Genomic DNA, 83515 nt, shown 5'->3' on the forward strand with positions numbered 1-83515 from the left:
CGTCAAACGACCCACCGACAAGATCACCCGCCACAACCGACCCGCCATACCCAAGCTGGCCTGCCCAGACGCCTTAACTTAATGGCATTGGCTCTGGATGCGGTCCAGCGTTGCCGGCAACGGTGTTGGAAGAAAGACTGGGTGATCGATCTTGACATTCAAAAGTTCTTCGACAGCGTCCGGTGGGACCTCATCGTCAAGGCTGTCCAGGCTCACACCGACGCCGTCTGGGTGACGTTGTATGTCAAGCGGTGGCTCCAGGCGCCGCTGCAACTGCCCGACGGAACCTTGAAGGAGCGGGACCGGGGGACCCCGCAGGGTTCCGCGGTCTCGCCCGTGCTGGCGAACCTGTTCATGCACTACGCGTTCGACACCTGGCTAGCCCGGAACTTTCCGGACGTGCAGTTCGAACGCTATGCCGACGACGCGGTCGTGCACTGCGTCAGCGAGCGCCAGGCCCGCCAGGTACTGGCGGCGCTTGGGGACAGGATGGACGAGGTCGGGCTGCGGCTGCATCCCGACAAGACCAAGATCGTGTACTGCAAGGACGGCAACCGGCGCGGCTCGTACGAGCACACGTCGTTCACCTTCTTGGGGTTCACGTTCCAAGCCCGCAAGGCGCGCAGCAGGAAGGGGAAGAACTTCACCAATTTCCTGCCCGCGATCAGCAAGGAAGCCCTGAAGAAGACAGTAGGCAAGTCCGCTCCTGGCGGATCCACCTGCGCATCGGCCACACCTTCGCCGAGCTCGCACGAAAGATCAATCCGATCGTCCGCGGCTGGCTGCAGTACTACGGGGCGTACTACCGCTCCGCGCTGCTGCCCCTCCTGGAACGCATCAACGCCTACCTGGTGCGCTGGATCCGCAAGAAGTACAAACGACTGCGGCCGTTCAGGAAGGCCCAACAGTGCTGGCAACGCATCACCCGCCAGTACCCGAGGCTCTTCGCCCACTGGGCATGGACACCGCGCTTCTGGTGATCAGGATGACAAGAGCCGTGTAACGGGAGACTGTTACGCACGGTTCTGTGGGAGCCCGGGGGTGAAATCCCCCCGGGCGACCCGACCTAACTGCCGGCCTCGTCGGCGCGGCCGCCGGCCTCCTCGCTTGGGCGGGCGGCCTCAACCCACCTACCGCCGTCCTGACCGGCGGTGGCAGCTTCGCCGGCACCATGCTGCTCATCCTCACGGCCATCCAGTTCACGACCGGCCAGGCGCGATGAGGCAGGCAACCCTCTGTCTGGTCCCCGGAAAGCTAGCTCGAAGACTTGCTCCACCGCGCTTCTACCACCGGGCGGCCCGAAGCAGCCCGGTGGAGGATCCCCTAACGGGACAGCAGCTCACCGACCACCGCATGCTCATGGCCGCGCGTGAAGATCAACTATTTGGCCCCTGGTGACGCCGTTCTTACCAACACCCCTTAAGGGGTCGGCTTGTCTCGTTTACGTTCAGCCAGCATGCGCTCGATCTCCGCGATCCGCTTGGCCGTGAAGTCGAGCGATGCCTGGTATTCGGCCGGTGAGAGCTGAACTGTCTTCTGCGGGGTCGTCAGGTTTTCGTACATGAACTGACACGCCTCATCCTCGGTGGCGAAGTGACGCTCGGGCGTGAACGTGCCTCGTTCCAGGCCGCCCGCGACCCAGCGACCGCCGGACTCCCGCTTCAGGCCGAGAGCCCCTTCCCCCATGGGCTTAGCTGAGGGCTGGCCGTCGATGCGATACGCACCCTCGTCAACGCCGGCGCTCCGGAGGGCCGCTACAAGCTGTTCGGTGTTCATATCCGGTTGATACTACGCCCGCCCCGGGCCGGGTCTCTGGAGCATGACCTGCGGTGATCAGAACGTTGCGCGGAATGGCTCAGTGGATTGCAAAGCGCGGCATCGCTGCTGCTCAACCGCCTGATCTCATCTCTGATCTCGTCTATGCGCCAGCAGAAATTCTATGGATTAAAAGTACACAGAGCATGGCAAAGGCGACTCGTCCACGCATCGTCCGGAATCCGAGCGCGCCGTCCGGCCGCGTTCATGCTGGTCCGCGCCGCGCCCACCTTGGGTGACATCGCGATGAGTGGCTGGCAGAGGTGCGAATCCATGCAGCGTGTCGCCAGTCCGTCCGGCATAGGAACATCCGAGCACCCATGGAGCACCCACGGCCACAGGTCAAACCGGAAACGCGGCCGGTTTAAAGATCCGCTACGTGGGCTACCCGTTCAAGGCTGCATTATGAGGTTCTGAATCTGTCACAACGGGCAACTCTTCACTTTCTCCAGCTTGTGCTTGCCAATTTGGCCATCGACGGTCAATTACCCTGAAGCACTGGACCGATACGGCGTACGAGGCGCAGGGGGATGTCGCTGACTGAACCCAGGAAAGGCTCGAGCCCAGTCCGACATCACACGCTTAGCGGAAGCCACATCAACCCAGCCCATGGGCTACCTCGATTGTGAGTCACGCGCCCGGCGCGATATGTGCATTCTTTGTCGAACTGTCGGGTGCCCCACGAGGGAGATCAGAACAGTGTTGGCCAATCTTCCGATGGCAATGAGGTGGACCAGTTGCGGTCGACAACACCATCGACAAGAAGCTGCCCCTCCATGGCGGCTCGCTGACGAGCGATCATGATGGCCGACGCATCGGTGCCACCAAGCAAGGTTCGAAGATCCCGCATCTGCGATTCCAGCTCACGCCGAACAGACTCATGATCGCGCCAGCCATCAAACATACCGTGTTGCGATGAGTACACACCCTGCAACAGGCGGAGCATTCCCTTGGCGGAAAGCTTCGCCTCTGTGCGCCTCTCGTCGATGCTCGACTCTCCAGCGCACCAGACGGCGTGCCCCAGAACGGTAATGGCATCGAATACAGCATTATGACTTGAACCGAAGTCTGCATCCTCCAGTTCACCCAGGATCCGCCCTCCGGCCCCAACAAGCACGTTCGAGCCATCTGCCAAAAGCTCAGGTCCTATAGCCCAGGACCGGTCTAGGTCCTCCCGAAATGAGCCGAAGACTCTATCATCAACACCAATTCGACAGATTGGCAACGCTCGCTCGCCACAGCAGAGCGCGAAAGCCACTATCGCAGGCATCGACTCGACCCTATCTAGTTCGCGCTCGACACTCCCCGTACTCATAGCTTGACAGCGCTCCGAAGGCCGGTTAACGTCCAGCCCGCTTTCGCAAGCATGGGCTGACACGACTTCTTGCAGATATCTCTTGAGGTGCCCAGCGAGATCGGGGTCAGCGGACCAGGGTTAAAGAGGTCCCCGTCGCGAACCGCATTAAGAAGCTGCCTCTCCGCATGAACCTTCGATCCAGGGAACGGGAGAGGGGTAACGTTGTGGGATGCCAAGATCTTCACCTGGTCCTCAGTGAAGGCACGCCCTGCTTGGGCTGCAAATCGACCTTCGGCAGTCGTTACGACTCCGACCGTGAGGACGTTTTCTTCGACGTATTTATCACCAAATGCGGCATGCACCTTCTCCGCAATCTCCTGATCGCTGCAGTTGTGGACCAGCACTGGAATGTTGCCGGCTGCCACATAGTACGTGTGGATGCCGTCGATGGTCAGGTTGTGGACGCGGCGCTGCTGGGTGAAGGCGCGTACGGCTTCGACTTGGACGTGGGTGCCGGCTGAGGTGCGTAGCCATTGGCCGGGTTTGAGGTCGGCGGCTTTGACCCAGTCGTGCAGGTCTTCGGCCCAGAAGGGGTGCCCGTCGGTGGCGATGATCGTTCCGCTGGTGTCGCCCTTGGCGCCGTCGGTGTCGACAGTGACCTCGACGAGGTTCTTGTAGCCGTCCCCGACGATGAGGCCGACGACCTTGCGGGTTTCGGTGTTGCCGGTCTCGGGGTCGGTGGCGAGGACCTCGTCGCCGAGGTGGATGTCCTCGATGGCCTTGGTGGAGCCGTCGCCCATGATGACTTGGGTGTCGGGGGTGAAGCTGTTGCCGATCTTGCAAACGTCGCCGGCGGCTTCGGCGACGTCGTCTCCTTGTTTGGCTGCGGTCGCTGCCGCGTCGTCGGCCTGTTTCGCCACTACTGCGGCGGCGTCGTCGGCCTCCCTGGCCATCAGGGCGGCTGCCTCGTCGGCCTTAGCGAGGACCCGCTGAGCCCATTTGACCTCTTTGAACCAGGTCATGACGGCTTTGCCGGCCCGGAACATGGCTTCGCCGATGCGCTTGGCTTTGAAGATCTTGCCCCAGGGCAGGGCGCCAACGACTGCCATGGCGCAGGCGCCGATGTCGCCCTTCATGACGCAGTCACGAATGTCGTTGACGCCGAGGACCTCGAGGAGGATCTTCCCGCCGGCTTCGATGACGATGTCAAGGATCTTCTTTTCCTTGACCGACTTGGCCTTGGCCACTTCTTGATCGCTGGGGCCGCTGGGCGTCTTGCTGCCACCCGCCGGCGGCGTCGTCTTCGTCGGTGTCGGCCGTGGTCCGGTGCCGGCGACACCGCCGCCGTTGCCGACGCAGTTGTCGTTCGCGCAGAACCTCAGGCCCGTGGAGTCGGAGAAGCTGACCGGGGAGTTGTTGGCGTAGGCGTACCCCTGCATCTGCTGGGGATCGGTGAAGTCGACGATCGGGTCGACGGAGATGAACCGTCCGGTGCCGGGCTCGTACTCCCGAGCACCGAGGTGCGTCAGGCCGGTCGAGGAGTCGATGGTGCCCCCGACGAAGCCTCTCTCGCCGGGCCAGACCGACGGCTGGGTGCCGCGGGCCTGACCGTACGGGGTGAACTTACGTCGGGTGGCGGCGAGGGTGGACGCGTCGATGCTTTCCTGGGCGGTGCCGTGATGGTCACCGATCAGGAAGTTGACCTTGTTCGACGGGGTACGGACAGCGCTGACGCCGGCGTAGTAGCGGGTGCCGCTGACCGCGGTGGTGGACTTGTTGAGGGTCAGTTCGGTGGAGCCGAGGTAGAGGGTGACCGTCGTCGGGTCGCGCCGGATCAGCCGGTTGCCGTCGGCGTCGTAGACGTAGTCGGTGACCTTGCTGCCCTCGGTCACCTTGGCCAGGTGCCCTTCGGCATCCCAGTCCAGGGTTTGCGCGGTGCCGCCGATCTTGCGGCTGGTCATGTTGCCGGTGTTGTCGTAGTCGTATTCGTCCAGGCGCTGTCCGCCTGGCAGGCCGCTGGTGGGCGGGCCGACGGTGGTCACCGACGACAGGGCGTGTGGCCGGCTACCACCGGCGGGTGGGTAGGAGTAGGTGGCGGTGACGTCGTTGGCCGCGTTTCCGGTCGGGTCGTGCTGGACCTCGGTCTTCCGGTTGCTGGTGCCGTCGTGGAAGGTGTACGAGTGCCAGTACGGGTTGGGGCCGCCGACTGTCGTGCTGGAGGGGGTCTTCGCGGCGCAGTCGTCGGTGGCGGTCCACGCCTGTGTCATCCGCCGTAGGTGGTCGTAGGAGAAGCACTGGGTGTCGGTGTTGGTGCCCTGCTCGACGCCCTTGATCTTCAGGATGTTGCCGATGGCGTCGTAGTCGTAGGTGATGTCGTCCAGGCGGGTCGGTGCGATGGCCCGGTCGATGATCATTTGGGACAGTCGGCGGGTGCCTTCTTCGTACTTGAGGGTCTGGTAGACCTCCTTGCCGATGGCGCCCATGGTGAGGCGCAGCGGCTCGCCGTATTCGGAGTAGGTGGTGGTCTGCAGGTACTTGCTCAGGCCGGTGACGCTGACCGGCATGTCCAGGCCGTTGTAGCCGATGGTGACCCGCTCTTCCGGCAGCCCGCCGGCGAGAGGGTAGGTGGTGGTCTTCGGCAGGCCGATGATGTCGGTGTAGCTCTGGCCGAAGCTGTAGCTGCCGGCGAGGGCACCCTCGCTGGCGGGGATGGTGTACTTCGTGCCGGTCGGCTGGTTGCGGACGTTGTAGCCGGTGACCTCGCTGACGTAGGCGTTGGAGCCCACCCACCGGGTCGAGGAGGTCGGCAAGCCGAGCTTCAGGGTGTCGTAGGTCCATTGGGCGGCGAGGGTGCCGGTGGCGGTGCCGTGCCTGAGGGCGGTCGGTCGACCGAGCTCGTCGTAGCTGTGGGTGAGGGTCTGCTGCCGGGAGTCGGTGGTGGAGACCAGCCGGTCGCCGTCGTCGTAGGTGCTGGTCAGCGCGCCCTTGTCGGGATCGTTCGCGCTGGTCTGCCGGCCCCGCAGGTCGTATCCGTAGGTCCACTTGTTGCCGGTCGGGTCCTTGACCTCGCTGAGGCGGCCGAACCGGTCGTAGGTGTAGGTGGTGGCCTCGTACGCGCCGGTCGGGGTCTGTGCCTGGTACTGGCGCAGTTCGACGAGGCGTCCGGCGCTGTCGGTGATGTTGGTGGTGGCGGTGCCGCCGTTCGGCGGGTCCACGTCGATCCGGTCACCACGGTAGGTGGTGACCGTGCGCCACTTCTCCACCCCGAAGCTTTCGAAGACCTCGTTGGTCGGGCGTCCCATGCCGTCGAACGTGTAGACCATCTGGCTCGGGACCAGGTTGTCGCCGACGCCGTCGAGCAGGGTCCCCGAGGGCGGTGAGGAGTTGTAGTAGGCCGCGCGTTTCTTCCAGGTCAGGCCGCGGGTGTCGTAGAAGAAGTCGGTCAGGATCCGGCCGCCGCCGTTGCCGGGCTGCTGGGTTTGCCGCAGCCGGAGCATGCCGTCGTACAGCTCGTACCCGGTGCGGTAGGAGCCGTCTTCCTTCAGCGTCTGCGTGGTCACCACTACCGGTGAGGTGTTCAGCGGTGCCGTCGGGTTCACCTGGTAGGTGAACTTGCTGTTGGGGGTGTCCGGGTACGTTGCCATGTCGCGGCCGGGAAGCCAGACCTTGGTCAGCCGTCCCAACGGGTCGTAGGCCAGGTCGGTCCGGGCGCCGTTGGGGTCCACCTGGGCGACCGGGACACCCCAGGCCGGTTCAAGGTACTGGGTGCTCTTGTGCAGCTTCGGGTTGGTCGTGTCGACCTGGGTGACCAACGCGTCCGCCGCCGGCGTGTAGTCGGTCTTGGTCTTGTTGCCGTAGACGTCGTACGACTCGGTGACCCGGCCGTAGGTGTCGTACACCGAGCGGCCGGTCACCTTGTACCGGGGCCCGCCCGTGGGCCACTCCATCAGTTCCTCGACCGTGGTGACGTTGCCCTTGGTCGGGGCGTCGCCCAGGTTGGCCAGGTTGTCGTAGTACATCCGGGTCTCGGAGACGACGTCAGCGGGGCGGGACGGGGTGGCGGTGCAGGCGACCGCCACCTTCTCGATCCGCTTGACCGTCGTCATGATCCAGGCGCCGGTGTTTCGGGCGTACTCGTGCCGGGTGCAGCTGTCGTCGTCGCTGCGGGACAGGTCGCCCAGGTCGCTGGTCTGGGTGGGGATGCCGTAGGCGTCGACGCTGTGCTGGACCTCGGTGCGGCGCCAGGTTCCGTCGGCGACCTTGGTCCGGGAGCGCACCTTGGCTGTCTGCGTGACGTACGCCTTCAGGGCGCTGGTGCCGGGGCGGGCACGGGTGGCGGTGGCGGCGCTGCGCCACGGCGTGTTCAGCGTCGCCGACTCGATGACGCCGCCATCCGCGGAGTAGTAGATCGCTTCCCGGATCATGCCCTGGTATTCGGGCAGGTCGGTGATGGTGCCGCCCTCGGAGTCGGTGACCGAGGCGCTGCGGGTGCCGGTGGAGGTCTTGTCGCCGTCAAGACCTTGGAAATAGCGGGTCTCGGTCAGGGAGATGTTGTCGGGTGCCTTGCCCACCCGGGTGCGGACCTTCGCGTATCCGTGCCACTGGCTCCAGGTGCGCTGCGTGGCCTTGGTGAACTCGCTGTCGTCGTAGCCCCAGGCCGGGCTGGTGAACTCGTAGTTCGTCTCCTTGGGTGGCTGGCCGCCCTGGCGGTCCTGCTCGATGATCTGGTTGACCACATACTTGTGGAACCAGTCTCGGATCGGCTCGGTCTCACCTTCGGGTTGCCAGTAGACCGGGTAGCAGCGCATGGTGTTGGTCTCGTTGGGTGCCGGGAGCACCACGGGGGTGAAGCGGCTGCATTCGCGGGGCAGGTAGCCGATGCCGATGGTCGACCCGGTCTCGGTGTCGATACGGACCATCCGCTGCCGGGTGATCGCCGGCACGCCGTCCAGGCCGTCTACCCGGTTGGGCTGCATCTGCCCGGTGAAGGTGACTGCCGGCATGCTGGCGCTGCCGCCGACCTTGCCGGTGTGGGTGATCGAGGCCAGCCACAGCGATGGGGTGGTGCCGTCGGCGGTCTGTGGGAAGGCGTGCGTGAGGGTCCAGGTGTTGACGTCGCGGTAGGCGGTGCCGGAGCGGGCCTGGGTGGTGATCGAGGTGAGCCGCATCCGGGTCCAGAAGGTGGGCGAGAAGCGGTCGGTGCACGCCTCGCCTTGGGCGCAGTTCTGGTCTACCGGGGTGTCCGGCCACCTGCTCGCGTTGGCGGTGGTGAACTTGCTCGGCGCGCAGTCGAAGTTCGCGTCCGGCAGGCACCGCTCGCTGGCACCGAAGACGACCCGGGCGGGGGCTGCCTTGGCGTATTCCTGGCCGTTGCGCTGGCCGTACTCGATCCGGCTGAGGTATCCGCCGCGTTCGTACTGCACGCCGGTGGTCTTGATGTTGCGGCCGTAGTAGTTGCTCTCCGGCGTGTAGTAGTACGCCATCGAATTGCCGTTGGTGTCCACGACGTGGTCGAGGTTCCACCGCCAGCCCTGCTGGCACCAGGCGGCGTCGAAGTTGCTGTTGTCGCAGGGCTCACCCGGGTTGTTGCCGAACACCGGCACGGTCCAGGTGGACTTCGTCTCCGGGTCGCCCGAGGTCCAGTTCGGCAGCCGGTTACGGCCGAAGTAGTACTGGGTGCCGTCGGTGGTGGTGACCCGCCAGTACTCGCCGTTGTCGTCGCCGTTGGCCGCGCCGGACAGCGCCTCGATGCGGGACCCGTCGTCCTCGGCCATCCGCCACGCGCCGGTGTCATCGTCGCGCACCAGCTCAGCGGTGCGCCCGTTCAGCGAGAGGGTGACGTTGTTGGACGCCCAGCAGAGGTCGCCGGTCTTCACCGTGTTGACCGCGTTGCCGCCCATATCCTCGGCGCACGGCTTGTACCGCCGCTCGACGAAGCCGGGCCAGTAGTCCCACCCGTCACCTACCCAGGTCGGCTGGTTGTTGGTCGAGACCATCCGGCCGTCAACGCTGCTGGAGGAGTAACCCAGACCGATGGAGGGTGTGGGACCACCCAGCGACGCTGGCACATCCATCGGGTAGGACCAGGAGAAGTCGCCCGCCGATCCGCCGGCGGACCAGGTACCGCTCGGGCTGAGGCTGGTCGCCGCGTAGCTGCCGCCCGGACCGGAGGCCGCCGCGGTGGCGGCGAGCAGGGTCGGTGTCGCAGCGGCCGCGTGAGCGCCAGCGCCGGTTGACGATCCCGCCAGATCCACCTCGGCGGTGAGGGTGGAGGCGCTGACGTCGTTGTAGGTGCGCAGAACCGTCGGCTGGGAGCATTCGGCCTTACCTGGGCTGGTCAGGGCGCAGGCGGGCAGCTGAACCAGGCGTAGGCGGGAGGCGTAGTCCGCGCCGTAGGCGGTGCGGAAGTCGTGATAGTCGACCTCGACCGACACCCGGCCGGGGGTGCCGTCGCCGCTGGCCACGCTGAACAGCAGGCCCCGCACCCCGGCGCGGTCGGTGGCCGCCCGGTCCCTGACCTCGACCCGGACCGCGGCCGGGGTCGCTGCCGCAGTCGTCGCGCCCCTCGCCGCGGCCGTGGCCACCGCGCCGACCCGCACCGGCGTGCCCTCCGCGGCACGGCGGGCCCCGGGTGCTGCGGTGAGGTCCACCGTGGCCGCCGCCGGTGCCGGCCAGGTCGGGCGGGCCAGCGGAGCGCTTCGCGTCAGCGCGGGTGGCTTCAGCGCCTGCGTGGACGGGGCACGGCCGGAAACCGAGCGTTCCTTCTGCAAGGCGGGCAGCTCGACCTGCGCCGCCGCGCTGGCCTGCACCGGCGTCAGGACGCTCGCGACCATGACCATGCTCAGCGCGCCAGCTAGCCAACCCATACGGCGGGTGTTGAGCAGTGGACTCCGCCGACGTGCGCGCAGCATGAAGTGCCCCCTGGCCACGACAGCCTCCCATGAACGTAGCGACCATTGATCCAGGCCGATAGTTGATCGCTACCGTAGGCAATGGAGCCGTCACAGACAAGCGATGTTTTTCACAGCAGGGATCTTGCCGACATCGATGACAAATGTCCCTTTTGATCTTTCCGTCAGGGGCCGGAGCCTCTTGTGCGGGCATCCCGAGGCTGGTTGACTCTCGCGTCACCGCCCGGGCACCGACGGCAACACCCGGGCCAGGGGAGGGTGTTATGTCGCGTCGACGCACACTGTCGAGGTTCCTGGCCGCGCTCACCACCGGTACGACGGCGCTGGCAGTCGCCGCCGTGGCGCCCGCTGCGGCGGCCGCCCCACCTGGCGCGAGCCGCCAAGCTGGCGCACTTGCCGGTGATGAGGCGTGGTACACGACCGAGGCGGAGGCGATGGCGGCCGCCCGCCAATCGGGCGAGCGCATCGAGGTGGACGGTCTCACCACCGAAACCCAGCAGGTCTTCGCGAACCCGGGCGGCACGTTCACGCTGGAGCAGCGAGTGCGGCCGGTCCGGGTCAAACGGAACGGCCGATGGACCGCGGTCGACACCACGCTGGACTTCGACACCGCAGGTCGTGTCGCGCCCCGCAACACCAAAGTCGGACTGAGCTTCTCAGGCGGTGGGGACAGCGTCCTCGTGCGGCTCGATCAGGAGGGGAAGGAGTTGGCTCTCGGCTGGAAGCAGCCACTGCCTCGCCCCACCCTTGACGGGGACACCGCGACCTACCGCAACGTGCTGCCCGACGTCGATCTGGTCGTCAAGGCCGACGTCGAGGGCTTCTCCGAGGTCTTCGTCGTCCACACGCCGGAGGCGGCCGCCAACCCGGAGCTCGCCACCACGGACTTCGCGCTGAGCGGCAAGGGACTGAGCGTCACCACTGACAGCGCCGGCAACATCAAAGCCCTCGACAGCGACGGCCGGGAGGTCTTTGTCGCCCCGACGCCGCGGATGTGGGACAGCGCAGGCACCCCCGACCCGGATCTCACCGCCGGTGCGCGCGCGTTCCAGAGCAATCAGGGCGCAAAGCAGGCGATCATGACGCCCACCGTTCACGACGGAACCTTGTCCATCACTCCCGATCAGGAGATGCTCACCTCCGCCAGCACCAAGTACCCGGTCTACCTCGACCCCACGTTGGTCGCCGGCAGCCGGCTGGCGTGGACATCCGTCTGGAAGAGCTTCCCCACCTCGAAGTACTGGAACTCCACCGACATCGCCCGGGTCGGACACTCAGACGAGGACAACCTGACCAACCGGTCCTTCTTCCGCATGGACACCAGCCGGGTCAAGGGCAAGAACATCATCCGGGCGACCTTCCAGGCACACGAAACGCACTCCTGGTCCTGCAGCGCCCGCTCCGTCGAGCTGTGGCGCACCGGCGCGATCAGCTCTTCCACCACCTGGAACAGCCAGCCCAGCTGGATCGCCAAGCTCGCCACTGTCAACGTCGCCAAAGGCTACAGCTCCTCGTGCCCCGACGGCGGAGTCGACTTCGACGCCACCGCCGGCGTGCGCACGTCGGCGGCGGCAGGCGCCGGCGATGTGACGCTGGGGCTGCGGGCCACCAGCGAAACAGACACCTTCGCGTGGAAGAAGTTCCGCAACAACCCGACGCTGAGCATCGAGTACAACTCGACGCCGTCGGTCCCGACGAACCTCAGCACCAGCCCGGGGACCTCCTGCACCGGCGGTAAGATCGGCAACACAGACGTCACGCTGCGCGCGGTGCCCAGCGACGCCGACGGCGGCAACGTCATCGCCGAGTTCAGCTTCTGGCCCACCGGCGGCGCAACCACGGTACGGAACGTGACCGTCTCCAGCGGAATCCAGGCCAGCACGGTCTTCGTCAAGAGCGGACTGGTCGACGGCACGACCTACAACTGGAAGGTCCGCACCAAAGACAGCGACGGCGCCGGCTCCGGCTACAGCACGACCTGCTCCTTCAAGGTCGACCGGACGCTGCCCAGCGCCGACGTCGACGTCACGTCCACCCAGTACCCGGCACAGGATCCCGAAGGCACCATCGTGAGCACCGTGCCCGCTGGCACCCCCGGCCAGTTCACTCTGAACGCCAAGGGCAACACAGACGTCATCGGGTTCTACGTCGGCCTCGACACCGACACTCCCACCCGTTACGTCGCCGCGAACACTCCCGGCGGCACCGCCACGCTCACCATGACCCCGACCCACAGCGGCCCCGGATACGTCGCCATCAAGACCTGGGACGGCGTCAACCCCTCCGCCACCATCGACAGCGACTACTCCTTCTTCGCCACCGCACCCGTCGGCCCACCGGTCGGACGTAACGACCTCAACACCGACAACCACGGCGACATCATCGGCCGCACCGCGGCCGGAGACCTATGCCTGTACCTGGGCGACGGCACGGGCGGATTCCTCGACGGCGGCAGCTGCTCACTGAAAATCGACAGCAACCGGCAGGGCTGGCTCCACGTCGTCCGTCCCGGCGACTGGGACGGCGACGGCTGGACCGACCTCGTCGCGGTCGAAGCCGACGGCGACCTCGTCTACTTCTCCGGCACCGGCGCCGGCAGCTTCCTGCCCGACGCCAACGACGTCATCATCGACTGGGACGCCAACGACAACCCGATCAAGACCACCGGCTGGAACCAGTACAACCTCGTCGTCGCCCCCGGCGACTGGGACGGCGACACCTACCCCGACCTGATTGCCAGGAAAACCACCGGCGAGATCGTGCTGCACCGCGGCAACGGCTTCGGCGGATGGGCCGACGACGCCGCCCCCATCCGTCTCGGCTGGGGCATCTGGCAAGGCTACGACGCCCTCGTCGCCCCCGGCGACGTCGACGGCGACGGCAAGCCCGACCTCTTCGCCCGCAAGTCCACCGGCGAGCTCACCCTCTTCCGAGGTAACGGCAAGGCCGGCTTCCGCAGCCCAGGCGGCGTCAAGTACGGCATCTGGCAGACCGGCGTAAACGTGCGGGCGGCGAACACCACCTGCGACGCCTCCCCGTCAGTCGCCAACTGCCCCACCGTCATCGACACCCTCAATCCCGGCGACCTCATCCTGCCCATCTGCCAAAAGGCCGGCGAGTCCATCGGCGGCAACCCCTACTGGGTCTACGGCACAACGCCGCGAGGCAAGACCGGATGGTTCGTCGGCTACTACGTCGACTACACCGACCCCCAACTTCCCGACGTGCCCAACTGCACGCGGCCCGCCCAGACCACCTACACCGTGTGGACCGACGGTGTGAACGTCGCCGCAACCAACGCGACCTGCGAAGCCTCACCCAGCACCACCAACTGCGCAACCACGATCGACACCCTGAACACCGGCTCGATGTTCACCCCGATCTGCCAGCGCACCGGCCAAACCATCAGCGGCAACCCCTACTGGGTCTACGGCATCAGCTCCAACGGCCAGACCGGCTGGATGCCCGCCTGGTGGATGGACTACCCCGACAACCGACTCCCCAACCTCGCCATCTGCGGGAACTACAACGGCACCTCGGCCGGCACCGGCTGGAACACCTACAGCGCAGCCCTGTTCAGCCCCGGCGACTTCAACGACGACGGAAAGAACGACCTACTCGGCGTCAAGTCCACCGGCGACCTGCACATCTACTACGGCACCGGCAACAGCACCAACCTCTTCACCAACGGCAACGGCGAGACCAAAATCGGCTCCGGCTGGACCACGTTCAACAAACTGTTCTGAACCCCACACCGCGGGGGGTGGCCCGAGCGCGCCACCCCCCATCTACTCCTAACAACGTCGCCGCCGCGAACCCGCTCGCACGCCTAGCAATCTCCATGACGGGTCCATGTGGTGAGGTCGCCCTTGAGTTCCAAGCCCACACCGCTCACGCTTGGCCGGCCTCGGCCGCCGCGGCGCCTGCGGGGCGGCGGGAACCGGTCAGGCCCGGGACGAGCAGCAGGTACGCGGCCAGCTCCACCAGAGCGGTGAATGCCGGGACGGGCTGCGGCATCGACAGTGACGGCAAGACAGCCTGCCAAGCAAACAAGGCGGTACGGTCGCCCGCGTACAGGGGCAGCGGCACCACGCCGATGCTCGCGTCCAAGTGCGGCAGCGCGGCCACGGCGAGCAGCGCCGCGCCGGCCAAGGCGAGCAGCCGACGGTGCCCGGCGAGTGTCGCGGCGAGCGCCAGCGCCGCCAACCCGAGCGCCAGCGGCGGCAGCATAGCCAGGCTCACGGCGATCACCGAGTCAGCCGAGTCAGCCCCGGTCGGGTACTGCCGGCGGGCGGCTCCGACGGCGAGCCAGATGTCGACAATCCGGACGACCTCGTACCCGGTGACCAGCACAGCTCCCACCGCCCCCGCGGCCACCGTCCGCCGACGCCAGCCACCGCGACGCCAGGCCACGAGCAGCACCGCCGCCAGGCTCTAAGGGTGCGACGCTCAACCGAGTGTCTAGGTGACAGTCTGGTGACCGGGCCCGCACCAGCTGGCGGGGGCCCGGTTCGGGGCTCGATACGATCACGGTCCAGATTTCTCGCAGGAGCTGACCAAGATCATGTCGCAGTCCCCGTCCAGTCCATACCCCCAGCCCCAGCTGCAGCCTGCTGGCTACCAGCCGCCGCAGCAGCCCGGCGGGTACCCGGAGGCCGGCCAGCCCGGCTTCGGTCCCCCCGCCGGCCCGCAGCCGAAGAAGAAGTTCAGCGTCGGCAAGATCCTGCTGATCATCCTGGCCGTCGTGGTGGTGCTCTGCATGGGCGGCGGCACGGCCATCTACTTCGCCAGGAAGGACACGGTGAAGGAGGTGGTCGACGCCACCAAGACCCGCCTGGTCGAGCCCGAGACGCTGGGCGGCCGGCCGAAGGTGACCGAGCCGGAGCTCCTGTCCATCGCGGACAACGTGAAGACGCAGCTGAAGGGCAGCCTGTTGGGGGCGACCAGCTCCATCGGCGGCATCTACGGCGACCTGGCCAAGCAGGACATGGTCATGATCGCCGGCGCGACCGTCCTGCAGGCCGACCCGAAGAAGAACCTGGATGCCTTCACCAGGGGCCTGGTCGCCACTGTCGGGAAGCTGGAGTTCAAGACAGTCGACGCCGGCCCGCTGGGCGGCGAAGCCAAGTGCGGCGACGGCGAATCCAACAGTATTCAGGTGGGGGTCTGCGCCTGGGCCGACCGGGGCAGCGTCGGCATGATCGTCATCTACTTCAAGTCCGCCGCCGACCTCCAGCCGCAGTTCGCCGCGATGCGCGGCGAGATCGAGAAGAAGGACTGACTCTCCGGAAGACCGGCACGCTGGGCGTGTAGCCCTAGTGCTGCTCCGCGTTAGTTCGTGGAGGGGTGTTGATCAGGCTGGCTGGTCGCCGAGGTAGAGGTAGCAGGCGCAGTCCAGGCAGTCTTCGGGGCTGCCGAGGGGTAGACCGGTGGGCAGGATGTTGTCCTGGTAGGTGCCGCGGCTGGCCAGGTATAGGGCGAAGCCCCAGGTATGTAGGACTCCGGTGAAGCGCAGGCGGCAGAGGGGGATCTGCTCGCCGTCGTTCAGTTCGCCGCTCACGTAGGCGAATCCGGTGCGGAAGCGGACCTCGACGCGAGCCAGTTGGGGCCAGCGGTCCTTGGCGTGGGCGTTCAGGCGAACGCGCAGGTGGTGCTGCATCGAGTCGGGTGGGTTCTTCGGCACGGACCCCATCCTGCCTGGTGCGTCGACAACCCGCCATGATCATGATCGTGGATGTTCGTGGACGGTTGGGTGGAGCGGTCGCGGCGGTGGCGGTGACCTTGGACGAGACCGGGCGGCGGGCGCTGCAGCGGCTGGCCGCATCGGCGAAAGCGCAGGTCCGCGAGGTTCTGCGGGCCCGGATCGTGCTCGCGGCCGCCGACGGCCTGGCCAACACGGAGATAGCGCGCGAGCTAAACGTCGCCATCAACACGGTGCGCAAGTGGCGCGGCCGCTTCGCCGAGCGCGGGCCGGACGGTCTGAAGGACACCGGGCGTCCGGGCCGGCCCAAGGTATACGACGACCGGGTGCGGGTGGCGATCGTGGCTGCGGCGACCAGCGCACCGCCGCATCCGGCGGCCACTTGGACCCATCGGGCGATCGCCGAGCAGGTCGCGGGCACCGTCTCTGCAGCCGTATCGCCGTCCCAGATCGGCCGGATACTGGCCGACCTGGACCTCAAACCGCACAAGGTCCGAGGCTGGATCACCCGCCGGGACACGTCCGAGTTCTGGGAACGAGCCGAGCATATCTGCGACCTCTACCGCAACCCGCCCCACGACGCGGTGCTCCTGTCGATCGACGAGAAGACCGCGATCGCCGCTCGCTCCCGCAAGCACCCCGGCCGCCCCGCCACCCCCGGCCAGCCGGCCCGCCAGGAGTTCGAGTACGTCCGCCACGGCACCGCCTCCCTGGTGGCCGCACTCGACGTACGCACCGGCGAGGTCCTCACCGAGGTGATCGCCCGCAACAACGCGGCGACCTTCACCGCCTTCCTCGATTGGATCGACGCGCTCATCCCCGACGGCACGGACATCCACGTGGTGCTGGACAACGACTCCTCGCACACCGCCAAGCACACCAAGACCTGGTTCACAGCCCATCCACGCTGGACTGCGCAGTTCACCCCGTCCCACGCCTCCTGACTCAACCAAGTCGAGCTGGTCTTCTCGGCTCTGACCCGCAGCGTCCTGCGCCACAGCGACTTCGCCAGCCGCGCCGACCTCATCGACAAACTGGACAACTACATCATCAACCGCAACGAAACCGCGAAGCCCTTCCGCTGGACCTACGACGGCACCCCACTGAAGGAAGCAGCCTGATCACCCCCTCCGCGAACTAACGCGGAGCAGCACTAGGTACCGGCCGCCTTCCGCGCGCCCGGATGCCCGGGTGGCCGTCTCGATCTAGTCGGCCATCGAGGAACTGGTTTGACACCGAAGGGGGCTGCCGCCAAACCTCTTACTGTGCGTGGCACCGACATCAAACGGCTCCAAGTGCCCTACGGCAGCACGATGCCGCCCGGCCCGAACGACGTGCGGCTTGCGACCGCGCTCAGGTGGGAGATCGGGCGGGGCATCGAGCTGGGCGACCAGCTGCTCGCCGACCTCAGCGACTCCGTGTACGGCTTCGGCTGGTGGACCGCGTATTCGGGGATCGACCGCCAGACCCGAATCCTCCTGTCTGACCACATGGTGGCCTGCGCGCGCACCGTCGCGACGAACCTGGCCGAGGCGCACATGGAAGGGCTGGAGTTCCAGCACGCGCTCGACGACTCCGCACCTACGTAAGCCGCGGCATTAAGAAGAACAGCGTCACTATGCCGGCGCCGCGAGGCCCGCACGAAGACCTCATCTACTACCGCATGACCGGACATTTCGTCGGGATTCTGCGGGCGCTGGGCTCCGCGCTGGACTGTCTCGGCGCGTGTCTGGTTGGGGTGGCCGCGCTGCCGACGCCGCTGGTGAAGGCGGACTGGAACAAGGCACTGGACGTTTTGCGCAAACGCGGCGTCGACCCGGTCCAGGTGGCGCTCCTGGACGACATCGAGAAGGCCATCGTCGACGTCGGTCCTTGGGGGTGGGTGGGGTGGCTGCTCGCCATGCGCAACACCGACGTGCACCGCGGGCGGCGGGTCGTCACCTTCGACACGGTCTTCGGCGGTCGCGGCGAGTTGGTCGGATTCATGATGAAGCTGCCGCGTGTACCCGAGCTGACCGAGGTTGAGGCGTGGGTGGACGCCGGAGGGTACGTCTCGGCGTACTTCGACGCGCCGGCTGACGAGCTGATCGCGGATATCACCACCTCTGTTCACACCCTGATCGAGAGCGTGTCGGAGCTGTTGATCGCGCTGTGGGCACGGCGGCGCGCCAACCCCGGCCTCCTGCCACAGCCCGTCGAGCAGTGGAAGCCCGCCACGCAGCTCATCACCGGCCTCGGCCGGTTCGCGGGGTACCCCAAAGACCCGGTAACGACCGAAAGCGACGTGACCGGGTTCGGGGTGAGCGACGAGATGCTGCGGCGCATCAGCGCGGCTGGGCTCGGCGTAAAAGACTCGGGCGATCTGAAGCCTTCCCCGCGTGTGTGGAACCAGGGCTTCTGACACAGGTCCACATGCCGAATCGGGCCGACACACACCCGTAGGGTCTGTTTCTCCTGGTCAACCCCGTGTCTATGGTGGAACGCGGGGCTCGGCTTGACGGGCGGCGCGGATGGAGCGGGAATCGGGGCCGTCTACCCGACCGCACCATCCGACCCCCGGGGGGCCTGACCATGACCGAACGCCACGATTCACCGGCCATAGCCGACGCCCTAGCGGCCGTACGCGACGCTGTAGACCGGTGCCGTGCCGTACCGGCGCAACCGGGCCGTCACCCGGTCGCGGACCTGCTCGACACCGCCGACGCGACGAGCGAGTTGACCGCGAAGATCCTCTACCTGGCCGCACCGCTGGCCGACGAGACCGAGCCTGGCACGGAACTGTCGTTGGAGCGGGCGGCCGACCTGGCAACCGACACCCGCCATCACGTCATCACGGGCCTGAACCTCATCGCCGGAGCCCATGCCATCGCCGCGATGGTCGTCTCGCTGCGGCGGGTCACCGCCCCACCTAATACGGCAGCCGCCGTTTGAGATGCCGCTGGTGGAGCGGGGTGGGCGCAAGGCGGCCACCGCGTGATCGTCTGTACGTTGTGGACATAACTTCAGATCTGGCGGTGGCCGCGTGCCACACGCGTAAACCCTGCTGGGTGGGAGCGGGTTCTGGCCGGGGTGTCAAGCCCCGGGTTTGATGGAGAGGTTTGATGTTCCTGAAGGGGTAGGGCCGTGTCAACCCTTTTTGGCCGGGCTGCTGCGACCGGTTTGTGCTGATTCCCTGCTCGGTGCAGGCAAACGCTGGTAAGGGGTCGGGGTCAAGACTCGACCGGAGGTCGACCGCGTCAGCGGTTTGGTCTTGACCCCGATCCCGTGCGGCGCAGAATCGGGGCGCCGGGAGACGCGCTGGTGAAGTTGTGGGGTGGCCGACACAGCGCCTTACATGACCTCACAACCGCCCCTCACCCCAACCGCCCGCGGCGCGATGCGGCACCCGCTGCTTGAGCGTCGCCGTGATCGGCGGCAGTATGAGCGGCCCGTCGACGCCCTGCTGGCCGCAGACAAGATGGGGAAGATCTGCAAGCTGATCACCCGAGCCCATCTTGAGTCCGCAAGGAGGCAGTGGGCCGGGCGCTGACCGCCAGGCTTGGCCTCCCGACGACGGCAAGTGGGGCAGCGGATTGGACTCCGGCCGAGACGCGCCGATCCGGGCTGGGGTTACCCCGCTCCTATTCAAGTGGCCGCAGCTGGGCAGCGATGGCCGCGCAGGTGGCAGAGCCAGGCACATTCGACCTGGTACACGCCCGGCTCGTGCTCGTCCACGTGCCCGGGCGTTGGCGACGATGGTGGCGGCGCTGCGGCCCGGCGGCTGGCCATTGGTCGAGGACGCCGACACCGAGCTGCAGCCGCTGGCCTGCCTCGATGAGGCTGGCCCGGCACAGCGGCGCGCCAACCGGCTGCGGCGCGCCGTCCGGGAGTTGATGACCCGCCGCGGCGCCGACCGCGCTACGGCCGTACGCTGCCGCGGGCGTTGCGTGCGGCAGGCCTGGTCGATGTCACGGCGGCCGGCTGCTTCCCGGTCGGCGGGGTAGCCTACAACCGGCTGGAGACCGCGACGGTGCGCATGGTCCGCGCCGAGTTGCTCGCCGCAGGGCTGACCAACGACGCCGAGATCGACGCGCACCTGGCGCCATCGATGCCGGCGAGCTCGACCTCACCCTCGCACCGCTGATCTCGGCATGGGGACGCCATCCAGGCTAATTAGCTAGTTGTCCTCGGTAACCACGTAGGGCGCGTAGCCGATGGAAAGCTCCGTTACCTCCAGTTCGCTGAAGATCAGGGTGAGGTTGTGGCCGTTCATCTCGATGCGAACCTCGTGGAAGTCGATCCCGACTCGTTCTGCCCAGTTCTGCGCACGCGGAGAGTCGGTGATCACTTCCGCCCCGGGATAGAGCGGTTGCCACCTCACGGCCCACACGTAGCCGTCGAGATCCGGCCCGATCTCCGGATCCGTCAGCCGCTCGTCCAACGACTCACGCCAGGTCTCTGAGCTCAAGGCGGTGCGCGTCTCGGCCTCGACGCAGAACTTGAAGAGGTACCGGAGATTCATCGGCTGAATACCGGTGCTCGGGGCGGCCGTCGCGTAAACGATGACCTCGTAGTCACGCATGTAGCTGGTGAACGCGTGGTACAACACGGCCTGGTCGAAGACGTCGTCCAGGGCTCGGCGCAACTGAGTGATCCCCACGCCGCCTGTTTTATCAGCCTGCCGGTCAGCGCCGCTGATGGATTGGCTGGGTAGGGTGCCTCCCATCTCGGCGCAGATCGCCGGTCGTCCCCGTTCTTGAGCAAGCCCTGTCGCGGTTCGAGGCGATCACCAACACGGGCGGCGAGGTGCTGGGATGCGTCCCCTCGATCTGGACGGCCTGGTCGCTGATGACCCCGATGCATCGCACATCGGAGCGGTCCACCGAGTGTGGGGATGACGCACGATCATCGACCTTGCTGAGGAGTACTCCGCCGGGATGTGAGCGCCAGCTTGGCTGAGCGTGATCTGCCGCCCGTGATGCTCGAAGCGCCTGCGGTCGGCGGCCAGCCCGGGTGCGTCTCGTGCCCGCTGCGTGCCACGGTTGCTGGCCCACGGATGGCCCATGCTGGCCTTGGGATTCGAAGAAGATCGCGGATGGCTGATCGGGCGGCCTCGCTCCTGTTCAGCCCGTCCATCGTTGTCGGGCAGCATCGGCGTCAGCGGGCGGGCTTGGCTGACGGATGGCTGCACTGCGGGGTGGGCCGGGGGCCGGGTTGGAGCGAGCCCCCTGCACCTTCTGCCCGGGTAGCCCGACGAACACGGCATCGACCTCGCTACCCGCCTCGGCGCTGAAGGCGTCTCTCGGTACAGCGATCGTCCGTCGAGACAGGACGCCCTGGAACAGCCAGTGACGGGCCGTCTGTTGCAGGGGCCGCAGAGAATCCCAACGGTGCTGCGTCGAGACGCCGCCGAGGCACACCCTCATTCCCTCGCTAGTCAGCTCGTACCCGACCTTCACAGCCGGCCCATCAACCGACAGCCGCCGCCAGGCGCGCCGCAGCAACAGGTCGAAGAAGATCGGGACGGCGACCAGGAACCCGACGAGCAGCACCACGCCCGCCACCGGTGAGAGAAGCAACCCGCCAACCGCCATCAGGAGGACGAACGCCAACACCTTCAGGACTTGCCTCTTGTTGACCACCCACACCAACTGCCGGTAGGCGGGATAGTCCAGCGCCGAACGGCCCTCGATGCGCACGTCGTTCTCCCCGCCTGTCCGTCCGAACCTCAACACCGCGCCACGCGCGTTCCGACTGTCCCGCATCCTATGGGCGGGATGACGCACTGACACGGCCACGTCGCGCACCTGCTTATGGCCCTTCACCACGAAAGTGGGCGCCTTGGAAGCAGATTTCCTCGTCAGGCAGTCGCTAGACCAGCCAGCCTCCTTGGACGGAGACCAAGGTGGAGCATCGCCAGCCGAACAACCTTGACGGGGAGGCTGGTAGCCCCTCGCCGCTGCCTTCGGGGCCAGCACTCGGGAGCTGATGCACCGTATGGGCCACGCGACCATGCGGGCGGCCCTGATCTACCAGCACCAGTTTGGAAGAGCGCGCTCAACGGGTCGTGATGCCCGAAACGCCTGCGACCGGCGACGGAGCCGAATGCCGTTCACGTCCGCTTATGACCGCTTCGCGCAACGGTTACTGGCCCGTGGATGGCCCCGGCAGGGTTCCTCGCGATCGCTCTGTCAGTGGGGGTCGCGCTCGCAGCCCACCCACAGCGCGAGGATCGCCAAACGGCCGGACGTTACGAGAGCGCGCTCGTCGGTGGACAGCTTCCAGTTGTTTCGCGGTTCGCGGTCATGCTGACGCCGAGACACCGTCACGAAGCACCGGCCGCTCACCTGGCTCGATCCCTCGCCCTCCAGAAGCCGATTCCAGACCCCGTCGGAACCGTGGTCGGGCCGAAGGGTGAGGGCGGGGCCTGAGAAGACCTGAGCCGGCTCTATATGACTCGGACCGACGTAGTAGGGCTCAAGGTCGCACTCACAGTTACCCCCGCCGCCCCAGCCCACTTGCCGGTAAGCAGGGTCTACCTGCACCTGAGCCAAATACTCCCGGGCGTGCTCTGAGTTGTCCGGCAGCAATAGCGCGAGCAGCCCCACCACCAACGCGCCGGCCGTGACGCATGCGATGGTGATCCAGGCCCGTTTGCCGCGGCTGATGGCATGTCCCTTCTCGTCGTGGCACGGAGAGTACCAACCACGGTGCATTGCAGCGGATCTCCTCGTCGGGCAGTCGTCAGACCGTCCAGCCTCCCCAGACGGGGACAAGGTGGAGCGCCCTACCGGGGAGGGCCGCTGCCGAGGCCAGCCCGCTGCACGCCTACATCGTGGTCTCTCTGCTGACCGGCGCGCGCACCGAAGAACTGCGCGCTCTCATCTGGGCACACGTCGACCTCGCCGGCAAGCCGGACCACGACCCGCCCGTGCCACCGTCCATCCAGGTATGGCGCCCGGTCCGCGCCGACGGGGCCACCAAAACCAAGAAGTCGCGTCGCACCCTCGCCCTGCCGGCCCGGTGCGTCACCGCGCTCACCACCCACCGCGAACGCCACGGCCGGCCTGCCGCCGACCGCCTCGTCTTCCCCTCCGCCGCCGGTACTGCACTCGACCGGCACAGCGTGCTTCGCGCTTTCCGCCTGGTCGTAACCAAAGCGGGCCTTGACCCGCGCGACTGGGCCCCACGCGAGCTGCGGCACAGCTTCGTGTCCCTGCTGTCCGACAGCGGCATGAGCATCGAGCATATTGCCGACCTCTGCGGCCACTCCGGCACAACCGTCGCCGAGAGCGCCTACCGGCACCAACTACGGCCGGTGCTCCTCAGCGGCGCGGTCGCCATGGACCGGATCTTCGGCACTGAGGGATAGTCACTCAGTTAGACACCCAGCTACGACAAGAGGGCACATCCATCGATTGGATGTGCCCTCTGAGCTGCGTCAGGACGGCCGGATTTGAACCGACAACCCCTTGATGACCCCCAGGCAACGATCCGAGCAAGTCAACCTGCGATAACCAACAGCCACGCTGACGCTTTCGTCCACCGTCGTCCATCGGCGTCCGGCCTTGTTCGTCTCGGTCGTCACTCAGTTAGTCACTCAGGCACCTGGGCGATGGGATGTGCCGCAAGGCAGACCTCGCACCGGCCGATCGCAGGCGGCAGCGGTTTGGCCCATGGATCGCGTGCTGTGAATGCTTGGCTCTCGGTCGGGATGCAGCCCGGCCGCCGGGCCAACCGTCCCGCATGGGCACGCATCCGCCCGCTGCCCTCGAAGTAGAGGTTGCTGTAGTCATCGCGAATCGGCCCAAGGTCGCGGGTGCACGCTACCAAGGGATCGACGACCTCAAACCAGATGACCAGGCAACCAGAGTCAACAAGCGGACGCGCCCCTTCATCGTCGGGCTCCATGCGGCGGTGGCCTCCCTGGCGTGATTAGACCTGCCACTGACCATACGCAGTCGGCAGAGACAGTCATGCTGACCGCTTCGGTTGCCGGCCGGAGGTCCACAGCAGGCAGGGCGGGCCGGCGCTGACGGTGCCTACCCTCAGCTTGGGAATCGGGTTCATCTGCACTGTGAGTAGGCGTGTTGACTGGTGGATGAGCACGGAGCGCTCAGGTCGCCGATGCCCAGGTGCCCTTGTAGGCCCGGTGTTGACCGCTGCATCGGGCACGGATCGGGCACGCTGCGGGCTGTGCCAGGCTGGTACCACAATGGCGACGTGCTGAGCTACGTCCGCTGGTACTGGCCGGAAGAGGATCGTTGGAGCTACGACGAACTCGACACCGATCGGTGGTCCCTGTGCGCGACATCGAGCTGCATGGGGATGGAACGGTCATGGCAGCGGCGTCTCTTGCGGAGGTGCTGACCGCACGCGACTTCCGCCTATCCGGTGCCGCCGCGGCGCTACCTGGAGCAGCGACGAGGCTCGGGCTTTCCTTGAGGCGGCGAAGGAAGCGAGCGACCCTCTGTACCCGGCGTACGTCCTGGTGCTGGTGCTCGGCTTGCGCAAGGGCGAGGTATTGGGGCTCACCTGGGAGCGCGTCAACTGGGGCGGCTGGGATCGCAAGTGCGACGATCACTGCGAGGCCTTCTGCGACGCGTGCTGTCGACGGTTCGACGTCTGCCTCTACATCGATCGCCAACTGCAGCGGGTGCATGGACAGCTCCGGCCAGATCGGCCCTGCTCCTGGCCAATTGAGCTTTGCAGATCGACTCCCAACTCACGGCGCCATGCAGATGGCCGCTCTTATCGAAGACCGCGAGCTGGGAGTAGTTGTGCTTGAGCATCAACGTTGTCGCGCGTTCCAGGGTGTCACCAACCCGCACGCCACACACCCCCCGAGTTGCCTGCCTCAAGCTGCCCCACCCGCAAGGCATCGGCCACCCGGATTTCGCCAGCGTCATCCTATGGCTCGTCGGCTTCTGACGTGACGTCACGTGTTGGCTCGGTTCGGAACCTGTCAAGTCAAGTGAGACGTTTTCGTGGTCAGGTGTTCTGTAGATCTGCGGGTTGAGCTGCTGGTTTGTTGATCCACACGGTGTCGGGCAGGGCCGGGGGTCGGGGGCGGCGGGTGAACCGGTCCGGGTGGGCTTGCCAGGCGGCGTCGAGGGTGCGTTGCCGCTGGTCGTGTACCTGGTCGACAGTGCCGTAGTGCACCGAGGCGGGGGTGTGCAGACCGATCCCGCTGTGGCGGTGTTCGTGGTTGTAGTAGGTGACGAACTCGGCGCAGAACTCGCGGGCGTGTTCGAGAGAGTCGAACCGGTCGGGGAACGCGGGGCAGTACTTCAACGTCTTGAACTGCGCCTCGGAGTACGGGTTGTCGTTCGACACCCGGGGCCGGGAGTAGGAGCGGGTGACGTCGAGGTCGGCGAGGAGTTCGGCGACGGGTTTGGAGGTCATCGACGAGCCCCGGTCGGCGTGCAGGACCTCGGGCCGGACCCGGTTGCGGGCGATCGCGTCATCGATCACCTCCCGGGCGAGCATCGAGTCCTCACCGGTGGCGACGTGCCAGCCGACGACGTACCGGGAGTACACGTCGATGATCACGTACAGGTGGTAGAACACACCCCGTTGTACGGTTTTCAGGCGGGTGATGTCCCACGACCACACCTGCGACGGCCCGGTCGCGGCCAACTGCGGAATCGTGCGTGGCGGGTGGGTGGCCTGCCGCCTGCGTTCCCGGCTCTCGCCCGCCTCGCGCAGGATCCGGTACATCGTGGACTGTGAGCACCAGTACACACCGGCGTCGAGTTCGCGGGCCCACACCTGCGCCACGGACATCTCCGCGTACTCATCCCGGTGCAGCAGATCGAGGACCTGCTGGCGTTCGGCCGGGATCAGCGTGGACGGTGGTGGTGTTTTCGGCCGCAGTGGTCGGGACACCACGGGCGGCTGCTGACGCCGGTAGTGCGTGGCGCGGGACCGGCCGGTCAGCCGACACGCCCCGGCCACGCCCAGCAGCGACGCCAGGTTGTCGAACGCCGTGTTCAGCGCCTCCTGCCCGGCCGCGGCGTGTCGTCCGCGCTCTCGGACAGTGTCTCCAAGAGCGCGTGCGCTTTTCCCATGATCTCCAACGCGGCCTTCGTCCGCGCCAGGTCCGCTTCCAGACGTTCGTTACGCCGCCGCAACCGCTCCAACTCGGCCGCCTCCGCGCTACGGCGCCGGTTCTCACCCACCGGGCTCTTGCGGGTGCCCAGAGCGGTCAACGCCCCCGCGTCCCGCGCGGCCCGCCACTCCAGGATGTGGGAGTGGTACAGGCCCTCCCGACGCAGGATCGCCGCCCCCTCACCCGTAGCTTTCGCCGCGTCGCACTCCGCCACAATCTGCAGCTTGTACTCCGCCGTGAACGTCCGACGCTTCGGCCGTCCGCCCTGCTCACCAGGTGTGTTGGGTAGTGTCACGATGATCCTCTTCCTGTCTCCCGTCGAGCCTAACTCGCCCGGGAAGGCTGTCTCATCTCAGCCTGGCAGACAGGGGTTTTCGCCGGCACAAGCGCGACGTGGGTGTCGAGCGACACGGGGGTGAAGGATGGCCGAGTCCAGAGCCCTCTGTCGGCGAGGGCCGCAGCGATCTGTTCCACCGCAGGCATGCACCGGCCTCCCGTCCGGCTCAGATTGGGTCCAGGAACTCCCAGCTTGGGAGCGCGTCACCCGCTGTGGTCCCATCCGTGGCATGATCGCTGACCGTGCGCCCCAAGCGTGTTCTGACGATGGTGGCCGCCGCAACCGGTGCGCTGTCGGTCCTGGCGGCGCTGGTCTCCGCCCGAAGACCCTCTACTCAATTTGGTCTCGCTGCATCAGCCGCACTGGTCGGGTACGTGCTGCTCGCCGGCCCGGCAGCGCGGCGCGTACGGCCGGCGCTGGCTGCCGGCATCGGGCTGTTCGCGGTACTCATGGCGGTGGAGCTCTGGTGGCTCCCGGAGCAGCCAGCCCATTTCCGCTGGTTCACGCCCTTCTACGCGCCGCTGGACGGCAGTGGCCCCTCCGTGGGACCGGTTCAGATTCCGCCGGCCATGCTCGACCAGTTGCGGCAGATGATTGACCAGGAGCGGCTCACCGCCGTCGGGCTGTTGCTCGGGGTGGTCTGTCTCGCGGTTGCGGTAGTTGCCCTGCCGGCTCGGCAGCAACCGAAGGCCGCTGAGTTGGCGAGAGTCGTCGCCGTGCTGCCGCTCGCCGTGGTCGGTGCGAACCTCTGGTCCCGGATCGACGGAGCCCCGCTGCTCGGCCTGCTCGGGGCCGGGTGGCCGGCGTTGCTCGCCACCCTGGTGGCGGCATGGGTGGTGGCGCTGTCGGGTGCCCGCGCTGACCCCGCTGCGCTCGTGCCGCTAGGGGCGCTGCTGGTCGCGGTGTCGGCGGCCGTCGCCTTAGAAGACCTCGGCAGCACATGGTTGACCTGGTGGAAGTTCTCGAACGGCATTGACCATGCCATGGTGGACGCTGCCGTCGCCGCGTCGGTCGCCAGCTCAGCAAATATCTCGGCGGCCAGTTCGGCGGATGTGTCGGGGGCGGCGCGGACCGCCGTGGCGCTCGCCGGGCCCGCGCTGCTCGCGGTCGGCGCCCTGACCGCTTCCCGCGACGCGGATTTACCCTAGCCGCACTCCCGGTGTGGCTCCCAAACTGTCAGCTTGCAGGACTTGACTCGTCAGCTGGGTCGTCGGCCAGTCCAGATCGACCTGCCCGCCGGCACGCCGGTACTTGTCGAGCTTCCTGGGGATTCGACGGGCCGAGAACAGGACCGCCAGGTCCTTGGCCTCGACTACCCATTTGGCCCGCGTGTGTGGCGCGACAAACGACAGCGCGGATCTGGGCGGGTACCGGCACCCCAAGCACCTCGGAGGGTGGCCCATGCTGACGGCCGCCAAGCAGATGTATGGCGCCTCCACCGGCAGGCGATGCCCCGCCACCGTCGCCGACCACGCCCCCGTCATCGCCCGCTTCACGTCTGAGTAACTCCGGCGCGCCCCGCGTGATCACAGAATCCGCGCTGAAAAGTCGGTGCGCCGGATCTAACTGTCGGAGTCGGGCTCGGCTAGCAACGGCAGGATCCCGGTTATCGACAGCACGCGTCGGACATGGCCGGTGGGATTGACCAGGGCAAGGCTGACGCCCGTGCCGGTGGCACGACCGTGGGCGTTGACGAACGTGTTCAGCGCGGTGGCGTCGATGAAGCTGACCCGCGCCGGGTCGACCTGGACGCGGGGCGCGCGGGCGATCGCGGCCTGCAGGACGTCCGCCAGCGGGCTGGCTGCGGCGATGTCGAGTTCGCCGAACAGCGCCACGACGGCGTTACCGTCGCTCACGGTCGTCTCCGACTGCCACACAAGCCATGCGTCGTTCAGCCGGCCAGCCCTACCGGCCAGAACTGGAACAGGAATGACTCCACTCCACGCAGTTCTTCAATGCCAGGTCGCGGTGTCAAGGCGGCGATGCGGGCGCGCCCGTTGCTGTACGCCCGCACCTCGTAGTGGCCGGGTGGACCGATCCGGAGAACGTGTGTGTCGGTGGGCTGGATCTGCAGATAGCCGCTGTCGAGCCGGACGCGTCCGGCCTTGCCGGTCTCCCACCCGTCGAGCACAGGCGGTGGGCCGTCCCAAATCTCGGCGGTCACGCTCGCGTAATGGTCGGTGGCGCCGGCGCTGAGCGCCATGATGCAGTTCGGTGCGATTGACAGCCAGTCCTCTTCGGAGACGTCGAGTTCGCCCTCGTCGTCAAGCAGGAGGATCATGCGGCGGAAGACAAGTACCTCGGTCTCGAGGCGGGTCAGGCGTCGGGGCATCGGGTGTCCTCTCCAGCACTAACCATGTCCGCCCGCCGACGGGCGGGAACAATGCCGGCGCATCGTGGCATCGGTGGGTGCCCGGGGACCGGTTGGTCCCGGGCACCCACCCGACTTTACTGGTGCACCTGCAGTGATCCTCCGTCCAGCGGTTGAGGATCGCTCACGTCGAGGTCGTAGCCCGCCTTGCCGCGGTTGTCGTACAGCAGCGTTTCCTGTGGGTACTGTCCGGCGGACAGTGGCCAGACGACGAGCCGGAGGGCATCTGGGGTGTCTGTCCCATACGCTACGAATCCGTAGCCGAGGACGCCGTTGACGGTGCCTGTGCCCTTTACCGCGACCTTCTGGTCGACGGTGACGACGAGCCACTCCAGCGCGGTTGACTTGAGGTCGAACGCGGCTCCCTTCAGCGACGCGTCCACCTTGCCGCCGCCGGGAATCGGACCTGTTTCACCGGGCAGGTACTTCGGGTTGAGCTCGACAGTCAGCTTGCCTGTTGCGGCCGGGTCGTCGATGAGAGCACCGGCCGGGGAATTGAGGAAGCCGCCCTGCGTGGCGAAGCCGCCCTGGGGGTCGTAGACGATCACCATGACGCTCGCCGCGTCGGCGACCCCGTCGTCGTCGGTGACGCCGGTGCTGATCGTGAACATCCCCGGCTGGGTGTAGGTGTGCTCGCGTACGCACTGCCGCCCACGCGAGGTGAACGTTTGAGAGGTGCCGTCGTCCCAGTTCGCCGAGCAGACGTGGGTGTCGTTGAGGCCGGGGTCCGTAAAGTTGGCGGTCAGCTTGACCGGTTCCCCGACCCGGAAGACCTGCCATGGGGTAGGCGTGGCGATGCCGGGCGTCGTGGCCGTGACCGTCACGGTCGCCCTGCTCGGCTGCTCCGCGACCGCGGGCGCCACGTTGTGCACGGTGACCGTCGCGCTGTCGCTGACCGCGCCGTTGACGCCGTCGTACGCCGACAGGGTCACCGTGTAGGTGCCGTCATCGGTACAGGTGATACCGGTGGTGGTGCTGCCGGCAGCCGTGAAGGAGCACGAGGCACCCGGGTCGGTGTCCGGTCCCGGCGCGTACGTCCACCCCGTGTCCGGCGTGCTCTCCGCGTCGGACGCGCTGCCGCTGAGCGTGATGACCGATCCCTCGTCGCCGCTGACGTCTTGCCCCGCGTCAACGGTCGGGGGCAGGTCAGTCACGTCGCCCTCGTCCGGATCCTCCTCGCACGTTTCCGGGCCGCTGGTGTCCGGCGCATCGGTGATATGCACGAAGAACTCGTCTTCTGCGTCCTTGGGGAAGCCCGGCTGCCAGACCAGGATCCGGTCGTTTTTGTAGCACCGCTGCAACTCCCTCCCGGCGCAACCATTGACCTTCGCCGTCACACCGAGAACGGAGAAGTTCCAGTCGCCGACGCCCGCACCCTCTCGGGTCGAGGCGAAGGGAAACTCATCGCACTGCTGGTCCGGCGGGTTGTAGAGGTGCGCCGGCAGGCCCAGCGAGAAGTACGGGGTCCCCTGCCGGCAGGCCTGGTCCTTCTGGTAGCTGTTCCGCGAGTAGTAGGTAACGCCGTCGGGGTCGGGGTAACGCGGGACGCTCTCGGTGATGCGGTGCAGGCCCGGCGCGTCTCGGTTGTCGACGAACTTGCCAGGGACCTTCTTGTCCTCCTTCAACGGGTACGACGTGCAGCCAGGGTCCAGTGCGCACTGGATGTGCCGCGCCACCTCGCCGTGCTTGACGCTGATCGCCGAGTACTGCAGGTGCGGAATGACGTCGTCAAAGATGCACGCCTTGGACCGGCTGAGAGGGAAACCGACCGATGCCGAGTCGCACCGTATGGTGTGCGATTGCGCGAACTTCTTTGCCGGGGTGCCCGGCAGCACGGGCGAGAAGACCCTCGACTTGAAGTGCCAGAGGTGTCGCTTAACCTTGTCGGGGCCGTCTCCCGCTTCTGAGGAGCCCACCGTCCAGGAGTGCCAACTCCCGTCGTTGTCCCAGTCGTCCATTGTCATACCGGCGGTCGCGCCCCCGGAGGAGCAACCGTCGATGTAGCTGTCGCAGTCGACCCATACGTGCATGATGACGCTGCGCAGCGCCAACTCATCCCACGGCAACTCGGCGTCGTAGTCCGCCGACCCCGGTTCCGACCGCAGGAAGATGCGGACGTCGCGGTTGCCGTCGTCCCGACCGTAGGCGGCAGCCCGAAAAATGAAGCTAACCGTTCCACCACGTCGTTGTCCTCGTCGCGCACCTCGCCGCCGATGCGGCCACGCTGACACCAGGCAAAGCGGTTGTAGACGCGGCCGTACTCACCTCGGCCGTTGTCGCTATCCCAGCACGGGGCGAGATTAGTCTCGTCCGGGGTGCCCGGCGGGCGGCGCGGCCCGGTCGAGGCCGCTTGTGCGGTGCCCTCCCCCGCGCCGGAGAAGGACAGATCGCCCTGTCGCTCCGCTACGTCGCGAGCGTCCTCCGCAGTGGGCTCGCGCTCCTCCGCTGGCGCGAGCGACTTTGGTGCCGCCTGCGGCACGGCATCGCCGTCCGCCTCGATCGGGGCGTAGAACGGTCGGATCGTGAACTGCCCGTCCGGAACCGTTAGCTCCGTCGCAGACGGCTCAGCGGCCGCGGTCGCCGGCGCAGCCACAAGCCCGGTCACACAGAGAGTTACCGTGACAGCGGCGGCCGTTAAGCGCCTTCTGAGGTTTCGATGTATCGACAAGTAGAGCCCTCCGATTCCGGCCGCGCTTCAGCTGTCCATAGCGCACGCAGTCCTATGTGGATGGACAAGCTAACCTAGAACCGCGGCGCTGTCTGCCCCTGTGCCTGCCGAGAACGTCATCCGCCCTATTCAGGGGCCGATGACAGCCCTCGGCAGCCGATCATGGCCTGTTCCAGTACCTCTTCCTCGCCCATCGTTGCCGGCGACGGCCCCACGATGCTGCCTGTGCTCCTTCGACTGGCGTACCTCAGTGTCACGAACGCGCTCGCGCTGCTGCGGCTGCTGCCATGCAGTAATCGGGACAAGGACGCCGAGATCCTCGCGCTGCGCCATCAGATCGCTGTGTTGCAGCGCCACCTTGGCCCGCAGAAGATCCGGTTCGAGCCTGCCGACCGGGCGCTGCTGGCAGCGCTGCTGCACCCACTCCCCCAGCCGACACTGCGGGGCCTACGGCTGCTGGTGCGCCCCGACACCATCCTCAAGTGGCACCGCGATTTCCTCGCGCTCGTCCTCGGGGTGAAGGTCGCCCCGTCCACGGTCTGGGACGACGCAGCGAGGTCGAACGCTGGCTCGACGACAACACCGACGCCGGGAGGTAAGCCATGGCCCGGCCCGAACCGCCCGTCGGCACCTGGGGCAAGATCCGCACCGAGAAACTCGGCCCCAACCGGTTCCGCGCACGAGCCCGGTTCCGCGACTACGACGGCAAGACCCGCGACATCGAGGCCACCGACACCACCGGCCCGGCCGCCGAACGAGCATTGAAGGTCAAGCTCCGCGACCGCGCCACCCCCAACGACGACGAGATCACCCGAGAGACCCGCATCAGCCGGCTCGCCGAACTGTGGGTCGAAGAGATCACCGCCGAGGAGCGGATCACGCCACAGACCATCCACCGATACCAGACCAGCCTGCGCGCCACGATCCTGCCCGCCCTTGGTAACCTCCGCATCCGCGAGGCCAGCGTCGGCCGCCTCGACCGGTTCCTACGCGACATCGCCACGGACCGCCCGTCAACGGCCAAGGGCGCCAAAGTCGTCCTCGGCCAGATGTTCGCGCTGGCCGTACGTCACGGCGCGATCCCGACCAACCCCGTCCGCGACACCGGCCGGCTACGCAAACCCCGCCGCACCGTCGTCGCCCTCACCGACGAGCACCTCCAAGCCGTTCGTACGGCGATCCGCGAATGGCAGCAACCGGTCCCCGGCAAGCCCGGACCACGACACACCGGCGACCTGGCCGACATCGTCGACCTCATGCTCGCCACCGGCGCCCGCATCGGTGAGATCCTCGCCCTGCGCTGGGAAGACCTGGACCTCGCCGCCGAACGACCAACCCTGACGATCTGCGGCACGCTGGTCTTCGTCAAAGGCCAGGGCTTCTTCCGACAACCCTGGACCAAGAGCGACGCTGGCTACCGGATGGTCGTGCTGCCCCGGTTCGCGGTCGGCATGCTCCTGGCCCGCAAACTCGTCGCCGCCGACAACCCCCACGACGCGATCTTCGCGTCCCGACGCGGCACCTGGCTCTCCCCCAACAACGTCCGCCGTCAGTGGCGCCAGGCCCGCACCGACACCGACCTCGACTGGGTCACCCCACACACCTTCCGCAAAACCGTCGCCACCCTCATCAAACAGGAGACCGACACCAAGAGCGCCGCGGCACAGCTTGGACACTCCAGCGAGGAGGTCACCGACACCTACTACATCGCCAAGCCCGTCCAAGCCCCGGACGTCTCCGACGTCCTCGAGCGCCTCGGCGCCAACCCGAACGGACAGCACCCACCAGCAGCGCACAACGACGCACACCGATGACAAACCTGGTTGCCGCACCCGGTAAATGGGGGGTTTTCGGGGGGAGGTTCAAAACCCCATAGAAGAAAGTAAAAGCCCTGACCAGCGTTCCCGCTGGTCAGGGCTTTTCTTTGTCGGGACGGCCGGATTTGAACCGACGACCCCTTGACCCCCAGGACGCTTCGCCAAGCGCTCCCGCACGTCAAACACGCTATCCCCAAATCAAGCCGTGCAGTCGACGGCATACCGACCACCATCGCGCACACCGTGTGGTCCCCACCTGGTCCCCAGAGCGCCGACACGCTTGGCGACCGCAGCACGCGGTGTAGGAAGCGTGGAGCTGTACGGACGGCTGTGTGACCGGCCGACGTTGACCATCTGATCCGTAGCCTGGGCGAGGCGGTCCGAGCTCGTACGTTGCAGTGTTGGCACCCAGGGCCATGCACGGCAAGCGTCCGAAGACATCCGGATCGACTCCGTGCTGTTGCTGTCAGGCGTTGCTGTCAGACGCCTGACGATCTCTTCGTCGCGAACAGTCGTCGGTACTGTCAGCCGCTATCGACCGCTGTCGTCCGTTCGCGGTGATCGTCTAGGGCTGGACGTCGTTGGAAAGGTTGATCCGGATTTCCGTGTTGCGGTACCCGGCGCGACCGAAAGCGGCCGCCATAGGCGCGTTGCCCATGTCGGTGGTGGCGGTGATGCGCGACTCCCCGTTGGCCGCGTGGAGGCGGGTGATCTCGGCGAGCACTTCGTCCACGTAGCCGCGCCCGCGGAACTCCGGCACCACACCGAGATAGCCGACGTTCACGTTGTACGGGGTCGCGGAGGGAATCGCCATGCCCGCCACCTCGCCCTCGCGCGTGTAGGCGATCCGCCACCACTCCCGCTTGCCCGGCGCCCCGAGATAAAAGTCCATCTCTTCACGCGCGGTCGCGTCCACGCCCTTGGCGGCCAGGTTCGCACGAGTCTGGGCGTCCAGGCTGCCCCCGGCGATTCTCCTGAAAACCGCAAGGAACTCCTCGTCGGAGGCCTCGGCGAACCGCAGCCTGCCGGCCGCGGGGGGCACCCCGTCGGCGGATGCCCACTCGAACTGCAGCCGCTCCACCTCCCGGGTAAGGCCCGCCGCATGCGCCGCCGCCCGCCGCCACTTCACGGCCGCCGAGGTGGCCGGATCGTCGCGCCAACCACCGGCGACCTTGATCGCGTACTGCACTGGCACCGGGAACCCGGCCAGCGCGGCCCTGATCAGCTCGGCGGCGACGGCGGCACGGTCACCCACGGCAGGATCCACGTCGAGGCAGTCGAGCGCGACCGGATGCGGGCTGCCCTTCGGCCCCCACCACAATGCCCGTCCCACGACCTGACCGTCGCGCTCGGCGATCCATGTCCACTCCGGCCGGTACATGTCCTCGGCAAGTTCGGCCACGTAACGGTCGGCGGAGATCCACCCAACGGGCTCGGTCACGATCCACGAGGTCACGCGGTCGAGGTCTGCGGGCGCGGCAGCGCGGTAGTTGATCACGTGCCAAGGCTAGCGAAGCTCCGCACCATGATCCGCAGGGGCGTAGCAAGTGGAGTGCTGGCGACGGTAGAAGCGGATCTCCTCGTCGGGCAGTCGTAGACCGTCCAGCCTCCCCGGACGGGGCCAAGGTCGTTCGTCCGGGAGGGCGCTCCACCTTGTCCCCGTCCGGGGAGGCTGGTAGCCCTGGTGGTGCCCGGCGAGGTGATCCGTGGCGGCATCTCTGAGTAGGGTCGGGGTTCGGGGCGGAGCCCCGAGGTCTTCATGGTCCTGGTCGTCCCAAGTGCGGCCGGCCGGGCCGGCGCGGCCCGCTTGCGGGCCGCCTTGATGAGGTAAGAGAACAATTCGGCAAACAGTGGCTCCGGCCGTACTGCCTTGACCGGCGGTCAAGGAGCGCTACCGGACGGCGCACTTGACCGGCGTGGTCCCCGGCAAACCAGAAAGGCCGGCCCGATGTCTCGGACCAGCCTTCTGACCTGCTGTTTCACCTTGTCGGGACGGCCGGATTTGAACCGACGACCCCTTGACCCCCAGGACGCTTCGCCACACGTCTATGCACGTCGCACACGCTATCGCCAAGATCAAGCCGTGCAATCGACGGCATGCCGACCACTATCGCGCACACCGTGTGGTCCCCACCTGGTCCCCAGCCGCTGACAAGCCTGGCGACCGCAGCACGCGGTTCAGGCAGTGTGGACGCGGCCGGTAGTCGCGGGGTGTCGGCCTGGACTAGATGCAGACTCGCCCGACCAGCCATCCCCCTGTGGTCTCTGGGCGCTCCGGCTGGTCGGCGACCCACTCCACCTCCGCCCAGGCCCCTCCATGGGGCGGCTTTGGCTGGCCTCCACCAGCTACCCTCGTGCGCGTGAATCGACGTGATCAGGCACTCGCTCTCGCCGACGAACTGCTGGCGGACATTGAGCTTGGCAAGACGGACGCGCTGCAGATTGCACGGAAGGCATCCCGTCTCGCACGCATCCTCGATGACTTCGATGCCATGGAGTGGCTAGGTTACGAGGTAGCCGGCTACCCCATTGGGAGCTCGCTCGACAAATCAAGTTGGAGCGCCGCCAAGAAGTCCGGGCGTGTCACAAAGGACGAAGACGGGAAAGAAACCGCAACGATCACAACGTTGGGTGCTCTGGCGATGGATATCGAGGCGGGCATGGCGCAGATTTCTGCCGCCGCTGACCGCCCAGTGAGCATTTCTTCGGCGAATCCCAATCAGTACTTAGCGGTGCCTCGTGGGAATACGGCGGAACGTTCCGGCGTACGGAGCTACGTCGCGAAGTTGAAGGGCGTACACGATCGGGTCGTAGGGGCCATACATCAGTGGGCACTGGCGAGACACTATGAGCTTCGGTTCGGAGCTGCCGTTGAGTCTGCCTTCGCCGTCGTCAGATCACAAGTAGACGGAGACATCTCCCGGCTGGTGCCCGGTGCAGTGAAGGCGCTCTCCGCAGCCTTTGAAAATGCCGCTTCTGACAACCCTGAACAATGGGCCAACGCGGCGGCAGCATGCCGGCGCTTGATCAAGGCTGTAGCGGATGCATTGCGGCCACCCGGTCCGCCCGTCGGCAAGCGGGAAATGACGGATGAGAAATACATCAACCGCCTTGCAGACTGGATTCTCTCCCGCCCCGCAGTTGGAGAGACGCAGAGGGATGTAATTGTCTCCGATCTGGAATTCCTGGGTCGAAGGCTCGCGGCATTCACCGACGCGGGAAACAAGGGCGCCCACGCGGAAGTCACGAAGTTTGAGGCGTCCCGCTACATCACCGGAACTTACCTGCTCCTGGGCGACGTGCTTTCATTGCATTCGGAGGGTCCGGTAGCTGATTCCGAAGAGGCGGCGACGCCAGAAGAAGGCGAAAACGTAGGGATGAGCTAAAAGCTGATCTCCTCGTCGGGCAGTCGCAGACCGTCCAGCCTCCCCCGATGGGGACAAGGTGGAGCGCCCAACTGGACAACGACCTTGGCCCCGTCCGGGGAGGCTGGTAGCCCTTCGGGTGCCCGGCGAGAGGATCCGCGCCCGGCTGATCTGTGAGGAGGGCCGGGGTTCGGGTCGAAGCCCCGAGGTCTTCCTTGGACGCGGCCCGTACCGCTGCCATAGCGGCCTGAAGCCCCAGCAGTAGCTCATCCCCCTGAGGCGCGTTAGCCTTCTCCTGACTTCGGATTGATCGCTTGATCGAGCGCACGGAGGCGGCCTTGGCTGCGGAGTGGTGGGAACTAGCGATTCCAGCAGGTGCAACGCTTGGAGGCGTCGCGTTCACAGTGGCCGGGGCGATGGTCACTGGCGTGGTCCAACGGCGCCACGAACGGCGGTCTCGCTTCTTAGAGGACCGCCGCAATGCCTACATCAAGTTCAGGGCAATCGCGCGCGATCTCCGGCGCAAGGTAAAGAGAACAGAGGAAATACGCAAGGAGATTGAGGAAATAACAGACCGAATTGGACGAGAGCGCACTCGCGGCCGTGAAATTCAAGCCAATATAAAGATATTCGAGGAAGAGATAGCTGCTGCGGCACGGATGCTTGAAACCGAAAGCGGAGATGGTGGGGAGAGGAAGGATCAACTTGCATCTCGGTTGACCTCCTCCAGAGATGGTCTGGCAAAGGCGAAGGCGGAGCTTGAGCGGGAGAAGCACCAATCTCAAGTTCTAGATGAGGAGTTGGACCGACTGGCTGACGAGTTATCGGCTCTCGGCAGCGAGAGTCGCTCTTCACAACAGGATTTCGATGAGGCGGAGTCGATCGTGGCCTACTTGGGTACCAAGGAAACACGAGTGGCGGCGGCGACTTTATTGCGGATGATCGAAGCTGATGACTTAGAGTTCGCGCGAGTTGATGAGGCGTTCGCGCAAGCAGTACGTCGAGATCTTGGTGTTTAACTGGACCGGATCTCGGGGTAAGCGTCGGGCAGTCTCCACCTGCCGACCTCAGGGGAAGTCAATCCCGGGCGACTAACGAACCCGAAAACCAAGCTGGAAAGCTACGTTCCATTTGGGAGCGACGGCTTTCACGTTCCCCCCGATGGTCGAGTGCCTGCTGACAGTCAGCGTCGCTGAATCCTAGCTCCCGGAGCAGCACTAGTTCGGCTAGAAACTGAGCCGAACGGAGCATCGCAATCATTTCATGGACGGCCTTGCCATCCTCTGCTGCGGACAACACATGACCGATGCCGTCTCGCATTTTCCGCAACTCGCGCGTCCAAACCTCCTCGTCGCCGACAATCTCGACCATTCGATGGTCGGTCCGTTGTAGCAATTCCTTCACCCTGAAGGCATAGGATGGACGATGTGCCGTAGACACAATACCTGCCAACCAGTCCCGATGGTTCGGACACCCGCTCTCGATCGCGTCGAGTATCTCCTTGTTCCGCGCGCGAGTCTCGGTCGTCTTCCGTTCCAGTAGAGGATTTAGCCCTCGATGCAGCCCTTCAATAGCGGACGCAATCGTGAACATCTGTTGCTGCAAGTAGCCGGAACTCTTCGTCCGCAATGAGAAGATAAGGTCGCAAACATATGACAACTTCTCTTGCAGCGAAAACCAACGTGGCACAATTTCGCCAAAATCTACATTGGGGCCAAAGCCAGGGGTGTTCATGCCAAACCGCATGTGATGCCGGATCACAGGCTGTGATTCTAAAGTCTCAGCCCTAGGCCCTCGCACCTCATAGTGTCGGCCCGGCCATTTGTTCAGCCATTCGGCGGCGGGGTCATCGATTCCGATGTGAAGATTCAGGGCTTCGCATTGGACACCCGTAGCCAGGGTCAAAAGTTGCTCAAATGGACGAACGTAGCGATACGATATGTCGTCAAGCGAGTGACGCTCCGCCAACTTCAGTTCAATAGTCTCTTGGCTGGAAAGGCTGGCACCCGCCTTGGGGTCGAAGGTGGAACTCTTACTCTTCCAGAGATAAGCAGCACCCCCGGGTATCACGGCTTTGAGCTGAGGAACCTCCAACACCTCGATGGCCTCTGTTGGGGAATGCCTAACGCTGTAACCATTGCGATTGACCCACTGATCCAAGTTGGTCAGGCGGAAGGCTGCCCGGTCGAAACGGCGATCCTCTTCGGTTTCCAAGTGAGAATCACCGACTAGAACCGTACTCGCCACCACCACTCGGCGCGCCTGCCCGACACCACCGCGTTCCGTCGTAGACAAACTGATTTGCACATTATCTAGGAGGGTTAGATGAAACCCTCCACTGACACCATGGATGACTGCCGGTCGGTACGGGTCACCCCTCCCAAGGGCGCGCCAGTCATCAATTGTTTCGTGTAACTCCAGCTCGACACGCTCGCGGATATCGAGCTTCCCCCAAGACACCTTGCTGGGCTCATTCGGTATCCACCATTGGCCAACAAACGAGTTCTGCTGATCTGTACCCAACACGTGATCGACCGTATCTGATGCCCTCAAGCGAGCCAACCGACAAGTTAGCTCTGAGAGGGTATCGCCGAGGTGTCACCCGTCCCAGGTGTAGGCAGTTCAACGGCCATCGGGTGATATCGGTGGCAGCCATCCCCTACTCCCAAGAACTGGGCCAGCGAGGCGTCATCGTGGCGCTTGGTCCGTGGGTACCGGTCCCCGTGCGGGTCATCCAACTCGATGGACCGGACGTACCCGATGAGACCCGCCGGTCCGACCTTGTCGAGCAGGTCGAGGTATTCCGGCCAACCGTAGATCTCCATCTGGTCCACCGGCCGCGTAGCCCCATCCGAGAACGCAGCGGCCCGCCGCATCGCCTCAGCCGGATAGCTGGCGGTCCGCGCATACTGAGCTGCGGTCGGGTCAGCCGCCGCCACCCACCACCCATCGGGACGGTTGCGGGTCGCGGTCTGCCGCGCGACCAGCGCAGCCAGTGCGTCGGCGTGTTCGGGCGTACCGAACCGCATTCCCGCGACAGCGGCCGGCTCGGTGCCGCTGATTTCCTCAATGGACAGGTCGCATGTGACTTCCGGTCCGGTGTCGAGGTCGACCACCACGCTCACGTCGGACAGTGTCAGCGCGTCGACCCGCTCGCTCCCGATACGGAGAATGCCGACCGCCGCACAGGGTGTGCCCGGGTTGGTCAGGTCGCAGGTGTCAGCGTGCAGCGCAGCCACAGCGGCGATCCCCTCGGCCAAACCATCAGCCAGTGGTACGTCCGGCGAGGTGACCAGCGCGGCCATGGTTCGGACGCCGAGCTGGCGCGCGTACCATGCCACGCCGTGGTGGCAGCCACCGAATGGGATACCTGCCCCGTCCACGACCACCGCCAGGTCGGCAGAGGCGATCACGAAATCCTCGTTGGGGCGGCCGGGCGCGGCGTCGGTTGCGAGCGAGAACAACGGTGATGGCCTCTCTGGTCAGGGAACAGTGGTGAGCAGGTCACGCAGCTTTGCTACGGCCGGGAACGATGCCCAGGGGCGTAGTTGGCCGAGCAGATTCCGTAGGTCGTTAAGCGTGCGTGACGACCCGGTCGTGACCGCGATGGCGAAGGACTCTTCAGCGCACGCGCAGGCTTCCTCCGGGCTACCTGCGAGCACGTAGGCCTGAGCGAGGCGGGAGAGGTACTGGCCACGGTCGCGATGGTAGTCCGGTGGCAGCGTGTTGAGCACCGTGGTGAAGGCCGACACCGCGGCCGAGGCGCGGCCGAGTTCTAGGTGGCACTTGGCTCGGGAGATGGACAGGTACAGCCGCAGGTCGCAATACCGTCCGTCGGACGGGTCGCCTTCCAACGGCGTGCCTGCGCCGCCGTCGTCAAGCAGCGTCTCGGCCAGGTCTAGGGCACGGTCCGCTTCTCCCCCGTCACCGTGGACCGCGTACCCAAGGGCCTCTGTCTGAGCAGCGATGGCGCGTATCCGCAACGTTTCCGGCCCTCGGTCCCGTTGGGCGGCGCTGGCAAGCCGGGCGGCGTGGGCGCCGTTGCGAGCGCTGATGGCTTGAACGGCCCGGCGAGTCAGGACGAAGCCAGCCATCCGGTCGTCCTGGCCTGCCTCGGCCCACTCCAGCGCTCGTCGGTACCACGCGGTTGCCCCCTCCGCGTCACCCGCGTCTTGGTGAAGCCAGCCCGCAAACTCGGCGTACCCGGCGCCCACCCGCAACAGATCGTCCAACGGCTGGCCGGACGTTTCGCGCGCCATCTGCTCGATGGTGTCGGCGTGGGCCGTGATGGCCGGAAGCAGCGCGCGTGGGCCGAGCAGGTTGTCTGCCGTGTAGTGGTCGCGAAGCGAGCGGCGAAGGAACTGGAGCAGGTCCGGCGTCACTCGCCGGGGCGCGACGGTTCTCGGCGGCAGCACGGGGGCCGCTGACACCTCGGCCGGTGGCTCGGGGGCAGGCTGCGCAGGCTCTTGAAGGAATTGCGCGAACCGCGCCAGCGCGTCGCCGTCAGCGCGCTTCAACGCCACGTCAAGGAGCTGCTGCGTACGCATGGCCAGTTCCGCGTCCGGCTGCGACTCCCATTTCGTCACGCCCCGGGTGGACACGCCCAGGTGCGCGGCGAAGTCGTCGAACGTCATTCGCAGCGCCAACCGGAGTGCCCGTGCCCGCTGCCCCGTCCACGTGGCAACGACATGCATGCGCCCACCTCCCCCGCAGGCTTTGTTTCCGGGGAGTCTAGCGGCGTACATCAATCGGCGGTTGCCGTCCGAGTTCCATAGTCCTACATCGCCAGTGCCATGCAGTTCATGGGAAGTCGACGGCTACTCACGTTGACTAGAACCCATGGAAACGAACGGACGTCGCCAAGGGGACCGAGGCCATCACGGCAGGTTCAGACCTCGATCGAGCCCCGCCGGGGGCGGGAGGCCTGCCACTCGCGGACCGCAGCCGGCCGCCAAACCGGCGACCGACCAAACATGCGGTCAGGGGCGGGGGCCTGCCCTCTAGACACGTAGGCCGCCCAGGTAGCACGGCTTACCGGCGCTCCCGCCGCCTTCAGGAACGCCAGTACGTCGGCAGTCGTCCACCAGTCAGTCGGTAGCTCACCCGTCGTCTCAGACATCACCAGCGAGGGTACGCCACCCACCGCCCAACACGCTGTGTTGATCAAGTTTCATGCCTTGCGCGAATACAACGTCGCGCTGTAGCGTCCACTCAACGAATACAACGTCGGATTGTATTCGACCTGCTAGCCAGCCGGGCGGAAGCCGGGGAAGGCAGCGCCTCGCGGCGCTGCGCGCCGACGGACCACCGCGCACTCGTTCATTGACAACTACATCGGGCCGCACCTCCCACCGAAAAGGTCGCCCCGCACGGCACTGGTCGTGCATCTCACCCCCTAGTCATGGCGTCGGCGGCGCGGGCTGTCCTGGTCCGCGCCGCCGCGCTCCCCCACTTCATCGACTCTCCGGAGGTTTCCCGTGAGGAAGCGCCTTGCCCCCGTGATCCCCGAGCCGGCCGCCGCCGACCTGGCCGCGATCGACCGTGAGTGGCCGTTGATCGCGGCCGAGTTGGACCTGTTGGACGCCGAGATCACGATGCTCTACGCCGAGGACCACGGCGGTCCGACCGAGCTGGACTGGCGCAGGTTGCGCCGGGCCGAGGCTCGCGTAACCCGCGCCGCCGTCGACCTGGCCACCGACACCACCGACCCGCGCCGCGCCGCCTGATGGCGGGCCGCTACCCGATCCCCCGTCCGGCGGGGGACGACCCGCGCTTCACCTACGGATTCATCAGGGACGTGGCCGAGGTGCTGGCACACCACGGCTTCCCGGCGATGACCGGCGACGCCTACGACGGCCAAGGCTCGGACCTGGTTGACCTGCAACAGGCCCTGTTCGGCCTGATCTACGCCCCCTCTGACACCAAGGAGGAACTGTCGTGACTGCCCCCACCGTCAACGGCACCCGCTACCCGCAGCCCATCGAGGCCCTGTTGCCCGCCGCCCGCGATCTGGACCTGCCCGACGGCCAGACGTTCCCGTCACGCAACCGGCTCATGCGGGAGTTCCGCATCGGCGCGCCCAAGGCCGACGACCTGCTCGCCCGGCTCAAGGCCGAGCACGCCAAGCAGATCGAGGCCGAGCAGCTTCCCACCCCCCGCCTCGCCCGAGGCGCGATCCTTCCCGCCGACCCAGACACCGACCCCGCCGAGCCGGCCGTCACGGACCCGGACCCGCTGCCGGACGTACCCGAGTCCGAGCCGCCCGCCGCCGAGCCGGTGGAGATCACGCCGGCCGAGCCGGCCGAGCAGGTCACCACGGTCGGTCACCCGGACACGCCCACCCCGCCCACCCCGCCCGCGCCGGCCGAGCCGTCCCGCCCGGCGGTGGCGTGGCCGGTGGTGCTGCTGGCGCTGCCGGCGTTCGTGGCGATCTGGTCCGGGTGGGTCGGACTCGGCGGACTCACCGGGTTCGGCATCGTTCACCCGCTGCCCGGCATCGCCGACGGCTTCTCCATCAACTCGGCGATCACCCTGCCGGTCGGGGTCGAGACGTACGGCGCGTATGCCCTCTACGTGTGGCTGTCCGGCCGGGTGCCCGGTCCAGCCCGCCGGTTCGCCAAGTGGTCCGCCCTCGGCTCCCTCGCCGTCGGCGCACTCGGCCAGATCGCCTACCACCTCCTGGAAGCCGCCGGCGTGACCGCCGCCCCGTGGTGGATCACCACCGCCGTCGCCTGCCTGCCGGTCGCGGTGCTCGGCATGGGCGCCGCACTCGCGCACCTGGTCCGCACCCACGACTAGCCCCGCCCGGCAGCGCGGCCACCTGGCTACCAACCTGCGCCGCGCTGCCGGCCCACCCCCTCAGCACTCATCAGACCTCGGGGAGAGACCACCCATGTTCGCAGCAGACCCGACCGGCGTCCACGCCGGCACGTTCGCCGCTGTCTTCGCGGCCCTCTACGTCGCCCACCAAGTCGCCGACCACTGGGTACAGACCCAGTGGCAGGCCGACTGCAAGGGCCAGCCCGGATGGCTCGGCCGCGTCGCGTGCGCCGCGCACGTCGCCACCTACACCCTGACCGCGCTGGTCGCGCTGGCCGTCCTGATCCTGGCGACCGGTGTCCGGCTCGACCCGTGGGGCGTCGGGATCGGCCTGACGGTGTCGGCGGTGTCGCACTACATCGCCGACCGGCGCACCCCGCTGCGCCGTATCGCCGATGCGCTCGGCTCGGCCCGCTTCTACGCCCTCGGCACGCCCCGCCCCGGCCACGACGACAACCCCTCACTCGGCACCGGCGCCTACGCCCTCGACCAGTCCTGGCACGTCGGGTTCCTGTTCATCGCGGCCCTGTTCTGCGCGGTCTGACCGCCTCCATCGTCACCGGCTCATCGCCCGGTGGCGTTGGTGGCCGCCAGACCGACTGGTGGCACGCAGAAGGAGAGCCGAGATGGCTTGGACCAGCCGGAAGAACTACCAGGCGATGAACCACGCGTACGAGGCCCACAAGCAGGCCCGGGAGAAGGAAATTCAGGCAAGGCTCGACGGCCGCAGCAAGGAGGAAATCCGCCGGCTGGAGCGCGCATCTATCGACGCGGTCCGGGTGCTCAACGAGGCCATGCGCAAGCGCTGACCTGCGCCACTGACCGCCCCTGTCCGGCACCGGCCCATCGCCCGGTGCCGGGTGGAGGCAGCCAGACCCGCTGGCAGCCCGCACCGATGGAGGAACCGTGGCGATCTCGTCCTGTACCCAGTGCGGCAAGGGCTTCAAGAGCGTGTCGGTCGACAGCACCGGCACCCTCGCCGTCTGCGACGCCGGGCACTACAACTTCGACCCCACCACCGCCGACAACGCCGGCACCGTCACCACCGGCCGTATCAAGGCCACCGGCGCGTGCGCGATCGGCAACGGCGCGACCGCGATCGGCGGCCAGAACCGCAAGCACCGCCGCTGAACCTGGCACCTTCCCGTACCGGCGGCGCGGCACCTGGCGACCAACCTTCCGCCGCGCCGCCGGCCCTCACTCGACCCGCATTGGATCAGTTGGAGGAACCCTCATCATGACGTCCCCCCACGATGACGACCGTTTCGACTGGCACGCCGCCGAACGCGACCTGAACGACACCCCCGACGCGGAGGTGGTCGACCTGGACGCCGCCCGCGCCGCCCGCAACCCCGACCCGGACGACGATGGCGGGCCGGTGCTGGTCGACTCGCCCGAGGCGCAGCGGTCCCCGCGGTTCACCCTCGACGCCGCCCGCGCCGGCGAGCGCCGGCCGATCCTGCCCGCGTGGCTGCGCTCCCGTGACGAGTTGCGGGACACGACACGGTGGGCGGTCGGGCACCTGCTCCACACCAGCGGCTACCACGGCGCGCGGGTGCCGAAGTACGCCGGCAAGTTGGCGTTGCGTTCCCCTGCGGGGGCGTGGCGACTGGTGTCCGGGGCGACCCGGTGGGTGTTCGACTGGGAGGGTGAGCCGCTGCGGCAGTCCACCTCCCAAACCAAGGACGGGGAGCTGTACCTCAAGCTGTCCCGGCAGCGTGACCGCAGGGTGCGGTGGCGGGGCATCATCGCCACGTTCACCCTGTCCCTGTCCCTGGCTGGCGGGCTGGCGATGCTGTGGGCGCCCACGTGGGCGCAGTGGTTCGTACCGGCCCTCCTCGTAACGCTGTGCGGGCTGGCCGGTCAGCCGGCCGATAAGCCGCTGCTCGACACCGCCGTGGTCATCCCGAGGGTGGCCCGGCTCACCTCCGATGTGGTGGTGCGCGCCCTGGCCGTGCTGGGCATCTCCGGCATCACCCAGGCCATCGGCAAGCAGGGCAGCCGGGCGATCGCGTTCACGGCCCCGATCACCCGCGACGGCCCCGGCTGGCGAGCCGACATCGACCTGCCCCCCGGCGTCACGGCCGGGGACGTGATCGAGCGGCGTGACCGGCTCGCCGCCGGCCTCACCCGCCCTCTCGGCTGCGTCTGGCCCGAAGGGCAGCCGGAGGTGCACCCCGGCCGTCTGCTGCTGTGGGTGGGCGATCAGGACATGGCCGCGACCCCGGCGAAGCCGTGGCCGCTGCTCAAGGCCACGGGCGGGTTCGACCTGGGTCGGCCGGTGCCGTTCGGCACCGACCCGCGCGGTCGGGTCATCTCCATCGAGATGCCCTACACCAACCTGCTGATCGGGTCGATTCCCGGCTACGGCAAGACCGCCGCCACCCAGGTCCCCATGCTCGCCGCAGCGCTGGACCCGTACGCGGAGTTGTGGTGCTTCGACTTCAAGGGCACCGGCGGACTCGACCCGTTGGAGAAAGTCTCGGCGCGGTACGCGTCGGGGCAGGACGACGACACCGCCGAGCAGGGCCTGTTGGCGTTGCGGGAGCTGCGCAAGGAATGCCAGCGCCGCGCCGCCGTCATCAAGGGCCTACCCAAGACGGTCTGCCCCGACAACAAGGTCACCCCCGAACTCGCCCGCCGCCGCAAGTTGGGCCTTCACTGGTTGGTCGTCGCGCTGGACGAGGTGCAGGAGCTGTTCTCGCACGCGGAGTTCGGCAAGGAAGCCGGGGAACTGGCCGAGAAGGTCATCAAGCTGGGCCGCGCCCTCGGGGTCATCCTCGTGGTCGCCACGCAGCGGCCGGACGCCAAGAGCCTGCCGACCGGCGTGTCCGCGAACGCGGGGACGCGGTTCTGCCTGCGGGTCATGGGCCAGATCGAAAACGACATGATCCTCGGCACCTCCGCCTACAAGAACGGCATCCGGGCCACCATGTTCGCCAAGAAGGACAAGGGCGTCGGCTACCTCGTCGGCGCGGCCGACGACGCCCAGATCGTCCGCACGTTCTACGTTGACGGCCCGACCGCCGAGAAGATCACCGACCGGGCACGCGCCCTGCGAGAGCAGGCCGGCACGCTGACCGGGCACGCGGTCGGGCAGGCTCCGGCCACCCCGGCGGCGCGGCGGGACACGCTGCTGGACGACATTCTCGCCGTGGTCCCCGCGACCGAGGCGAAGGTGTGGGCCGAGACCCTGACCGAACGCCTCGCCGAGCTGAACCCGGAGGCGTACGGGGACCTGACCCGCGACCAACTCACGGCCGCGCTGAAGCCGTACGGGATCACCACGGGGCAGGTGTGGGGCACCGACCCGACGACCGGCAAGGGCGCCAACCGGCGCGGCGTCGACCGGGCCGACATCGCCAACACGGTGGCGGAGCGTAACAAGCGGCGCGGGGACAAAGCCGCCTAACCCGGACAGTGATCGGGTGCTAGGTCTAGCGGCACCCCCTGCTAGACCTAGCACCCCCGCTAGCAACCCATCCGATACCTGGCCAGCGCCCTAGTTCCTAGCGGCGCAAGCCCTCTGCACCCACATTCCGGCTCGTGGAGGCGTTTCGTGACCACCATCCTCCTGCTCGCTAGCCTTGCCACCCTCGGTTACGCAGCGTGTTACCTCGCGGTCTGTGCTGTCTCGCCGTGGGGGCGCTGCCGGCGCTGCCACGGTGCCCGCTACCACCGCACCGCCATCGGCACCCGCCGCGACTGCCGCCGCTGCGACGGCACCGGCATCCGAGTCCGCATCGGACGCCGCCTCATCGACTACATCCGCACCGAATACCGGGCAGGCAACCAATGACCACCCGCCGCACCGGCCGCGACAGTCACACCGACTGGTGCGGCCGGGACCACCGCTGCAACCTCGGAGAGCACCGCTCACCAGAGATCGTGGTCGACCTGCCCGGCCACGCCCGCGCCGTCCTCGTCCGCGTACGCACCGCCGCCGGACGAGAGCACGCCGAGGTACGCGTCAGGATCGCCCTCGCCCCCGGCGAGGTAGCGGCCCGGCGGCAGTTGGTCGGATTGCTCGGCGACCTGCGGCAGACCGTCACCCGCGCCGCCATCGCCGCTCGGCCCCGACCAAGGCGGGCCGGGCGGTGAAGCCACACCGAATCCAGCGGCGCCGCACCGCCGGATGGCGCATGCCCCCGGGCGTGGTCTACGTCGGCCGGCCGACCCGCTGGGGAAACCCGTTCCCCGCCACCACACCGACGCCCGCCGGCCGTGCAGAGGCGGTCGCCCGATACCGGGCGTGGCTCGCCGAACAACCCGACCTGATCGTCGCCGCCCGCGCCGACCTTGCCGGCAAAACCCTCGCGTGCTGGTGCCCGCCCGGCCAGCCCTGCCACGCCGACGTGCTGCTGACCGTCGCCAACACCTCGGAGGACCTGACGTGACTTTGACCATCACTGACCTGTTCTGCGGCGCGGGTGGATCGAGTTCGGGCGCGATCCAAGTCCCCGGGGTCCGGGTTCGGATGGCCGCGAATCACTGGCGGCTCGCCGTCGAGACCCACAACACCAACCACCCCGACGCCGACCACGACTGCGCGGACATCTCCCAGACCGACCCACGCCGCTACCCGGCCACCGACATCCTGTGGGCGTCACCGGAGTGCACCAACCACTCCCAGGCCAAGGGCAAGCGCCGCGCCGACCGGCAGCCGGACCTGTTCGACCAGGTGTTGCCCGACGAAGCCGCCGAACGGTCCCGGGCAACCATGTGGGACGTCTGCCGGTTCGTGGAAGCGATGAAGCTACGCGGCCGGCCGTACAAGGCGTTCGTGGTCGAGAACGTGGTAGACGTCCGCGACTGGATCTACTTCGACGCCTGGGCGATGGCGCTGCGCGCCGCCGGCTACTGCCTGCACTTCGTCTACCTCAACAGCATGTTCGCCCAGGGCATGGGCGGGCCGGCCCCGCAGTCCCGTGACCGCTGGTACTGCGTCGGTCATCTGGAGGGCAACCGCTGCCCGGACCTCAAGCGGTGGACGGCTCCGCTCGCGTGGTGCCCTGCCTGCGACAAGCGGGTCCGGGCGGTGCAGGCGTGGAAGCGGCCCGACCGGCGCCACGGCCGCTACCGGCAGCAGTACGTCTACCGGTGCCCTACCCCGCGCTGTCACATCGAGGTCATGCCCGGGGTGCTGCCAGCGGCTACGGCGATCGACTGGACGTTGCAGGGCGAACGGATCGGGGACCGGACACGGCCCCTCGCGGCGAAAACCGTCGAGCGGATCGAGGCCGGGCTCAAGCGGCACGCGACGCCGCCGTTCCTGACGCTGCTGCGCTCTGACCGGCCGCGCACCGTGGCCGTAGCCGACCCTCTGGCCACGATCGTCGCGGACGGCTCCAACCACGCTCTCGTCAACGGCATGCTCGTGCCGGCCGGTGGCACCCGACGCAGACACGCCGCGCCGGTCACCGCGCCGATGGCGACCCGCACCACCACAGAAAACGACGCCCTGGTGGTGCCGATGCGCGCGAACAACATCGCCAAACCCGCCGCCCTGGCTCCCCTCGACACGGTCGCGGCGGCGGGCAACCACCACGCCCTGGTGATGCGGAACATGACCCCCCGCGGCGACGCCGGGCAGATGTCCACCCCGGTCGACGAGCCGCTGCGCACGCAGACCGCGTCGTCGGTGCAGTCAGTGATCCGCTGGGACCACCTCGTGTACGGCTACGACACCGGCAAACTCCGCCCGACGCACCAGCCGCTTCCGACACAGACCACCGTCGAAGGAGACGCCCTGGTCGGCGCCGCAGTCGCCGTGCAGGACTGCACCTTCCGGATGCTCGAACCTCACGAGATTCAGGCCGCCATGGCCTTCGAGGCCGGCTACCAGGTACTCGGCAACAAACGGGAACGGGTCCGCCAACTCGGCAACGCCGTCACCCCACCAGCCGCCCGGGACCTCATCGCCGCCGTCGTCGAGTCCATCACCGGCCAGCAGCTCGACCTCCCGGCGTGGGAGGCCGCCTGATGGCCAGCCCGTACGGAAACCGGTCTTCCACGTGCGACAACGGCGCGTGCTTCACCTGACCCCAACCCCGAAGCGGCGCGCTTCGCGCGCTCACCACCCGATGGCCAGCGCCCACCCGGTGCTGGCCATCGGCCCGCCGCTACCGGCAACCCTCACCAGAACGGAGGCCCTGTCGTGCCCTCTGCTGACCTGCTCAACGCCGCGCTCGCCTACGCGGCGCGCGGCTGGCACGTCTTCCCGCTGCGCCCCGACCAGCCGACCGCCGGAGAGGACGAGGCGAAGCGGCCCGCGTTCCCGAACCGGTGCACCGCCGCACGCTGCGACCGCGCCGACCCGCGCTGCCGGGCCGCCGGCCGGCACGTCGGGTGGGAGGAACGCGCCACGACCGACCCGGGCCGTATCCGCCGCGCCTGGGCCGCCCGCCCCTACGGGGTCGGCATCGCCTGCGGACCGTCCGGTCTGCTCGTGGTCGACCTGGACGTGCCTAAGCATGCCGGCGACGTGCCGCCGCCGCTGTGGGCGGGAGCGCGTGACGGCGTGGACGTGCTCGCCGCCCTGGCCGAACGGCACGACGGCACCGTCGACCCGACCTACACCCAAACCACAGGGAGGGGCGGCAGCCACCTGTTCTACCGGCACCCCGACAACGGCCCACGCCTGGGCAACACCGTGGGGGAGCGCGGCGGGCTCGGGTGGAAGGTCGACACCAAGTCGCGCGGCGGCTACGTCGTAGCCGCCGGCTCCACCGTCAACAGCCGGCCCTACACCGTTGCCCTCGATTGCGACCCCGCCCCGCTGCCCGGATGGCTCGCGGGGCTACTCGCACCGGCCGCGCGACCGGTCTACCGGCCGGCACCGGTGACGCTGCCACCGGACCGACGCGGCCGGTACATCGCCGCCGCGATCCGCCGCCAGGTCGACCACCTCACCAACGCCCCCGAAGGAGAACGCAACCACACGCTGTTCGCCAGCGCGGTAGCGCTCGGACAGCTCGCCGCCGGAGGCGCACTGACCGAGGACGACGTGTTCGCCGTCCTCGAACCGGCCGCGCTGTCGATCGGCCTGCACCACGGGGAGATCGCGCGCACCATCGCGTCGGGGCTGCGCGTCGGTGTGCGGCAGCCGCGCTACCTGAAAACCATGGGGAGGGCGGCATGAGCGGCACCCGGTTGCAGGTCGGCACCGGCCCCGAAACCATCCGCGCACTCAAAACGGCGTTGGTGGAGGGGCTGTTGCCGGACACGTACGTGTCGGCCGGTCAGTTGGTGCACATGGAAGCCGTGTCCGGTGGCCTCGCGCCTGCCGCCGACGAAGACTCCCCGCTCCCGGTGTCCGCCAGCATCGTCAACCCCGCCGGACTGGCCGGACTGCTCGCGGAGCACGCCTACGTGTACCGCGTGAAGACCCGCAAGGGCGACACCGGCGACCCGGAGATATACGAGGAGGAAGTCACCCCACCCCGCGACACCCTCTCATCCGTGCTGGCGGGGAAGACGTGGCCGGGTGTGGCACCGCTACGCGGGATCATCGGTGCCCCGGTGCTGCGCCGTGACGGCACCCTGTTGCAGCAACCCGGCTACGACCCCGCCACCGGCCTCTACCTCGCCACCAGGGTGGCCCTGCCGCCCGTGCCCGACGAACCCACCCCGAAGCAGGTGGCCGAAGCACGCACGTTCCTGCTCAGCCGGTTCCTGCGCGACTTCCCCTGGGCATCCGCAGCGGACCGCGCCAACTACGTGGCGCTGCTGGCCACGCCGATCCTGCGGCACTTCACCCGATCCCTGACCCCGTTCGCGCTCATCGACGCCACCATGCCCTCATCCGGCAAAACCATCCTCACCGCCGGCCCCGGCATGCTCTACGGCCAACGCGTCATGAACTGGGCCTACTCCGACGAAGAACTCCGCAAGTCCATCACGGCCGTGTTCGCCGAACAGGTCGGCGTAGTCATCTGGGACAACCTCGCCGAAGGAACCGTCATCGACTCCGCCGTACTCGCCCAACTCGTCACCAACGGCGTCTGGTCCGACCGGCAACTCGGCGCATCCCGCAACATCGCCACCATCAACGACCGGCTCTGGATGGCCACCGGCAACAACCTCCAAGTCGGCGGAGACATGGCCTCCCGCACCGTCCGAGTCCACCTCGACCCGAACATGCCCCGCCCCGAACTACGCGACCAAACGGCGTTCGGCATCCCCCACCTCGACCAATGGATCACCGACCCGGCGAACCAACTCACCGTCCTGTGGCACCTGTTGGTTCTGGTGCTCGACTGGACGCGGCAGGGAGCACCCAAGGTGTCCGGGTTGTCGATGCGGCAGTTCACGCCGTGGGCGCAAGCCCTCGGCGGGTTCCTCGCGCATCACGGCATCGACGGATTCCTGACCAACGCCGCCGACGTTCGCGAGATCGATGAAGACGAAACGCGCTGGCGCGCGTTCCTCACCACCTGGCACGAGCGCCACGGCGGTCGACCTCTGACCGCCGCTGACCTACGCCGCGACGGCGAACCCATGAACCTCGGCAGCGACATCAACGACCCGTGGGACGGCCAGTTCATCACCACCCACAACGGCCGCCTGCCCAACCCGCTACAACTCGGCCGACTCCTCACCGGACAGGCCGGACGGTGGCGCGGTGACCACGTCATCCGCGCCGGCCGTAACGACCGAGGCGACCGGGCCGTGTTCTGGGTCGAACGCCACCAGGGGTGAAACCCGCTGAACCATCTCCGCATCTCCGCAACGCCGCACCAACCCCGGCCTACCAGGGAAAACACCCTGCGGAGATCAGAACATCAGGAATCATCGATCTCCGCATCTCCGCAACCTTCTGCGGAGATGAAGACCTCTTGCGGAGATGACCCCTCAGTGGAACTCCGCATCTCCGCAAGCATTTGCCCAGCTCACAGCCATGTTTGCGGAGATGCGGAGATGCGGAGATGGTTCAGCCCCTCCCACAACAAGCGCCGACCACCCGCCACCGACCCGCGCAGACCGGCCCGCTCAGAGCCACACAGACACTCCAGCGCATCCCATCACACCAATCCATCGAAGATCTTGGCTCCACGGCGCTCTCAGCGGGCCGCCTAAACGCCCGCAGGGAGCGCCACCCTTCCACCCAGCACAGGACCCGCCCCCACCCGGAAAGGCGCTCACCGTGCGACTCGTGCCGCAGAATCAGCCAGCAGACGCGACCGCCACCCAGGAAGGAGACAACGTCATCCGCCTCTTCCCCAAGCCGTTCATGTCCACCGAGGAGCTTGCCGAGCTGCTCGACGTCGACCCGTCGACCATCCGGCGTTGGCGCACCGCGCCTCCCTTCCAGGGGCCGCCGTTCATCCAGATCTCCGACCGGGTGGTGAAGTACGCGACGGCCGACGTAGAGCGCTGGCTGTCCGCCCGCCGCGTCTGCCGGCAGGCAGCCTGATGGCGGCACCTCAGCAACCGCCGATCGGCGTGCGGCTGGCCACTGACGTTGAGTTCCGGCCGGGCCGCGACCATCCCTACCGTGCACGAGTCAGATGGACCGACCCGACAAGCAATCGGCGGCTGTCCAAGTCAGCAACGGTCGCCACGCCGGAAGAGGCACAGGCCTGGATCGACGGAATGGTCAGCGCGGCGCAGGGTGGCGTTGACCCGCTCGCCGCCACCAAGCGCCTGACGGAATATGGCGAGAGCGTAATGCCGCTAGCCCTGCGCGGCCTAGAGCGTAAGACGCTTGATCCCTACCTGGCGGGTTGGCGCAAGCGCGTAGTTCCGACGCTCGGTCACATTCCCGTTCGCATGATTACCAACGGCGCGGTTGACCGGGCTGTTCACTCCTGGATTGCCGACGAATGCAGCCGATCCACGGTGAAGAACAGCCTTGCCGTGCTGGTCCGCGTAATGGAGCAGGCCGTGCGCGACGGCATCATCCAGCACAACCCGGCGCGGGTCTCCGGGTGGCAACGCGAGTATCAGCGGGCCGAAGACGAGTTGGACGATCCCCGCTCGCTGGCGCTGCCTGACTGGGAGTCGCTGGCCACTCTTGCCGATGCGCTGGTCGAACGGTCCGCGAACGGCTTCACCGGGTGGGCCCATGTGGTGATATTCGCGGCGTGCACAGCGGCACGAATCGGGGAAGTCTCCGGCGTACGGGCTGAGGACATCGACCGGGCATCGTGGATGTGGACGGTACGCCGGCAGACCACAACCAGCCCCGGAGGGCTGATCGACAAGGGCACCAAGGGAAAGCGGGCACGCATAGTGCCACTGATCGACGAGGTACGGCCGATCGTGGCGCACCGCCTGGACGCGGTGGCCACGCCCGAGGCACGGCTGTTCACCGGGCCGCGCGGTGGCCGAATCAGCACAGCCGTACTGCGGGACGCGACGCACTGGGATGAGGTGGTCACCAAGCTGGGATACGAACATCTGCGCCGGCACGACCTACGGCACACCGGGCTGACCTGGATGGCCGACGCAGGCGTGCCGGTGCACGTCCTACGGAAGATCGCCGGACACGGACAGCTGACCACAACCCAGCGGTACCTACACCCGGACCGGCAGTCGATCACGGACGCGGGAGCGGCGCTGAGCGCCCACCTGAAGGCCCGCCGGTCCCCAGATGGTCCCCAGCTACGCGCAGTCTAGATCGCAAACTCCCACCGTTTCAGCACAGCAGAAAGGCCGTTGACCAGGGCATACGCTCCGGTCAACGGCCTTTCTCATGCTGTCGGGACGGCCGGATTTGAACCGACGACCCCTTGACCCCCAGTCAAGTGCGCTACCAAACTGCGCCACGTCCCGATGCTCCCGCCGGGTTTCCCCTGCGGCAGCCGGTACAGCTTAGCGCAGGATCTTCGCGCTGCGCACAGCCCCCTCCCCCGCCGAGCGCGGCCTCCCCTGACGGAGGCCGTACCCGGCGGAGGCGAGCAGGGTCAGCCGTGAGCCTTGCCGCGCCCGCCCGGGCCGACCTTCTTGCGCGGGCGTACCGAGATCTCGATCGGCGTGCCCTCGAAGCCGAACTCCTCGCGGAGCTTGCGCTCGACGAAGCGCTGGTAGCCGGCGTCCAGCGGGCCGGTGGTGAACAGCACGAAGCGCGGCGGGGCCGCCCCGGCCTGCGTGGCGAAGAGGATGCGCGGCGCGCGACCGCCGCGTACCGGGTGCGGGGTGGCCTGTACCAGTGCGGTGAGCCACTGGTTGAGCTGCGCGGTGGGGATGCGCGTCTCCCAGCTCGCCAGGGCCTTGTGCAGAGCCGGGGCGAGCTTGTCGACCGCCCGGCCGGTCTTCGCCGACAGGTTGAGCCGGATCGCCCAGGGAATGCGGCGCAACTCCCGGTCGATCTCCTTGTCCAGGTAGAAGCGGCGGTCGGCGTCGACCAGGTCCCACTTGTTGAACGCGATGACCAGGGCTCGGCCGGCCTCCACGACCATGCTGAGGATCCGCTGGTCCTGCTCGCTGATCACTTCGCTGGCGTCGAGGAGTACCACGGCCACCTCGGCCGCCTCGATCGCAGAGGCGGTACGCAGGCTGGCGTAGTACTCGGTGCCGCTGGCCTTGCCCACCCGCTTGCGCAGGCCGGCGGTGTCCACCAGCTGCCAGGTCTCCCCGCCGATCTCCGCCAGGCTGTCGACCGGGTCGACGGTGGTGCCGGCGATCGAGTCGACCACTGCCCGTTCCTCGCCGGAGAAGCGGTTGAGCAGGCTGGACTTGCCGACGTTGGGCCGGCCCACCAGGGCCACCCGGCGCGGGCCGCGGGGGCGGTGTTCCACCAGCTTCGGGGCCTCGGGCATGGCGTGCATGATGGCGTCGAGGAGGTCGCCGGAGCCGCGGCCGTGCAACGCGGAGACCGGGAACGGCTCACCAAGGCCGAGCGACCAGAGCGCGGTCGCCTCCATCTCGATGGTGGCGTTGTCGGCCTTGTTCGCCACCAGGATCACCGGCTTGGCGCTGCGGCGCAGCATCTTCACCGCGGCCTCGTCCACATCGGTCGAGCCGACCATCGCGTCGACCACGAAGAGCACCACGTCAGCGGTGGTGACGGCAGTCTCGGCCTGCGCGGCGATCGCCGCCGCGCGGTCTTTCGCGTCGGGTTCCCAGCCGCCGGTGTCCACCACGGTGAACGCCCGGCCGTTCCACTGCGCGTCATACGGGACCCGGTCGCGGGTCACGCCCGGAATGTCCTCGACGACCGCCTGCCGGCGGCCGATGATCCGGTTGACCAGCGTCGACTTGCCCACGTTCGGCCGGCCGACCACGGCCACCACCGGCTGCGGGCCGGCCGGCTCCTCGACGTCGAGCTGCGGATCGCGCAACTCCACCCAGCCGTCACTCGTCTCGGTCATGCCACGCCTCGCTCGGTGAGCAGCTCGCGCAGCCGGGCGACGACCTCGTCGATGCCCAGCTCGGTGGTGTCCAGCTCGACCGCGTCCGGGGCCTGCTGAAGCGGGTTGACCTTGCGGGTCGAGTCGAACTTGTCGCGGCGGGCCAGGTCGGCGGCGGTCGCGGCGACGTCGGCGGCGTCCTCGGCGCTGCGCCGCTGGGCGCGAGCCGTCGCCGAGGCGGTCAGGTAGACCTTCAGGTCGGCGTCCGGGGCCACCACCGAGCCGATGTCACGGCCCTCGACCACGATTCGGCCGGCGTTCGCGATCATCTGGCGCTGCCGGTCGACCAGCAGCTCGCGGACGGCCGGTACGGCGGCCACGGCGGAGACCGCTCCGGTCACCTCGGGACCACGGATGTCCTTCGCCACGTCGACACCGTCAGCGGTCACGCCGTACCCCTCGGGGTCGGTGCCGATGTGCAGGTCGACCTCGCTGGCCACCTTGGCCACCGACTCGGTGTCGGTCAGGTCGACGCCGGAGCGCAGCACCGCCCAGGTGAGCGCCCGGTACATCGCGCCGGTGTCGAGGTAGCGGGCCCCGACGTGGACGGCGAGCCGCCGTGAGACGGTGGACTTGCCCGAACCGGATGGCCCGTCCACCGCGACCACGCACCGCCCGGTCCGTTCGTTCTCCCCCACCGTGTGCCTCCTCAGCCCGTACCTCGCGGGCCGCCGGTGTTTCCGGCGCCGTTGAGCGGTTGTCCTCGTCAATGATGCCCGCGGCCGTGGCGGGCCCGCGCGGCGACGTCACCGGGCGCGACCCGCGACACCCCTGCGGGCCGCCCCGACAACTCCGGCTCGACGCGTCACGACCCGGAGCCGTCACCGGCCGCGAGGAAGCCTACCGGGACGCGTACCCCGGAACGACCGGTCAGTCACCCACCGCCTTGAACAGAGCGGCGACCTCGGCGTTCGTGAGCCGCCGGGTCCGCCCGGCGCGCAGGTCGCCGAGGCGGATCGGCCCGATCGAGGTACGCACCAGCCGGCTCACCGGGTGGCCGACCTCGGCCAGCACCCGCCGGACGATGTGCTTGCGCCCTTCGTGCAGGGTCAGCTCCACCTGGGCGGTCTTGCCCAGGGTGCCCACCACCTTGAACGAGTTGACCTGCACCGGCCCGTCCTCCAGCTCGACGCCCGCCGCGAGCCGCTTGCCCAGGTTGCGCGGGATCGGCCCGGCCACCTCGCAGAGGTACGTCTTCGACACCCCGTACGACGGGTGCATGAGCCGGTGGGCGAGGGTGCCGTCGTTGGTGAGCAGCAGCAGGCCCTCGCTGTCCGCGTCGAGCCGCCCGACGTGGTAGACCCGCTGCTCCACCCGGTTGCCGAGGAAGTCCGACAGCGCGGCGCGGCCCTTCTCGTCCGCCATCGTGGAGACGACGCCCCGGGGCTTGTTCATGGCCAGGTAGACCAGGCGGGTGTCGGCCTGCAGCCGCTCGCCGTCGACGTGGATCACGTCGCGGCTCGGGTCGGCCTTGTCGCCGAGCTGGGCGACCCGGCCGTTGACGGTGACCCGACGCCGGAAGATCAGATCCTCGCAGGCGCGCCGCGATCCCACGCCGGCGGCGGCGAGCACCTTCTGCAGGCGTTCGGCGCTGTCGTACACGGGGGCGTCGGGCATCGGGGCACGTTCATCGCGTCGCATCGGCAAGCTCTTCTACGTCGTCGGGCAGGAAGGGGGCCAGCGGCGGCAGGTCGTCCACCGAGTTGAGCCCCAACTTCTCCAGGAACATGATGGTGGTCCGGTAGAGAAACGCACCGCTGTCCGGTTCGGTGCCGCACTCCTCGACCAGGCCACGGGAAACCAGGGTACGGAGCACCCCGTCGCAGTTGACACCCCGGATCGCGGAGATCCGCGACCGGGTCACCGGCTGCTTGTAGGCGACCACGGCCAGGGTTTCCAGCGCTGCCTGGGTGAGCCGCACGGACTGCCCGTCCAGCACGAACCGCTCCACGTAGCTGGCGTATTCCGGGCGGGTGTAAAGCCGCCAGCCTCCGGCGGCCCGGCGCAGCTCGAAGCCGTGCCCGGCGGCGGTGTAGCCGGCCGCGATGTCGTCGAGCATCGGGCCGATCCGTTCCGGGGACTGCTCCAGCACCTGGGCCAGGGTCAGCTCGCTGACCGGCTGGTCCACCACCAGCAGGATCGCCTCCAGCGCCCCACGCAGTTCCGCGTCGGACAACTCGGGCGCCGGCTCCGGCGGGGCCGCCGCCCGGCGTCGCCCCCGCTTCGCGGGTACGCCGCCCTCGTCCCCCTGCGCCGCCGACTCGTCGGCTTCGGCCGTCTCCGCCGACCCCGTCCCGACCCCGCTGCTCTCCTCGGGGATCTTGGCCGCGTTCGGCTCCTCCAGGGGCGCTTCGGCACCAAGATCCGGAGCCGCCTGCGGATCCGTCTCGGCGACGGTGAAGATCTTGGAAGAAGTAGGCCCCTCCGGGGGCCCTTCGCTTCCAAAATCTGCCGCGGGCTCGGGCCGGGCGTCGGGAACGGGTTCCAAGGTGGGGTCGGGCTCGGCGTCGGGAGCGGGTTCCGGGGCGGGGTCGGACGCCGGCTGCCCTTCCGCGGCGGGCTCGGGCACGGACGTGGGCGAGCCCGGCCCAGCAGCGGGCTCAGGCACGGTGGGCTCGGGCACGGTGGTGGGCGAGGCCGGCCCAGCGGACTCGGGCTCCGGCTCCAACTCCGGCTCAGGGCGCTCGGGCGCGGGTGCGGGTGCGGGGCGCTGCCACGGCGGGACCCAGGCGGCGGCCTGGTCGGCCAGCGAGTCGCGGCGCTCCTCGTCACTCATCGGATCCCTCCCGCGTGGTTGCCGTGTCGCCGCCGCTGGGCGCCGCTGTGCCGCCGCCGCTGGGCGCCGCCGGGGCGGCCGGCTCGGGGGAGCCGGCGTATTCGTCGATGGTCAGCTCGGTGTCGCCGTCGGTGGGGCCGGTCCACCGGACGGTCAGCTCCTCCAGGGCCTGCTCCTGGACGAAGGCGACCAGCCCCTGCCGGTAGAGCTCCAGCAGGGCCAGGAAGCGGGCCACCACCTCCAGGGTGATCTCGCAGTCGGCGCAGAGCAGCGAGAAGGTGGCCGTGCCGGCGCGGCGCAGCCGGACAGAGATGATCTCCGCGTGCTCCCGGACGCTGACCCGGACCATGTGCACGTGCGCGATGGACACCTCGGGCACCGGCTTCGGGATCATCGCCTTCAGCGCCAGCTTGAGCAGCCGCTCGGGGCCGATGCCGAGCACCAGGTCTGGCAGGGCCTCGGCGTACCGGGGTTCCAGGGTGACCGCGCGCGGATAGCGCCGGCCGCCGACCGCCTCCAGCTCGGCCAGGTGCGCCGCCGCCTCCTTGTACGCCTTGTATTGCAGCAGCCGGGCGAAGAGCAGGTCCCGGGCTTCCAGGAGGGCGAGGTCCTCCTCGTCCTCCACCTCGGCGGCGGGCAGCAGCCGGGCCGCCTTCAGGTCGAGCAGGGTGGCGGCGACCAGCAGGAACTCGCTGGTCTCGTCCAGGTCCCACTGGTCGCCCATGGCCCGGAGGTACGCGATGAACTCGTCGGTGACCTTGTGCAGGGCCACCTCGGTGACGTCGAGCTTGTGCTTGCTGATGAGCTGCAGCAGCAGGTCGAACGGGCCGGTGAAGTTGTCCAGCCGTACGGTGAACCTGCCGGAGTCCTCGGCGGGGTCGGCCGGGACGACGCCGTCGACCTCTGCGGCCGGCTCGGTGGGTGCCGCCGGAACGACGCCGTCAGCCTCCGCGGCGGTCGCCGGATCGGCGGCGCGGCGCGGGGCGGCGGTCGGGTCGAGGGGCGGTGCGGTCACCGGAGAACCGTAGTCCACGGCCAGGACATCCGGCGTTCGACCTACCGTTCGGTCTGGGCGGCGATCACCTCGCGGGCCAGCTGGCGGTAGTTGCGGGCGCCGGAGGAGGCCGGGTCGAGGGTGGTGATCGGGGCGCCGGCGACCGTCGACTCGGGGAACTTCACGGTCTTGGTGATCACGGTCTGGTAGACCTTGTCGCCGAACGCCTCCACCACCCGCTGGAGCACCTGGCGGCAGTGGGTGGTGCGGCTGTCGTACATGGTGGCGAGGATGCCTTCGAGTTCCAGGTCGAAGTTGAGCCGCTCGCGCACCTTGTCGATGGTGTCCAGCAGCAGCGCGACCCCGCGCAGGCTGAAGAACTCGCACTCCAGCGGGATGAGCACGCCGTGCGCCACGGTCAGCGCGTTGATCGCCAGCAGGCCCAGCGAGGGCTGGCAGTCGATCAGGATGTAGTCGTACTCCTTGCGGACCGATTTGAGCACGCGGGCCAGGGCCATCTCGCGGGCGACCTCGTTGACCAGCTGGATCTCGGCGGCGGAGAGGTCGATGTTGGCCGGCAGCAGGTGCAGCCCGGCGACGTCGGTCTTGATCAGCACGTCGTCGGCGGTGACGTCGTCCTGCATGAGGAGGTTGTAGACCGACAGGTCGAGGTTGTGCGGGTTCACGCCCAGGCCGACGGAGAGCGCGCCCTGCGGGTCGAAGTCGACCAGCAGCACCTTGCGGCCGTACTCGGCGAGCGCAGCACCCAGATTGATGGTGGTCGTGGTCTTACCGACGCCACCCTTCTGGTTGGCCATCGCGATGATCCGCGCCGGACCGTGCCGGTCGGTGGGCATCGGCTCCGGGATCGGCTTGCGCATCGTGTAGGCGGCCGGGTCGGCGGGGCCGAGGTCGGCGCCGAGCGACGCCTGCTGCTCACGGAGCTCCGACGTCCAGGTCTCGGCACGATCCTCGTTGCCTGCCATGTCCTCGTTGCCCCCTCCCGACGACCACCCGGTGTCGGAGCCGTCCGACGTCCCTCGCGGCGCCGCTGCGTACCCCCGGTTCGTCGCCCCATGAGGTCCACGCCATGCCGACTGTACGCCACGTGCCAGCAGCGCGTTCGGTACCGGGTCGGCGTGTCGGCCCGCCCTGCTCCCGTGGGTCGTCCGAAGAGGTCAGCCGCGGGCACGTGGGTGGGCGGTGGCGTACACCTCGCGCAGCCGCTCCACCGTGACCAACGTGTAGACCTGGGTGGTGGTCACCGAGGCGTGGCCGAGCAGTTCCTGCACCACCCGGACGTCGGCGCCGCCGTCGAGCAGGTGGGTGGCGTACGAGTGGCGCAGGGTGTGCGGGGAGACCGCGTCGGGTCCGGCCACCGGCAGGCCGGCCCGCTCGCCGGCGCCACGCAGGACGGTCCAGGCGCCCTGCCGGGTCAGCGGGGCGCCACGGGCGTTGACGAAGACCGTCGGGGTGCCCCGGCCGGCGGCGAGCAGGGCCGGACGTCCGCGTACCAGCCAGGCGCGCAGCGCCTCGACGGCGTACCCGCCGACCGGCACGAGCCGGGTCCGGCCGCCCTTGCCGCGCAGCAGCACGGTTCCCTCGTCCACGTCCAGGTCGTCGACCGCGGCGCCGACCGCCTCGGAGATGCGCGCGCCGGTGCCGTACAGGAACTCCAGCAGCGCCCGGTCGCGCAGCGCGCGGGGCGCCGCGTCGCCGGTGCCGGCGCCCGGGCCGGCGGCCTCCAGCAACCGGATGACGTCGTCGACCGGCAGCGCCCGGGGCAGCCGGCGCGGCGGGGTGGGCGGGCGGACGTCGCGGCTGGGGTCGGCGCCGGCCAGCCCTTCGCGCAGCGCGAAGCGGTGCAGGCCGCGGACGGCGCTGGCGGCGCGGGCCGCCGACGACACCGCCAGCGGCGGGTGGTCGGCGTCGCCGGCGCGCAGCCGGGCCAGGTGTCCCTCGACCTCGGCGGACCCGACGGCGGCCAGGTCACTCACCCTGGCCGCGGCCAGGGTGGCCAGGTAGCGGTCGAGGTCGCGACGGTACGAGGCGAGGGTGTTCGCGGAGAGGCCACGCTCGACGGTGAGGTGATCCAGGTAGCCCCGGACGGCACGGCGCAGGGCCGGCGCGGGCTCCACGTCCGGGCCGGCCCTGGACGCTGCGGCGGTCAGGTTGTGCCCCTCACGCCAGCGCCTCGGCCAGCGGCAGCACGTCCATGTCGTGCGCCTCGGCGACCGGGCCGTAGACGACCTTGCCGGCGTGGGTGTTCAGGCCCAGCGCCAGGGCCGGGTCGTTGCGCAGCGCCTGGCGCCAGCCGTGGTTGGCCAGTTCGAGGGCGTACGGCAGGGTGACGTTGGTCAGGGCGTGGGTGCTGGTGTTCGGCACCGCCCCGGGCATGTTCGCCACACAGTAGAAGATCGACTCGTGCACCTTGTAGACCGGGTCGGCGTGGGTGGTGGGGCGTGAGTCCTCGAAGCAGCCGCCCTGGTCGATGGCGATGTCGACGAGCACGCTGCCCGGCTTCATCCGGGACACCAGCTCGTTGGAGACGAGCTTCGGCGCCTTCGCGCCCGGCACCAGCACGGCGCCGATGACCAGGTCCGCGTCGAGCACGGCCCGCTCGATCTCGTACGCGTTGGAGGCGACGGTCTGCAGGTGGCCACGATAGATGGCGTCGGCCTGGCGCAGCCGGGCGACGTTCTTGTCCAGCAGCAGCACCTCCGACTGCATGCCGAGCGCGATCGCGGCGGCGTTCATGCCGGAGACGCCGGCGCCGATGACCACCGTCTTGGCGGCGTAGACGCCGGAGACGCCGCCGGGCAGCACGCCGCGCCCACCACCGGTACGCATCATGTAGAAGGCGCCCACCTGCGGGGCGAGTCGACCGGCCACCTCGGACATCGGGGCGAGCAGCGGCAGCGATCGGTCGGGCAGTTCGACGGTCTCGTAGGCGATGCCGGTGACCTCGCGGTCGAGCAGCGCCTCGGTGCAGTCGCGGGAGGCGGCCAGATGCAGGTAGGTGAAGAGCACCTGCCCCGCACGCATCCGGTGGTACTCCTCGGCGACCGGCTCCTTGACCTTGAGTACCAGGTCGGCGGCGTCCCAGACCTCGTCCGCACTGGCGAGGATCTTTGCGCCGGCGGCGGCGAACTCCTCGTCGGGGATGGTGGAGCCGACGCCCGCGCCGGACTCGACGAAGACCTCGTGGCCGTGGCGGGTGAACTCGTTGATGCCAGCGGGCGTGATCGCGACCCGGTACTCGTGGTTCTTGACCTCGCGGGGGATTCCGACCTTCACGATGCAGTCACCTTCCTCCGGGGTGCTGGTCCCCGAATGCCCGGTGCCGCAGCGGCCCCTTTGCCGACCCGGTCCACCGGTCCCGCCGGCGGCAGTCTAGGCGCGCGGGAAGTCCCCGGAGGCCAACACAGTGACATCCGGTGCCCGTTCATCCTGACGATGTGTCAGGCACGAACCGGCCGGACGGCGACCGGGCCGCGCGTGACTCACCCCGCGCGGCCCTCGCGTCGCCGCCGCCCGCTCAGCGGGGCAGCGGGGCCTCCGGCCGGCGCAGCTCGGTGAAGCCGGTCTCCCGCGCCCGGGCGGCGGCCAACAGCCCGGCCACGCAGGCGGCGTTGGTGATCTCCCCCGCCAGGACCATCCCGACCGCCTCGTCCAGGTCGACCCGGACGACCTGCAGGTCGGCCTCCTCGTCGCGCCGGTCGTGCCGCTGCTCGACAGGCACGTCGGCGAGGTCGCGGGCCAGGAAGACCCGGACCGCCTCGTCCGAGAAGCCCGGCGAGCTGTGCAGGTCGACCAGGATGTCGATGGTGCCGGCGGTCAGGTCGGCCTCCTCGGCCAGTTCCCGGGCCGCGGCGGCGGCCAGGTCCTCGCCGCTGACGTCCGTCAGCCCGGCCGGCAACTCCCACAGGTGCCGGCCGACCGGATGCCGGTACTGCCGGATCAGCACCACCTGTCCCGCGTCGTCCAGCGCCACCACGGCCACCGCGCCGACGTGCCGGACGTAGTCCCGGGAAGCGGTGCCGCCGCCGGGCATGGTGACGTCGTCGCTGACCACCGAGAAGATCCGGCCGGACCAGATCTCCCGGTGGCCGGTCACCTCGTACCGGTGCTCCACCGCGCTCACGCCGCCACCTCGCTTCGCTCCGCGGCGGTGCGAGGCGCCACGCTACTGAGCCTCATGGTTCGCTCACTCCGCTCACTCCGCTCGCTCACGACGCGGACGTCGCCTTCGCCGCGGTGGCGGCGCCGTTGCGGCTCGCCTTCGCGGCCGCGGCCTCCGGCGGGGCGGTCGCCAGGTCGACCGGCAGCTGGTCGGCCTGGGAGTACGCGACGGCGGCCTGGACGAACGCGGCGAACAGCGGGTGCGGGCGGGTCGGCCGGCTCTTCAGCTCCGGGTGCGCCTGGGTGGCCACGAAGAACGGGTGCAGCTTCCGGTCCAGCTCGACGAACTCGACCAGCCGGCCGTCCGGCGAGGTGCCCGAGATGCTCAGGCCGGCCTTGGTGAGCTGATCGCGGTAGGCGTTGTTCACCTCGTACCGGTGCCGGTGCCGCTCGCTGATCTCGGTGCTGCCGTACGCCTCGGCGACCAGCGAGCCCTCGGCCAGCTTCGCCGGGTACGCCCCGAGCCGCATGGTGCCGCCCAGGTCGCCCTTGCCGGCGACGATGTCCTCCTGGTCGGCCATCGTGGCGATCACCGGGTGCTTGGCCTCCTCGTCGAACTCCAGCGAGTTCGCCCCGTCGAGGCCGGCCAGGTGGCGGGCCACCTCGATGGTCATGCACTGCAGGCCGAGGCAGAGACCGAGCAGCGGGACGCCGTTCTCCCGGGCGTACCGGACGGTGCCGATCTTGCCCTCGATGCCGCGTACGCCGAAACCGCCCGGAATGACGATGCCGTCCACGCCGGCCAGGGCAGCCGCCGCGCCGGCCGGGGTGACGCAGTCGTCGCTGGGCACCCAACGCAGCTGCACCCGGGCCCGGTGGCCGAAGCCGGCGGCCCGGATCGCCTCGCTCACCGACAGGTACGCGTCGGGCAGGTCGACGTACTTGCCGACCAGCGCCACGGTCACCGTGTGGCGGGGCTGGTGCACCCGCTCCAGCAGGTCGTCCCAGCGGGACCAGTCCACGTCCCGGAAGGACACGCCCAGCCGGCGCACCACGTACGCGTCGAGGCCCTCCCGGTGCAGCACCTTCGGGATGTCGTAGATGCTCGGCGCGTCCGGGGCGGCGGTGACCGCCTCCCGGTCCACGTCGCAGTAGAGGGAGAGCTTCTCCTTGACCTTGTCCGGGATGTCCCGGTCGCAGCGCAGCACCAGGGCGTCCGGCTGGATGCCGATGCTGCGCAGCTGCGCCACGGAGTGCTGCGTCGGCTTGGTCTTCAGCTCACCCGACGGCGCCAGATAGGGCACCAGCGACACGTGCAGGTAGAAGCAGTTGTCCCGGCCCAGATCGTGGCGGACCTGACGGATCGCCTCCAGGAACGGCAGCGACTCGATGTCGCCGACCGTGCCGCCGACCTCGGTGATCACCACGTCGGGGACCTGGCCCTCGGCGTCCGGCTCGCCCATGCCCAGGATCCGCGACTTGATCTCGTTGGTGATGTGCGGGATGACCTGGACGGTGTCGCCCAGGTACTCGCCGCGCCGCTCCTTGGCGATCACCGCCGAGTAGATCTGCCCGGTGGTGACGTTCGCCTTGCCGGACAGGTCGCGGTCCAGGAACCGCTCGTAGTGGCCGACGTCGAGGTCGGTCTCGGCGCCGTCCTCGGTGACGAAGACCTCGCCGTGCTGGAACGGGTTCATCGTTCCCGGGTCGACGTTGAGGTACGGGTCGAGCTTCTGCATCACCACGCGCAGCCCGCGCGCGGTCAGCAGGGTGCCGAGGCTGGAGGCGGTGAGGCCCTTACCCAGCGAGGAGGCGACGCCCCCGGTGACGAAAATGTGCCTGGTCGTCCGTGCTGAAGGGGCCAAGGCCTGCTCCCGTGTCGTCCGTCGCGGTCGTGCGAACCGCCGTGCCGATCAGCAAAGTGATCACGCGATCCACGGGACTCCACGGTAACACCTTCCCCGTCCCGAACCGGCGTCGCACCCGCCGTCGGCGCACGTGAAACCGGGTTCGGCTCAGGTGGAGGGCACCACGGTCGATGCCGGATCGCCCTGGACGGGCACCCGCGCCGGACCGCCGGCCGCCACGGAATCGGCCGCCTCCGTCCCGGACCGGGCGTCCGGGCAGCCGTCCTCGGCCCCCGTCGTCCCGTCCGGTGCGCCGGGCGGACCGGCGTCGCCGGAGGGCTGCCCGGCGGCTCCCGGATCGGCGTCGCCGGGCATCCGGCCACCACCCGGACGGCCGCCACCACTCGGTCCACCGGCCGTACCGGAGCCGGCCTCGGTGCCGGGCCGCCCGCCCGGCTGGGTGCGGTCGGTGGCATGGTCGAGCACCCGCAGCGCGGCGAGCGCCGCCATCGGCACCACCAGGGCCGCCGCCGCACCGGCCACGTCCAGCGCCACGCCACCCAGCAGCCCGCCGATGCCGACGGCCACCCCGGTGCCGGCCATCGCCGCCCGGATCGCCGGGTAGATGCCGAACAGCCGCATCAGGCCGCCCCAGGGCTGGAGCAGAGCAAGCCAGACCAGCGCGGCGCCGGCCACCGCCAGCACGGTCAGCGGGCTGCTGACCAGGGTCTCGACGTTGGCGGTGCTCGAACGGTGCACGGCCAGCCCGCCGGTACCGTCGCCGAACGCGGCCAGGAACCGGCCCACCGCGCCCCGCTCGGCCTCGGGCCGGCGCAGGTCGATCATGGCGAAACCGATCGTGAGCGCCAGCCCGGCCATGGTGGCCCAGGCCAGCCGGCTCATCGTCAGCCAGCCGCCGGTGCAGATCGCCGCGGCCACGCTCACCCCCGCGGTGAGCGCGATCGCGCCGGTCGAGTCCGCCCCGAGGTAGGGGCTGCCGACGACCACCACAGCGGCGCTGCCGACCCCCACCATGACCATGGGACGCCAGGCCCGCGGGGCCCGCTGAGCCAGCCAGCCGCCGCAGAGCAGCGAGCCGGCGATGAACACCCCCAGGCCGACGGTGCCGAGGCCCGCGTACCGGTCGCCCTCCAGGGCGGAGTAGCCGACCACGCTGTTGAGCTGCAGCCGGGAGCCGGTGAGCACGTCAACGCCGACCACCAGGGTGGCCAGCCCGGCCACCGCGCCGAGCGGGCCGAGGGTGCGATCGTGTCCGGGGCTGAACCGGACGAGAGCCGTGCCCCCGACGATCAGCGCAACCGTCACCAGCGAGAACCACCACGCGGCGTGCTGGCCGCGCCACCACGGCGCGGCATCGGTGAGCAGGGCGGCCGGGACGGCGAGCGCGGCGGCGATCAACAGCAGCTCCACGGCCGCCACCACCCGCCGGGACACCGGCTCGGGCCCGTGCGGACCGGCATGCCGGCGGGCCCGGCGCAGCAGCGGCAGGACCGCCACGGAAAGGGCCAGCTGGACGGTGGCGAGCAAGCCCAGGAACCAGCCGGCGACCGGCCGCTGCGCACCGGCCTCGCGGTCCGCGTCGGCCGGCTCGTCGATCGCGGTACGCAGGTCGGCCGGGCGGCCACCGACCGGTACCGCGGCGCGACCCAGGAAGAGCCGCTCCGGCATCGGCCGGCCCAGCGCGGCGAGGGCGGTGGGGGCCAGGTCGACCAGTTGCAGGTAGCCCCGACGATCGGTGCTCGACGAGGTCAGCCAGCCCTGTTCCCAGCCCGGGCCGTTGGCAACGGCCACGTGCAGCCGGGACGACGTGTCGGTGTCGGAGACGCCGGCGAGCAGGACCAGCGAGCGGGGCGGCCGGGCGGCGAGCACCCGGGCGAGCTGGGCGTCGGCCTGCCGGGCCTGGGCGGTCCGGGTCGCCTGGTCCGCGCCGTCGACGGTGCCCAGGTCGACGATGCTCAGCACGCACGAGCCGAGCAGCTCGGCCGGATCGGCGGGGAGCGCCGGCGCGTACCGGTCGACCCGGCCGAACGGGCGGGCGGCGGCCACCGCGGCGCCCGGCCCGATCGCCACCGAGCAGCGCACCGACTCCGACAGGGCCCCTGGGGTGGTGCCCCAGGCGAGCTTGTCCTGGTTGTACGCGACGACGCTCTCCTGGTCGGGCAGGTTGGCGCCGATCCGGTCCGGCCGCTCGACGGTCACCCCGGTGGCCGGGCAGCCGTTGCTCTCCCGGCTGCCGTTCCAGGCGGCGAAGTTACCGGCGCCGAGCGTGAGCCAGCCGTCGACCGGGCAGGTGGGCCGGTGCGCGGAGCGAGCCGCCAGGGAGCCGATGGAGCCTTCCTCGGCCATCCGCCACAACGTCGGGGTGGTCTCCGGGTCCACGTCGTCCCAGCGCAGCCCGGCCACGCCGGCCAGCACCACGAAGTCGGCGCCGCGTTCGGGGTCGCCCCGGTCGGGGCGGGCGGCCAGCGCGGTGATGCCCAGGGCCACCACGACCAGGGTCAACAGCACCGGAGTCAGTCTGCGCAGCATTACCGGTTCCCCGTCGACGGCTCGGGCACCAGCTCGGCGTAGAGCGCGGCCAGGGCGGCCACGGTGTCCGCCTCAGTCGGCCAGGTCGCCGCCCGGGCGGCACCCCGGCGGGCCAGGTCCGCCCGGCGGGCCTCGTCGTCGAGCAGGTCACGGACCGTCGCGTCGACCGCGTCCACGTCGCCGGCGGGGATCAGCACCGCGGCGTCGCCGACCAGCTCCGGCAGGCCGCCCACCGCGGTCGTCACCAGCGGCACGCCGGCGTGCAGCGCCTCCTGGGCGAAGAGCTGGCGGGCCTCCCAGTCGCTGGTCACCACGGCCAGGTCGGCGCCGGCCAGCAGGTCGGCCACGTCGGTCCGGTGCCCGAGCAGGGTCACCGGCGCCCGGGCGGCCGAGATCCGTGCGGCGAGTTGAAGGTACGCGGGCCCGCTGCCGGCGATCAGCACCAGCGGCGCCGGCGTCCGGGTACGCCACCGGGCGGCCGCGTCGACCAGGATGTCGTACCGCTTCTGCGGGTGCAGGCGGCCCACGGAGAGGATCAGCGGCCGGTCGGAGTCGACCCCGAACTCGGCTCGGACGGCGGCCCGGCGGCGGCGCGGCGCGGGCAGCTTCGGCGCGGCGACCGGGGCGAGGCGGGCGTCGGCCGCGCCCAGCGCGGCGGCCCGCTCCACCAGATCGTCGGAGGCGCCCAGCGCCACCCGGACACCGCGGGCGACGATCCGCTCGACCAGCCGGGACAGCCCCCCGCGCAGCCCTCCGGCGAGGACGGCGTTGTGCCATGTGACCACCAGCGGCGCGGCCGGCCGGGCGAGGACGGCGACCAGGCCGGCCCGCAGGCCGTGCGCGTGCACGACGTCGACCCCGGTGACGGCGAGCGCCCGGCGCAGCCCGGCGACGGCGCGGGCATCGCCCGGCGTGGGGCTGGCCGGGATCTCCACCGGCGCGAACCGGGCACCCACCCCGGTGAAGTCGAACTGCTCCTGGGTCGCGGCCGGACCGCACACCACCACGGACGTTCCGGCGGCGGTCAGCCCACGGGCCACCGATCGGACATGCTGCCCTACCCCGCCGGTGCTGGAGGCGAGCACCAGCGCCACCGTGCCGGGCCAGCGCCGTGCCGACGAGGCGTCCGTCATTGCCTACCTTTCGTTCGCGACTGCGGGGCTCGCAAACCCGACTCACTCCTCGCGCTCACCGGGCCCACCTTCCGTTCGCGACTGCGGGGCTCGCAAACCCGACTCACTCCTCGCGCTCACCGGGTTACAGTCTCCTTCCCGTCGCCCCGGTCCGGGGGACGCTGCGCCTCCTGCGTGTTGGCGGCGGCGGGCGGTCGTCGCCGCCGGAGCCGGCGGGTCACGGCCGCGAGCAGCGGCCGGACGTCCCGTGCGTCGGTCAGCCAGGCTAAGGCGAAGAAGAGGACGGCGACCACGGCCCCGGACAGCATGCCCTCCACGAGCGCCGTCGGCACCGTCGGGGTCCAGAGGTCGGCGAGCCAGCGGGAGACAACCACCCCGCCGAGCCCGGCGACCGCGGCGGCGAGCAGGCCGGCGGCCCCGGCCCGGCCGACACCGGTCAGGGCGGCCCCGCCGGCGGAACGGAGCACGGCGGCGATCAGCAGCCCACCGAGGAGCAGCATGCCCCCGGAGGTGGCCAGGGCAACCGCCAGCACCCGGTCGGCCAGCGGCATCAGATGGCCGAGCAGGAACACCAACGCCGGCACGGTCAGCCAGCCCACGGCCGTGGCGACGGTCGCCGACCGGGTCTCGCCACGGGCGTACAGGGCTCGGGTGAGCACGGCGAAGAGGCCGTAGCCGAGCAGGCCGGGAGCGAAGCCGGCGATGGCTGCGGTGGCGGTGCGGGCGGCCTCCGGCGACTCGAAGAAGAAGTGCCCGACCGGGACCGCGGTGCCGACCAGCGCCGCCGCCCCGAGCAGGCTGAACAGCACCACCCCGCGTACCGTCGGGGCCAGGGTCGCCCGGTAGGTCCGCTCGTCGCCGGCCGCCCGGGCCGCCGCCAGCGTCGGGTACGCGGCCACGGCGAGCGGCACGGCCAGCACCGCCCAGGGCAGGAAGTAGATGGTCTGCGCGATGTTGTAGACGCCCGGGCTGGCCGCCGACCCGAAGGAGACCTGCCGGAGGGCCACGCTCAGGGCGACCTGCTGCGTGGCCACGGTCACCACTCCGGCGACGGCCAGGCCGCCGACCCGGGCCCGGGCCTCGGCGGGGAACCGGAAGCCCGGCCGCAGCGGCAGCCGCAGCCGGCGCAGCGGGATGAGCAGGGAGAGCGAGAGCACCACCACGCCGAGCGTGGTGCCGCCGGAGAGCAGCAGCTCACCGGCGGGGCTGACCCGGGCGACGGTGGCCAGCCGCCCCTCGGCGGCGGTAAAACCGAGGTAGACCCCGATGACGGTGACGCTGGACAGCAACGGGGCGATCACCGGCCAGGCGAACCGCCGGTGCGCCTGGAGCACCCCGGTGAGCACGATGCCGACGCCGTACAGCGGAAGCTGAGGGGCGAACAGCCGCAGCATCCGCGCCCCGACCTGCTGTTGAGCCTCGGTGAGGCCGGTCCCCTGCAACGAGACCAGCGGGTCGGCGAGCAGCGCGACCAGCACGGCGAGGGGCACCAGCAGGGCGAGCACCCAGGTGAGCAGGGCCCCGGTGGTGGCGGCCACGGCACGCCGGTCGCCCCGGTCGGCCTCGGCCGCCAGCAGCGGTACGACGAGACTCGCCAGGGCCCCACCGGCGACGATCTCGAAGATGAAGTTCGGGACGTTGTTCGCCACCAGGTACGCGCCGCCGAGGTCGGTCTGGGCGAGCGACCAGGTGAAGAGGGCGGCACGGCCGAAGCCGGCGAGCCGGCTGACCACGGTGAGGACGGCGATGAGCGCGGCGGCTCCGGCCAGCCGGCCCGCGCCGGCGAGGGGTGCCGGTTTAGTCACTAGTCCGCGAGCCGGCCCAGCTCGTCGAGTTCCCGCAGCCCCGGGGTCCGCTGGATGACCTGGGTGAAGCTGACCTTCTCGCTGGCAGCGGTGAGCGCGGCGAGCACGGCGAGCACGCCCGCCCGGCCGAGCGGGCCGGTCCGCGCGGCCAGGCTCACCCCGAGCAGCGCGCCGAGCGCGTTGGCGCCGCTGTCGCCGAGCATCACCCGCTCGTCGAGGTCATCGCGGACCAGCCCGGCCGCGGCGCCGATCGCGCCGGCGGCGATCCCCCCGGTCGGGCCGGTGGAGAGCGGCCCGCCGAGCAGCATGCCCGCCTTCAGCGCCCGGCCGGGGCGCAGGTCGAGCAGGTTGACCAGGTTGGCGGTGCCGGCCACCACGCCGGCGCCGAGCAGCACGTCGAGCCCACGACCGAAGGCACCGGCCCGCTGCCGGCGGGGGTGGGCGGCGACCCGGCGGTCGGCGGAGAGCAGCGCGGCGGCGCCGAGGCCGGCCGCGCCGACCCCGACGATCTTGACCAGGCCGGCGGTGACCCGCCCCTCGCGCAGCGCGGCGAGGTGCCCGGCGAACCCCTTGGCGGTCTTCTGCTCGGGGCGCGCGCCGACAACGTCGTCGTACAGCCCGACCGTGCCGGCGCCCACTCCGGCGAGCAGTGCGGCGGCACCGGCGGGGGCGCTGCCGGCGGCGAGGGCGCCCGCGGTGGCGGCCCCGACGGCCAGGGCCGGACCGGCGGCCAGGGTGACCGTACGGCCCCGGAAGTTGGTGCGTTCCAGCGCCGGCGCACCCGGGGAGGTACGCACCTCCCGCAGCACGTAGCGGGCGGCGACCACCCCCGCGCCGACGGCCAGCAGCCGACCCAGTCTCACGCGACCCCTCCGATCCGGATACCGAACGCGATGTGGCGCAGAGCGGGCAGCCCGGCGCTCACGCCGTGGCCCCGCTCCACTCGCTCACTGCGGCAGTCTAGGCACCAGACCGCCCGCGGCGTTGTCGCCGACACCGTACTGGCCGGCCTTCTTCTCCGTCAGCTGCTGCACGAGGGCGAGCGCGGTGACCACCTGCCCCTGCCGGGTGTTGGCGTTGTCGACGGTCGAGATGCTCTGGGACAGCACCGGGTCGCCCCGTACCACGGCGACCACGTTACCGCCGGACGAGCCCATGCCGCCGACCACGATCGCACCGTTGCGGTCGAACTGGTCGGCGATCTTCACCACCGACTCGTCCTTCTTCGCCGAGTCCTTGTCGACGTACGGCTGCCCGGTGACCAGCACGACCGCCTCGGCGGGCCCGGAGATCTTCTCCTGCGCGGTGAGGTAGCCGGCGTTCGAGTACGCCTGCAGCACCGTCCGGCGGTCCGCCTCGGTGACCGGCGGGGTGCCCTGCGGCCGGTCCAGCAGGACGGTGGCCAGCAGCGCGCTGGAGGTCTCCACGCCGTGCCCGTTCCCGGGCAGGCTGGCGGTGGAGACGCTGTTCGGCCGGGAGGCGGTGACGGCCAGCTCCAGCAGGTTGTTGTTGGTGGTGCTGTCCGGGTTGATGAACTTGTCCTGGACGTCGATCTGGCCGGTGACGTTCGCGCCACCAAGCTGGAGCATCTTCACCACGCCCTCGGCGTGCTCCCGACCGCTGGGCAGGTCGATCACCACCACCCGGCGGTTGGTCAACTTGCCGGGAAGGACGACCTGCCCCATTTCGGCGGCGAAGTCCTCCTCCGTGTCCAGCTGCTTCTGCATGCTGTTGACCGTCTGGCGCATCTGCTGGTTGTCCTTGCGCAGCCCGTTGACGGTCTCCTTCAGCGAGTCGGCGACCGGCCCGTTGAGGGCGGCCGTGCCGACCACCAGGCCGATCGCCAACGCCAGGAAGACCGCGGTCAGGGACACCACGTGGTAGCGGAAGTTGATCACGCTTGCAGCCTCTTGATCCGTCGGGGGCTAGAAGAGCTGGCCGAGCTGGAACACGAAATTGTCCCACCATTCGGAGACCACGCCCAAATACGCCTTCCCGACGGTGGAGACCGCCACCGCGGAAGCCATCGCGGCCAGCGCCGAGAGGACCAGCAGCAGCAGGGAGGAACCGGAGATGCCCTGCCGGTAGAGCCGGCTCACGCCCTTGGCGTCGACCAGCTTGCCGCCCACCTTCAGCCGGGTCAGGAAGGTCGAGGCCATGCCGCCCCGGCCCTTGTCGAGGAACTCCACCAGGGTGGCGTGGGTGCCGACGGCCACCAGCAGCGAGGCGCCCTTCTCGTCGGCCAGCAGCATGGCCAGGTCCTCGCTGGTGGCCGCGGCCGGGAAGGTCACCGCCGGCACGCCGAGGCCCTCCACCCGGGCCAGGCCCGGCGCCCGCCCGTCCGGGTAGGCGTGCACGATCACCTCGGCGCCGCAGCGCAGCACGTCGTCGGTGACCGAGTCCATGTCACCGATGATCATGTCGGGGGTGTAGCCGGCCTCGACCAGGGCGTCGGCACCGCCGTCCACGCCGATCAGCACCGGCTTGAACTCCCGGATGTAGGGGCGCAGCACGTCCAGGTCGGCCTTGTAGTCGTACCCCCGGACCACGATCAGGCAGTGCCGGCCCTGGACCTGGGTCTGGACCTCCGGCACGCCGACGCCGTCGAGCAGCAGGTCACGTTCCTGCTTGAGGTAGTCCATGGTGTTGGCGGCGAAGGCCTCCAACTGGACCGACAGCCCCTCCCGGGCGTCGGCCATCGCCTTGGCCACCGTCTCGGCGTCCTGCAGGGCACCGTGCGCGACCGGCTCGTCGCCGACATAGACCGTGTTGCCCTCGATCCGCACGACGTCGCCCTCGCGGATCTGCTCGAAGACGCTCTCACCGAGGTCGTCCAGGAGCAGGATGCCGGCGGAGATCAGCACCTCGGGGCCGAGGTTCGGGTAACGCCCGGAGACCGACGGCTTGGCGTTCAGCACGGCGGAGACCCCGACCGCGACCAGCGAGTCGGCCGCCACCCGGTCCAGGTCGACGTGGTCGATGACCGCGATGTCGCCGGGCCGGAGCCGGCCGACCAGACGCTTCGTCCGGCGGTCGAGGCGGGCGGTGCCGAGGACTGAGCCCGGTTCCGCGTTCCGGGTCCGGCGCAACGTGGGTAGACGCATCGTGACCATCCTGGCATGTGAGGCAGGGTTTGCTGTCGCGACATGCCTGAGCAGGGCCGCCTACCCAGGGAAGCACACCGGAGCGCACCCCGGTGTGCTTGCGGTCACAAACCCGAAATCACGGACGCCTTTCCTTGGCCGCCACGGCCAAGAGCTCCTCGGCATGAGCGATACCCAGATCGGAATCCGGCAAACCAGCGAGCATCCGGGCAAGTTCCCGGGCCCGCTCCGTGTCCTCCACCACCCGGACGCCACTGGTGGTCACCGCTCCCCCGGTGTCCTTCGCCACCACCAGGTGGCGGTCGGCGAACGCGGCGACCTGCGGCAGGTGGGTGACCACCAGGACCTGGTGGCTACGGGCCAGCCGGGCCAGCCGCCGGCCGATCTCCACCGCCGCCTGCCCACCGACCCCGGCGTCGACCTCGTCGAAGACCAGGGTGGGCGGACCACCGGACCCGGCGAAGACGACCTCGATGGCAAGCATCACCCGGGACAACTCACCGCCGGAGGCGCCCCGCTGCAACGGCAGCGCGGGGGCACCCGGGTGGGCCAGCAGCCGCAGCTCCACCTCGTCGGCGCCGTCCGGGCCCACCCCGGCCTCGACGCCGTTGACCGGCAGGCTCGGCTCGGCCCGTCCGACCGGGCGCGCCAGCACCGCCACCTCGATCCGGGCGTGCGGCATCGCCAGCCCGGCCAGCTCGACGGTGACCTGCTCGGCGAAGCGGCCCGCGGCCTCCTGCCGGGAGACGGACACCCGCCCGGCCAGCTCGGCCACCTCACCGGCCAGCCGGGACGCCTCCTTGTCCAGCTCGTCGAGCAGCTCGTCGGAGGTGTCCAGATCGGACAGCCGGGTACGCGCCCGCTCGGCCCAGGCGATCACCCCGTCGACATCGTCGGCGTACTTGCGGGTGAGCCCGCGCAGCGCGCCCCGCCGCTCGTAGACGGTCTCCAGGCGGGCCGGGTCGGCGTCCAGCCCGGCGAGGTAGGCCGACAGCTCGGCGGACACGTCGGCGACCAGGGTCGCCGCCTCCTCCAGCCGCCCGGCCAGCTCGCCGAGAGCCGGGTCGGTGCCGGCCTGCGCCTCCAGGGTGCGCCGAGCGGTGCCGAGCAACGCGGTGGCGTCCGGGCTGTCGTCGGCCGCCTCCACCCCGCCGGCCACGCACTGGTGGGCCACCTGGGCCGCCGTACGCAGCCCCTCGGCGTGCTCCAACCGCTGCGCCTCCGCCTTGAGGTCGTCGTCCTCGCCGGGCTGCGGGTCGACCCGGGTGATCTCGTCGAGGCCAAGGCGGAGCAGATCCGCCTCCTGGTTACGCTCGCGGGCGTTGCGCCGCCGATCGGCCAGGTCGTCGACCACCGCCCGCCACCGCGTGTACGCCTCGCGCAGCGCGTCGAGCAACTTCTCGTGCTCGGGGCCGGCGAACCGGTCCAGCGCGGCCCGTTGCTCGGCCGGACGCAACAGGCGGAGCTGGTCGGACTGGCCGTGCACGGCCACCACCTGCTCGCCGACCTCGCCCAGCATCGACACCGGCATGCTCCGGCCACCCAGGTGCGCCCGGGACCGACCCTCCACGGTGACCGTCCGGCTCATCAGCAGCGAACCGTCCTCGTCGGGCTCGCCACCGGCGTCGGTGATCCGGGCGTGCACCGTCCCGGCCACCCGGCCGCGCAGGCGCAGCCGCCCCTCCACCACGGCGCGACCCGGTTCGGCCCGCACCCGGCCGGCGTCCGCCCGGCCACCGAAGAGCAGACCGAGGCCGGTGACCACCATGGTCTTGCCCGCACCGGTCTCTCCGGTGATGACGTTCATCCCGCCGGTCAACGGCAGCGTGGTGTCCTCGATGACGCCCAGTCCGGTGATGCGCAGCTCTTCCAGCACAGCAACCGACATTAGACGCGGCCCCCGACACTTGACCAGCCGACGCGGGCGCCACGGTGACCGCCGTCGCATCCCGTCGTGCCCGCCACGGCCGAGCCGACCACCTCATACGCGGGTCCGGCCCACGACCGGAGGCGGCGGGCGGGATCGGTGGTCCGCCCGGCAGGTGGATGGCCGGGGTGCCGGACGCACGCCTCGCCGCTCGGCTCGTGAGCCGCCGCTTCCTCCGGCAGCGGCTCGTCGACCCGACGACCTGGCCAGGGTCGAATCCCGGCCAGGTTCGGCTCACCGGTCCGCCCGCCGCGGCCGGCCGCGACTCGTCCAGCACCCCGACCGTCGTGGACCCGACCACCCCCTGGCCGGTACCACGACCGCCGGACCGCGCGTCCGGGCGGACACGGGCCTCACCGCCCCGCCCGGACTCCACCTCAGCGCAGCCCGTACGCCCCGGGTGACCGTCGCCACGACGGTGCCGCCGGCCCCGTCGACGGCCCGGGCGACCGCTCCCGCCGCAGGGGCGGAACCGCTGGCCCCGCCCGGTTCCGGGCGTGCCGCGCCGGCCCGACGTGGCACGTCGTCGAGGGAGGCCCCTACCGTAACCCGGTTGCCACTCGGCGCGGGTACACCGAACCGTCGAAACGGGATCGGCCCGACGGCCGCCGGGCCGGTGCCACGGTCGGCCACCGGTCGCTGACCGCGGAGTCAGCGGCGACTGCCGCGCCAGCCCTGCACGGGCAGATCGAACTTGGCCACCAGCCGGTCGGTGAACGGACGCGCCTTGAGCCGCACGATCCGCACCGGCAGCGCCCCCCGCCGCACCGTGACCCGGGCGCCCGGAGGCAGGTCATAGACCCGCCGCCCGTCGCAGCACAGGACCGCGAGGGTGGTGAACGGGTCCACCGTGATCGCGAAGGTGGACGTCGGCGCGGTCACCAACGGGCGACTGAACAGCGCGTGCGCGCTGATCGGCACCAGCAGCAGCGCCTCCACCTCCGGCCAGACCACCGGGCCGCCGCCGGAGAACGCGTACGCGGTGGAGCCGGTCGGGGTCGCGCAGACCACGCCGTCGCAGCCGTACCGGGACAACGGCCGACCGTCCACGTCGACGAGCAGTTCCAGCATCTGGGCGCGCTCGCCCTTCTCGACGCTGATCTCGTTCAACGCCCACGACTCGATCGTCGGGCCGCCGTCCCACTCGGCGGTCACGTCCAGCGTGAGCCGTTCGTCCACCGTGTAGTTACGCCCGACCACGTCGCGTACCGCGCTGTCCAGGTCGTCGATCTCCGCCTCGGCCAGGAAGCCGACCTTGCCGAGGTTGATGCCGAGCAGCGGCGCCTTCGCCGGCCGGGCCAGCTCGGCGGCGCGCAGGAAGGTGCCGTCCCCACCGAGCGCGAAGACGATCTCGGCGCCCTCGGCGGCCTCCGGACCGGTCACCGGCACCACGCCGGGCAGGTCGAGGTCGTCGGCCTCCTCGGCCACCACCCGCACCTCGAAGCCGGCCGCGATCAGGTCCGCCGCCACCGCCCGCGCGTGCTCGGTGCTGCGGCGACGGCCGGTGTGCGTCACCAGCAGAGCGGTCCGGCTCACCCGGGCACCTCCTCATTCGCGGAATCCGGCGCCTCGGCCGGGGACGGGAAGCCCTGCGGGCCGGCGGCCACCACCGCGCGTACCCGCTCCGGGTCCGCGGCGGGCGCGTCCCGGCGTAACCATACGAAGAACTCGACGTTGCCGCTCGGCCCCGGCAACGGGCTGGCGGCGACGTCGGCCAGCCCCAGGCCGAGCTGTGCCGCCGCGGCGGCCACATCGAGCACCGCGTCGGCGCGCAGCTCCGGGTCGCGGACCACCCCGCCCACGCCGACCCGCTCCTTGCCCACCTCGAACTGCGGCTTGACCATCAGCGCCAGGTCGCCGTCCGGCCTCGTGCAGCCGGCCAGCGCCGGCAGCACCAGCCGCAGCGAGATGAACGACAGGTCGGCCACCGTGAGATCGACCGCGCCGCCGATCGCCTCCGGCGTGAGGGTACGCACATTGGTGCGCTCGAAGACGTGCACCCGCACGTCGTTGCGCAGCGACCAGGCCAACTGGCCGTACCCGACGTCGACGGCCACCACCTCGGCGGCGCCGGCGCGCAGCAGCACGTCGGTGAAACCGCCGGTGGAGGCGCCGGCGTCCAGACAGCGCCGGCCGGTGACGCCCAGCCCACCGGACGCGAACGCGGCCAGCGCGCCGGCCAACTTGTGCCCGCCCCGCGAGACGTACTCCGTGGTGGGGTCCTCGCCGGTGACCAGCAGCGGGTCGGCCGGGTCGACCATCGCGGCCACCTTGCGGGCGGGCACTCCGCGCAGCTGGACGCGGCCGGCCTCCACCAGCGCGGCCGCCTGCTCGCGGGAGCGGGCCAGACCGCGACGGACGAGTTCGGCATCCAGCCGGGTACGACGTGCCATGGGTGGTTCTCTCTCCGGTCGGTCAGGTCTGGTCGATGCTGGCCAGGGTCTCGCGCAGCGTCTCGTACGCCGCCTCGTACTGGGCGATCTGGTCCGCCGGGGAGAGCGCCTCAGCATTGATCATGGCGTGCACGGCGGCGTCCACCGCCGGGTGCCGGGCGTCCCCGACGTCCTCGACCGGGGTGGGCGCCGGCCGTGTCCCCGGCGGCGGCCCGGGGCGCGGACCACCCGAGGGCTGACCCGGACGCGGACCGGGCAGCGGCCCGGGGCGGTACGGGCCGGTCACGAGCCGGCACCGCCGGCCTGTTTGCGGCCGGCCGCCTTCTTGGCCGGCGTGGTCGGCGACTCCTCGGCCGCGGTCTGCCGCACCGCCGCGGCGGCCGGCTTCCTCGCGATCGCCTTCTTCGCCACAGCCTTCTTCGCCATTGCCTTGGTGGGGGTGGGCGCCGGCCGGTCCGGCACGGCGGAGACGGGGGCCGCGGCGGCCGGCTCGGCAGGGGTGGGGGCGCCCTTCGCCTCGCGCAGTTGGCGTTCCAGCTCCCGCACCCGGCGGGTCAGTTCGGCGACCTCCTCGGCGGTCGCCAGCCCGACCGCGCCCAGCGCACGGTCCACCTCGAAGCGGACCAGCTTGGTCAGCGCCTCCCGGTTCGCCATGCCGGTGGAGACGAGTTCCTCGGCGAGAGCCTGGAGCTGGGCGGCGGTCGCCCCGCCCTGGCCGACCACGCGCCGCACGGCGTCCTGGGCCTTCTTCCGGGGCGCCTCCGTCAGGCCCATGGCCAGCTCGAGGTAGGCGCGCCACGCGTCCTGCATGCCTGATTCCTTCCGCGGGGCGGGTGTGCAGGTGTCACGCTACCGGGCACCCCGGACAGCCCATTGCGGTACGGTGCCGGGGAACGGCGTGGCGCGTGGTGAGGAGAAGATGTGGCCAGCGTGGACGAGTGCCGGCAGGCGTTGCAGGAGTTGGCCGCCCGGCTGGACCGGCACGCCGATGAGGCGGGTCGCATCGACCTCGACCGCACCCTGGCCTGCCGGATCACCGATCTGGACACCGCGTTCCACGGCCGCCTCCAGGACGGCCGGCTGATCGACCTGACCGACGGCGACAACCCGGACGCCAAGATCGCGCTCCTCACCAGCAGCGACGACCTGGTCGCCCTCGTCCAGGGCCAGCTCGACCTGGCCAGGGCGGTGGCCGGCCGCCGGGTGTCCATCAAGGCGAACCCGTTCGACCTGATGAAGCTGCGCAAGCTGATCTGACCCGCGCGGTCCCGGTCAGCCGGACAGGCCCAGCGCGGCGAGAGCCTCCCGCGCCGCCGGGGACGCCGGCCGCACCGGCGCGTCGGCCTCCGAGGACCAGGCCACCGCGCAGAGCGCGGCGAGGGCGTCGAGGGGGCGTCCCGCGCCGTCGAGGTCCAGCCCCCCATCGGTCGCGGTCACCGACCAGCCACCGGCGTCGGGCGTACCCGGCACCCGCACCACCGCCGCCGGATCGAACAGCCCGGCCAGGTCGATGGAGACGTACGTCGGCCGGCGCGGCTCAGCGGCGGCCAGCAGCTCGGGTACGTCGCTGACGCCGGTGAGCACCAGCAGGCTGTCCAGGCCGGCCCGGCGGGCACCCTCGATGTCGGTGTCCAGGCGGTCGCCGACCACCAGGGTCCGCCCGGCACCGGCCCGACGGGCGGCGGTGGCGAACAGGGCCGGCTCCGGCTTGCCCACGACCACGTCCGGATCCCGTCCCAGCGCGGTACGCAGCACCGCGACCAGGGAGCCGTTGCCCGGCAGCGGGCCACGCGGGCTCGGCAGGGTCCGGTCGGTGTTCGTCGCGTACCAGGGCGCACCCGCCCGCACCGCGAGCGAAGCCTCGGCCAGATCGACCCAGCCGACCTGCGGGCCGTAGCCCTGGGCGACGGCGGCGGGCTGTTCGTCGACGGTCGACACCGGGCGCAGCCCGACGGCGCGTAGCTCCGCCCGCAGCGCCTCCGCCCCGACGACCAGCACCGGCGCGCCGGCCGGCAGCCGGTCACGCAGCAGCTCGGCGGTTGCGGCGGCCGAGGTGAGCACCTCCTCCGGCCGCGCCGGTACGCCCATGCCGGTGAGCAGGTCGGCCACCTCGCTGGAGCGACGCGAGGCGTTGTTGGTCGCGTACGCGACCGCCCGGCCCTCGGCGTGCAGCCGGCCGACCGCCTCGACCGCGCCGGGGATCGGCCGGTCGATCAGGTAGATCACCCCGTCGAGGTCGAAGACGACCAGGGTGTACCCGTCGACCAGCCGTTCCCCGGCGCTCGAGGTCACCGACGGTCCACCTCCGCGTCGCGGTCCGGCGCCGCGTCGCGGTCCACGGCGGACGGGGCGTCGCTCCGCTCCCGCGTGACGTCCGAGGCTCCTGCCGACGCCGAGGCCTCCGCCCCGTCGGCGAGCGACGACGCCTCGGCGTCGGTCAGCTCGTCGTCGCCGAGGTCCGCATCGTCCCGGTCGCGGTACCCGGCCGGTGCGTCATCGCGCTCCTCGGGGTCGGCCGGCTCCTCGCGGCGGCGGTCCTGGGCCAGGGGGCCCGCGTCACCGTCCAGCTCGTCGTCGTCCGCGTCGAAGTCGTCCTCGTCCTCGTCGTCGAGGTCGTCCTCGTCCTCGTCGTCGAGGTCGTCCTCGTCGTCGTCGAACCCGTCCACGTCCCCGTCGAGGTCGTCGTCCTCGTCGAAGTCGTCCTCGTCGTCGGGCTGGTCGCCGCCGGCGAGGTCGGCGTCGGGTTCGGCGGGAACGGCACCGGGAGCACCCGGGTCGGCCGCGAGCTCCTCGTCCTCCTCGTCGTCGCCCTCGATGACCACGCCGTCGAGTTCGAGCAGCCGCTCGGCGGCATCGGTCTCGCCCTCGGCATCCACGTCGGTGGCCCGGGAGAACCACTCCCGTGCCTCCTCGCGCCGGCCCACGGCCAGCAGCGCGTCCGCGTACGCGTAGCGCAGTCGCGCCGCCCACGACTCCGGCGAGTCGTTGGTCAGCTCGGGCACCTGCAGCATGGCCACGGCCGCGTCCTTCTGCCCGAGGTCGCCCCGCGCCCCCGCGGCGACGATCAGCAGCTCGATCGCGACGGCCTGGTCGAGCTTCTCCCGCTCCGCACCACGGAACAGGTCGACCGCCCGCTCCGGGCGGCCCAACGCCCGCTCGCAGTCGGCCAGCACCGCCAGGTGGCTCTGCAACCCGGTCATCCGGTGGTACGTCCGCAGCTCGGCGATGGCGGTCTGCCACTCTCCGGCGTGGTACGCGGCCAGCCCGACCGCCTCCCGCACCGCGGCGATCCGCGAGGCGAGCCGGCGGGCGGCCAGCGCGTGCGCGAGCGCCTCGGCCGGATCGTCATCGATCAGCAGGCCGGTCGCGACCAGGTGCCGGGCGACGCTCTCCGCCACCGGCTTGGCCAGCGACAGCAGCTCGGCCCGGACGGTGGAATCGAGGTCGCTGGCGACTACGTCGTCGGGCAGCGCCGGCGCGACGGCCCGTTCGGCCTCGCGTCCCTCGACACGTTCCCGGTCGTCGCGGCGCTCCCGCTGCGGACCGGAACCGCCCGGCCGGCGGTCGCCGTAGCCCCGGCGCTCACCGTCCCGCTCGGTACGCTCCCGGCCACCCCGGAAACCACCCTCACGATCGTCCCGGCGGAAACCGCCCTCGCGGTCGCCACCACGGAAACCGCCCTCGCGGCGCTCGCCGCCACGGGCACCGCCCTCGCGGTCACCGCCACGGAAGCCGCCCTCACGGCGATCACCGCCGCGGAAGCCACCCTCGCGGCGCTCGCCGCTCCGGAAGCCGCCCTCACGGCGCTCGCCGCTCCGGAAGCCGCCCTCGCGGCGGTCACCGCCACGGGTGCCGCCCTCACGGTCGTCCCGGCGGAAGCCGCCTTCCCGGCGCTCGCCACCGCCAGAGCCACCCTCACGCGGACCCGACCGGAAGCCACCCTCGCGGTCGCCACCACGGAAACCGCCCTCGCGGCGCTCGCCGCCCCGGAAGCCGCCCTCACGGCGCTCGCCGCCACGGAAGCCACCCTCGCGGTCGCCCCCACGGAAACCGCCCTCACGGTCACCGCCACGGAAGCCACCCTCACGGCGGTCACCGCCACGGAAACCGCCCTCACGGTCGCCACCACGGAAGCCACCCTCACGGCGGTCACCGCCACGGAAACCGCCCTCACGGTCACCGCCACGGAAACCGCCCTCACGGCGGTCACCGCCACGGAAGCCACCCTCACGGCGGTCGCCACCGCGGGTGCCGCCCTCACGGTCGTCCCGGCGGAAGCCGCCTTCCCGGCGCTCGCCACCGCCAGAGCCACCCTCACGCCGCTCCTCGCGGCGGAAGCCACCCTCACGCGGACCCGACCGGAAGCCACCCTCACGGTCGCCACCACGGAAACCGCCCTCACGGCGCTCGCCGCCACGGGCACCGCCCTCGCGGTCACCGCCACGGAAGCCACCCTCACGGCGATCACCGCCACGGAAGCCACCCTCACGGCGCTCGCCGCTCCGGAAGCCGCCCTCGCGGCGGTCACCGCCACGGGTGCCGCCCTCACGGTCGTCCCGGCGGAAGCCGCCTTCCCGGCGCTCGCCACCGCCAGAGCCACCCTCACGCCGCTCCTCGCGGCGGAAGCCACCCTCACGCGGACCCGACCGGAAGCCACCCTCGCGGTCGCCACCACGGAAACCGCCCTCGCGGCGCTCGCCGCCACGGGCACCGCCCTCGCGGTCACCGCCACGGAAGCCACCTTCACGGCGGTCACCGCTGCGCGCGCTGCCCTCGCGGTCGTCCCGGCGGTCGCCACCACGGAAGCCGGGGCCACCCGCGCGGGATCCGCCGTCGCGGGTGTCGTTCCCGCGGAAGCCACCCTCGCGGCGGTCGCCGCCCCGGAAGCCGCCCTCACGGTCGTCCCGACGGAAGCCGCCGTCCCGTGGGCCGGCGCGGAAACCAGAATCACGGCGCTCGCCGCCCCGGAAACCGCCGTCGCGGGAATCCGACCGGAAGCCACCCTCGCGGCGGTCGCCGCCGCGCGAACGGTCGTCGCGGCCGCCCCGGTACGAGGGACGGTCGTCGCGGCGGGCGTCGTCGCGCCCCTGCCCACGCTCGGCGCGGTCCTCGTAACGACGTGGGCGATCCTCGCCCTGCGGTCCTGAACTCACGGGTACATCCTTCCTGAATGCGTCGCCAGAGACGCTAACGCAGTCAAGGGCCGACCCTGCTGGGGCGGCCCTTGACTGGAAAGATTGTCCGGCGGTGTCCTACTCTCCCACACCCTCCCGAGTGCAGTACCATCGGCGCTGGAGGGCTTAGCTTCCGGGTTCGGAAT

The 83515-nt window shown here is 69.7% G+C and carries 71 protein-coding genes, 1 tRNA gene and 3 pseudogenes; 31 read left to right on the forward strand and 44 right to left on the reverse strand.

Annotated features, from left to right (window positions below; genetic code table 11):
• Positions 1 to 81: 81 nt before the first annotated feature.
• Together ACIRG9_RS29440 and ACIRG9_RS29445 are read left to right on the forward strand one after the other, a co-directional pair.
• Positions 82 to 564: pseudogene (locus ACIRG9_RS29440) on the forward strand (reverse transcriptase domain-containing protein); the annotation flags it as partial.
• 161 nt (positions 565 to 725) lie between these two features.
• Positions 726 to 980: a group II intron maturase-specific domain-containing protein gene (locus tag ACIRG9_RS29445; RefSeq protein ID WP_402863227.1), complete on the forward strand. Its 255-nt coding sequence runs from the start codon at positions 726 to 728 to the stop codon at positions 978 to 980.
• Positions 981 to 1419: 439 nt separating this feature from the next.
• On the opposite strand, the gene ACIRG9_RS29450 is transcribed toward ACIRG9_RS29445, so the two are convergent.
• From ACIRG9_RS29450 to ACIRG9_RS29460, 3 genes are all read right to left on the reverse strand, one after another.
• A complete protein-coding gene (locus ACIRG9_RS29450; RefSeq protein WP_402863023.1) occupies positions 1420 to 1776 on the reverse strand; it encodes a hypothetical protein in 357 nt (118 codons plus the stop codon).
• A gap of 730 nt (positions 1777 to 2506) precedes the next feature.
• Positions 2507 to 3085: a hypothetical protein gene (locus tag ACIRG9_RS29455; protein ID WP_402863026.1), complete on the reverse strand. Its 579-nt coding sequence runs from the start codon at positions 3083 to 3085 to the stop codon at positions 2507 to 2509.
• A 41-nt stretch (positions 3086 to 3126) separates the two neighbouring features.
• Positions 3127 to 10041, reverse strand: a complete 6915-nt coding sequence (locus tag ACIRG9_RS29460) for a polymorphic toxin-type HINT domain-containing protein (RefSeq protein ID WP_402863029.1) — start codon at positions 10039 to 10041, stop codon at positions 3127 to 3129.
• Positions 10042 to 10286: 245 nt separating this feature from the next.
• On the opposite strand from ACIRG9_RS29460, the gene ACIRG9_RS29465 reads away from it, so the two are divergent.
• Positions 10287 to 13769 (forward strand): FG-GAP-like repeat-containing protein, encoded by a 3483-nt coding sequence (locus ACIRG9_RS29465; RefSeq protein ID WP_402863032.1) that lies wholly within the window; start codon positions 10287 to 10289, stop codon positions 13767 to 13769.
• A gap of 145 nt (positions 13770 to 13914) precedes the next feature.
• Here the strand turns inward: ACIRG9_RS29465 and ACIRG9_RS29470 are convergent, their stop codons facing one another.
• Complete coding sequence (locus tag ACIRG9_RS29470; protein WP_402863035.1) at positions 13915 to 14445, reverse strand: hypothetical protein; 531 nt, start codon at positions 14443 to 14445, stop codon at positions 13915 to 13917.
• Between the two features lie 142 nt (positions 14446 to 14587).
• On the opposite strand from ACIRG9_RS29470, the gene ACIRG9_RS29475 reads away from it, so the two are divergent.
• A complete protein-coding gene (locus ACIRG9_RS29475; RefSeq protein WP_402863038.1) occupies positions 14588 to 15304 on the forward strand; it encodes a hypothetical protein in 717 nt (238 codons plus the stop codon).
• Between the two features lie 72 nt (positions 15305 to 15376).
• Here the strand turns inward: ACIRG9_RS29475 and ACIRG9_RS29480 are convergent, their stop codons facing one another.
• Entirely contained in the window at positions 15377 to 15706 is a 330-nt protein-coding gene (locus ACIRG9_RS29480; protein WP_402863041.1) for a hypothetical protein, read from the reverse strand.
• Positions 15707 to 15753: 47 nt separating this feature from the next.
• Between ACIRG9_RS29480 and ACIRG9_RS29485 the strand changes: the two genes are divergently transcribed.
• The 5 genes from ACIRG9_RS29485 (at position 15754) to ACIRG9_RS29505 (ending at position 19847) form a co-directional block, all read left to right on the forward strand.
• Positions 15754 to 16668, forward strand: coding sequence for an IS630 family transposase (locus ACIRG9_RS29485; protein WP_402863044.1), 915 nt, complete (start codon positions 15754 to 15756; stop codon positions 16666 to 16668).
• A 321-nt stretch (positions 16669 to 16989) separates the two neighbouring features.
• Positions 16990 to 17313, forward strand: coding sequence for a hypothetical protein (locus tag ACIRG9_RS29490; RefSeq protein ID WP_402863047.1), 324 nt, complete (start codon positions 16990 to 16992; stop codon positions 17311 to 17313).
• A gap of 74 nt (positions 17314 to 17387) precedes the next feature.
• Positions 17388 to 18125: a hypothetical protein gene (locus tag ACIRG9_RS29495; RefSeq protein WP_402863050.1), complete on the forward strand. Its 738-nt coding sequence runs from the start codon at positions 17388 to 17390 to the stop codon at positions 18123 to 18125.
• A 170-nt stretch (positions 18126 to 18295) separates the two neighbouring features.
• Positions 18296 to 18655 carry a hypothetical protein gene (locus ACIRG9_RS29500; RefSeq protein ID WP_402863053.1) on the forward strand — a complete coding sequence of 120 codons (360 nt, stop codon included), beginning with the start codon at positions 18296 to 18298 and terminating at the stop codon, positions 18653 to 18655.
• Positions 18656 to 19646: 991 nt separating this feature from the next.
• Positions 19647 to 19847 carry a hypothetical protein gene (locus ACIRG9_RS29505; protein ID WP_402863056.1) on the forward strand — a complete coding sequence of 67 codons (201 nt, stop codon included), beginning with the start codon at positions 19647 to 19649 and terminating at the stop codon, positions 19845 to 19847.
• 33 nt (positions 19848 to 19880) lie between these two features.
• Here ACIRG9_RS29505 and ACIRG9_RS29510 read toward each other — a convergent pair whose 3' ends face one another.
• From ACIRG9_RS29510 to ACIRG9_RS29520, 3 genes are all read right to left on the reverse strand, one after another.
• Positions 19881 to 20363 carry a hypothetical protein gene (locus tag ACIRG9_RS29510; protein ID WP_402863059.1) on the reverse strand — a complete coding sequence of 161 codons (483 nt, stop codon included), beginning with the start codon at positions 20361 to 20363 and terminating at the stop codon, positions 19881 to 19883.
• 463 nt (positions 20364 to 20826) lie between these two features.
• Positions 20827 to 21402, reverse strand: coding sequence for a YcxB family protein (locus ACIRG9_RS29515; protein ID WP_402863062.1), 576 nt, complete (start codon positions 21400 to 21402; stop codon positions 20827 to 20829).
• 492 nt (positions 21403 to 21894) lie between these two features.
• On the reverse strand, positions 21895 to 22419 hold the full coding sequence (locus ACIRG9_RS29520; RefSeq protein WP_402863065.1) for a hypothetical protein: 525 nt from the start codon (positions 22417 to 22419) through the stop codon (positions 21895 to 21897).
• Between the two features lie 77 nt (positions 22420 to 22496).
• Between ACIRG9_RS29520 and ACIRG9_RS29525 the strand changes: the two are divergent.
• Positions 22497 to 23075: pseudogene (locus tag ACIRG9_RS29525) on the forward strand (tyrosine-type recombinase/integrase); the annotation flags it as partial.
• Positions 23076 to 23299: 224 nt separating this feature from the next.
• Here ACIRG9_RS29525 and ACIRG9_RS29530 read toward each other — a convergent pair.
• The 4 genes from ACIRG9_RS29530 to ACIRG9_RS29545 form a co-directional block, all read right to left on the reverse strand.
• A complete protein-coding gene (locus tag ACIRG9_RS29530) occupies positions 23300 to 23614 on the reverse strand; it encodes a hypothetical protein (RefSeq protein WP_402863068.1) in 315 nt (104 codons plus the stop codon).
• 635 nt (positions 23615 to 24249) lie between these two features.
• Positions 24250 to 24612, reverse strand: coding sequence for a CBS domain-containing protein (locus ACIRG9_RS29535; RefSeq protein WP_402863071.1), 363 nt, complete (start codon positions 24610 to 24612; stop codon positions 24250 to 24252).
• Positions 24613 to 24694: 82 nt separating this feature from the next.
• A complete protein-coding gene (locus ACIRG9_RS29540) occupies positions 24695 to 25660 on the reverse strand; it encodes an IS3 family transposase (protein WP_402863074.1) in 966 nt (321 codons plus the stop codon).
• A 35-nt stretch (positions 25661 to 25695) separates the two neighbouring features.
• Positions 25696 to 26109: a hypothetical protein gene (locus ACIRG9_RS29545; protein WP_402863077.1), complete on the reverse strand. Its 414-nt coding sequence runs from the start codon at positions 26107 to 26109 to the stop codon at positions 25696 to 25698.
• 416 nt (positions 26110 to 26525) lie between these two features.
• Here ACIRG9_RS29545 and ACIRG9_RS29550 point away from each other — a divergent pair, with 416 nt between their 5' ends.
• Positions 26526 to 27299 (forward strand): hypothetical protein, encoded by a 774-nt coding sequence (locus ACIRG9_RS29550; RefSeq protein WP_402863080.1) that lies wholly within the window; start codon positions 26526 to 26528, stop codon positions 27297 to 27299.
• Positions 27300 to 27713: 414 nt separating this feature from the next.
• Here the strand turns inward: ACIRG9_RS29550 and ACIRG9_RS29555 are convergent, their stop codons facing one another.
• The 4 genes from ACIRG9_RS29555 to ACIRG9_RS29570 all read right to left on the reverse strand — a co-directional run bounded on the left by ACIRG9_RS29555 (position 27714) and on the right by ACIRG9_RS29570 (position 31610).
• Positions 27714 to 28007, reverse strand: a complete 294-nt coding sequence (locus ACIRG9_RS29555) for an STAS domain-containing protein (RefSeq protein WP_402863083.1) — start codon at positions 28005 to 28007, stop codon at positions 27714 to 27716.
• A gap of 35 nt (positions 28008 to 28042) precedes the next feature.
• The gene (locus ACIRG9_RS29560; RefSeq protein WP_402863086.1) at positions 28043 to 28483 is read right to left on the reverse strand and encodes a hypothetical protein; all 441 of its coding nucleotides are present in this window, start codon (positions 28481 to 28483) and stop codon (positions 28043 to 28045) included.
• Positions 28484 to 28599: 116 nt separating this feature from the next.
• Positions 28600 to 30753 carry a PKD domain-containing protein gene (locus tag ACIRG9_RS29565; RefSeq protein ID WP_402863089.1) on the reverse strand — a complete coding sequence of 718 codons (2154 nt, stop codon included), beginning with the start codon at positions 30751 to 30753 and terminating at the stop codon, positions 28600 to 28602.
• A gap of 566 nt (positions 30754 to 31319) precedes the next feature.
• A complete protein-coding gene (locus ACIRG9_RS29570; protein ID WP_402863092.1) occupies positions 31320 to 31610 on the reverse strand; it encodes a hypothetical protein in 291 nt (96 codons plus the stop codon).
• A gap of 182 nt (positions 31611 to 31792) precedes the next feature.
• Between ACIRG9_RS29570 and ACIRG9_RS29575 the strand changes: the two genes are divergently transcribed.
• Positions 31793 to 33004 carry a tyrosine-type recombinase/integrase gene (locus ACIRG9_RS29575; RefSeq protein WP_402863095.1) on the forward strand — a complete coding sequence of 404 codons (1212 nt, stop codon included), beginning with the start codon at positions 31793 to 31795 and terminating at the stop codon, positions 33002 to 33004.
• Positions 33005 to 33572: 568 nt separating this feature from the next.
• Here ACIRG9_RS29575 and ACIRG9_RS29580 read toward each other — a convergent pair.
• On the reverse strand, positions 33573 to 34505 hold the full coding sequence (locus tag ACIRG9_RS29580; protein ID WP_402863098.1) for a GNAT family N-acetyltransferase: 933 nt from the start codon (positions 34503 to 34505) through the stop codon (positions 33573 to 33575).
• Between the two features lie 862 nt (positions 34506 to 35367).
• Between ACIRG9_RS29580 and ACIRG9_RS29585 the strand changes: the two genes are divergently transcribed.
• Entirely contained in the window at positions 35368 to 36393 is a 1026-nt protein-coding gene (locus ACIRG9_RS29585) for a hypothetical protein (RefSeq protein ID WP_402863101.1), read from the forward strand.
• Between the two features lie 293 nt (positions 36394 to 36686).
• Positions 36687 to 37391 carry a hypothetical protein gene (locus tag ACIRG9_RS29590; protein ID WP_402863104.1) on the forward strand — a complete coding sequence of 235 codons (705 nt, stop codon included), beginning with the start codon at positions 36687 to 36689 and terminating at the stop codon, positions 37389 to 37391.
• Positions 37392 to 37449: 58 nt separating this feature from the next.
• On the opposite strand, the gene ACIRG9_RS29595 is transcribed toward ACIRG9_RS29590, so the two are convergent.
• The 3 genes from ACIRG9_RS29595 to ACIRG9_RS29605 are packed head-to-tail and all read right to left on the reverse strand — an operon-like array spanning position 37450 to position 41006.
• A complete protein-coding gene (locus ACIRG9_RS29595) occupies positions 37450 to 38898 on the reverse strand; it encodes a HEPN domain-containing protein (protein WP_402863107.1) in 1449 nt (482 codons plus the stop codon).
• A gap of 44 nt (positions 38899 to 38942) precedes the next feature.
• Positions 38943 to 39836, reverse strand: a complete 894-nt coding sequence (locus ACIRG9_RS29600; protein WP_402863109.1) for a hypothetical protein — start codon at positions 39834 to 39836, stop codon at positions 38943 to 38945.
• Positions 39837 to 39854: 18 nt separating this feature from the next.
• On the reverse strand, positions 39855 to 41006 hold the full coding sequence (locus ACIRG9_RS29605) for a hypothetical protein (RefSeq protein WP_402863112.1): 1152 nt from the start codon (positions 41004 to 41006) through the stop codon (positions 39855 to 39857).
• A gap of 843 nt (positions 41007 to 41849) precedes the next feature.
• Here ACIRG9_RS29605 and ACIRG9_RS29610 point away from each other — a divergent pair.
• From ACIRG9_RS29610 to xerC, 15 genes are all read left to right on the forward strand, one after another.
• Entirely contained in the window at positions 41850 to 42098 is a 249-nt protein-coding gene (locus tag ACIRG9_RS29610) for a DUF6284 family protein (RefSeq protein ID WP_402863115.1), read from the forward strand.
• Between the two features lie 71 nt (positions 42099 to 42169).
• Complete coding sequence (locus ACIRG9_RS29615) at positions 42170 to 42313, forward strand: hypothetical protein (RefSeq protein WP_402863118.1); 144 nt, start codon at positions 42170 to 42172, stop codon at positions 42311 to 42313.
• Positions 42310 to 43170, forward strand: a complete 861-nt coding sequence (locus tag ACIRG9_RS29620; protein ID WP_402863121.1) for an ABC transporter permease — start codon at positions 42310 to 42312, stop codon at positions 43168 to 43170. The genes ACIRG9_RS29615 and ACIRG9_RS29620 overlap by 4 nt, the downstream gene beginning before the upstream one ends.
• Before the next feature lie 94 nt (positions 43171 to 43264).
• Entirely contained in the window at positions 43265 to 43735 is a 471-nt protein-coding gene (locus ACIRG9_RS29625) for a DUF3307 domain-containing protein (RefSeq protein ID WP_402863124.1), read from the forward strand.
• A gap of 82 nt (positions 43736 to 43817) precedes the next feature.
• Complete coding sequence (locus ACIRG9_RS29630; RefSeq protein ID WP_402863127.1) at positions 43818 to 44000, forward strand: hypothetical protein; 183 nt, start codon at positions 43818 to 43820, stop codon at positions 43998 to 44000.
• A 97-nt stretch (positions 44001 to 44097) separates the two neighbouring features.
• Positions 44098 to 44322 carry a hypothetical protein gene (locus ACIRG9_RS29635; protein WP_402863130.1) on the forward strand — a complete coding sequence of 75 codons (225 nt, stop codon included), beginning with the start codon at positions 44098 to 44100 and terminating at the stop codon, positions 44320 to 44322.
• Between the two features lie 106 nt (positions 44323 to 44428).
• Positions 44429 to 46603, forward strand: a complete 2175-nt coding sequence (locus tag ACIRG9_RS29640; protein ID WP_402863133.1) for a cell division protein FtsK — start codon at positions 44429 to 44431, stop codon at positions 46601 to 46603.
• 147 nt (positions 46604 to 46750) lie between these two features.
• A complete protein-coding gene (locus ACIRG9_RS29645) occupies positions 46751 to 46990 on the forward strand; it encodes a hypothetical protein (RefSeq protein ID WP_402863136.1) in 240 nt (79 codons plus the stop codon).
• Positions 46987 to 47292 carry a hypothetical protein gene (locus tag ACIRG9_RS29650; RefSeq protein WP_402863139.1) on the forward strand — a complete coding sequence of 102 codons (306 nt, stop codon included), beginning with the start codon at positions 46987 to 46989 and terminating at the stop codon, positions 47290 to 47292. Before ACIRG9_RS29645 ends, ACIRG9_RS29650 begins: the two co-directional genes overlap by 4 nt.
• Positions 47289 to 47588, forward strand: coding sequence for a DUF4326 domain-containing protein (locus ACIRG9_RS29655; protein ID WP_402863142.1), 300 nt, complete (start codon positions 47289 to 47291; stop codon positions 47586 to 47588). The genes ACIRG9_RS29650 and ACIRG9_RS29655 overlap by 4 nt, the downstream gene beginning before the upstream one ends.
• The gene (locus ACIRG9_RS29660) at positions 47585 to 49174 is read left to right on the forward strand and encodes a DNA cytosine methyltransferase (RefSeq protein ID WP_402863145.1); all 1590 of its coding nucleotides are present in this window, start codon (positions 47585 to 47587) and stop codon (positions 49172 to 49174) included. Before ACIRG9_RS29655 ends, ACIRG9_RS29660 begins: the two co-directional genes overlap by 4 nt.
• Positions 49175 to 49348: 174 nt before the next feature.
• Positions 49349 to 50332, forward strand: a complete 984-nt coding sequence (locus tag ACIRG9_RS29665) for a bifunctional DNA primase/polymerase (protein WP_402863148.1) — start codon at positions 49349 to 49351, stop codon at positions 50330 to 50332.
• Positions 50329 to 51891 (forward strand): hypothetical protein, encoded by a 1563-nt coding sequence (locus tag ACIRG9_RS29670; RefSeq protein ID WP_402863151.1) that lies wholly within the window; start codon positions 50329 to 50331, stop codon positions 51889 to 51891. The genes ACIRG9_RS29665 and ACIRG9_RS29670 overlap by 4 nt, the downstream gene beginning before the upstream one ends.
• Before the next feature lie 532 nt (positions 51892 to 52423).
• On the forward strand, positions 52424 to 52606 hold the full coding sequence (locus tag ACIRG9_RS29675; RefSeq protein WP_402863230.1) for a helix-turn-helix transcriptional regulator: 183 nt from the start codon (positions 52424 to 52426) through the stop codon (positions 52604 to 52606).
• Entirely contained in the window at positions 52606 to 53811 is a 1206-nt protein-coding gene (xerC, locus tag ACIRG9_RS29680) for a tyrosine recombinase XerC (protein WP_402863154.1), read from the forward strand. The genes ACIRG9_RS29675 and xerC overlap by 1 nt, the downstream gene beginning before the upstream one ends.
• 82 nt (positions 53812 to 53893) lie before the next feature.
• Here xerC and ACIRG9_RS29685 read toward each other — a convergent pair.
• The 22 genes from ACIRG9_RS29685 to ACIRG9_RS29790 all read right to left on the reverse strand — a co-directional run bounded on the left by ACIRG9_RS29685 (position 53894) and on the right by ACIRG9_RS29790 (position 79005).
• Positions 53894 to 53967, reverse strand: a tRNA-Pro gene (locus ACIRG9_RS29685).
• Positions 53968 to 54098: 131 nt separating this feature from the next.
• The gene (gene der / locus ACIRG9_RS29690; protein ID WP_402863157.1) at positions 54099 to 55505 is read right to left on the reverse strand and encodes a ribosome biogenesis GTPase Der; all 1407 of its coding nucleotides are present in this window, start codon (positions 55503 to 55505) and stop codon (positions 54099 to 54101) included.
• Entirely contained in the window at positions 55502 to 56182 is a 681-nt protein-coding gene (gene cmk, locus ACIRG9_RS29695; protein WP_402863161.1) for a (d)CMP kinase, read from the reverse strand. Before cmk ends, der begins: the two co-directional genes overlap by 4 nt.
• A 232-nt stretch (positions 56183 to 56414) precedes the next feature.
• Positions 56415 to 57185, reverse strand: coding sequence for a pseudouridine synthase (locus ACIRG9_RS29700; protein WP_402863164.1), 771 nt, complete (start codon positions 57183 to 57185; stop codon positions 56415 to 56417).
• Positions 57172 to 58320 (reverse strand): SMC-Scp complex subunit ScpB, encoded by a 1149-nt coding sequence (scpB, locus tag ACIRG9_RS29705; protein ID WP_402863167.1) that lies wholly within the window; start codon positions 58318 to 58320, stop codon positions 57172 to 57174. Before scpB ends, ACIRG9_RS29700 begins: the two co-directional genes overlap by 14 nt.
• Positions 58313 to 59335 carry a segregation and condensation protein A gene (locus ACIRG9_RS29710; protein WP_402863170.1) on the reverse strand — a complete coding sequence of 341 codons (1023 nt, stop codon included), beginning with the start codon at positions 59333 to 59335 and terminating at the stop codon, positions 58313 to 58315. The genes scpB and ACIRG9_RS29710 overlap by 8 nt, the downstream gene beginning before the upstream one ends.
• A gap of 41 nt (positions 59336 to 59376) precedes the next feature.
• On the reverse strand, positions 59377 to 60300 hold the full coding sequence (locus ACIRG9_RS29715) for a ParA family protein (protein ID WP_402863173.1): 924 nt from the start codon (positions 60298 to 60300) through the stop codon (positions 59377 to 59379).
• 192 nt (positions 60301 to 60492) lie between these two features.
• Positions 60493 to 61485, reverse strand: a complete 993-nt coding sequence (locus tag ACIRG9_RS29720; RefSeq protein WP_402863233.1) for a site-specific tyrosine recombinase XerD — start codon at positions 61483 to 61485, stop codon at positions 60493 to 60495.
• Positions 61486 to 61495: 10 nt separating this feature from the next.
• Entirely contained in the window at positions 61496 to 62611 is a 1116-nt protein-coding gene (gene ald / locus ACIRG9_RS29725) for an alanine dehydrogenase (protein WP_402863176.1), read from the reverse strand.
• 241 nt (positions 62612 to 62852) lie between these two features.
• Positions 62853 to 63458 (reverse strand): NUDIX domain-containing protein, encoded by a 606-nt coding sequence (locus ACIRG9_RS29730; protein ID WP_402863179.1) that lies wholly within the window; start codon positions 63456 to 63458, stop codon positions 62853 to 62855.
• Positions 63459 to 63543: 85 nt separating this feature from the next.
• Entirely contained in the window at positions 63544 to 65301 is a 1758-nt protein-coding gene (locus tag ACIRG9_RS29735) for a CTP synthase (protein ID WP_402863182.1), read from the reverse strand.
• A gap of 150 nt (positions 65302 to 65451) precedes the next feature.
• On the reverse strand, positions 65452 to 67833 hold the full coding sequence (locus ACIRG9_RS29740) for a hypothetical protein (protein WP_402863185.1): 2382 nt from the start codon (positions 67831 to 67833) through the stop codon (positions 65452 to 65454).
• Entirely contained in the window at positions 67833 to 68966 is a 1134-nt protein-coding gene (locus ACIRG9_RS29745; protein ID WP_402863188.1) for a glycosyltransferase family 4 protein, read from the reverse strand. The genes ACIRG9_RS29740 and ACIRG9_RS29745 overlap by 1 nt, the downstream gene beginning before the upstream one ends.
• A gap of 116 nt (positions 68967 to 69082) precedes the next feature.
• The gene (murJ, locus tag ACIRG9_RS29750; RefSeq protein WP_402863191.1) at positions 69083 to 70771 is read right to left on the reverse strand and encodes a murein biosynthesis integral membrane protein MurJ; all 1689 of its coding nucleotides are present in this window, start codon (positions 70769 to 70771) and stop codon (positions 69083 to 69085) included.
• On the reverse strand, positions 70771 to 71634 hold the full coding sequence (locus ACIRG9_RS29755; RefSeq protein WP_402863194.1) for a hypothetical protein: 864 nt from the start codon (positions 71632 to 71634) through the stop codon (positions 70771 to 70773). The genes murJ and ACIRG9_RS29755 overlap by 1 nt, the downstream gene beginning before the upstream one ends.
• Before the next feature lie 84 nt (positions 71635 to 71718).
• Positions 71719 to 72669: a copper transporter gene (locus tag ACIRG9_RS29760; RefSeq protein WP_402863197.1), complete on the reverse strand. Its 951-nt coding sequence runs from the start codon at positions 72667 to 72669 to the stop codon at positions 71719 to 71721.
• A gap of 27 nt (positions 72670 to 72696) precedes the next feature.
• Positions 72697 to 73875, reverse strand: a complete 1179-nt coding sequence (gene steA, locus ACIRG9_RS29765; RefSeq protein ID WP_402863200.1) for a putative cytokinetic ring protein SteA — start codon at positions 73873 to 73875, stop codon at positions 72697 to 72699.
• Between the two features lie 118 nt (positions 73876 to 73993).
• Entirely contained in the window at positions 73994 to 75751 is a 1758-nt protein-coding gene (gene recN / locus ACIRG9_RS29770; protein ID WP_402863203.1) for a DNA repair protein RecN, read from the reverse strand.
• 702 nt (positions 75752 to 76453) lie between these two features.
• Positions 76454 to 77338, reverse strand: a complete 885-nt coding sequence (locus ACIRG9_RS29775; protein WP_402863206.1) for an NAD kinase — start codon at positions 77336 to 77338, stop codon at positions 76454 to 76456.
• Positions 77335 to 78195, reverse strand: coding sequence for a TlyA family RNA methyltransferase (locus ACIRG9_RS29780; RefSeq protein WP_402863209.1), 861 nt, complete (start codon positions 78193 to 78195; stop codon positions 77335 to 77337). Before ACIRG9_RS29780 ends, ACIRG9_RS29775 begins: the two co-directional genes overlap by 4 nt.
• Positions 78196 to 78217: 22 nt before the next feature.
• Positions 78218 to 78481, reverse strand: coding sequence for a hypothetical protein (locus ACIRG9_RS29785; RefSeq protein WP_402863212.1), 264 nt, complete (start codon positions 78479 to 78481; stop codon positions 78218 to 78220).
• Positions 78478 to 79005 carry a phasin family protein gene (locus tag ACIRG9_RS29790; protein WP_402863215.1) on the reverse strand — a complete coding sequence of 176 codons (528 nt, stop codon included), beginning with the start codon at positions 79003 to 79005 and terminating at the stop codon, positions 78478 to 78480. The genes ACIRG9_RS29785 and ACIRG9_RS29790 overlap by 4 nt, the downstream gene beginning before the upstream one ends.
• 111 nt (positions 79006 to 79116) lie before the next feature.
• On the opposite strand from ACIRG9_RS29790, the gene ACIRG9_RS29795 reads away from it, so the two are divergent.
• Positions 79117 to 79452, forward strand: a complete 336-nt coding sequence (locus ACIRG9_RS29795; protein ID WP_402863218.1) for an alkyl sulfatase C-terminal domain-containing protein — start codon at positions 79117 to 79119, stop codon at positions 79450 to 79452.
• A 15-nt stretch (positions 79453 to 79467) separates the two neighbouring features.
• Here the strand turns inward: ACIRG9_RS29795 and ACIRG9_RS29800 are convergent, their stop codons facing one another.
• Both ACIRG9_RS29800 and ACIRG9_RS29805 read right to left on the reverse strand, forming a co-directional pair.
• Positions 79468 to 80487: an HAD-IIA family hydrolase gene (locus ACIRG9_RS29800; RefSeq protein WP_402863221.1), complete on the reverse strand. Its 1020-nt coding sequence runs from the start codon at positions 80485 to 80487 to the stop codon at positions 79468 to 79470.
• A gap of 409 nt (positions 80488 to 80896) precedes the next feature.
• A pseudogene (locus tag ACIRG9_RS29805) lies at positions 80897 to 81593 on the reverse strand (tol-pal system YbgF family protein); the annotation flags it as partial.
• Here ACIRG9_RS29805 and ACIRG9_RS29810 point away from each other — a divergent pair.
• Positions 81570 to 83342, forward strand: a complete 1773-nt coding sequence (locus ACIRG9_RS29810; protein WP_402863224.1) for a hypothetical protein — start codon at positions 81570 to 81572, stop codon at positions 83340 to 83342. The pseudogene ACIRG9_RS29805 and the gene ACIRG9_RS29810 overlap by 24 nt on opposite strands.
• The last annotated feature ends 173 nt before the right edge of the window (positions 83343 to 83515 follow it).

Origin of the sequence: Micromonospora sp. NPDC093277 (assembly GCF_044765245.1) — a bacterium.
Lineage (GTDB): Bacteria > Actinomycetota > Actinomycetes > Mycobacteriales > Micromonosporaceae > Micromonospora.

What these genes read in the sequence shown, in the direction of transcription:
- ACIRG9_RS29450 (WP_402863023.1), bottom strand. Translation starts at nt 1,776, where the DNA reads ATGAACACCGAACAGCTTGTAGCGGCCCTCCGGAGCGCCGGCGTTGAC.
- ACIRG9_RS29455 (WP_402863026.1), bottom strand. Translation starts at nt 3,085, where the DNA reads ATGCCTGCGATAGTGGCTTTCGCGCTCTGCTGTGGCGAGCGAGCGTTG.
- ACIRG9_RS29465 (WP_402863032.1), top strand. Translation starts at nt 10,287, where the DNA reads ATGTCGCGTCGACGCACACTGTCGAGGTTCCTGGCCGCGCTCACCACC.
- ACIRG9_RS29475 (WP_402863038.1), top strand. Translation starts at nt 14,588, where the DNA reads ATGTCGCAGTCCCCGTCCAGTCCATACCCCCAGCCCCAGCTGCAGCCT.
- ACIRG9_RS29495 (WP_402863050.1), top strand. Translation starts at nt 17,388, where the DNA reads ATGACCGGACATTTCGTCGGGATTCTGCGGGCGCTGGGCTCCGCGCTG.
- ACIRG9_RS29500 (WP_402863053.1), top strand. Translation starts at nt 18,296, where the DNA reads ATGACCGAACGCCACGATTCACCGGCCATAGCCGACGCCCTAGCGGCC.
- ACIRG9_RS29520 (WP_402863065.1), bottom strand. Translation starts at nt 22,419, where the DNA reads ATGCACCGTGGTTGGTACTCTCCGTGCCACGACGAGAAGGGACATGCC.
- ACIRG9_RS29530 (WP_402863068.1), bottom strand. Translation starts at nt 23,614, where the DNA reads ATGGAGCCCGACGATGAAGGGGCGCGTCCGCTTGTTGACTCTGGTTGC.
- ACIRG9_RS29535 (WP_402863071.1), bottom strand. Translation starts at nt 24,612, where the DNA reads ATGACGCTGGCGAAATCCGGGTGGCCGATGCCTTGCGGGTGGGGCAGC.
- ACIRG9_RS29560 (WP_402863086.1), bottom strand. Translation starts at nt 28,483, where the DNA reads ATGCCCCGACGCCTGACCCGCCTCGAGACCGAGGTACTTGTCTTCCGC.
- ACIRG9_RS29575 (WP_402863095.1), top strand. Translation starts at nt 31,793, where the DNA reads ATGGCCCGGCCCGAACCGCCCGTCGGCACCTGGGGCAAGATCCGCACC.
- ACIRG9_RS29605 (WP_402863112.1), bottom strand. Translation starts at nt 41,006, where the DNA reads ATGACGTTCGACGACTTCGCCGCGCACCTGGGCGTGTCCACCCGGGGC.
- ACIRG9_RS29625 (WP_402863124.1), top strand. Translation starts at nt 43,265, where the DNA reads ATGTTCGCAGCAGACCCGACCGGCGTCCACGCCGGCACGTTCGCCGCT.
- ACIRG9_RS29630 (WP_402863127.1), top strand. Translation starts at nt 43,818, where the DNA reads ATGGCTTGGACCAGCCGGAAGAACTACCAGGCGATGAACCACGCGTAC.
- ACIRG9_RS29640 (WP_402863133.1), top strand. Translation starts at nt 44,429, where the DNA reads ATGACGTCCCCCCACGATGACGACCGTTTCGACTGGCACGCCGCCGAA.
- ACIRG9_RS29650 (WP_402863139.1), top strand. Translation starts at nt 46,987, where the DNA reads ATGACCACCCGCCGCACCGGCCGCGACAGTCACACCGACTGGTGCGGC.
- ACIRG9_RS29670 (WP_402863151.1), top strand. Translation starts at nt 50,329, where the DNA reads ATGAGCGGCACCCGGTTGCAGGTCGGCACCGGCCCCGAAACCATCCGC.
- ACIRG9_RS29675 (WP_402863230.1), top strand. Translation starts at nt 52,424, where the DNA reads ATGTCCACCGAGGAGCTTGCCGAGCTGCTCGACGTCGACCCGTCGACC.
- xerC (WP_402863154.1), top strand. Translation starts at nt 52,606, where the DNA reads ATGGCGGCACCTCAGCAACCGCCGATCGGCGTGCGGCTGGCCACTGAC.
- der (WP_402863157.1), bottom strand. Translation starts at nt 55,505, where the DNA reads ATGACCGAGACGAGTGACGGCTGGGTGGAGTTGCGCGATCCGCAGCTC.
- ACIRG9_RS29700 (WP_402863164.1), bottom strand. Translation starts at nt 57,185, where the DNA reads ATGCGACGCGATGAACGTGCCCCGATGCCCGACGCCCCCGTGTACGAC.
- scpB (WP_402863167.1), bottom strand. Translation starts at nt 58,320, where the DNA reads ATGAGTGACGAGGAGCGCCGCGACTCGCTGGCCGACCAGGCCGCCGCC.
- ACIRG9_RS29715 (WP_402863173.1), bottom strand. Translation starts at nt 60,300, where the DNA reads ATGGCAGGCAACGAGGATCGTGCCGAGACCTGGACGTCGGAGCTCCGT.
- ACIRG9_RS29740 (WP_402863185.1), bottom strand. Translation starts at nt 67,833, where the DNA reads ATGCTGCGCAGACTGACTCCGGTGCTGTTGACCCTGGTCGTGGTGGCC.
- ACIRG9_RS29745 (WP_402863188.1), bottom strand. Translation starts at nt 68,966, where the DNA reads ATGACGGACGCCTCGTCGGCACGGCGCTGGCCCGGCACGGTGGCGCTG.
- steA (WP_402863200.1), bottom strand. Translation starts at nt 73,875, where the DNA reads ATGCGTCTACCCACGTTGCGCCGGACCCGGAACGCGGAACCGGGCTCA.
- ACIRG9_RS29780 (WP_402863209.1), bottom strand. Translation starts at nt 78,195, where the DNA reads ATGGCACGTCGTACCCGGCTGGATGCCGAACTCGTCCGTCGCGGTCTG.
- ACIRG9_RS29790 (WP_402863215.1), bottom strand. Translation starts at nt 79,005, where the DNA reads ATGCAGGACGCGTGGCGCGCCTACCTCGAGCTGGCCATGGGCCTGACG.